118 protein-coding genes (2 of these 118 cut by a window edge) are annotated in these 115343 nt (G+C 43.8%); 68 read left to right on the top strand and 50 right to left on the bottom strand.

All coding sequences use genetic code 11. The features are described 5' to 3' along the window. The 5 genes from uhpB to R7093_RS00815 all read right to left on the bottom strand — a co-directional run. Positions 1 to 1242, bottom strand: partial view of a signal transduction histidine-protein kinase/phosphatase UhpB gene (uhpB, locus tag R7093_RS00835; protein ID WP_047101067.1) — the 5' portion only. 261 nt of this gene lie to the left of the window's left edge; only the first 1242 of its 1503 coding nucleotides appear in the window; the start codon lies at positions 1240 to 1242; its stop codon lies beyond the left edge, outside the window. Beyond that, complete coding sequence (gene uhpA / locus R7093_RS00830) at positions 1242 to 1850, bottom strand: transcriptional regulator UhpA (protein ID WP_047101069.1); 609 nt, start codon at positions 1848 to 1850, stop codon at positions 1242 to 1244. The genes uhpB and uhpA overlap by 1 nt, the downstream gene beginning before the upstream one ends. Before the next feature lie 138 nt (positions 1851 to 1988). Further along, positions 1989 to 3383, bottom strand: a complete 1395-nt coding sequence (gene uhpT, locus R7093_RS00825; protein ID WP_047101071.1) for a hexose-6-phosphate:phosphate antiporter — start codon at positions 3381 to 3383, stop codon at positions 1989 to 1991. Positions 3384 to 3789: 406 nt separating this feature from the next. Then, complete coding sequence (gene fdhD, locus R7093_RS00820) at positions 3790 to 4620, bottom strand: formate dehydrogenase accessory sulfurtransferase FdhD (RefSeq protein WP_005460891.1); 831 nt, start codon at positions 4618 to 4620, stop codon at positions 3790 to 3792. 53 nt (positions 4621 to 4673) lie between these two features. Then, on the bottom strand, positions 4674 to 5558 hold the full coding sequence (locus tag R7093_RS00815) for a LysR family transcriptional regulator (RefSeq protein WP_005388011.1): 885 nt from the start codon (positions 5556 to 5558) through the stop codon (positions 4674 to 4676). A gap of 667 nt (positions 5559 to 6225) precedes the next feature. Here R7093_RS00815 and R7093_RS00810 point away from each other — a divergent pair. Together R7093_RS00810 and R7093_RS00805 are read left to right on the top strand one after the other, a co-directional pair. After that, the gene (locus R7093_RS00810; protein WP_262640166.1) at positions 6226 to 8550 is read left to right on the top strand and encodes an FdhF/YdeP family oxidoreductase; all 2325 of its coding nucleotides are present in this window, start codon (positions 6226 to 6228) and stop codon (positions 8548 to 8550) included. Positions 8551 to 8745: 195 nt separating this feature from the next. Further along, positions 8746 to 9222, top strand: coding sequence for a DM13 domain-containing protein (locus R7093_RS00805; RefSeq protein WP_005376099.1), 477 nt, complete (start codon positions 8746 to 8748; stop codon positions 9220 to 9222). Between the two features lie 198 nt (positions 9223 to 9420). Here R7093_RS00805 and R7093_RS00800 read toward each other — a convergent pair whose 3' ends face one another. After that, positions 9421 to 9870 (bottom strand): YkgB family protein, encoded by a 450-nt coding sequence (locus R7093_RS00800; RefSeq protein ID WP_005376100.1) that lies wholly within the window; start codon positions 9868 to 9870, stop codon positions 9421 to 9423. A gap of 147 nt (positions 9871 to 10017) precedes the next feature. Between R7093_RS00800 and R7093_RS00795 the strand changes: the two genes are divergently transcribed. Together R7093_RS00795 and R7093_RS00790 are read left to right on the top strand one after the other, a co-directional pair. Then, positions 10018 to 10818, top strand: a complete 801-nt coding sequence (locus R7093_RS00795; protein WP_213893406.1) for a PhzF family phenazine biosynthesis protein — start codon at positions 10018 to 10020, stop codon at positions 10816 to 10818. A 138-nt stretch (positions 10819 to 10956) separates the two neighbouring features. Beyond that, positions 10957 to 11655: an aspartate/glutamate racemase family protein gene (locus tag R7093_RS00790; RefSeq protein ID WP_017634634.1), complete on the top strand. Its 699-nt coding sequence runs from the start codon at positions 10957 to 10959 to the stop codon at positions 11653 to 11655. Positions 11656 to 11722: 67 nt separating this feature from the next. Here R7093_RS00790 and R7093_RS00785 read toward each other — a convergent pair whose 3' ends face one another. Next, entirely contained in the window at positions 11723 to 13426 is a 1704-nt protein-coding gene (locus R7093_RS00785) for an FAD-dependent oxidoreductase (RefSeq protein WP_238970891.1), read from the bottom strand. A 151-nt stretch (positions 13427 to 13577) separates the two neighbouring features. Here R7093_RS00785 and R7093_RS00780 point away from each other — a divergent pair, with 151 nt between their 5' ends. Genes R7093_RS00780 through R7093_RS00770 form a run of 3 tightly spaced genes read left to right on the top strand, consistent with a single transcriptional unit; the run spans position 13578 to position 14742 of the window. After that, positions 13578 to 13868 carry an ArsR/SmtB family transcription factor gene (locus R7093_RS00780; protein ID WP_005376206.1) on the top strand — a complete coding sequence of 97 codons (291 nt, stop codon included), beginning with the start codon at positions 13578 to 13580 and terminating at the stop codon, positions 13866 to 13868. A gap of 5 nt (positions 13869 to 13873) precedes the next feature. After that, positions 13874 to 14287: a YeeE/YedE family protein gene (locus tag R7093_RS00775; protein WP_372058356.1), complete on the top strand. Its 414-nt coding sequence runs from the start codon at positions 13874 to 13876 to the stop codon at positions 14285 to 14287. 14 nt (positions 14288 to 14301) lie between these two features. Beyond that, the gene (locus R7093_RS00770; RefSeq protein ID WP_054700899.1) at positions 14302 to 14742 is read left to right on the top strand and encodes a YeeE/YedE family protein; all 441 of its coding nucleotides are present in this window, start codon (positions 14302 to 14304) and stop codon (positions 14740 to 14742) included. A 53-nt stretch (positions 14743 to 14795) separates the two neighbouring features. Here R7093_RS00770 and R7093_RS00765 read toward each other — a convergent pair whose 3' ends face one another. Beyond that, positions 14796 to 15659, bottom strand: a complete 864-nt coding sequence (locus tag R7093_RS00765) for an endonuclease/exonuclease/phosphatase family protein (RefSeq protein WP_238970892.1) — start codon at positions 15657 to 15659, stop codon at positions 14796 to 14798. A gap of 309 nt (positions 15660 to 15968) precedes the next feature. On the opposite strand from R7093_RS00765, the gene nrdD reads away from it, so the two are divergent. Continuing rightward, positions 15969 to 18089, top strand: a complete 2121-nt coding sequence (nrdD, locus tag R7093_RS00760; protein ID WP_005388026.1) for an anaerobic ribonucleoside-triphosphate reductase — start codon at positions 15969 to 15971, stop codon at positions 18087 to 18089. 84 nt (positions 18090 to 18173) lie between these two features. Then, the gene (gene nrdG, locus R7093_RS00755) at positions 18174 to 18644 is read left to right on the top strand and encodes an anaerobic ribonucleoside-triphosphate reductase-activating protein (protein WP_017634628.1); all 471 of its coding nucleotides are present in this window, start codon (positions 18174 to 18176) and stop codon (positions 18642 to 18644) included. Between the two features lie 84 nt (positions 18645 to 18728). Here nrdG and R7093_RS00750 read toward each other — a convergent pair whose 3' ends face one another. Next, the gene (locus R7093_RS00750) at positions 18729 to 20114 is read right to left on the bottom strand and encodes an MATE family efflux transporter (RefSeq protein WP_318146461.1); all 1386 of its coding nucleotides are present in this window, start codon (positions 20112 to 20114) and stop codon (positions 18729 to 18731) included. 120 nt (positions 20115 to 20234) lie between these two features. Here R7093_RS00750 and R7093_RS00745 point away from each other — a divergent pair, with 120 nt between their 5' ends. From R7093_RS00745 to R7093_RS00735, 3 genes are all read left to right on the top strand, one after another. Further along, positions 20235 to 21092 (top strand): AraC family transcriptional regulator, encoded by an 858-nt coding sequence (locus tag R7093_RS00745; RefSeq protein WP_005388028.1) that lies wholly within the window; start codon positions 20235 to 20237, stop codon positions 21090 to 21092. Between the two features lie 155 nt (positions 21093 to 21247). Then, positions 21248 to 22435, top strand: coding sequence for an aromatic amino acid transaminase (locus tag R7093_RS00740; RefSeq protein WP_017634625.1), 1188 nt, complete (start codon positions 21248 to 21250; stop codon positions 22433 to 22435). Positions 22436 to 22446: 11 nt separating this feature from the next. Beyond that, complete coding sequence (locus R7093_RS00735) at positions 22447 to 23130, top strand: ATP-dependent zinc protease (RefSeq protein ID WP_005388032.1); 684 nt, start codon at positions 22447 to 22449, stop codon at positions 23128 to 23130. A gap of 122 nt (positions 23131 to 23252) precedes the next feature. Here the strand turns inward: R7093_RS00735 and R7093_RS00730 are convergent, their stop codons facing one another. Together R7093_RS00730 and R7093_RS00725 are read right to left on the bottom strand one after the other, a co-directional pair. After that, positions 23253 to 23789 (bottom strand): hypothetical protein, encoded by a 537-nt coding sequence (locus tag R7093_RS00730; protein WP_017634623.1) that lies wholly within the window; start codon positions 23787 to 23789, stop codon positions 23253 to 23255. Positions 23790 to 23943: 154 nt separating this feature from the next. Then, a complete protein-coding gene (locus R7093_RS00725; protein ID WP_005376220.1) occupies positions 23944 to 24318 on the bottom strand; it encodes a YgiW/YdeI family stress tolerance OB fold protein in 375 nt (124 codons plus the stop codon). Between the two features lie 155 nt (positions 24319 to 24473). On the opposite strand from R7093_RS00725, the gene R7093_RS00720 reads away from it, so the two are divergent. From R7093_RS00720 to modC, 4 genes are all read left to right on the top strand, one after another. After that, positions 24474 to 25925 carry a cobyric acid synthase gene (locus tag R7093_RS00720; RefSeq protein ID WP_238952654.1) on the top strand — a complete coding sequence of 484 codons (1452 nt, stop codon included), beginning with the start codon at positions 24474 to 24476 and terminating at the stop codon, positions 25923 to 25925. A 69-nt stretch (positions 25926 to 25994) separates the two neighbouring features. After that, positions 25995 to 26750: a molybdate ABC transporter substrate-binding protein gene (modA, locus tag R7093_RS00715; protein ID WP_213877347.1), complete on the top strand. Its 756-nt coding sequence runs from the start codon at positions 25995 to 25997 to the stop codon at positions 26748 to 26750. Positions 26751 to 26777: 27 nt separating this feature from the next. Next, positions 26778 to 27467 (top strand): molybdate ABC transporter permease subunit, encoded by a 690-nt coding sequence (gene modB, locus R7093_RS00710; protein WP_017634621.1) that lies wholly within the window; start codon positions 26778 to 26780, stop codon positions 27465 to 27467. Further along, a complete protein-coding gene (gene modC, locus R7093_RS00705; protein WP_017634620.1) occupies positions 27464 to 28570 on the top strand; it encodes a molybdenum ABC transporter ATP-binding protein ModC in 1107 nt (368 codons plus the stop codon). The genes modB and modC overlap by 4 nt, the downstream gene beginning before the upstream one ends. 76 nt (positions 28571 to 28646) lie before the next feature. On the opposite strand, the gene R7093_RS00700 is transcribed toward modC, so the two are convergent. Next, a complete protein-coding gene (locus R7093_RS00700) occupies positions 28647 to 29084 on the bottom strand; it encodes a DUF3069 domain-containing protein (RefSeq protein WP_005376232.1) in 438 nt (145 codons plus the stop codon). Positions 29085 to 29357: 273 nt separating this feature from the next. On the opposite strand from R7093_RS00700, the gene R7093_RS00695 reads away from it, so the two are divergent. Continuing rightward, positions 29358 to 30317, top strand: a complete 960-nt coding sequence (locus tag R7093_RS00695) for a diguanylate cyclase (protein WP_005376234.1) — start codon at positions 29358 to 29360, stop codon at positions 30315 to 30317. A gap of 251 nt (positions 30318 to 30568) precedes the next feature. Here R7093_RS00695 and R7093_RS00690 read toward each other — a convergent pair whose 3' ends face one another. After that, positions 30569 to 31807, bottom strand: a complete 1239-nt coding sequence (locus R7093_RS00690) for a sensor domain-containing diguanylate cyclase (RefSeq protein ID WP_025998618.1) — start codon at positions 31805 to 31807, stop codon at positions 30569 to 30571. 253 nt (positions 31808 to 32060) lie between these two features. Here R7093_RS00690 and R7093_RS00685 point away from each other — a divergent pair, with 253 nt between their 5' ends. The 10 genes from R7093_RS00685 (at position 32061) to R7093_RS00640 (ending at position 41911) form a co-directional block, all read left to right on the top strand. Next, the gene (locus R7093_RS00685; protein ID WP_005376241.1) at positions 32061 to 32429 is read left to right on the top strand and encodes a late competence development ComFB family protein; all 369 of its coding nucleotides are present in this window, start codon (positions 32061 to 32063) and stop codon (positions 32427 to 32429) included. Between the two features lie 41 nt (positions 32430 to 32470). Then, positions 32471 to 32752 (top strand): HlyU family transcriptional regulator, encoded by a 282-nt coding sequence (locus tag R7093_RS00680; protein ID WP_017634616.1) that lies wholly within the window; start codon positions 32471 to 32473, stop codon positions 32750 to 32752. Positions 32753 to 33186: 434 nt separating this feature from the next. Then, positions 33187 to 34743, top strand: a complete 1557-nt coding sequence (locus tag R7093_RS00675; RefSeq protein ID WP_258618942.1) for a Re/Si-specific NAD(P)(+) transhydrogenase subunit alpha — start codon at positions 33187 to 33189, stop codon at positions 34741 to 34743. Positions 34744 to 34751: 8 nt separating this feature from the next. Next, on the top strand, positions 34752 to 36128 hold the full coding sequence (gene pntB, locus R7093_RS00670) for a Re/Si-specific NAD(P)(+) transhydrogenase subunit beta (RefSeq protein ID WP_005376248.1): 1377 nt from the start codon (positions 34752 to 34754) through the stop codon (positions 36126 to 36128). Positions 36129 to 36283: 155 nt separating this feature from the next. After that, the gene (gene vxrA / locus R7093_RS00665) at positions 36284 to 37738 is read left to right on the top strand and encodes a sensor histidine kinase VxrA (protein ID WP_053308075.1); all 1455 of its coding nucleotides are present in this window, start codon (positions 36284 to 36286) and stop codon (positions 37736 to 37738) included. Beyond that, positions 37713 to 38375 carry a response regulator transcription factor VxrB gene (vxrB, locus tag R7093_RS00660; RefSeq protein WP_005376251.1) on the top strand — a complete coding sequence of 221 codons (663 nt, stop codon included), beginning with the start codon at positions 37713 to 37715 and terminating at the stop codon, positions 38373 to 38375. Before vxrA ends, vxrB begins: the two co-directional genes overlap by 26 nt. Positions 38376 to 38381: 6 nt before the next feature. Continuing rightward, complete coding sequence (locus R7093_RS00655; protein WP_005388048.1) at positions 38382 to 39263, top strand: DUF2861 family protein; 882 nt, start codon at positions 38382 to 38384, stop codon at positions 39261 to 39263. 60 nt (positions 39264 to 39323) lie between these two features. Then, positions 39324 to 40445, top strand: coding sequence for a conjugal transfer protein TraF (locus R7093_RS00650; protein ID WP_005388052.1), 1122 nt, complete (start codon positions 39324 to 39326; stop codon positions 40443 to 40445). A gap of 41 nt (positions 40446 to 40486) precedes the next feature. Then, positions 40487 to 40648, top strand: coding sequence for a YoaH family protein (locus R7093_RS00645; RefSeq protein WP_005376257.1), 162 nt, complete (start codon positions 40487 to 40489; stop codon positions 40646 to 40648). Positions 40649 to 41521: 873 nt separating this feature from the next. Then, on the top strand, positions 41522 to 41911 hold the full coding sequence (locus tag R7093_RS00640; RefSeq protein WP_017634770.1) for a universal stress protein: 390 nt from the start codon (positions 41522 to 41524) through the stop codon (positions 41909 to 41911). A 90-nt stretch (positions 41912 to 42001) separates the two neighbouring features. Here R7093_RS00640 and R7093_RS00635 read toward each other — a convergent pair whose 3' ends face one another. From R7093_RS00635 to R7093_RS00625, 3 genes are all read right to left on the bottom strand, one after another. Continuing rightward, positions 42002 to 42214, bottom strand: coding sequence for a hypothetical protein (locus R7093_RS00635; RefSeq protein ID WP_005376260.1), 213 nt, complete (start codon positions 42212 to 42214; stop codon positions 42002 to 42004). A gap of 296 nt (positions 42215 to 42510) precedes the next feature. Next, positions 42511 to 43350: a LysR family transcriptional regulator gene (locus tag R7093_RS00630; protein WP_318146460.1), complete on the bottom strand. Its 840-nt coding sequence runs from the start codon at positions 43348 to 43350 to the stop codon at positions 42511 to 42513. A gap of 940 nt (positions 43351 to 44290) precedes the next feature. Then, entirely contained in the window at positions 44291 to 44557 is a 267-nt protein-coding gene (locus R7093_RS00625) for a helix-turn-helix domain-containing protein (RefSeq protein WP_005388732.1), read from the bottom strand. A 142-nt stretch (positions 44558 to 44699) separates the two neighbouring features. Between R7093_RS00625 and R7093_RS00620 the strand changes: the two genes are divergently transcribed. The 21 genes from R7093_RS00620 (at position 44700) to R7093_RS00520 (ending at position 56835) form a co-directional block, all read left to right on the top strand. Beyond that, entirely contained in the window at positions 44700 to 44891 is a 192-nt protein-coding gene (locus tag R7093_RS00620) for a hypothetical protein (protein WP_005457445.1), read from the top strand. Then, complete coding sequence (locus tag R7093_RS00615; protein ID WP_256953008.1) at positions 44888 to 45193, top strand: hypothetical protein; 306 nt, start codon at positions 44888 to 44890, stop codon at positions 45191 to 45193. Before R7093_RS00620 ends, R7093_RS00615 begins: the two co-directional genes overlap by 4 nt. Before the next feature lie 2 nt (positions 45194 to 45195). Continuing rightward, on the top strand, positions 45196 to 47052 hold the full coding sequence (locus R7093_RS00610; protein WP_318146459.1) for a hypothetical protein: 1857 nt from the start codon (positions 45196 to 45198) through the stop codon (positions 47050 to 47052). Then, a complete protein-coding gene (locus tag R7093_RS00605) occupies positions 47027 to 47263 on the top strand; it encodes a hypothetical protein (RefSeq protein ID WP_162564178.1) in 237 nt (78 codons plus the stop codon). Before R7093_RS00610 ends, R7093_RS00605 begins: the two co-directional genes overlap by 26 nt. 3 nt (positions 47264 to 47266) lie before the next feature. Next, the gene (locus R7093_RS00600) at positions 47267 to 47578 is read left to right on the top strand and encodes a hypothetical protein (RefSeq protein WP_005457413.1); all 312 of its coding nucleotides are present in this window, start codon (positions 47267 to 47269) and stop codon (positions 47576 to 47578) included. Continuing rightward, a complete protein-coding gene (locus tag R7093_RS00595; RefSeq protein ID WP_318146458.1) occupies positions 47571 to 48116 on the top strand; it encodes a hypothetical protein in 546 nt (181 codons plus the stop codon). The genes R7093_RS00600 and R7093_RS00595 overlap by 8 nt, the downstream gene beginning before the upstream one ends. Then, positions 48106 to 48561: a hypothetical protein gene (locus R7093_RS00590; RefSeq protein ID WP_140094434.1), complete on the top strand. Its 456-nt coding sequence runs from the start codon at positions 48106 to 48108 to the stop codon at positions 48559 to 48561. The genes R7093_RS00595 and R7093_RS00590 overlap by 11 nt, the downstream gene beginning before the upstream one ends. Then, positions 48533 to 49291: a hypothetical protein gene (locus R7093_RS00585; protein ID WP_104971702.1), complete on the top strand. Its 759-nt coding sequence runs from the start codon at positions 48533 to 48535 to the stop codon at positions 49289 to 49291. The genes R7093_RS00590 and R7093_RS00585 overlap by 29 nt, the downstream gene beginning before the upstream one ends. A gap of 123 nt (positions 49292 to 49414) precedes the next feature. Continuing rightward, the gene (locus tag R7093_RS00580) at positions 49415 to 49543 is read left to right on the top strand and encodes a hypothetical protein (RefSeq protein WP_005457441.1); all 129 of its coding nucleotides are present in this window, start codon (positions 49415 to 49417) and stop codon (positions 49541 to 49543) included. Beyond that, entirely contained in the window at positions 49543 to 50370 is an 828-nt protein-coding gene (locus R7093_RS00575; protein WP_205461039.1) for a major capsid protein P2, read from the top strand. The genes R7093_RS00580 and R7093_RS00575 overlap by 1 nt, the downstream gene beginning before the upstream one ends. A 9-nt stretch (positions 50371 to 50379) precedes the next feature. Beyond that, positions 50380 to 50688, top strand: a complete 309-nt coding sequence (locus tag R7093_RS00570) for a hypothetical protein (RefSeq protein ID WP_025627790.1) — start codon at positions 50380 to 50382, stop codon at positions 50686 to 50688. Further along, positions 50688 to 50831, top strand: a complete 144-nt coding sequence (locus tag R7093_RS00565; RefSeq protein WP_017636141.1) for a hypothetical protein — start codon at positions 50688 to 50690, stop codon at positions 50829 to 50831. The genes R7093_RS00570 and R7093_RS00565 overlap by 1 nt, the downstream gene beginning before the upstream one ends. After that, on the top strand, positions 50828 to 51025 hold the full coding sequence (locus R7093_RS00560) for a hypothetical protein (RefSeq protein ID WP_005457419.1): 198 nt from the start codon (positions 50828 to 50830) through the stop codon (positions 51023 to 51025). Before R7093_RS00565 ends, R7093_RS00560 begins: the two co-directional genes overlap by 4 nt. Continuing rightward, positions 51010 to 51396 carry a hypothetical protein gene (locus R7093_RS00555; protein ID WP_031380915.1) on the top strand — a complete coding sequence of 129 codons (387 nt, stop codon included), beginning with the start codon at positions 51010 to 51012 and terminating at the stop codon, positions 51394 to 51396. Before R7093_RS00560 ends, R7093_RS00555 begins: the two co-directional genes overlap by 16 nt. Then, positions 51397 to 51924, top strand: a complete 528-nt coding sequence (locus tag R7093_RS00550; protein WP_017636139.1) for a hypothetical protein — start codon at positions 51397 to 51399, stop codon at positions 51922 to 51924. It abuts the gene before it with no gap. After that, complete coding sequence (locus R7093_RS00545; protein WP_318146457.1) at positions 51921 to 52685, top strand: hypothetical protein; 765 nt, start codon at positions 51921 to 51923, stop codon at positions 52683 to 52685. Before R7093_RS00550 ends, R7093_RS00545 begins: the two co-directional genes overlap by 4 nt. 2 nt (positions 52686 to 52687) lie before the next feature. Next, the gene (locus R7093_RS00540) at positions 52688 to 53158 is read left to right on the top strand and encodes a structural protein (RefSeq protein ID WP_318146456.1); all 471 of its coding nucleotides are present in this window, start codon (positions 52688 to 52690) and stop codon (positions 53156 to 53158) included. Positions 53159 to 53171: 13 nt separating this feature from the next. Then, a complete protein-coding gene (locus R7093_RS00535) occupies positions 53172 to 53399 on the top strand; it encodes a hypothetical protein (RefSeq protein ID WP_318146455.1) in 228 nt (75 codons plus the stop codon). Next, the gene (locus R7093_RS00530) at positions 53380 to 53559 is read left to right on the top strand and encodes a hypothetical protein (RefSeq protein WP_017636135.1); all 180 of its coding nucleotides are present in this window, start codon (positions 53380 to 53382) and stop codon (positions 53557 to 53559) included. Before R7093_RS00535 ends, R7093_RS00530 begins: the two co-directional genes overlap by 20 nt. Before the next feature lie 12 nt (positions 53560 to 53571). Beyond that, complete coding sequence (locus R7093_RS00525) at positions 53572 to 54636, top strand: hypothetical protein (RefSeq protein ID WP_213906441.1); 1065 nt, start codon at positions 53572 to 53574, stop codon at positions 54634 to 54636. Between the two features lie 246 nt (positions 54637 to 54882). Beyond that, positions 54883 to 56835: an NACHT domain-containing protein gene (locus R7093_RS00520; RefSeq protein WP_318146454.1), complete on the top strand. Its 1953-nt coding sequence runs from the start codon at positions 54883 to 54885 to the stop codon at positions 56833 to 56835. 6 nt (positions 56836 to 56841) lie between these two features. Here R7093_RS00520 and R7093_RS00515 read toward each other — a convergent pair whose 3' ends face one another. Beyond that, the gene (locus tag R7093_RS00515; protein ID WP_318146453.1) at positions 56842 to 57273 is read right to left on the bottom strand and encodes a phage protein; all 432 of its coding nucleotides are present in this window, start codon (positions 57271 to 57273) and stop codon (positions 56842 to 56844) included. 328 nt (positions 57274 to 57601) lie between these two features. Between R7093_RS00515 and R7093_RS00510 the strand changes: the two genes are divergently transcribed. Beyond that, positions 57602 to 57967, top strand: a complete 366-nt coding sequence (locus tag R7093_RS00510) for a regulator (protein WP_318146452.1) — start codon at positions 57602 to 57604, stop codon at positions 57965 to 57967. A gap of 32 nt (positions 57968 to 57999) precedes the next feature. On the opposite strand, the gene R7093_RS00505 is transcribed toward R7093_RS00510, so the two are convergent. Both R7093_RS00505 and R7093_RS00500 read right to left on the bottom strand, forming a co-directional pair. Further along, complete coding sequence (locus R7093_RS00505) at positions 58000 to 58215, bottom strand: hypothetical protein (protein WP_318146451.1); 216 nt, start codon at positions 58213 to 58215, stop codon at positions 58000 to 58002. Between the two features lie 20 nt (positions 58216 to 58235). Further along, the gene (locus R7093_RS00500; protein WP_318146450.1) at positions 58236 to 59051 is read right to left on the bottom strand and encodes a DUF2971 domain-containing protein; all 816 of its coding nucleotides are present in this window, start codon (positions 59049 to 59051) and stop codon (positions 58236 to 58238) included. 297 nt (positions 59052 to 59348) lie between these two features. On the opposite strand from R7093_RS00500, the gene R7093_RS00495 reads away from it, so the two are divergent. After that, positions 59349 to 60008: a DUF2726 domain-containing protein gene (locus R7093_RS00495; RefSeq protein WP_176311560.1), complete on the top strand. Its 660-nt coding sequence runs from the start codon at positions 59349 to 59351 to the stop codon at positions 60006 to 60008. Positions 60009 to 60047: 39 nt separating this feature from the next. On the opposite strand, the gene R7093_RS00490 is transcribed toward R7093_RS00495, so the two are convergent. The 8 genes from R7093_RS00490 to R7093_RS00455 form a co-directional block, all read right to left on the bottom strand. Then, on the bottom strand, positions 60048 to 61400 hold the full coding sequence (locus R7093_RS00490) for a secretin N-terminal domain-containing protein (RefSeq protein ID WP_005389156.1): 1353 nt from the start codon (positions 61398 to 61400) through the stop codon (positions 60048 to 60050). A gap of 17 nt (positions 61401 to 61417) precedes the next feature. After that, complete coding sequence (locus R7093_RS00485) at positions 61418 to 62491, bottom strand: zonular occludens toxin domain-containing protein (RefSeq protein WP_318146497.1); 1074 nt, start codon at positions 62489 to 62491, stop codon at positions 61418 to 61420. After that, positions 62491 to 62850 (bottom strand): DUF5455 family protein, encoded by a 360-nt coding sequence (locus R7093_RS00480; protein ID WP_012841818.1) that lies wholly within the window; start codon positions 62848 to 62850, stop codon positions 62491 to 62493. Before R7093_RS00480 ends, R7093_RS00485 begins: the two co-directional genes overlap by 1 nt. Then, complete coding sequence (locus R7093_RS00475; RefSeq protein WP_258515271.1) at positions 62850 to 64433, bottom strand: chemotaxis protein; 1584 nt, start codon at positions 64431 to 64433, stop codon at positions 62850 to 62852. Before R7093_RS00475 ends, R7093_RS00480 begins: the two co-directional genes overlap by 1 nt. 70 nt (positions 64434 to 64503) lie before the next feature. After that, on the bottom strand, positions 64504 to 64767 hold the full coding sequence (locus R7093_RS00470) for a major coat protein (RefSeq protein ID WP_021448020.1): 264 nt from the start codon (positions 64765 to 64767) through the stop codon (positions 64504 to 64506). 270 nt (positions 64768 to 65037) lie between these two features. Then, complete coding sequence (locus R7093_RS00465) at positions 65038 to 65343, bottom strand: hypothetical protein (protein ID WP_005389159.1); 306 nt, start codon at positions 65341 to 65343, stop codon at positions 65038 to 65040. 83 nt (positions 65344 to 65426) lie between these two features. Continuing rightward, positions 65427 to 67457 carry a replication endonuclease gene (locus R7093_RS00460; protein ID WP_176311556.1) on the bottom strand — a complete coding sequence of 677 codons (2031 nt, stop codon included), beginning with the start codon at positions 67455 to 67457 and terminating at the stop codon, positions 65427 to 65429. Further along, a complete protein-coding gene (locus R7093_RS00455) occupies positions 67450 to 67731 on the bottom strand; it encodes a hypothetical protein (protein ID WP_025787611.1) in 282 nt (93 codons plus the stop codon). The genes R7093_RS00460 and R7093_RS00455 overlap by 8 nt, the downstream gene beginning before the upstream one ends. Positions 67732 to 67931: 200 nt before the next feature. Between R7093_RS00455 and R7093_RS00450 the strand changes: the two genes are divergently transcribed. Continuing rightward, entirely contained in the window at positions 67932 to 68300 is a 369-nt protein-coding gene (locus R7093_RS00450; RefSeq protein WP_318146449.1) for a DUF3693 domain-containing protein, read from the top strand. 222 nt (positions 68301 to 68522) lie between these two features. Here the strand turns inward: R7093_RS00450 and yciH are convergent, their stop codons facing one another. The 4 genes from yciH to R7093_RS00430 form a co-directional block, all read right to left on the bottom strand. Beyond that, the gene (yciH, locus tag R7093_RS00445) at positions 68523 to 68834 is read right to left on the bottom strand and encodes a stress response translation initiation inhibitor YciH (protein ID WP_005376292.1); all 312 of its coding nucleotides are present in this window, start codon (positions 68832 to 68834) and stop codon (positions 68523 to 68525) included. Position 68835: 1 nt separating this feature from the next. Then, positions 68836 to 69222 (bottom strand): DUF3319 domain-containing protein, encoded by a 387-nt coding sequence (locus R7093_RS00440; RefSeq protein ID WP_005376294.1) that lies wholly within the window; start codon positions 69220 to 69222, stop codon positions 68836 to 68838. A 128-nt stretch (positions 69223 to 69350) separates the two neighbouring features. Next, entirely contained in the window at positions 69351 to 70340 is a 990-nt protein-coding gene (locus R7093_RS00435; protein WP_033907069.1) for a D-alanine--D-alanine ligase, read from the bottom strand. A 149-nt stretch (positions 70341 to 70489) separates the two neighbouring features. Beyond that, positions 70490 to 71059, bottom strand: a complete 570-nt coding sequence (locus R7093_RS00430; RefSeq protein ID WP_005390018.1) for an SPOR domain-containing protein — start codon at positions 71057 to 71059, stop codon at positions 70490 to 70492. 236 nt (positions 71060 to 71295) lie between these two features. On the opposite strand from R7093_RS00430, the gene R7093_RS00425 reads away from it, so the two are divergent. Continuing rightward, positions 71296 to 73929, top strand: a complete 2634-nt coding sequence (locus R7093_RS00425) for a bifunctional acetate--CoA ligase family protein/GNAT family N-acetyltransferase (protein WP_262627836.1) — start codon at positions 71296 to 71298, stop codon at positions 73927 to 73929. A 77-nt stretch (positions 73930 to 74006) separates the two neighbouring features. On the opposite strand, the gene R7093_RS00420 is transcribed toward R7093_RS00425, so the two are convergent. Beyond that, complete coding sequence (locus R7093_RS00420; protein ID WP_017634152.1) at positions 74007 to 74894, bottom strand: LysR family transcriptional regulator; 888 nt, start codon at positions 74892 to 74894, stop codon at positions 74007 to 74009. Between the two features lie 231 nt (positions 74895 to 75125). Here R7093_RS00420 and R7093_RS00415 point away from each other — a divergent pair, with 231 nt between their 5' ends. Next, positions 75126 to 77264, top strand: a complete 2139-nt coding sequence (locus tag R7093_RS00415) for a TonB-dependent hemoglobin/transferrin/lactoferrin family receptor (protein WP_318146448.1) — start codon at positions 75126 to 75128, stop codon at positions 77262 to 77264. A gap of 335 nt (positions 77265 to 77599) precedes the next feature. Here the strand turns inward: R7093_RS00415 and galE are convergent, their stop codons facing one another. Then, a complete protein-coding gene (gene galE, locus R7093_RS00410; RefSeq protein WP_005376309.1) occupies positions 77600 to 78616 on the bottom strand; it encodes a UDP-glucose 4-epimerase GalE in 1017 nt (338 codons plus the stop codon). A gap of 54 nt (positions 78617 to 78670) precedes the next feature. Next, positions 78671 to 80629 carry a diguanylate cyclase domain-containing protein gene (locus R7093_RS00405; RefSeq protein WP_053307690.1) on the bottom strand — a complete coding sequence of 653 codons (1959 nt, stop codon included), beginning with the start codon at positions 80627 to 80629 and terminating at the stop codon, positions 78671 to 78673. A gap of 319 nt (positions 80630 to 80948) precedes the next feature. On the opposite strand from R7093_RS00405, the gene R7093_RS00400 reads away from it, so the two are divergent. The 3 genes from R7093_RS00400 to R7093_RS00390 are packed head-to-tail and all read left to right on the top strand — an operon-like array spanning position 80949 to position 83319. Continuing rightward, a complete protein-coding gene (locus tag R7093_RS00400; protein ID WP_005386314.1) occupies positions 80949 to 81704 on the top strand; it encodes a 5-oxoprolinase subunit PxpA in 756 nt (251 codons plus the stop codon). Continuing rightward, positions 81704 to 82387 (top strand): 5-oxoprolinase subunit B family protein, encoded by a 684-nt coding sequence (locus R7093_RS00395; RefSeq protein WP_047101133.1) that lies wholly within the window; start codon positions 81704 to 81706, stop codon positions 82385 to 82387. Before R7093_RS00400 ends, R7093_RS00395 begins: the two co-directional genes overlap by 1 nt. Further along, entirely contained in the window at positions 82384 to 83319 is a 936-nt protein-coding gene (locus R7093_RS00390; protein ID WP_005376316.1) for a biotin-dependent carboxyltransferase family protein, read from the top strand. The genes R7093_RS00395 and R7093_RS00390 overlap by 4 nt, the downstream gene beginning before the upstream one ends. A 28-nt stretch (positions 83320 to 83347) precedes the next feature. Here R7093_RS00390 and R7093_RS00385 read toward each other — a convergent pair whose 3' ends face one another. The 3 genes from R7093_RS00385 to R7093_RS00375 form a co-directional block, all read right to left on the bottom strand. Next, positions 83348 to 84787, bottom strand: a complete 1440-nt coding sequence (locus R7093_RS00385) for an FAD-dependent oxidoreductase (RefSeq protein WP_005376318.1) — start codon at positions 84785 to 84787, stop codon at positions 83348 to 83350. A gap of 352 nt (positions 84788 to 85139) precedes the next feature. After that, the gene (locus tag R7093_RS00380; protein WP_047101134.1) at positions 85140 to 87596 is read right to left on the bottom strand and encodes an ABC transporter permease; all 2457 of its coding nucleotides are present in this window, start codon (positions 87594 to 87596) and stop codon (positions 85140 to 85142) included. Then, entirely contained in the window at positions 87596 to 88288 is a 693-nt protein-coding gene (locus tag R7093_RS00375) for an ABC transporter ATP-binding protein (RefSeq protein ID WP_047101137.1), read from the bottom strand. Before R7093_RS00375 ends, R7093_RS00380 begins: the two co-directional genes overlap by 1 nt. Here R7093_RS00375 and tesA point away from each other — a divergent pair. The 4 genes from tesA to R7093_RS00355 all read left to right on the top strand — a co-directional run bounded on the left by tesA (position 88287) and on the right by R7093_RS00355 (position 93992). Next, a complete protein-coding gene (tesA, locus tag R7093_RS00370) occupies positions 88287 to 88889 on the top strand; it encodes a multifunctional acyl-CoA thioesterase I/protease I/lysophospholipase L1 (RefSeq protein ID WP_005376324.1) in 603 nt (200 codons plus the stop codon). The genes R7093_RS00375 and tesA overlap by 2 nt on opposite strands. An 82-nt stretch (positions 88890 to 88971) precedes the next feature. Next, positions 88972 to 90171, top strand: a complete 1200-nt coding sequence (fabV, locus tag R7093_RS00365; protein WP_005376325.1) for an enoyl-ACP reductase FabV — start codon at positions 88972 to 88974, stop codon at positions 90169 to 90171. Positions 90172 to 90351: 180 nt separating this feature from the next. After that, positions 90352 to 92265 (top strand): sensor domain-containing phosphodiesterase, encoded by a 1914-nt coding sequence (locus R7093_RS00360; RefSeq protein ID WP_318146447.1) that lies wholly within the window; start codon positions 90352 to 90354, stop codon positions 92263 to 92265. Between the two features lie 71 nt (positions 92266 to 92336). Then, positions 92337 to 93992, top strand: a complete 1656-nt coding sequence (locus R7093_RS00355) for an ABC-ATPase domain-containing protein (RefSeq protein WP_033907080.1) — start codon at positions 92337 to 92339, stop codon at positions 93990 to 93992. A 79-nt stretch (positions 93993 to 94071) separates the two neighbouring features. On the opposite strand, the gene R7093_RS00350 is transcribed toward R7093_RS00355, so the two are convergent. Then, positions 94072 to 94692, bottom strand: coding sequence for a DNA-J related domain-containing protein (locus tag R7093_RS00350; protein ID WP_033907081.1), 621 nt, complete (start codon positions 94690 to 94692; stop codon positions 94072 to 94074). Between the two features lie 128 nt (positions 94693 to 94820). Next, on the bottom strand, positions 94821 to 95660 hold the full coding sequence (locus R7093_RS00345; RefSeq protein ID WP_005376329.1) for an isopenicillin N synthase family dioxygenase: 840 nt from the start codon (positions 95658 to 95660) through the stop codon (positions 94821 to 94823). Between the two features lie 242 nt (positions 95661 to 95902). On the opposite strand from R7093_RS00345, the gene R7093_RS00340 reads away from it, so the two are divergent. After that, positions 95903 to 96499, top strand: a complete 597-nt coding sequence (locus tag R7093_RS00340; RefSeq protein ID WP_005376330.1) for a DUF2238 domain-containing protein — start codon at positions 95903 to 95905, stop codon at positions 96497 to 96499. Here R7093_RS00340 and cutA read toward each other — a convergent pair. The 5 genes from cutA to R7093_RS00315 form a co-directional block, all read right to left on the bottom strand. Further along, the gene (gene cutA, locus R7093_RS00335; protein WP_017634166.1) at positions 96461 to 96793 is read right to left on the bottom strand and encodes a divalent-cation tolerance protein CutA; all 333 of its coding nucleotides are present in this window, start codon (positions 96791 to 96793) and stop codon (positions 96461 to 96463) included. The genes R7093_RS00340 and cutA overlap by 39 nt on opposite strands. 14 nt (positions 96794 to 96807) lie before the next feature. Further along, entirely contained in the window at positions 96808 to 97059 is a 252-nt protein-coding gene (locus R7093_RS00330; RefSeq protein ID WP_017634167.1) for a hypothetical protein, read from the bottom strand. Then, on the bottom strand, positions 97043 to 98752 hold the full coding sequence (locus R7093_RS00325) for an SgrR family transcriptional regulator (RefSeq protein WP_258481987.1): 1710 nt from the start codon (positions 98750 to 98752) through the stop codon (positions 97043 to 97045). The genes R7093_RS00330 and R7093_RS00325 overlap by 17 nt, the downstream gene beginning before the upstream one ends. Positions 98753 to 98831: 79 nt before the next feature. After that, positions 98832 to 99065 (bottom strand): DUF3389 domain-containing protein, encoded by a 234-nt coding sequence (locus tag R7093_RS00320; RefSeq protein ID WP_005386281.1) that lies wholly within the window; start codon positions 99063 to 99065, stop codon positions 98832 to 98834. A 6-nt stretch (positions 99066 to 99071) separates the two neighbouring features. After that, positions 99072 to 99506, bottom strand: coding sequence for a hotdog fold thioesterase (locus R7093_RS00315; RefSeq protein ID WP_005376340.1), 435 nt, complete (start codon positions 99504 to 99506; stop codon positions 99072 to 99074). Positions 99507 to 99707: 201 nt separating this feature from the next. Between R7093_RS00315 and R7093_RS00310 the strand changes: the two genes are divergently transcribed. Then, a complete protein-coding gene (locus R7093_RS00310) occupies positions 99708 to 100496 on the top strand; it encodes a M48 family metallopeptidase (protein ID WP_017634168.1) in 789 nt (262 codons plus the stop codon). Between the two features lie 74 nt (positions 100497 to 100570). Here R7093_RS00310 and R7093_RS00305 read toward each other — a convergent pair whose 3' ends face one another. Beyond that, positions 100571 to 101599, bottom strand: coding sequence for a site-2 protease family protein (locus R7093_RS00305; protein WP_047103591.1), 1029 nt, complete (start codon positions 101597 to 101599; stop codon positions 100571 to 100573). Positions 101600 to 102021: 422 nt separating this feature from the next. Here R7093_RS00305 and R7093_RS00300 point away from each other — a divergent pair, with 422 nt between their 5' ends. The 4 genes from R7093_RS00300 to R7093_RS00285 all read left to right on the top strand — a co-directional run bounded on the left by R7093_RS00300 (position 102022) and on the right by R7093_RS00285 (position 106879). Next, positions 102022 to 103257 (top strand): outer membrane protein transport protein, encoded by a 1236-nt coding sequence (locus tag R7093_RS00300; protein WP_005376347.1) that lies wholly within the window; start codon positions 102022 to 102024, stop codon positions 103255 to 103257. A 20-nt stretch (positions 103258 to 103277) separates the two neighbouring features. Then, positions 103278 to 105686, top strand: a complete 2409-nt coding sequence (locus tag R7093_RS00295) for a VolA/Pla-1 family phospholipase (protein ID WP_318146446.1) — start codon at positions 103278 to 103280, stop codon at positions 105684 to 105686. 136 nt (positions 105687 to 105822) lie between these two features. Further along, positions 105823 to 106032: a YgdI/YgdR family lipoprotein gene (locus R7093_RS00290; protein WP_005376349.1), complete on the top strand. Its 210-nt coding sequence runs from the start codon at positions 105823 to 105825 to the stop codon at positions 106030 to 106032. A gap of 289 nt (positions 106033 to 106321) precedes the next feature. Then, entirely contained in the window at positions 106322 to 106879 is a 558-nt protein-coding gene (locus R7093_RS00285) for a PhnA domain-containing protein (protein WP_005376350.1), read from the top strand. A gap of 185 nt (positions 106880 to 107064) precedes the next feature. Here the strand turns inward: R7093_RS00285 and R7093_RS00280 are convergent, their stop codons facing one another. The 3 genes from R7093_RS00280 to R7093_RS00270 form a co-directional block, all read right to left on the bottom strand. Beyond that, positions 107065 to 107256, bottom strand: a complete 192-nt coding sequence (locus R7093_RS00280) for a hypothetical protein (protein WP_005376351.1) — start codon at positions 107254 to 107256, stop codon at positions 107065 to 107067. A 279-nt stretch (positions 107257 to 107535) separates the two neighbouring features. Beyond that, positions 107536 to 108555, bottom strand: a complete 1020-nt coding sequence (locus R7093_RS00275; RefSeq protein WP_225466258.1) for a TerC/Alx family metal homeostasis membrane protein — start codon at positions 108553 to 108555, stop codon at positions 107536 to 107538. 622 nt (positions 108556 to 109177) lie between these two features. Beyond that, entirely contained in the window at positions 109178 to 110920 is a 1743-nt protein-coding gene (locus R7093_RS00270) for a bifunctional metallophosphatase/5'-nucleotidase (protein ID WP_152665730.1), read from the bottom strand. A gap of 268 nt (positions 110921 to 111188) precedes the next feature. On the opposite strand from R7093_RS00270, the gene R7093_RS00265 reads away from it, so the two are divergent. Next, positions 111189 to 112823, top strand: a complete 1635-nt coding sequence (locus R7093_RS00265; RefSeq protein WP_047103581.1) for an ATP-dependent endonuclease — start codon at positions 111189 to 111191, stop codon at positions 112821 to 112823. Between the two features lie 153 nt (positions 112824 to 112976). On the opposite strand, the gene R7093_RS00260 is transcribed toward R7093_RS00265, so the two are convergent. Together R7093_RS00260 and R7093_RS00255 are read right to left on the bottom strand one after the other, a co-directional pair. Next, entirely contained in the window at positions 112977 to 113459 is a 483-nt protein-coding gene (locus tag R7093_RS00260; protein WP_047103579.1) for a DUF1097 domain-containing protein, read from the bottom strand. A 228-nt stretch (positions 113460 to 113687) separates the two neighbouring features. Next, entirely contained in the window at positions 113688 to 114593 is a 906-nt protein-coding gene (locus R7093_RS00255) for a LysR substrate-binding domain-containing protein (RefSeq protein WP_005376369.1), read from the bottom strand. A 301-nt stretch (positions 114594 to 114894) separates the two neighbouring features. Here R7093_RS00255 and focA point away from each other — a divergent pair, with 301 nt between their 5' ends. Further along, positions 114895 to 115343 carry the 5' portion of a formate transporter FocA gene (gene focA, locus R7093_RS00250; RefSeq protein WP_047103578.1) on the top strand. The gene runs 1003 nt beyond the window's last position, so the window shows 449 of its 1452 coding nt (coding positions 1-449); it begins with the start codon at positions 114895 to 114897; the stop codon falls past the right edge of the window.

The following is a 115343-nucleotide window of genomic DNA, read 5'->3' as shown; positions in this document are numbered from 1 at the left end:
ACGGAATAGGGTTACTTTGAGTGTGTCACTCAGGCTGGTGTAATCGCCTTGCCAGTTCAGTTGAACAGTTGTTCCGTGATTGGCGAATTCCATCTCTCGCGTCAGTTGCTCGACGGATTCTTTTAAGTCCAAATCATCCAGCATTTTTGGTCTTAGCTTGCTTAACAGTCGCTTAGTGGTGTCGTACACGTTGAGGGAAAGTCCTTCAATCATGTCTGCGCAACCTACGCGTGTTTCTGTGTTATTTACCCGCTTAATGATGTTGGCTTGTGTGCGGATCGCCGTGATGTTCTGTCCAATTTCGTCATGTAGCTCGCGCGCAATATCGCGTCTTACCGATTCTTCCGCTTTGATAAGCTGGCGAGACAAATTCTGATTGCGTGCAAGTTCGCCGCGCAGTTTGTGATTGAGGTCTTTTTGTTTCTGAACCCCTAAGCCGAGCATAATGCCGGTGATGGTTTGCGCCGAGAGAGATAATAACAAATCGGTGATTTCTAGATTTGATACGCCGCTGCGAGCCGCAATCAGCGCAATGCTGTTGAGCATGGTGGCGAGTAGGGCTCCTTGCCAGCCGTAACGAAGTGCCAGCACGATGATTGGGATAGCCATACAAAATGGCGCAAATCGTTTTAACTCTTCAGGCAAACTCGTTTGCACTAGAATGCTGCCGATAAGAAGTACGGCGTAAAACACAATGTGGCGAATGCTGAACACCACAGTGTTGTTCAAAAGATGCGACGTCAGAGGCGACCATCGGCTTTGAAATAGGTAGTTCCACAGTAGGTAGCACATAGGAACCAGCATCAGCCCACCAGAAATACTGGCTAACCACACCATGTAAACAGAAGGCACGTGAAAGCCGACCGCCATTACGTTGATGAAGGCGGTAATGATGATCACAACGCCCATGACGGCTAAGTGGCGGTTTTGGTCACCGTAGTAGTATTTTTTCGCAATCAGTGTGACAGGGATGCTGGCAACACTGGCGATCAGCACTGTGAGCCATTGAGGTTGCTCTAATAGGGTCGCAAGTGCAATCGTCAGCGCCCATTCTGATACGTAGATTGTTGGCCAGTACGCGGTGCGAGTGTGCAGCGCAATCCCCAATCGTAAGGCGAATGGGAAAAGCAGAATGGCGAGCTCTGGATCGTTGACAAAGTAGTAGGCGATCACCCACAAACAGAACCAAGCACAGGCCATAACAAACAGACCACAAATCGTTGTGACAGAATAGGCTCGCATTAAAAGGACTCTTGAGAAAATAGTTTGGCGAGCTCAACGTTGTTTTTCACGCCGAGTTTGTCGATGGCATTCGCACGATGCACATGCACGGTCTTGTGGCTCAAGCCAAGCTCTGCCGCGACAGACTTCACATCCAACCCATTGGCAAGTAGCTGACATACCTCGTTTTCACGTTTTGTCAGTTGGCATAGAGAGGTGGTGTTGTCGCTAGGCGTTGCAAGTTTAAGTGCAATATCTGATGTGAGGTAACAGCCGCCAGAAGCACTGGTTCTCACGGCTTGAATAAGTTCGTCTGGGCTACAGCGTTTACTAAGATAGCCTTTTGCACCTAGCTTTAGTGATTTTTCCACCATCGCAGGGGAGTCATGCACGCTAAGCATCACGCAGGCAATGCCAGTTGGTATTTCGCTGAGAAAGTTTAAGCCGCTTTCATCTGGCATGGAGATATCTAGGATGACGACGTGTGGGTGTACCGCAGGCAACCCTTTTCGCGCTTCGGCGACAGAGCCGAATTCACCAACAACGGTAATATCACTTTCTAAATTTAATAATTGTACGAAACCCGAACGCACGATGACGTGATCATCAACTAGAGCAACATGAATCATTATTACAACCAAATAGAGCAGACGACTAACAACAATAAGCTCCAACGCGAGCCAATAGAAAAACCTTTAATGATACTGAATTGATCAACTCATTTTAATGATCTTGCGCGCTTTACCGAAGTAAAGCGCGCAGAGAAGTTAGGCTTGGTTTTGTGCAAGTTGAAGCTTCTTCGCGTGTCGAATCTTCCTCTCTTCCGCGATAGCGACGAAAGCAAGCAAAACAATACAAATCATGGCGGAGGTATCTAGAGCTGCGAAGGTACCTTTCCAACCTGTTAGACCGAAGATTGGTGTACCGTCTGCAATCATACCGAGACCAAGTTTCGCGAAGCTGTCACCGATTAGGTAAGCGAATGTACCTTTTACGCCGTCAGCCACACTGATTGCTTTTTTAGGGACAAAACCAACCGCGGCAACACCGATAAGAAGTTGCGGACCAAACACCAAGAAGCCCAATACAAATAGAGAGGCTAAGTACATGAACTCGCTAGTGGCGTGTTGGTAGAACTCAAGCGATACGATGATCAAACCAAGAGACACACAAGCAACCAATGCGCGGCGACCGTTTGCTAAGTCAGATAAGTAACCCCACATCAAAGTACCCACAAGCGCACCGACTTCGAATAGAGTAAAGCCAGAGATTGCCGTTTCTTTTGACAGACCAAGTTCTTGGTACGCGTATACCGTTGACCATTGGTCGATACCAATACGCACGATGTAAAGGAAGATGTTGGCAAAGCAAAGTAGCCAGATAACTTTGTTTTTAAGAACGTATTCAACAAAGATTTCTTTTTTGGTCATCTGGTTTTCTTCAGCGGCGGTGTCTTCTTCACTCACTGCTTCATCGAAAAGTTCTTCTACTTTACCTAGACCGTAAGCTTCTGGTGAGTCGCTACCAAAGCGCATACCGATAAAGCCAACGATGATCGCGATGATAGAAGGGAACACGAACATGCCGATTACGTGGCCGTCGAATAGGTAGTTGGCACCGAAAAGAGCAACACCCGCTGCGCCCGCACCACCAACGTTGTGTGACATGTTCCACAAGCCTAGGTAAGAGCCGCGTTTGTTACGAGGTGTCCATTTTGTAATGGTTGAGTAACTAGAAGGGCCACCAGTACTTTGGAAGAAACCACTCAGAGCGTAGAAAGCCACCATCAAGAACAGGCTTGCACTACCGCCGCCCATGCTGAAGCTGAAACCAAGCATTGCAAGACCAGAAAGGATCAGCATAAAAGGGAGGAATTGCTTGGTGTTCTTACCGTCAGCGTAGTAAGAGACAACGGTTTTACCGATGCCGTATGTGATGGAGAAGCCAAGGCCAATAAGACCTAGGTCTGTCATGCTCAAACCGTAAGTTGAGATCATGTCGTTTTGCGCGACATTGAAGTTCTTACGAATCAAGTACATGGTTAGGTAGCCGATAAATACGACCAAGTAAGATTGGATGAACGGTTTAAACCACATCTTTCTTCTAACTTCGACAGGAAGATCGAGGGTCGGCTTCCGCACCTGTTCGAGGAATTTTAACATGATGAACTCTCTTGTAATTGTTTTAGAAACACAACGGCGACCGTTATGCGCTCTTGTTACCTTTGACTGAGCGGAATTCTAGAGAGTGGTTTTGTGAGGCACATGAGATGGTTGCCTAGATCGGCTAGGAAAAATTCCTAGAAATGCCTAGGAAGGCGGAAAAGCGTGAAAAGAGTCACACAAAATCCTTACTAATTTATGGGTTTTTGACAGGGTTCTTATCGGATTGGAAAGCGTTCAAATGCAAGCAGGTTAATATATGCAAGCTTAGTGCTGACAAGGGGGGAGCACGTTTGGTTGGAGAGAATAGTGTCTTGTCGCTAAGTATCAATTGGGAACGAGAAGCAAACAACAGAGACCCAGAGGTCTCTGTTAGAAATATTAGGAATTCGGCTAGGTTGACGTGTTAAGGCGCAGGGCTGTATAGACGCGGCGAGCCGTGTTTTGGTAAGTGAATTAGGTTCAAATGGTTTCTTCTTGCCCATTCGACAGTTAACGCTGTAGGTGCAGATAAGCAAACCAGAGTGGGGATACGCGCGCGAACGGCTTTGTGGATCAACTCTAAGCTGCAACGGCTTGTCATGATTGCGAAGCCACTTTGAGGTTCGATGTGATTGTTGGCCAATGCGCCAATCAACTTATCTAGCGCGTTGTGACGGCCGATGTCCTCTCGGCACAACTTGATGTTGCCTTGTAAATCTGAAAATAAAGCGGCGTGTAGCGCGCCAGATTCACGTGCGGCTTCTTGATGCAGTGCGACTTTGTCTCGCAGCCCTTCGAATACATCGGAGCGCGGAGGAAGAGACGGTGTTAGCGGTGCTAAATCAGGCAAAGCTTGTTCCAGAGCCTCGACGCCACAAATGCCGCATCCGGTTGTGCCTGCAAGATTCCGACGTTGTGTTTTTAGCGCCCAGAAAGCGCGGTTGCTGATTTCTACTTCCGCATAATGAGATTCGTGATCGCCACCAATTTCAATGTCTTTGATCTCTTTGAAGTCGTGGACGATGCCTGTGCTTAGGCTAAATCCTTTCACGAAGTCTTCCAGATGGCCTGGCGTCACCATCATGACCGCTTGGCTAATGCCGTTGTAGCTGATAGCTAAGGCGGATTCACTCGCCAGCGACATTTGTTGCACTGGGCGGCCATCAATCAATTCTCGGTAATTGAACGCACTTGGTTGAGGTGGTGCTTGATTGAAATCGGACAGTTCAAAATAAGATTGAGTAGTACATCTCATGAAATCACCTCATAAGCCGTTATGTATGCCAAAAATTGACGTGTGGATTCTTGTTATCGATTAAATATGTTTTTTGCTTCTGCGAAGCACTGATCGGTTAGCGCGGAGAAGGGTTCTTGTTTTCGCTTTAACAAACCTAGCGGGGCGTGAACGGCGGCTTCTTCGATAGGGATAATGCGAAGCGTATCGTTCAACTCTTCCAATCCACAGTTCAGCGGCATAATGGCGCAACAAAGGCCACTGGTTACTGCTTGGATCAAGTGAAAGGTGGAGTTACTTTCAATGACGGTTTGCGGAACCAGCCCTTTACTCACAAAGCTAAGATCAATTGAGTGGCGATAGTGCATGCCCTTCGAAAGCAGCCCTAGCGGAATGTTATTGAGTGACTCCCACAACACTTCAGATTCGGCAAAATCAAAATGACGCTCATCGAATAAAACGCCAAGTTTGGTTGAATCTAGTTCGATAACATCGAAGTAAGCGGTGTTGACTTGATCGACATAACACATCCCCAAATCAAGTTGATTGCGATTGAGTTGGTCTATGATCTGTTCGGTCGTCATGGAGAGTATTTGAAAGCGTAACTCAGGGAACTGGTGAGCTAATGGTTTGAGCAATTCCATCGGGTTTTGGCTGGCGAGTGGCACCATTCCAAGCCGAAGAGAGCCGACCAACTGACCACGGCAGTTAGCAGCCTCGGCTTGCAATCCATCATGAGCGGCTAAGACGGTTTTTGCCCAAGCTAAAATGCGTTCTCCGGCTTCAGTAAACCCTTCAAATCGTTGACTTCTTTGGATTAATTCGAGGTCGAGTTCTTCCTCTAAGCTTCGGATTCTCATGGACAAGGTAGGCTGCGTAATGTGGCACAATGCGGCGGCTTGACCAAAGTGTTTGGTCTGTTCAAGTGCGATGAGATATTTAAGTTGTTTGATATCCATAATGGCTTGTTAACCTTGCGTTGTGAGTCACATGTACGGGGGGAACTCCCTAAAAAGGGCACGGCACTACCGTACTTTTTAAGCGCTGGAGCGTTTTAACTGGGAAATGGAAAACCAAAACCAAGTCAAGAATAAAACCACACTCAAAATTGATCTGAATCAAGGCTATTCCTGATATTAATTAGGGTCAAATTTAAAGTATCTATAGTGTGATAGATATTATCTATTATCAAGAGTACCGATTTTATTGAGCTCGTTAAGCGAACTAGGTGGAATCGGATGGGAAAACGATTAACCTCATAAATTGTATTGATTAAAAATGTTATGACCGTCAGTGGAAAAATTCGTCATAGATTTTGTTTATCACTCGGTCAGGATTATCAATTGGACGCATATTGAATAACGACTTAATCTTTGATTTAGATCAAGACGCAACAATGCGAATTGAATCTACCAGTCTTAGAAACAGTAGGCGGGTATCCGATATCAAGAATCTAGATAAGTAAACGCTCGGACAAGCGAGAGCATGTTGAGTGGTTACTTATTTGGATTAAAAAATACATGGATTAGAAACTAAGCCCTTCAATACTTCCGCATTATCTCAATAAATAACGCGCTTGTTTTCACGGGCACCCTGCTTGCTGGTATATCTGCGAGGAGTAAAGTCGTGAGCCAAAAAGAACAAATAAAAACATACAAAGGTCCAGCTGGTGGTTGGGGTGCACTGAAAGCCGTAACCAGAAGTTGGTGGGGCAGTGAAAATGCAGTTAAAAACATTCGCACTATGCTCAAAACCAACCAAAATGGCGGTTTCGACTGCCCGGGATGTGCATGGGGTGAGTCGCCAGATAGTGGTAAAGTCAATTTCTGTGAGAATGGCGCGAAAGCGGTAAACTGGGAGGCGACTAATCGTCTGGTTGATCCTGAGTTTTTTTCCAATCACAGCGTTTCTTCTCTCTCAACTCAAACCGATTACTGGTTGGAATACCAAGGCCGTATCACGCACCCAATGCGATACGATGCTGAATCCGATCACTATGTGCCAGTCTCTTGGGATGAGGCTTTTGCACTTGTCGCGAAACATCTCAATCAATTGGATTCACCACACCAAGCTGAGTTTTATACCTCTGGTCGTGCAAGCAACGAAGCGGCGTTTTTGTATCAGCTATTTGTGCGCGCATTCGGTACCAATAACTTTCCAGATTGTTCCAACATGTGCCACGAAGCCAGTGCTATCGGGATGAAAGACACCATTGGCGTTGGTAAAGGCACAGTGATCTTTGATGATTTTGAAGAAGCTGATGCGATTTTCGTGATTGGTCAAAACCCGGGTACGAACCACCCACGAATGCTTGAACCTCTGCGCGAAGCGGTGAAACGTGGTGCACAGGTTATCTGTCTAAACCCGCTGAAAGAGCGCGGATTAGAGCGTTTCCAAAACCCACAAATGCCGATTGAGATGTTGAGTAATGGCTCAGAGCCTACAAACACGGCGTACCTGCGTCCTGCTTTGGGCGGAGACATGGCAGTATTTCGTGGCATCGCGAAATTCTTGTTGCAATGGGAACGCGAGGCATTGCAAAACGGTGGAAAAGCGGTATTTGATCGTGAATTCATCAAGCAACACACAACAGGTATTGATGAGTATTTGGCTGAAGTGGACGCAACCTCTTGGGAACACATCGCGGAACAATCGGGTCTTGATTTAAGTGAAATCGAGATGGTGGCGAGCATGTATCGACGTGCAGAACGTGTGATCATGTGTTGGGCGATGGGGTTGACTCAGCATCGTCACTCTGTGCCAACCATTAAAGAAGTCGCAAACGTGCAAATGTTACGAGGTAACGTTGGTAAGCCGGGCGCGGGTCTTTCACCAGTGCGTGGTCACAGTAACGTTCAGGGCGACCGTACGATGGGCATTGATGAAAAACCTTCAGATCTGTTGTTGGATCGCATTGAAAGTCGATTTAACTTTGACGTCCCGCGTGGTGAAGGCCACAACACTGTGCAAGCCATTAAAGCGATGGAAGAAGGGCAAGCGAAAGTATTTATCGGTTTGGGCGGTAACTTTGCACAAGCAACGCCAGACACAGAACGTACGCACAACGCGATGCGAAACTGTAATTTAACCGTACACATTTCGACGAAGTTAAATCGTTCTCACCTTGTCACAGGTAAAGATGCGCTTATTCTTCCATGCTTAGGCCGTACTGAGATTGATCAGCAAGCGACTGGCCCACAAGGCGTGACGGTTGAAGATACCTTCAGCATGGTACATATCTCATTTGGTCAGCTAAAACCGCGTTCGGAGCATTTGCGTTCAGAACCAGTGATTATTGCCGGTATTGCCAATGCTACACTCGGGGCAAAACCAATTGATTGGTTGTGGGCGATTGAAGATTACGACCGTATTCGCGATTTGATTGCCGACACGATTCCGGGCTTTACCGACTTTAACCATAAGCTTAAACACCCGGGTGGATTCCACTTGGTAAACCCAGCTGCCGAGCGTCGATGGAATACACCAAGCGGCAAAGCACAGTTCAGCTCTAGCGAGTTGCCGAAGCAGTTGATCAGCGAAGCGATACTCGAAAAAGGCCAAAAGCCAGATTTGATTTTGCAAACCATGCGCTCACACGACCAATACAATACGACACTTTACGGCTTAAATGATCGTTATCGTGGTGTATTTGGCATGCGCGAAGTGCTGTTCATCAATGAAGCGGATATTCGTAAACTCGGTTTTGAACCGGGCGACAAAGTGGACATGGTATCATTATGGGAAGATGGCGTAGAGCGTCGTGTAAGCGGATTTACGCTTGTTGCCTATGATGTGCCAGCAGGTCAGGCGGCGGCTTACTATCCAGAAACAAACCCATTAGTTCCTTTGGACAGTTATGGGGATAGAACGTTTACGCCAACCTCTAAGTTTATTGCGATAAAATTGGAAAAATCGACATCCGATAAGATCGCTTTGGTGGAAGCGGAATAGTGACCAAACCGGCACAACGACATTTCCGATAAGCAAACGGCTGATATTAATTATCAGCCGTTTTTAATTGCGCTCAGTCTGCATTTAGTGCGCATAGCTTGTGTATAATGTTAATGACATTATGCTGCTCGATAATAGACGGATAAGGCCGATTTGAATCTAATTTCAAGTAGTGAAACTAATAAGAAGATGCTTATGACCTTGAAAAATATAATTAAATTAACAATCAGTCACTTAGTGGCAGTTTCTATTGGCATTGCGATAGGTATCTATACTTTACCGATCCTTATTGCACCACCTGCGCCGACCGATGAACAAGTTGCTAAGAGCAAGCAAGGTGCAGAATACAGCGCAGTGTTTAAGAGGGAACTCAAAGGTAGCGATGCTTTTCATTGGGGAGAGGGAGAGATTCATTTGAGTTCTGAAGTCATTACGTTGGTAGGAAAACTCGCTCCCGGACCAGACTATAAACTCTATCTATCTCCTAAGTTTGTCGAAACGGAACAAGAGTTTAATGACCTTAAATCTGAAATGAGCTTAATTGGTGATGTAAAAACGTTCGATAACTTCGTTGTTGAGGTTCCTCAAAGCACTTCAATTTCTGAATACAATACGGTTGTTGTATGGTGCGAGACATTCGGTGAGTTCATTACTTCGGCAAAGTATCAATAAACCTTAGCAGTAGAGTGAAAGGCTTTTCTTTTCACTTTACGCTAGGATGTTGTTTCGCATAATTAAGAGGCAAAGACTCTTAAACATTCTAAATTTAAGAGCCTTTGTTTAGAGTTATTGACAGAACCATTCGACTTGTAAGTCGTTTTCACCTTTCAGGCTACGTTCTGGAAAAACAAGATTTCGAACTATTTAGAGTTATTCTCTGTTTGGCTTGTTTCGTTCGATGACGCTAATCGCAATGGCTAAAAATAGAATATCTTTTACTAAAAAGAAGTTTGTCACCAAAACCCCATCAGACACTTTCCATGTATTCGGTGTCGTAATTAGAAAGCTGAGTGTCGCAAGAAAAATAATTGCGGCGGCTATGCCAGAAAAATAAGCGACTCGTGTGTTTTTAAGGCCAACGATTAATCCAATAGCGACAATGATTTCTGTTGCGCCAATGATGTTTGATACGGCTTGAACTGACATCACATCATACAACCAACTCATCAGAAAATGATTTTCAACGAGCGGTTGTATAAGCTTGGCCTCTGTAGGTGTGAATTTATAAATACCAATCCATATTAGAACTAAAGAAACGCCGAAAACTCCGATAAGATATCCAATTGAGTCACATTGATGATGGCTTTTTACGTTTTGCATAATTAACTACATTCTCCTGTTTGTTAGCGCTTCCAACAAGACCTATAAGGTTGGTAGAAAATTTCATAGGTTTTTTTTGCTCAAACAACAGATATTAAAAATCACGTGATACAGAATTACGTGTTTGATAGAACTTAAGGATATTTCGTGGAAGTTAAAATTTTTCAGGTTGACTCGTTTACATCAGAGGTTTTCAAAGGCAATCCCGCGGGCGTTTGTATCACAGAGTCAAGCCTTGATGAGGAAACGATGTTGGCCATCGCGGCCGAGATGTCGTTATCTGAAACGGCATTTCTGTCACTCAGTACAATGCAACTTCGTTGGTTTACACCGAGGACGGAAGTTGCTTTGTGTGGACACGGCACACTTGCAACGGCGCACGTTCTGAAAGAGCAGGGGTTATATAATACTGGAGATACGATTGAGTTCGTTACGCTATCTGGGGTTTTAACTGCACAACTCGATCATGAAGAAATTCATTTGGTGTTTCCTGCGCCAACTTTAGATATGAGAGCGAGTATTAACAAAGACTTACTTCATGGCTTGGGGCTAGATGCCGCCAATGTAGTCGCCTACGGTCAGTTTGATAATAAGCAGTTGATCGTCATTAATGATGAATTTGTGCTTGAACAGCTCGACCCTGATTTTGGTGCGCTGCTTAAACAAAAGGGCCGTGGCGTCGTCATCACTGCTCAATCAAGTACTGACGCCGATTTTGTCTCTCGATACTTCGCGCCTTGGGTAGGTGTTAATGAGGACCCAGTTACAGGCTCTGCACATTGCGCTTTATGTGTTTACTGGGCTAAAGAGCTCAACAAAAAGCAACTGAAAGGCTTCCAAGCCTCCGAGAGAAGTGGGGTCGTCCATACAGAGTTGTTAAGCACTGAGCACGTTAAGCTTTCTGGAAATGCAGTAACGATATTGCGAGGATATATGAGAATCGCGTAGCGGTCCTTGTGGGAATGATTTTATTTTCGTGTTACCCAATGCTCAATAGTGAGGACGCTTGAATGCTACTTATTTAAGTGGCTGATTTTTTTGTAAAAACACCCCTGGCACGGTGGTGTATAACGATTGGAGAGTTATATGAAAACTATCGGTCTTCTAGGTGGTATGAGCTGGGAGTCGACGCTTAGTTATTACAAATTGATCAACGAAGGAGTCAAAGAGACGTTAGGCGGCTTAAATTCCGCAAAAATTTGTATGTATAGCGTGAATTTTTCGGAGATAGAGAAACTTCAACATCAAGGTAAATGGGAAGAAACGGCAAGCATTCTATCTGATGCTGCATCTTCAATAGAAAAAGGGGGCGCTGACTTCATTCTTATTTGTACTAACACAATGCACAAAGTTGCGCCTCAAATTGAAGCCAGTATTAATATCCCCATACTACATATCGCAGACGCGACTGCTGAGTTACTTCGTGAGAAAGGGGTTCAAAAGGTCGGACTCCTTGGTACTCAATTCACAATGGAGCAAGACTTTTATAAAGGAAGGCTTTCCGACCGTTATGGGCTTGATGTCGTCATTCCCGATCAAGACGACCGCTCTAAAGTACATAACATTATTTATAAAGAGTTATGCCAAGGTGAAATCAAAGAGGAGTCAAGGACGATATACTTGCAAATTATTGAAAAACTAAAAGAGCACGGAGCTGAAGCTGTGATTCTCGGGTGCACTGAAATTGCCTTACTTGTAAACCAAAGTCACACCGAGGTTACACTACTTGATACCACTTCTATCCATGCTCAAGCAGCAGTCCGTTTGGCAATTGAAGGTGAATGATCTACGCTTTCTTTCCTGCAAAAAAAGAGAAAACCAAGCACGTGGTTTTCTCTTTTTTATTATCAAGTTATAAGCGAGCAAATTTGAGAGTTCTGTATCCACCAATCAAGTTGCGGGCTTTGTAACCATTGTTGACCAGCTGACGGTATGCTACGTTACCGCGTAACCCAACTTGACAGTAAATCACGATCTCTTTGTCTTTAGGAAGTTCGTGCATGCGACGACGTAGTTGATCGACAGGAATATTAATTGCACCTTCAAGATAACCAACGGACTCCAATTCACCAGGATTACGAACATCAAGTAACAGTTGGTCTTCTGTCAGTGAATCCATTTCATCATAATGAATCGCGGTCGCATCGCCTTTGATGATGTTATTTGCCACAAACGCCGCTTGGTTAATTACATCTTTAGCAGAGCCATAAGGTGGCGCGTAAGTTAGCTCGAGGTGTTGCAGTTGCTCTACCGTCATACCAGCACGCTGAGCAACTGCCATTACGTCGATACGTTTATCAACACCGTCTTTACCTACTGCTTGCGCACCTAATATTTTACCTGTTACTGGATCAAACAGCATTTTGAATGACACGGTTTCTGCACCTGGGTAGTAACTCGCGTGACTTGCTGTATGCACATACACTTTTTCATAAGCGATGTTTTCACGTTTCAGCTGTTTCTCGTTTTTACCAGTAGAAGCGACGGCTAAATCAAAAATCTTACAGATCGCCGTGCCTTGCGTACTTTGGTAAGTTTCTTGGCGGCCAAGCATGTTGTCTGCTGCCATTCGGCCTTGGCGGTTTGCCGGGCCCGCAAGTGGCACTAGAGTTTGCTCGCCAGTCACAAAGTCTTTCTCTTCTACCGCGTCGCCGACAGCGTAGATCGAAGGATCGCTGGTTTGCATGTATTCATTGATATAAATACCACCAAGAGCGCCGATTTCTAAGCCAGCTTCTTTTGCTAATTTGGTCTCGGGGCGAACACCAATTGCCATAATCAAAATATCGGTGGTGAGTCTTTCACCGCTGTTTAGTGTTAATTCCAATTCACCTTCTAGATGTTGGTGTTTTTCGCTCTCACCAGAGTCGATACTTGCCACGTGCTCGTTAGGTACGAATTTCACCGACTCAAGTGCGACGCCAAGTTTAAGGTCGATGCCTTTCTCACGAATTTCAGCATGTGCGAAGCCAGCCATTTCACGGTCAACGGGCGTCATCACTTGATCCGCCATTTCAACTAATGTGGTTTTTATGCCTAGCTGGTGGAAGGCTTCCATCATTTCCAAACCGATAAAACCACCACCAACGACCGTAGCGTGTTCAACTTTGTTGGTTTCGATCGTTTTAATGATGCGATCCATATCTGGAATATTGCGCAGCGAGTGTGTTAACGGGTTATCAATACCCGGAATAGGCGGCACAACTGGACCTGCGCCAGGGCTAAGTAGAAGAAAGTCGTAGCTCTCTTGGTATTCCGAGCCATCAAGCAAATTGTTAACCGTAACCGTTTTGTCTTGACGGTTAATAGAAACCACTTCGTTCATCACACGGACATCAACATTGAAACGCGCTAGAAAGCTTTCAGGCGTTTGAAGAAGCAGTTTGCTGCGCTCTTGGATATCGCCACCAATGTGATAGGGTAAGCCACAGTTTGCAAATGACACAAATGGACCGCGTTCAAACATAATGATTTCTGCGTCTTCACTAAGACGACGAGCGCGAGCTGCTGCAGATGCACCGCCAGCAACCCCACCAATAATCACGATTTTGCTCATGGATTTCTCCTGCTGAATGATCGAAAACGCCTACACCTTACTTAAATAAATTAGCTAAGTCTAATGTTATTTAATCTACATTAGCATTGACTTAATAATATTAATTAGTAATATCTAATAAAATGTAATGTAGTAATGAAGAGGCATAAGAATGGGCGACAGTATGCTACAAAGTGCGACCGAAGCGAGTGAGCTGCTTAAAATTATGGCTCATCCAGAGCGCCTAATCGTGATGTGTAAGCTGATTGAAGGCGAGAAAGGGGTCGGTGAACTTTTTGAAGGTTCATCATTAAGCCAATCTGCTTTTTCACAACATCTCACCGTATTGAGAAAGCACGACATCATTAAAGCTAGGAAGGTTTCTCAGCAGGTATTTTATTCAATTTCTGATGAAAGAGTTGGTCCGCTGGTTGAAGCGTTTAAGCAAGTTTTCTGTAAGTAATTAGTTTGGCGGTTGCTATGTTTGAAGTTCCTTGGATGTCGCTGTTGGGCGGCATAATAGTTGGCGTATCAGCGATAACACTGATGCTATTTACTGGCAAGACTGCTGGGATCAGTGGGATCTTAAACGGTGCCGTTGAGAACGCAGATCGCGTTTGGCGCATTGTTTTTTTAATTGCGATGGTATTAGGTGGCGTGTTTGCTGTTTATGTTCTTGGCGGGCATGTACCAGAACAGTACAGCGGTTCTGTTGTTTTAGTTATCGTTGCTGGCTTGTTAGTCGGTGTCGGTACGCGTATCGGCAATGGTTGTACTAGTGGTCATGGCATTTGTGGAATAGGGCGTTTCTCAATCCGTTCTGTGGTCGCGACGTGTACTTTTATGGCCACAGCCATGTTAACCGTCTTGCTAGTATCGTGAGGAATAGTGTCGTTATGAAAACTCACGTAATGAAAAGTATTAAGCAAATGTCCGTTGTTGCATTTTCTGGTGTGCTCTTTGGTATTGGTATGGTGGTCTCTGGTATGGCTGAACCGGCAAAAGTGATTGGCTTTCTCGATATTACTGGGGCATGGGATCCAAGCTTAGCCTTCGTAATGGGCGGAGCACTTGCGGTGTTCGTTCCAGCTTATCTTTTATTAATAAAGCCAAGAAGCGAATCTGTGTTTGGTGATGAGATTGTATGCCCAACTTCTAAAGCGATAGACAAAAAGTTAGTCGGTGGTGCTGTACTGTTTGGTATTGGTTGGGGCTTACTGGGTGTGTGTCCTGGTCCTGCGGTTGCCAGCCTTATTACTGGCAACACACAAGTTCTGCTCTTTATAGCGGCAATGTTGGTTGGGTCATTCACCGCTAAAAGAATGGTTCGTGGCTAAAGAGTTCTTCAACGCAAAAAAGAGTATCTCAACGTTAACAGAGAACTTAAACGCTAAAAAGTGAGTGTCGTAGAAACCGGGCAATGGTCACTCAGTTTATAGTCGAGTACATCTTGTGTTTTGAAAACGGTTTGAACACCAGACGACGCCTTTAAATCACCACTCGCAATGATGTGGTCTATCACCGAGCGGAATTGGTGGGTTTTATTCGGATTACGATTAGAGCGCACTTTACATTCTGCTTTAGTGTCTTTAGTCACTAGCTTTGCACTAGTATTGTCCGATATCACGTCCCACAACCAATCTCCTTGGTAACCCAAGTTGTGGTTAAAGTCGCCAAGCACGACATAATGTTGTTTGTTGTCCTCGCGCGCCTTTATCCACTTAGCTAGTGCCTGTCCTTGTTGTTTCACTATCTTACAATCGCGGTTATTACGATACGCGCCACTGCAACCCGCTTTCAGATGTACAGAGAGTAGGTGAGTCTCGTTTTCTTGGTTTGGATTTAAAACAAGGTAGCTCGCGAAGCGCAGCTTGCTGTTGCCTCGTGTGATAGAGAAGTCTGGCTTGTCTAATACGCTTACGCCATTGCGCACGGCAAAGCCTGTGTATTGGTTGGTGTCGTTAAACTGAAGGTGTCGGTTGGAGGCGTTTGAACGATCGGAAAGATAGATAGTGAAGTCATTGCCAACAGCTTTTTGCATTGCAGCGACGCTTTCGACTTCTTGAAAAGCAAGAATGTCGGCTTGTGTTTTATCCACATAGTGGGTCAGTTTTTCAAAATCTTGTGGTGTTCTCGACACTTTTCCACCATCTATAGATAACCATTCTATGTTCCAACTGGTTAGATTGATGGAGTTTTGAGCAAATGAAAGAGAACTAAAAAGTAATATTAACGTAACAAAAAGTGATCGCATTTTGGCCTGTTGCACTCCTATCTTTTAGCGTATTCCTTTCCATCCTTTATCCTACAAGACCTCCAAAAATAGCAAGTAGATTTAGTACCAATTTTGCAATTTTCATGGTTTTCTTCGCAACTGAGATCAACGCCAATAAGATCGATTTCTTCTTGTTCGCTAGCCAATCTTTATTGATCAAAATCAATGTTTTCGAGTGGTGCTTCTCGTTAAATACGCCACAATATATTGTGTTGCTAGAATAAAAAATAACCCCATATAGTGTGTTTGTGGATAACTCTGTGAGTATGCTCGGGTAAGGAGAACAAGGTGAAACCAATCGTAATCAAACGCGACGGATCAAGAGCTCCGTTCAACAGGGATCGTATCCAAGCAGCAGTTGAAGCAGCAGCGGAAAACAAAGATAAAGATGTCGCTATTTATGCTCTTAATGTGGCTCTTGCTGTCGAGTTACAGTTAAGAGAACACGATGAAGTTCACATCCATGAGATTCAAGACTTAGTCGAAAATGAACTCATGCAAGGTCCTTACAAAGCCCTAGCGCGTTCTTACATTGAATATCGCCACGATCGCGACATCGCTCGTGAGAAGCAAAGTGCACTAACTCGCGAAATCGAAGGTTTGATTGAAGAAAGTAATCTGGATCTAATCAACGAGAACGCGAACAAAGACGGCAAAGTAATTCCGACTCAACGTGACTTGTTGGCTGGTATCGTAGCGAAACACTATGCGAAGACGCACATTCTTCCTCGCGATGTGGTTCAAGCGCACGAAGTGGGTGACATTCACTACCACGATTTAGACTACGCACCGTTCTTCCCAATGTTTAACTGTATGCTTATCGATCTTAAAGGCATGCTGACGCATGGTTTTAAAATGGGTAACGCTGAGATTGATACGCCAAAATCAATTTCGACTGCAACAGCGGTAACAGCGCAAATCATTGCTCAAGTCGCGAGCCACATTTACGGCGGTACAACCATCAACCGTATTGATGAGGTTCTAGAACCGTACGTAATCACAAGCTACGAGAAACACCTAGAGATCGCAAAAGAGTGGAACATTGCTGAGCCAGAAGAGTTCGCAAAAGCACGCACTGAGAAAGAGTGTTACGACGCGTTCCAATCTCTAGAGTACGAGGTAAACACGCTACACACGGCGAACGGTCAAACACCATTCGTTACGTTTGGTTTTGGTCTTGGTACAAGCTGGGCATCACGCCTTATCCAGAAATCGATTCTGAAGAATCGTATTGCAGGTCTAGGCAAGAACCGTAAAACAGCGGTATTCCCTAAACTTGTATTCGGCATCAAAGATGGTTTGAACCACAAATCAGAAGATCCAAACTACGACATCAAGCAACTTGCGCTTGAGTGTGCGTCTAAGCGTATGTACCCAGACATTCTTAACTACGACAAAGTAGTGGAAGTAACCGGTTCATTCAAAACGCCAATGGGTTGCCGTAGCTTCCTTGGTACTTACGAAGAAAACGGTGAGCTGATTCACGAAGGTCGTAACAACCTTGGCGTCGTGAGCTTGAACCTTCCTCGTATCGCTATCCGTGCAAACGGAAGCGAAGAGAAATTCTACGAGCTTCTAAATGACCGCCTACGTCTTGCTCGTAAAGCACTAGAGACACGTATCTCTCGCCTTGAAAACGTGAAAGCACGTGTGGCCCCAATCCTATACATGGAAGGCGCATGTGGTGTTCGCTTGAAAGCAGACGACTCAATCGCAGATATCTTCAAGAACGGTCGTGCGTCTATTTCTCTTGGTTACATCGGTGTACACGAGACAATTAACGCGCTATTCGGTACAGAAGCGCACGTTTATGATGACGCTGTTTTGCGTGAAAAAGCGGTCGCGATCATCAAGCATCTAAAAGATGCTGTGAATCAATGGGCTGACGAAACAGGTTATGGCTTCAGCTTATATGCAACGCCAAGTGAAAACCTATGTAGCCGTTTCTGCCGCATCGATGCGAAAGAGTTCGGCGTAATTGAAGGCGTAACAGACAAAGGTTACTACACCAACAGCTTCCACCTAGATGTTGAGAAGAAGGTGAACCCATACGACAAGATCGACTTTGAGATGCCTTACCCAGAAATCTCAAGCGGCGGCTTTATCTGTTACGGCGAGTTCCCGAACATGCAACGTAACGTTGAAGCACTAGAAAACGTATGGGACTACAGTTACACCCGAGTGCCTTACTACGGTACAAACACGCCAATTGATGAGTGCTACGAGTGTGGCTACAACGGCGAGTTTGACTGTACAAGTAAAGGCTTCACTTGCCCAAGCTGTGGTAACCATGACTCAACTAAAGTATCAGTAACACGTCGAGTTTGTGGCTACCTAGGCAGCCCAGATGCACGCCCGTTTAACTTCGGTAAGCAAGAAGAAGTGAAGCGCCGAGTTAAACACCTGTAAGGTTTACTACCACTCGTTTTAACACTTTGAAAATCAACTTTAAACAGGTTGATTTTCTCTTTCGCGATAACACAGAGACGCATTATGAATTACCACCAATACTATCCAATTGACGTTGTTAACGGACCGGGTACGCGCTGCACGCTGTTTGTGTCGGGTTGTGTGCATCAGTGCCGAGGGTGTTATAACCAGTCGACGCAACGTTTGGATTCTGGTGTACTTTTCACGCAAGAAGCGGAAGACAAAATCATCGCTGACTTAAACGACACGCGTATCAAACGCCGTGGCTTGTCGTTGTCGGGTGGAGATCCGCTTCACCCTGCTAATGTGCCTCATATTTTGAAGATAGTGAAAAGGGTGAGAGAGGAGTGCCCAGGTAAAGACATTTGGGTTTGGACTGGCTACACGCTGACGGAACTGAATAACGCGCAAAGGGAAGTGGTGCAATACATCGATGTTTTGATTGATGGTAAGTTTGAACAAGACAAGAAAGACCTCAATCTCGAATGGCGTGGCAGTTCAAACCAAATCATTCATCGCTTTACGGACATCTAATCAAGCATTCTCCGCACATAAAAAGGGCTCACGCGTGCATAACGGGTGAGCCCTTTTGGTGTGAGTTCGTTAATGTCTTTTTGGTTACGCTGTCACCGATTGGTCATCTTCAACCATATTATTTATCCAACGTTTAGATTGAATACGGTAAGTCGTCAGTACGCCTTTCACTAACTCTTCCGCGAGCAGAGACATCAAGACAAAATGCAAAGGCAGCCCTAACACCATGCCTGTGTAATAAGTAAGGGGGATGCCAATAGCCCACTGACCGAACGTGTCGATGAAAATGCTATAGCGAATATCAGCGCCACTCTTTAGTACGCCGCCAATCCCAACCATGTTAAACACCCTCAAAATCATACCTAGCGCCATGACTAAACATACGTTAAGTGCCATGTCTGCATCGGTTAACGGGCTCAGTACCAATAGGTGATGAATCATGGGCGAGCTCAACCACACTAGGAAAAACAGCAAGGTGGCTAAGATTGCGCTGGTTAACACATACCACCACGCCGTTTTCTCGACTCGGTCATAATGTTTTGCACCAATATCATTCCCAAGAAGAACGGATGCAGCGACCGCAAATCCCATAAAGGTTGAAATCAGTACCCCTTCAATCGGTGATAAGAATGAGATGATCGCCAGTTCTGAAACGCCCAATTGACCATAGATGATGCTGTAAACGATCAATCCACCAGTCCAAAGCGCATCGTGGACCAACATGGGTAAAGAAACCTTAAAGTACTTTTTTCGATACTGTTTTAAGCGGCCTTGTACCCAATCGAACTTAGTCGGAATTAGGTAAGCATATCGTTTGTAGAAAAAATAAATCAAGACGGCGGTTTGGAAAAATCGAGAAACAAAACTACCTACGGCTGCACCAAATACGCCCCATTGAGGGAAACCAAATAAACCAAAAATCAAAACATAATTAAGCGCGACGTTAACGACAATGGCGGAGATACTAACGTTGGTTGCCAGTTTGGTTTGGCCCACGGAGCGCAATACCGCTTCAATCGGTACTACTATCGCCGTAGCAATGAGGCTAAAGCCCGTAACCACAAGATAATCACGTGCATAAGTGACGTATTCAGGATCGTCTGACATAAAAGAGACGATCTCTTCATCAAAAATCGCATAAAGAACGATAAACGGCAGCGTCACCAAAATGGAAATAAACCAAGATTGCGCCAACGTTCTGCGAATTCCGGCTAGGTTTCCTGAGCCGTAGTATTGAGAAGCAAGTACGGTAACTGCACCGCACAGGCCAAAGACAACCGCTAGGTTGAAGAAAAACATACGATTTCCAACTCCAACTGCTGCCGTTGCAGATTCTCCGAGTAGGCTTACCATGAAAATATCCACGACGCCGAGCAAAGCAAAAAGCATGGACTGAAGTGAAACAGGTAGGCCAATCGTAATCAGCTTTTGCCAAAATGCTTTATCGATGTATTCGCGTGTTAAGAGCATCGCATTTCTCCTTAAAGATTAATGCGAGTAGTTTATCCTCATGATTTGGCGGTGTATTTTTCAAAGGAATCCAAAACCTTTGTAAAACTCTCTACTAACGCACATGTGAGCCAATAAATCATGGAAGATAAACAAGAACGCTACGCGATTTCAGAAAAAACTTATCAAGAGTTTATTGATCACAGTCGAGTATTAGCACTTGAGGAGAGAGGCATTGTGCAGTGCGGCATTGCCACTTGTCGTGACTTCTTCTCTGTTTATCGTAAAAACCAAAAGAAACACATGCTGCTCTATACGGTGCGTGGTAAAGGGTGGCTAGAGAGTGGGACTTATCGATACGATTTGGAACCGGGCTCGTTGATTACAGTACCCGCAGGTGTTGAAAACGGTTTTGGTATAGAAGAAGAACCTTGGCAGATCGCGTGGCTTTTTCTTGCTCCTGATAGAGAGTGGCCGATATTAGAATGTGATGTTCGCTATCAGCTTTCATCTACACCTGAAGTGATGTATGCATGTATCCAAACACTACTACGCAGCATTCACCTTCCAATCGATTATGGTGGTGCGGTAGGTGAGCATAGTGTGGCTCAGTTAGAGCTGATGTTAAACATGCCGCCCTCAGAGTCGATATCACGCAGCCAATTGAGGCTTCGGCGTGTATTTGACCTTGTCCAACGTCAGCTCCATAAGGATTGGAGCGTTGAGCAGGTGGCGGCTCTATATCCATGTTCGGAGCCTCATTTGCATCGACTGACTCAAAAGCAGTTTGGTCGAAGCCCAATGGCACATTTAACGCGTATGCGCATGGAATATGCTGCTAGGTTACTTCGTTCAACAGAATGGCCAATTCAGCATATTGGAGAAATAGTCGGATATCCGACAAGCGCTAACTTTAGTACACGTTTTAAAGCGTGGTCGACCATGACACCAAGAGAGTTTAGAAAAAACGGTAGAGTGGATTGGTACGACGAGGAGTGAATCGTTCTTTTTCTGAACGATAGAGCGCACAAAACTCACCGCAATCCAGAATTTTGTTCTCTAATTGATTAAATAAGTGAAAAATCATTTCGTCATTTTTTGCGATGGTGTTAACGTGAGGTTCGGTACTTGAATTTCAAAGGGTTATGACTTTCATGTTTTCTAATCTCCCAACTCCCGTATTAGATCCTATTTTATCTCTATCCGTTGCATACCGTAACGATGAACGTCCAAACAAGGTTGACCTTGGCATTGGCGTATACAAAAACAGCGCAGGCGAAACGCCGATTATGAAAGCCATTCAAATGGCGCAGGATGTCGTTGTTGAAACTCAAAAAACCAAGTCTTATGTTGGTCTTGCGGGTTGCGAAGAATTTAATAAAAGCATGATCGATTTGCTGCTGACGGGAACGTCTGCAATGGATCGTGTTGCAGCTATTCAAACGCCAGGTGCAAGTGGTGCGCTGCGTATGCTCGGTGATCTAATGAAGATCGCACAGCCAGATACGACGGTTTGGATTTCCAACCCAAGCTACGTAAACCACAAGCCAGTGATGGAAGCAGCAGGCCTTAAAGTTAAGTTCTACCACTATTTCTCTTCTGAAACGAAACAAGTAGACACCGCAAAAATGATGGATGATCTTGCGAAAGCTGGGCCTTCAGATGTGGTACTTCTTCATGGTTGTTGCCACAATCCAACTGGTGCGGATATTGACTTCTCTGCTTGGCAAGCCATTACAGAATTGTCGCAGAAGAACGGTTTCATCCCATTTGTGGACATTGCTTACCAAGGCTTCGGTGATGGCCTAGAAGAAGACGCAAAAGGTCTTCGTTTTATGGCAGATAACGTTGAAGAGATGTTGATTACTACTTCATGTTCGAAGAACTTTGGTCTGTACCGTGAACGAACTGGTGCAGCGATTGTGGTTGGTAAGAACATGCATGATGTAACCAATGCAAAAGGTAAACTCCTCACTCTAGCTCGCTCTACTTACACGATGCCACCCGACCATGGTGCAGCTTTAGTTAAGACCATTCTGCAAGATGACAATCTCACTTCCGTTTGGAAGCAAGAATTGAGTGAAATGCAACATCGTTTGGTTAGCCTTCGTCAAAGTTTGTGTAACGAGTTGAGAAACAACCATAATACAGATCAATTTGATTTCATTGAGGGTCACAAAGGCATGTTTACTGTGCTAGGCTTTAGTGGAAACCAAATGGCGCAACTGCGTGAAGATTATGGCATTTATGGTGTTGGCGATGGTCGAATTAACATTGCCGGACTTACCGAAACTCATATTCCATACGTAGCGGACGCAATTAAGAAAGTATCTCAAGCTTAATTGGAGTGTGGATGAAAAACTGGAAACTGATTCTGCCGCTTATGATGAGCGGCAGTTTAATTGCTTGTACGTCAACTCAAACGACGCAGGAACCTGTTGAGCCAGAGTCGCCAAAGGTCGAAGAGCCCGTTAAAGTCGAGCCAGAAGTGAAACCTGATGTAGATCCAAAGCCAGAGGTGGAGCCCAAACCAGAAGCGAAACCTGAGAAAAAGCCGGAACCAAAGCCTAAGAAGCCAGTCAAGGTCACAAAAACACCCGATGGCATGTTAATTCTTGGTTCTGAAGAATGGGTTTATGTTCCTGAAATTGACCAGACTTTCAAGGCTAGAGTCGATACAGGTGCGACAACATCATCAATTAGTGCGACTGACATTGTTCCGTTTGAGCGTGATGGTAAAGACTGGGTTAAATTTAAGATAGATTTAGGTGACAAAGACACCAAAGAATTTAAAGTACCCGTTGAGCGCTGGGCTAAAGTTAAGCAGTCTTCGTCAGAAGAGGTGGATAAACGAGCGGTGGTAAAAGCCTACATTACCGTTGGGGATCACAAAGAAAAGACAGAGTTTACGTTAGCGGATCGCGGACATATGACGTTTCCAATTTTGCTTGGTCGAAGCTTTTTTAGAGATATTGCCGTTGTGGATGTATCGAAAAAATATGTGCAAGATAAACCTAAAAAAACCGCTAAAAACTGATGTATTAAAGCTAGTTTCTGCTACAAGCTAATAATTCTTGATTAGCAAAAAATGGCCTCCAAAATCGGAGGCTATTTTTATTGAATCATATGCTTGCTTGTGATGCCTGGTAGTCATATCCACTAAAATGCAAAACGAGCAGACATTACAATTTGCTGGCCATAGACACCATTATTTTTGAAATCTGCACCAAGCGATAGTTGTTGAGTTGAGTGGAATCGTGCGCCCAGATTGTAAATGGTGTTCGAATCGTCATTATCTATGATTTGGCCGATACGGCCATGTAGCTCAACATTTTGCATAAACCAAATACGAGTGCCAATATTCACTTCCGTGCGCCACTCGTCACCCACTTTATCACTGCCGTTCTCTTTAATGTTGTGTACCAACATTTGGCCATAAATATCTGCAAATTGGCCTGCTGGCCCATTAAAGCCTATACCACCAGCAATGTCCCAGTCTCCGCTAAACTCACTGTCTGCGCGAGCAATGAAATGGGTATTCTCTGTAAAGTAGGTATTGAACTCGCCACCAAATGTACCAGGGCTAGTGCCCATGCGAAATTCCATCGTGTTGTAGTTGAAATTATTTGCATGTGCGGAAAGTGGCAAAATAGCACACAAACCAAAGGCTGCAACCTTTAGAGCTTTACCTAGCATGGTGTCTCCGGGCAAGATGATTAAAATGAACAAAAAAATGGTCTGCAAAAAGCAGACCAAGATTGATAAAGCTATCATTTTAAGTGCTTGCCGTCACTATTTAGCTGTAATCGTCACTACATCATGTTGATATGCACAGCAATCGGGGTTTGTTTTACATGACTACGAGTTGTTCGACTTCAATCTCTGGTTTGTTCCCGCCTTCAAATTCGCCAAACAGACGGACTTTAGTCGTGTGATCAATCGGAGTATTTAGCTGAATATCGTCATCGAGTTCGACCATCACTTCACCGGAACCATCGCTAAAGACAAACTTATCCGCGCGAACTTGACGCAATAAGTTACCTTCAACGACCACATCTTTTTCAGTAAACATATTGGAGTCGTTTAGCAAGGCATCCAATTTTTCCACAGTGACAGGACCGTTAAACTGCAAGTTTGATTGGTTTTGAGCGTTATCTTTCGCGAACGCGATAGAAGGAGCAATAGCTAAGGCGGCGATTGTTGCGATAATTGTATTCTTTTTCATGTTACATCCTCATCGGTTTGTTTTGATGGGGTCATTAAAACAGGGCTTGTTTGAACCAATGATGATTTCAACATTCATATTCTATTCATTTGCTTGAGTAAGTGGGGACGATGACGTTATGATTGTTCATCTTCCTCTATTCCTTACGAATGTTCATGAAATCAGCGATCCCATCTTTAATGGTTCAAGGCACCACTTCGGATGCCGGAAAAAGTGTCCTTGTGGCAGGTTTATGCCGTGTATTAGCAAGAAAAGGGATAAATGTTGCCCCATTTAAGCCACAAAACATGGCACTAAATAGTGCGGTAACCAAAGATGGCGGTGAAATAGGTCGAGCACAGGCCGTTCAGGCACAGGCGTGTAATATTGAGCCAACCGTACATATGAATCCGGTTTTAATTAAACCTAACAGTGATACAGGTGCTCAGATCATTTTGCAGGGTAAGGCGATTTCCAATATGGATGCGGCTGGCTTTCATGATTACAAGAAAGTGGCGATGGACACGGTGTTAGATTCCTTCTCTCGTCTGACTCAAGAATTTGATTCGATTATTATCGAGGGCGCGGGGAGTCCTGCTGAAATCAATTTACGAGAAGGCGATATTGCAAACATGGGTTTTGCTGAGGCCGCTGATGTACCAGTGATCATTGTTGCTGATATTGATCGTGGTGGAGTGTTTGCACATTTGTACGGAACACTTGCGTTACTTTCTGAATCTGAACAAGCGCGAGTAAAAGGATTTGTTATCAACCGTTTTCGAGGTGATATTCGTTTATTGCAATCGGGCCTCGATTGGCTAGAAGAAAAAACAGGTAAACCTGTACTTGGTGTACTTCCTTTTCTTCATGGTTTGAATTTAGAAGCAGAAGACGCGATCACTGCGCAGCAAGAGTTGCACTCTGAGGTAAAACTGAATGTTGTTGTGCCTGTTTTAACCCGGATTAGTAATCATACTGATTTTGATGTGCTGCGATTGAATCCAGACATCAATCTACGTTATGTAGGTAAAGGCGAAAAAATAGATAAAGCCGACCTGGTTATTTTGCCTGGGACCAAATCAGTGAGAGACGATCTGGATTATCTAAGAAGCCAGGGGTGGGATAAAGATATCTTGCGTCATATTCGTCTTGGTGGAAAAGTGATTGGTATCTGTGGTGGCTACCAGATGCTTGGAAACTTGATTGATGATCCAAACGGCGTCGAAGGCCAACCAGGTCAAAGCGAAGGACTTGGCTTGCTTGATATCACTACGACGCTAACTAACAGCAAACAGCTTACAAACACACAAGCACAGCTTTCTCTTAACGGCAAAACAGCCAATGTAAAGGGTTATGAAATCCACGTAGGGCGAAGTGAAGTACGGGGCCTGCAACCTTTTACATTCAGTTCCGGTGAAGCGGAGGGGGCGATCAGCGAGTGTGGCCAAATCATGGGAACCTACCTTCACGGGTTCTTTGACGAGGCAGATGTCTTGAGCCTGGTATCAGAATGGGTAAACGGCACCCAAATCAAACAACAAGACTTTGAAGAGTTAAAGGAGCAAGGCATTAATCGCATCGCAGATGCGATAGAACAACATATACGCCTTGATTTTTTGTTTAAATAGCCCATTAACTGATTGAACTTTATATTTAAATAACCTGTTCTTTCGCTTGCCTTGTATTGGAGTATCTCTATGAAAGCATGGAAACAGTATGCTTGCCTTGCGGCAGTATTAAGCATTTCATTTTCAGCAAACGCAGCAACGAACCTAAAAGTGTATGCAGCCTCTTCTATGACGAATGCGATTAACGAAATCGCGCAAAACTTTGAAGAAAAGTATGACGTTTCTATCACTCCCGTTTATGGTGGTTCTTCTTCTATCGCTCGACAAATTATCAATGGCGCACCAGCGGATGTATTCATTTCTGCGAACACGAAATGGATGGATTATTTGGTCGATAAAGACGTCATTTATCGTGACAATGTCACAAATCTAGTGCGCAATAGCTTAGTGTTGATTGCTCCTCAGTCTTCAGAATTAACCTCATTTAACTTTTCTGATGCAAAGGCATGGGAGAAGGCATTGCATGGAAATCGTCTTGCTTTAGGCAATCCGACGTCAGTACCTGCTGGTATGTACGCGAAAGAGTCATTGACTACACTGGGTGTATGGAAAGCGGTTCAAACTCACGTCGCACCAGCAAAGAATGTGCGCTTAGCTTTGGCGTTGGTTGAACGTGGAGAAGCGCCTTTAGGTGTGGTCTACAAAACCGATGCTCAGTTAACTGATAAAGTCAAAATTCTCGGCGAATTTGCGAGTGATACGCATGCGGCTATTGTTTACCCGGCTGCAATTGTGAATGATTCTACTGAGTCGGAGCAGTTCTTCCAGTACCTAAAATCGGACGAAGCCGCACGCGTTTTTGCTCAATATGGCTTTCAGCAATAAACCGGCCTTCAATTATAGGAACGAAGCGTGACAGAACTGGAATACCAAGCCTTAATGTTAAGCCTCAAAGTAGGCGCGTACGCAGTACTTTGGCTGATTCCTCTCGGCGTTTTTCTTGCTTGGCTACTTTCTCGAAAAACGTTCTTTGGTAAATCGATTCTCGATAGCTTAATTCATTTACCACTGGTATTGCCGCCAGTGGTAATCGGCTATTTGTTGTTGATTTCTTTAGGACGACAAGGGTTCCTTGGAAAGTGGCTCTATGAAAACTTAGGGGTAGTCTTTAGCTTTAATTGGAAAGGGGCAGTAGTCGCTTGTCTTGTCGTGGCTTTGCCTTTGATGGTTCGTTCAGTACGCCTAAGCTTAGATAGCGTCGACCCTAAATTGGAGCACGCAGCCTCTACGTTAGGCGCTTCTCCTTTAAAAGTGTTTCTCACCGTCACGTTACCACTGACCATTCCCGGAATTATTACGGGCACGATGCTGTCATTTGCTCGTAGTCTTGGCGAATTCGGGGCGACGATCAGTTTCGTCTCTAACATTCCGGGTGAGACCCAAACGATTCCGCTGGCAATGTACAACTTTATTGAAACGCCAGGTGCAGAAATGCAGGCGGCTCGTCTGTGTATCATTTCTATCGCGTTAGCCTTGTCTACATTAATGATCTCTGAATGGCTAAATCGTAAAGCGGCAAGCAGATTGGGTGCGAAGCAATGACGATTAAAGTCCAATTTAAACAAATGCTTGGTGAGACTGACTTCGACATCAAACTTAAGTTACCTTGTAACGGAATTAGTGCCTTGTTTGGACGATCTGGTGCAGGTAAAACGACGTTGATTAACATCATCAGCGGATTGGTCACTCCAAGGCAAGGGTATGTTGCGGTTGGTGAGCATGTTTTGTTTGACAGTGAACAGGGAATCAACCTACCAACGCACAAGCGTGGTATTGGTTATGTGTTTCAGGATTCACGTTTGTTTCCTCACTATTCGGTTCAAGGCAATTTGTTATATGGCGTTAAAGAAAAAGATGACGAGTATTTTGATGCAGTCACCGAACTCTTGTCTATCAAACCGTTACTAAAGCGCTTTCCGGTATCACTTTCTGGTGGTGAAAAGCAACGTGTTGCGATTGCGCGCGCATTGCTATCTAAACCCAATTTGCTTTTGATGGATGAGCCACTTGCCTCACTCGATATGCCAAGAAAGCGTGAGGTAATGCCTTTTCTTGAGGAGTTGTCGGAGAAGGTAAATATTCCTATTATCTATGTCACACACAGTCTCCAGGAAATTTTAAGGCTTGCTCAGCACCTTGCAATTATTGACCAAGGTAAAATTTCGAGTTCAGGTAAGCTTGAGGAAGTGTGGGCTTCTCATGCTATGCGCCCATGGCAATCTTTCTCAGAGCAAAGCAGCTTATTTGAAGGCCGGATTGCTGAACATCATGAACGTTATGCACTGACTTGTATCAGCCTTGCACCTAATGTATTCCTGTGGGTGCAAAAGATTGACGGAACACCAGACACGCCAATACGCTTGCAAGTGCGTGCCAACGACGTTTCTATCACGCTCGAGCAGTCCAAGGCGACGTCGATTCGAAATATTTTGCCTGCTATTGTCGATTCCATCGAGGTGTTTAATGCAGCCGATGACAAGCAGAGTATTAATGTATCACTCAAGCTAGACGAGAAATGTTATTTGTGGGCAACGATCACACCGTGGGCCCTTGATGATCTCAACCTAAAAGTTGGTAGCCGTGTTTTTGCACAAATTAAAGGTGTCAGTGTGACACAAAAAGATATGGCACTAGCGCCTCATTAACCGTTTAGACTGATTTACGCTTCATGATCAAAAAAGGCCGCAAAGTGCGGCCTTTGTTACTAGAAGAATGTCGGAATTACTTCGCGAATACTTCTTTGAATTCACGCTTAAGAAGTGGGTCACGACGTGCTTTCTTAAGTTGCTTAACCATGTCTTTCACACAGTTGTGAAGCACATTATCAAGTAGTTGAGCACGGTATTCTTCTTTATCTTCATCTGTCATGTTTTCTGGCAGATTAAGAGTAGGAAACTCTTCCATCACATTAATACCAGCGAATGCTTGGCCTACAGAAACTAGAGCATGAAACTGTTCAAAGTTGTCTAGAATGTTCTGTGCGCTTGCTGGCATTTCGTCCCATGATTCACGTACCGCTTCTTCAGACACTTCATGGATAGAGGTAACCATTTCGAACATTTGCTCTGGAACTTCGTCAAATTCGATAACTTTACGTAGCTCTGGAGAAATGCTGGCTAGATCGATTTTTTTGCTTTCGCTGTTAGTTGCTTCTGACATGGTGTGTCTCTCATTACAAAAAGGCGGGAATATTAATACCAAATGCATCAAATAGCTATACCCATTAGTCCGCAAGATGACCAAAGTGAATGAGTTTGTTGAACTTCTGCTCACAGGCCATGATTAGATAGGGTAACGTCCAGTCTAACTGCTTTATGCAATGGATTCCGTGATATTCAAACAAAAATATAGCACTTAATTATGAGTCGAATGCAACAACTCTATGAGTATGGTATATGTTTAATAAAGACATAATTAAAAATGGAACGCGTTATGCAACCGACAGGGACATCGATGCGAATCCTTCTGGTTGACGATGTTCAGCTAGACAGGATGCAGTTGGCTATTCGTCTAAAGCAACTTGGACATATTGTAAAAGCCGTAGGTAGTGGACTAGAGGCGTTAAATACCTACGAGAGTTTTGACCCGGAACTGGTGTTACTCGATATATCAATGCCAGATATGAACGGTTTTGAAGTCTCTCTTCATATAAGAGAAACGTTTCCGGATTGGATCCCAATTATTTTCTTGAGTAGTCACGAAGAGCCAGAAATGATTGCTAAAGCCATAGATGCGGGCGGTGATGACTATTTAATTAAGCCGGTAGATAAACTGGTACTGAACTCTAAACTTATCGCAATGCAGCGTATTGCTCATATGAGACGAGAGCTTAAGCAAGCGACAGCTCAATTGGAGCAGGTTAATCAACTTTTGACTCAGCAAGCGAATGAAGATGGCCTAACCAAACTCTATAACCGCCGTTATATCGACCATAAGTTGGAATCGATGGTTGCATGGCATGGCCGTCACAACATGCCAATGGCTTTGATTCTATTGGACGTCGATTTTTTTAAACCGTTTAATGATAATTACGGTCATATTGAAGGCGATCGTTGCTTGCAAGCGATTGCGAATCAACTCAAGGCTACTTTTTGTCGCTCTGGGGAATATGTAGGTCGATATGGTGGAGAAGAGTTTGTCGTGTTGCTAGGGTGTACCGACACTCAAACAGCAGAAAGAGAAGCCGAGCGTATACAAGAGGCTATGTATTTTCTCGATTACCCACATGAGTATTCTAGTGTGTCAAATAGAGTGACAGTGTCACAGGGTGTTTTTGTTTTTCAACCGACAGGGAAAGAAGTGCAATCAGACTTGTATGCAACCGTTGATAAAGCGCTATATACCTCGAAGTCTTTGGGAAGAAACACACATACTTTGGTTAATTCTCTTTAAAAACAAAATCTTATGAACGCCACTCTTTTTGTTGCGTTGTCACTTTTTGGTGGTTATTTTAAAGCTCACTCAAAGTAAGATAGGCAAACAGTGCGAACGGAATGTCGCAATCGGGCGTATACCTTATACCTTTGATTAGATAGATAACATCGGGATAGTGGCAACGATGAGTGCAGTTATTATGCTGATGGGGAAGTTCGGTTTTGTTGTAAACCCAGACAAGCTTGTTAACTTTCACGATTGGTGAGGGTCTAACGAAGCTTTATGCAGTTGCGTCCGGCCTTTTTCGCTTTGTAAAGTGCTTCGTCCGCTGATTTAATAACGTCCAGAGGAGCTTGCCCATTCCGGCTATCAGCAACTCCGAAACTTGCGGTAACAAAAACCGACTTTCTTTTCGAACTGTTGCTACCACGACGTTTTTGCCCTTGTTTATGGTTCTCAGGGCGAGATTCTTCATCGCGTAATATCATCTCGTATTCTGCAATCGATTTGCGAGCTTCTTCCAAAAAGTTCTTACATTCGTCAGCGTATTTGCCTTTAAAAACGATGGTAAATTCTTCTCCGCCAAATCGATAAACTTTTGCGCCGCCTGGGGTTTTAGTGAGGCGCGAAGCGACCATTTTTAGAACGTCATCACCAGTATCGTGACCGTAGGTGTCGTTAAACTTTTTAAAATGGTCAACATCAAGCATTGCGATCGTGAACTTCTTACCCATGTGTTTTAGATCGAGATCAAGTGCACGTCTGCTTGGAATCAGCGTTAGGCTATCGGTGAAAGCCAGTTGATGGCTAGCGGAAGCGGCATAAATAATGATAAGCAGCCCTGTTAGCGTAAACATGGTGCTTGATATGTACTGCACATCAAAGAAAATGAACGTCGCAGACGCCAATACCATGGCAGAGTAGGTCATCGCATGAATAATTTCATTCTTCTTTAAAACAAGGATTCCAAGAAAACAGACAATACCCACGCAATATAAAACAAGAATTAAAGGCAGTTTAGAGACCGTAGGTACAATAAATAAAATACCGCTTGTCCATTGTTCAAACCCTCCTTCAACGTAATATGCTAGCGTTAGATAAGACCAAAGAACGAACATTGCTAACATCAAGATGTAAGTCAACATGGCTCTAGAGTCAAAACCTTCTTTACTAAACAAAAATACCGTAAGAAACGAGACAGGAAGTAACGTGGCTAAAATGGTTAGCTCAAGTAAAGCGGTACCACTTTGAAGCGGGACTTGTAGGCGGTGCTGTATCACGAAATAGGCTAGCAACATTGCCAAGCACACCATGGACTCTCTGCCTTGCTTAAATGAATAACAAAGGAGTAGCGCACAACCTAATAGTATGTACGGCAAGTTTGCGGCAATGCCCCAGTTTGCCTGAGTCATCTGAATAATGCTGTCCATGCCCGAACTCACTATGCCCAGTAGCAAAAAAGGGAATAAGAATCTGAAGCCTGATGAAGTCATTGACGATGAGGACATCTATTACAAACTGCCTGAAAATAGTTGACTATATAATTGGTTAGGTAAATCGTTTTATCAATATGGATATTTATCCGTTATTGAATTTCGAACTTTGAGAACTAGCAAGAATACGTCTATTTGTTCCTTTTCCCAAGTATTTTGGAAGACATTACGGCAAAAAGAGAGAGATTGATTAAATTAAGAGCAATCAATAAGTTGTTATAAACAAGTCGTTGCTATACTCATTTCATAGGAAAAAGGAGATTTACAGATGCAGATAAGCTCAGATGTGCACAATTACATGGAAACATTAGTAGGCCAGGTTCTCAGTTTGCCCGAATTTTTAGAACAGTATGACAACGAACAGTTAGCCGATATTGCTTGCCTTGCGCTTATCCAGCTCAAGCCTGTCTATATCCGTCATGATATTGACTTTTTGTCTTCACTTCCTGAACAAAAATTAAGCCAGTTTAAGCAAAGCGCGGATATAGCGGTGAAAAACGCCGCAGAAATGGTGAAAGAAGACAGGCGTAAGAACCGAGAGTATGATGTGCCTGTAATTTTTTCCCATACTAGTTATGATGATGACAAAGAGTTGGATTGGTATGAAAAACCGATCCTTAACGTTAATATCAAGTAAGAGTCGCTCAGTTGACTAGTGAGTTGACCCAAGGAGGAATCGTGGGATTTTTTTCGCGTTTGTTTGGTGGTAGTGAGAAAACCGCTGAAGCTAAAACTATCGAGCCAGTTGAGTATAAAGGTTTCTTTATTTACCCAGAGAGCCTTTCAGAGGGCGGACAATATCGCATCGCTGGTCGAATAGAAAAGCATGACAATGATGAAGTGAAAACACATCGGTTTATTCGCTCCGATTTACTTGGCTCAGAGCAAGATGCCAATGACCTTATGTTGAAGAAATCTCAAATGTTTATTGATCAAATGGGCGATAAAATCTTCGACTAGCAATTTACTGCAATTTGATTCCAGTCATCTTAAAAAGAGCCATTAGTGTATATGCTAGTGGTTCTTTCTTTTTAACGCTTAAATCTCTGTTAAGTCAGTATTTAATCGTTACCTGGTTAGACCTCAGTCTAGTACGGTGTTGCGTTGTTATTTTTCGAGCACAGAGCGACAATCATTCATTACTTAGCGTTATATGTAATGAAATTTAGTATTTAAATTACAAAACACTTGAAGTAATGAGACGCGTTCGATACAAACAGAATAATAACAGGGCTGTTAGTCAAGGTGTTATTGTGCAAATGGGTGTCCCCAAACATCATCTTTCGTTTGCAATTGTCTTGCGTGGTAAACAGATAGAAATAAAAAAGAATTAGAGTAGAGCGACGCTCTGTTTTGGGACTAATTTATTGATATGTATACAAGGAGTATGCGTTTTGCAAATCGGTGTACCTAAAGAGATACTCGCGGGTGAATCGCGAGTGGCTGCATCGCCGAAGTCGGTTGAGCAGTTAATAAAATTGGGATTCGATGTCGCGATTGAATCCCAAGCGGGGGTGCTAGCGAGTTTCAATGATGCCGCTTATGAAGCAGCTGGTGCGAAAATCGTTTCTAGTGAAGAAGTTTGGGCATCTGGCCTTATTTTAAAAGTTAATGCGCCAATTGTGGATGATGAGCAAGGCATTGACGAAATTGCGTTACTGCAAGATGGATCAACACTGGTTAGCTTTATTTGGCCGGCTCAAAATGCTGAGTTGATGGAACAACTTTCAAGTAAGAACATTAACGTTCTTGCCATGGATTCCGTTCCTCGTATCTCACGTGCACAAGCCTTAGACGCGCTATCTTCGATGGCTAATATCGCTGGTTATCGTGCAGTGGTTGAGGCAGCTCATGAGTTTGGTCGTTTCTTTACAGGTCAAATTACGGCTGCCGGTAAAGTACCTCCAGCGAAAGTATTGGTTGCGGGTGCTGGCGTCGCTGGCTTGGCGGCTATCGGTGCTGCAGGTAGCTTAGGTGCCATTGTCCGTGCGTTTGACGTCCGCCCAGAAGTAAAAGAGCAAGTTGAATCGATGGGCGCTGAGTTCCTGACCGTTGACTTTCAAGAAGAGTCAGGCTCTGGGGATGGCTACGCAAAAGAAATGTCTGATGACTTCAACAAAAAAGCGGCAGAGTTATACGCAGAGCAAGCTAAAGATGTTGATATCATTATTACGACCGCGCTCATCCCTGGTAAACCTGCGCCGAAGTTGATCACCAAAGAAATGGTCGACACCATGAAAGCGGGCAGTGTAATTGTCGACTTGGCAGCTGCTAATGGCGGTAACTGTGAATATACAGTGAAAGACCAAGTTATCATGACGGATAACGGAGTAAAAATTGTTGGTTACACTGACATGGTTGGTCGTTTGCCAACACAATCTTCTCAGCTTTACGCGACAAACCTTGTTAACCTTCTAAAACTGCTGTGTAAAGAGAAAGATGGCAACATCAATATTGATTTTGAAGATGTTGTTATCCGAGGCGTTACCGTGGTGAAAGAAGGTGAAGTTACTTGGCCAGCGCCACCAATTCAGGTTTCAGCTCAGCCGCAAGTGAAACAAGAACAGCCTGTGAAGCCAGAGCCTAAAGTAGAAGAACCTACGTCTCCAACGAAGAAAATTATTGGTGTGGCAGCGGCTGTTGGAGCCTTTGCATGGGTTGCATCGGTTGCTCCGGCAGCGTTTCTTTCTCACTTTACTGTATTTGTTCTAGCGTGTGTTGTCGGATACTACGTAGTATGGAATGTTACCCATGCACTTCATACTCCACTAATGTCAGTAACGAATGCTATCTCTGGCATTATTGTCGTTGGTGCATTACTGCAAATTGGACAAGGTAATGGCGTCGTTTCATTCCTATCTTTTATTGCCGTATTGATCGCGAGTATCAATATCTTCGGTGGTTTCACCGTCACCAAGCGTATGCTTGAAATGTTCCGCAAAGATAAATAGGAGTCACAATGTCTGCAGGATTAGTACAAGCAGCTTACATTGTTGCTGCATTATTTTTCATCATGAGTTTGGCGGGGCTTTCAAAGCAAGAGTCTGCTCGTAATGGTAACTACTACGGTATCGCTGGTATGACGATCGCGCTAATAGCGACGATCTTTAGCCCAGATGCGCAAGGTTTTGGTTGGATCATTATCGCGATGGCGATAGGTGGTGCGATCGGTATTTTCTATGCGAAGAAAGTAGAAATGACCGAGATGCCAGAACTGGTTGCGATTCTACACAGCTTTGTAGGTTTAGCTGCGGTTTTAGTTGGCTACAACAGTTACCTAGATGCGCCAGAAGCAGCAACACATGCTGAGCATGTTATCCACCTTGTAGAAGTATTCTTGGGTGTGTTCATCGGTGCCGTAACTTTCACCGGTTCAATTGTCGCATTTGGTAAGCTGCGTGGTGTGATTTCTTCGTCGCCACTTAACCTGCCTCATAAGCACAAAATGAACCTCGCAGCGGTTGTTATTTCTACGCTTCTTATGATCTACTTCGTAAAAGCAGATGGCAGCATGTTCGCTCTTATTGTGATGACTTTGATCGCGTTCGCATTCGGCTACCATTTAGTCGCTTCAATCGGTGGTGCTGATATGCCAGTTGTTGTCTCTATGTTGAACTCATATTCAGGTTGGGCAGCAGCGGCAGCAGGTTTCATGCTAGCAAATGATCTATTGATTGTAACAGGTGCTTTGGTAGGTTCATCAGGTGCGATTCTTTCTTACATCATGTGTAAAGCAATGAACCGTTCGTTTATCAGTGTTATTGCCGGTGGTTTTGGTCAAGAGATAGTGATTTCAGGTGACGAAGAGCAGGGCGAATATCGTGAAACAACGGCTGAAGAAGTTGCAGAGATGTTGAAGAACTCAAAATCAGTAATCATCACTCCAGGATATGGCATGGCAGTAGCTCAGGCACAATACCCTGTTCATGAAATTACTGATGTACTTCGTTCACAAGGTATTGAAGTTCGCTTTGGGATTCACCCAGTAGCGGGTCGTCTACCGGGGCATATGAATGTGTTACTCGCTGAAGCAAAAGTACCGTATGATATCGTTCTTGAAATGGATGAAATCAATGATGACTTTGCAGAAACCGATACCGTATTGGTTATCGGTGCTAACGATACGGTCAACCCAGCCGCACTGGAAGATCCGAACAGCCCAATCGCTGGTATGCCCGTATTGGAGGTATGGAACGCGAAAAACGTAGTGGTATTCAAGCGCTCAATGAATACTGGTTACGCAGGAGTACAGAACCCACTGTTCTTCAAAGAAAATACATCAATGCTATTTGGTGATGCGAAAGAAAGTGTTGAGTCTATTTTTAAAGCACTTTAACCATTCTTGATTTAAAACTATACAGGGTCAGCAATCGCTGGCCCTTTTTTGTTCCGTTTCAATGTTATAGTAATGCAAATCCTTCTGTTAGCAGATGTCAATTGCTTGTAGATTGATGTATAGTTTTGGCTAATGTAACAAGTGACGGTAACAGTTTGATTAAAAAGTTTTTGCTCGGTTTTGCAACTGTATTGCCGCTTTTTTCGGCACCTGCATTTTCCGATTCACTACCAGAAAGAATAGATACGTTTACAGAGCTATTTAACTATGAAGTAGCTCTTAAGTCGTACGATATTCGTATTCTGCAATCAAATTATCCTACCAAGTTACTTGCGCCAGATTCGCTTCTGCCGCAAACGTCTGACTATCCGTTAAAAGATATCCAACAGCTTTACAGCTTGGCGAATACTTGTCGTGGCAAATTACCATTAAGTCCTTTAATTACTGAGCCTTTAGTATTTACAAGAGCGATTTGTAAAGGGACGCAGCTGACACCTCGTTGGTTCTCGCGTAGTGGTCTCATTCACCCTGGTGGTGGGACGTACGCGGCACGTTATGTGGATAAGTATCCAGAACTCAAACCCAAACTATCTCAGTACATGCATATAAAAGAGCGTGATGACGAGGAAGGGGATGAGTTGCTAGAAAGCTTGAAAAACATGGATGACGACGCCATTAATGCTTTGATTGCAGGCGCGAGCATGTTTATTGAAGGTAACGAACTTTGGCTAAGACGTGGTGACCGTTACTTTGTTTTCGAGAAAGATATCTGGCAAGAGAACGTAGCGAATGCGGGTCTGTCATACGCTCTAGCCTCTCAAAGCAAAAGTTGCTTTGTTAAACGAGGCAATATTTGTTGGGATGTAGAAGATCACTCGCAAGTTTTGCGGATCAGTATGATCATACTGGTAATCGCCAATATTCTTTTGGTGATTGGTTGGGCGGTATACCGTTGGAATAGCAAGCGAGAAGAACTACGTAGTAGAATGCTCGTGTTGCAAATTTTAACGCATGAGCTCAGAACACCGATTGCATCTCTATCATTAACGGTTGAGGGCTTTCGTCGAGAGTTCGAGCATTTGCCTGAAAGTGTGTATGACGAATTCCGCAGATTGTGTGAAGATACGCGCCGCCTGCGTCAATTGGCAGAAGCGAGTAAAGATTATTTGCAATCTGATAACCAAATGCTTGCAACAGACTGGGTACCATCCGTTGCAGATTGGTTAGAATTTAAGATCGAAGAAGAATTTGATAGTGCCGTGCTTTTTAACATCAATGAAGATGTGGCTGCTAAAGTTAATGTGTACTGGTTAGGAACTTGTATCGATAACTTGCTTCGTAATGCGCTTAAGTACGGTGTCGCACCGGTTGAATTGGATGTCTCAACTAGTGAAGAAAAAATAGTATTCCAAGTCCGAGATGCAGGAGGCCTAACGGCTAAAGATTGGGCAAATTTGAAGAAACCGTTCGTAAGTAAGAGCGGGTTAGGACTTGGATTAACAATCGTTGAATCTATGGTAGGCCGCATGGGCGGAAAAATGTCCTTAATGGGACCACCTACAACTTTTATATTGGAGATACCTTGTGAAACAGACACTGCTTCTCGTTGAGGACGATAAAAACTTGGCTGACGGCCTGTTAGTAAGCCTGGAACAAGCAGGATATGAGTGTTTACATGTGGAGCGTATTGCAGACGTAGAGCCACAATGGAAAAAAGCTGACTTGGTAATTCTCGATCGCCAACTCCCAGATGGTGACTCTGTACAATGTCTCCCAGAATGGAAACAGATTAAAGACGTACCAGTTATCTTGTTAACGGCACTTGTTACCGTAAAAGATAAAGTTGCAGGCCTTGATTCCGGCGCGAACGACTACTTAACAAAGCCTTTTGCTGAGGCGGAGCTTTTTGCGAGAATCCGTGCACAGCTACGAGCACCGGATTCAGCAGAACAAAGCAACGCTGATAAAGTGATTACAAAAGACTTAGAGATTGACCGCTCGACTCGTGAAGTGACTTATAAAGACGAGCTAATTACGCTTACTCGAACAGAGTTTGATTTGCTGCTATTTTTGGCGTCAAACTTAGGTCGCGTGTTTACTCGTGATGAGCTACTTGACCACGTTTGGGGTTACAATCACTTCCCGACAACACGTACGGTTGATACACATGTACTACAGCTTCGTCAAAAACTGCCAGGACTGGAAATTGAAACACTTCGTGGTGTTGGCTACAAGATGAAAGCATAAGTCGTAATGAAAATACTACTCCCTGTAGTTGTCTCATTAGCGTTAGTGAAACCAGTCCATGCGATGGACTGGTTTCAAACTAACACGCCTTTAACACAGGCACATCAACACTTACTTGAAGATGATCTTGCGGGTATGTTCAACTCTCTTGTTGAACTCTGGCAAACGGAACCAAGTAAAGATTTGACTCCTCACCTTAATGATCTTCTTGGTCAGTCACTATCTAAAAACTGTGGCAAGGCTCTCACTGGTGTAACGCTGCCTGATTGGATAAGTGGTGTGAACGTTATTCGTCAGACTATTCAAAGCCCTGGGCGAGATACATTTAGATTGGTAATCAAGCTAAGAGCTACAACTGACATCGAAAATATTTCATTTAATCGATGGGTGGATGATTCTATATCCGCGGACAGTTCATTCAGCTATGAACAACAGCCGAACGGGACAGAACTTGCCAACGAGCGTAGTTACTCGAAACGCTATAACTTAACCGGTAAGCTTGAAGCTGGTTTATATCACTTAACCGTTGTTTCTACTGATAAACAAGAGTATCGAACTTGGGTAATACTTGGAGATTCAAACTCTTCTCAATATGTTCGTTGGACATCTAAAGAGAATTGGAAAGTAGAAAAGAGCGCACTTCGTAATCCCCATTGTCCATTACCGCAACTTGAAGTCGGTTTGTATGACTACATTGATGGCCAGTACGAGCAAATGTGGAAAAAGACTTACGAGTCTAACTATCCAAATTCATTGGAGCTAGCGGGTGTCCCAAACGATAGATACGTATTGGCGGTAAGTATCAATAGTCGCCGTTGGCAGGGCGATATAATTGTTGAGCAGGCTCAAACTATTAGCCGAACCTATGATCTTTCCCAGGAAGAATAGTTAAAGAAATACTACTTGTGCCGATAAAGGTTCAGGACGAACTAAAATCACAAGTGTAGTATGAAAAACAAATATAAAATTCTTGCCACTTCTGTTGCTACTATTCTTTTCGCTAATGCTGCTTCTGCTGCTACTTATGCGATAGAGGCTCGTAGTGATGCAATGGGTGGCGTTGGTACCGTATCAGCAACTTATCTAACTGCGCCTTTTTTCAACCCCGCTCTTACTGCGATTTATCGCCGAAATGACGATGCAGGCATGATCGTGCCAAGTTTTGGTGGCAGCTACGATGATCAATATGATCTAGTTGATGAGATCGAACGCATCAGCAAATTGACAGACGTCGATGAAATCAAAAAATCGATGGATGCTATCGATGGGAAAAAGACAGACTTTGATCTTGGTGGTGTCGTTGCCATTGGTATCCCCAACAAATTCTTATCTGCAACTGCATACGGTAAGCTATACACTGAATCATTCGTACAACCAAATGTTGATACCTCAGGTACTAATCCATTAGATGATAGCTATGTACAAGGTGTTTCTATTGGCGTGGCTGAAGCTGGTATTTCACTTGCTAAATACACTAATTTCATGAACCAACACCTTTCTTTTGGTGTTACTCCTAAACTTCAGCGTATATACACATACTCATACGCCACGAGTTTTCAGAATTTTGATACTAAAGACTTACGTGAAAATGAGACCGCGGAAACGATGTTTAACTTAGACGCAGGCGCACTTTGGTTCTTTGGCCCATATCGTCTCGGTATTTCAGCGAAAAATTTGATCGGAAGAGACGTTAAAACAAAATCATTCCAATATGGCAGCGATACGATAAAATCATACGAATATAGCATGCGTCCTGTATACACCGTTGGGGCAGGGATTGTTGCCGATTACTTTACGATGAGTGTTGACTACGATCTTAACGAAGAAAAACGTTTTTCATCCTTTGATGATAATACGCAAATGATTCGAGCTGGTATTGAATTTGATATTTTGCGTCAAATGGCATTACGAGCAGGGTATATGAAGAACTTAGCTCGAAGTAATGACGAAGGAACCATTACTGCTGGTATCGGGTTGTCTCCACTTAAGTTGTTCGAATTGGATATCGCAGCTCAGTACACAAACGAGAACGCTATGGGTGCATCCATTAATTTCCTTGCTACCTATTAATTGAATCGTTATAGTCAGCTCCTCAAAATGAGGAGCTTTTTATGTTTGACGATTTACCCCCTCTATCTCACCAAGAACAACAACAAGCTGTAGAGAGAATTCAAGAATTGATGGCGAAGGGCACAAGTACTGCAGAAGCTATCAAAATTGTTGCCGAACGGATTCGTTCTGAGTACGCAGAAAAACAACAGCAACAAAACTAATCAATTCATGGACAGGGCATACGCCCTGTTTTTTTGCCTTTCTATTTTCTATTCCTTTACACTCCCCAACACCACCCTGGTTACGCTGTAACTAAAATTTACTATACCTCTATGATTGTAATCTTGTTCAATTACCTTTAAGACTAAATTGTGAGTTGGTAAAATTTTACCTCATCATATTAACCTTGGCTTACACAGTGCAGGTAGTTAGGCATTTTTTAAAGAACTTATAAATTAAACTCTATTATATCAATTGCTTACCTCGGTCTTTTAATCTGCCAACCATATTGGTCGCGATTGATCTTGTAATTTAATTACAAAGCCCAAGAGAGCTTCGCTCTCAGACAGAAGATTATGCTAAAAAAAGAAAAAAGAGACACCGTAACTTATAACGATAATTAAACTAGAGTTATTAAATAAGCGATATAAGAACAGTAAGCACTCGCAGACATATGTAATAGATGAATCGAAATTCATCATATTGAGCTGCTTTTTTAGCCGAAATACGTCTCCTGGATTTGAGCGGAGCGTTACATATTGAATATGCTTAATCTAAAGTAGTTTTACTAAACTAGGCGACGTTGAAGTGGTTAATATGAATCCTCAAGAGTAGTAGAAATCAAGAGCAGTAACGCGCATTACAACGTAACGTTTCCTGGCATCCTTCCTGTTAAATAGTCCGATAATTAGAGAAGAAATTGGAAAAACATCGTTGATCTTTGGATGAGAGGAAGCAAGAAGGTTGTAATGAAAACTATTTGCCTGTTTTACACTAAACTCCTTTAACTATCATGTAGCAGTAGTTTTGATGTTGTGTTCGCTCTATGTGGACTAGACTTAATATGAGAACAAAAACTAACCTAGGGAGGAATGATGGGTTATAAGCACGTTTTGGTTGCTGTCGACTTATCTCAATCTAGCCAAGCCGTTATCGAAAAAGCAATAATGCAAGCAGATAACTCAAGCAGCAAACTCTCATTTGTTTACGTAGATGTTGATCGCATAGTCATGGAAGCGAAGGAAGAGCAAGAATTGGAAAGAAGGCTGCAAGAGCTCGCTGATAAATGCTTATATCCAGTAAACGAGACCATGGTAGTAATCGGCGATCTTCATATAAAACTATCGGGAATCGTCAAAAAAGAGGGGATAGACTTAGTTGTCTGTGGTCATCATCACAACTTATTGAGTCGCTTTTTTTCATCGATACCAAAGGTTGTGAACGAGGTTGAAGCTGATTTATTAATCGTCTATTTAGACGAGTGATCGACAACTCTTGTTCGCACTCATCATTTTTTGTCACTAACAAGCCGAACGTTTATGTTCGGCTTGGTGTATCGGTGATAATAAAAGTTTTTAGCCAGGAATGATTGATGCCTCATGAGATAAAACAGATGCAGACTCCGCGTTTGACTGCAGATCAAAATGTACGTTAACTTGCACGCCTTCTCGCTCAAAAGTGACATCATCAAAATCGGTCATAGCGATTTTGAATCCATTTCTAGCAAAAAAGCCAGTCACCATAGTTCGCTGCTTAATTTCTAATGCAGACGCGAGTAGCTTATCCATGGCATTCTCCTTGGTTATTGTGGGGATATGGGTAGAAGATACACATAGATTGGTATGAAATCAATTTTATATAAAGTTGCTTTTGATGAAAATTTTAATGTAAGTCAATCTATCGTTTACCCCACGTGATTTATTCCACGCAAAACCTTGATAACAAGACGGCAGAGCATCTCACATTGTGATAGCAAGCATAAAGATGGGGGTGTTAATAAATACCGCTGAAACAATATGTTACAAAGATTAGCGTTAGGCCTAGTTGAGTAGACAACGCAAAATTCTAAATCTGAACAACCGCCCTAAAATGACTCACTCTTCAATACTTGTGATAACTCAGACCTAATAAAAGTAGATATCTCAGCTAGCTTTCTTGGCAAAGGGTTTTGATAAGGGTAGGCAATATACATGGAACGTTCTATATCAAAAGTTTGCGATATTCGGATGTTTTTGTCTATATAGTTACTTTTAATAAGATAGTTTGGAATGACACCAACCCCAACTCCCTCAGAAACAAAGTTTATTAAAATAGAGGTGTTATCAACTTCGATAACATCAGTATATTGATTTTTAATTGATTCCTTATTCGAATGATGTTTGTAGATTAATAGTGTTTTGTTGTTGGCATTACTTACCCTAGATATCAAAACATCACTATAATCACCAATTTTATGTGCAATAAGAGTGTCATCAATAACATTATTAAGCCTAATCGCTAAATCTACATTGCTTTCTAATAAATTTTCTACATTGTTACTTGACGATATTTCAAAATCAACTTTTGGATATCGTTCTTGTAAGTCTTTAAGAACAGAACCAAAAATAGAAGAGGCTATAGAGTTGGGCATTGTGATTTTAAACTTTCCATCAATGCATTCACTCAACGAGCTAGCTCTGTAATTTAACTCGTGCAAACTCTCTAACGTCTTGATAGCAAGCTCTCTAATGCTTTCGCCATGATCAGTTAAAACGAGTTTCCTTGTTGTCCTGTGGACGAGTGTTACACCAAGTTGTTTTTCTAATGCTGCTAGCTGCCTGCTGACTTGAGCTTTAGACTTTTCAAGTTCTTTTGATGCCTCTGTAAGAGAGAGGTGTTTACAAATGGCTGCAAAGCAGATCAGCTCATTGTTCATCAATTCCATGATTGTTACCTTTTTGCAACTCTGAGTCACGTTGTCTTTTAACTGGTGGGAAAGTATAACTTGCATCATCGGAGGGGGACAATGATATTTAAAAGCCGCCATGAAATAATGGCAGACTACTATCTTAATAAAACTATATTGGATATTAAGTTAAACCGATATCCTGAAGAAATTAACTCAATCGGATTAAATATAGAAAATAAAGAATTTGTCTCGTGAAATTACTAAGTTGGATTCGGGTGATTTAATTGTTGATTGTGCATCATTGATAATGACTCATTACATATCGGAAAAAGTAATAATAAAAGTTGAAATTGATTTTTTAAATTATAAAGTTAAAAGTGTGAGGATATTTAAATATGAAGACTGCAATACAAAATTCGAAAAGATCTGTTTATCAGAAAGATACATTGTATAGAATAATAAATAATATTAGTACTTTGTATACCAAATCACTAGTAAAATTATTTGGTGAAGAGCTGAGAATCCATCATTGCAAACATAAGATTAATGTAAGAACCACTAACGAGTTGAGTGAACATATGAAGAAAGATCTAGGTATAGATTGAAAAGTAGAGAGTTTACATCTAATAGATTCCTTGTTCCTATAAAGATAATCTAGTACTTACACGTTTGGGTTAAGCAAATGCGTGTCCATGTTGACTCATGTTGATTGAGCAAGATGCAGAACCAACGTGTACAGTGTTGAACGTAACCCAAGATACAATGAAGGAACTTAATCAGCCACACGGTTTTAAAGTTGATGACTGGTTATTATAAAGTTGTCGCTGTGATGAAATCGAAGTTCACGGTCCATACAAGACAGCTGATGAGGCTTGCAAAGCAGCAACAGCCAAATACGGTGTAACTAAACTGACTTCACCAATGCTAATCTTCTAACTCTTAAGTTCGTATTATGTATAAGCTGGTAAATGAGAGGTTAGGCTGGCGCCCCTGCTTGTAAGGCATTGATTAGGCGGGGGTTTATAGACTTATCTTCGAGTAAACCGTATACCACATCTTGATCATCCAACCCCAATAAATCGGCGATTTTAAAGGCAATTTCCCAATCAAGAACACTGCGACCATTGCGGTAATTGCTAATTCTACTTGTGCCAACGTCCAAAACTTTAGCTAACTGATAGTCAGAGGTAAGCTCTAACTGGGTTTTCAGTCTATCTAAAAGCACATTTGTGTAATTAGTCATGTTCCCGCATCCTTTCGCAATATTGTTAAATTTTAGTGGATAGTCTGGTTTCTTTCACTACCGCAAGCCACTTGCGTGCTTAAAAAGATTTCCTTAACGTTATTTTTGAGACAGGAAATCAATAGCTTGCGGAGGCTACAACATGGAACGTATCGTTACCGACCCAATTCACTTACCTTGCCCAGATATGGCAGGGTGTACCAATCCTGACCCAGCAAAAACAGCAAACTCACTTCTTAAGATTGCACAATTACGCGAAAAGTTCGCTGAACAATTCCCAAAGAAGAAACAAACCTACATTCCTACACGTTTTCGTCAGGGGGTTGTAGCATGAATTTGAGTATCTGGAAAACGCGCCGCAATCAGCGCCAACTTGTTGCATCTCAATGCAACGGAACTCATATTTACTTCGACAGTTTTGAGCTTGAAGCCGTTGAAGCCTCTCTTTGGCTTTATCAAGGCATGACGCTTGTTGCTTGCATTAAAGCGAAAGACGCCACGCTCGCTGATATTACTAACGCCGCTCATCGTATGGCGACACTTGGTGCGCAAAACAACGGCGAACCACTACACGAAATCCGCAAGCAAGATGAAGCGCCCCAAGTGGGCGCGGATTCTTCACCTGTGGGAGCGTGACCATGAAGCATCTTTATGACGTCCAACCGCCGCGTGAGTTTACCCAACTTTTAAGCCCGCATGATGTGGGCTTTATTACGGCGTTAGCGCAAGACGTTACCGTTACCGAGAAAAACATTGCCGCTGTCGAAAGCGGTTTTTTTAGTGCTCCAAACCGTGATTGGATGGAAAGTGAACTGCAAAAGTTCAAATCGTTTGACCAAATCCACCATTTACGCACCTTAAAAAGTGCTGAACTTGGGCGCGAAGCGCTGGACGAAGTCCAGAAAAGACTAGGCTCGTCAAAGGGCGCAAAAGTCGGACACGGAAAACGCAAGCAGATAGACCGCTTGATGACACGCTCTCGACGTCTGCCGCCGCGCCATAAAACGAAATCGTTTTGTGGCGACAACGTGACCGATGAATATCGGGCACGCTCACAAGCGCAAACAGGTTGGATTCGTAACGAAAACAACCGCCTCGAATGGCAACCGATTGGCACTAGCCGAGCGTATTTGATGTCCCGTGGTTGGGCGCAACAGATGAAAATGCAGGTGAAATACCACCCAAGCCCGTCCGAAGCACCCGCGCCGCAAAGTGGTGAGCGTTTCACTGACAAGCTAAACCCACGCGCTGTAAAGAAAATCTTTGAATCGGGCGCTTATGTCGCCGCGTGTCACGGTGGATTCAGCACGTTTCTCACCCTGACTTTTACTCAAAAGCAACGCGACCGCATTTTTGGTGGCGAAGCGGTCACGGATGAGGGGCTGCCATATTGCCCAATCCAAACCACGATTGGTGCCGAGGTATCCCGTTTTCTAAATGGCCTCAAGAAAATGTACCAACGCGGGTTTGAATATTCCGCAAGCGAGGCGGGGTCACTTGGGTTAGACGGTGACAAAGTCAAAGTGAATGGCCGAATTGGCCGCCCGCTTAAAGCTGCTTGGAAAGATGACGACGGCATCAAGCACGTTAAAGAAATTCATGGACCAACCGCCAACCCGTTTGATTTTCATTACATTTGGGTCGCGGAATCTCCGGCTAATGAAGATGGCGAGCCTAACCCTCATGTGCATGTGCTGCTGAACTGGCGAGTGGAACGGCACCACTTTGCAGGATGGGCGAACCGCATCGAGCAGCTTTGGGGCAATGGCATGGCACATCTGGAGAAAATCAAATTCAGCGAAGCGGCAGCGGGCTATCTCATCAAAGCCGTGGGTTATGCGGCCAAGGGCGATAACGCCGACCAAGGGCTGATAAAAGGCAACCGCTACAACATCGCACGCTGTAGCCGTGCCCCTGATTGGGATGTGTTGGCATCGTTCGAAGTGGACAACATGACGGGCATCATCAAAGAGTGCGGTTACATGTTGGAACAATGGCGCAAGCCAATGCAGCGAGAAATCCGACGCAAAGAAACCAAAAAGCAAGACGCGATTCGCGCTATCGACATCAACCGCAAACAAGGCAATCACGGTGCCGTGCAAAAGCTTAACCATCTGATTAAGAAGTTAGACCACGAAGCACGCCAGATTCGCAACCAAATCAAGAGCCGCGGCACATTCGCCAGTAGCTTAAACCAATTTTCTATCGTGTTTGAGGGCGAAAAATCGAAACACAGGGCGGGGGCGTTTTTGTATTGGGCGCGCGGAGCGCGTGGTTGGTCGATGAAGTGTACCGCCGAGCGTGATGGTAATGATTTGACGTTAACTCGTGACGACGCCACCGACCTTTACAAAGAACAGTTTGAACGATTTCAACTACGACAAGCCGACTGGAAAAATCAGTTAGCACAAGAGCGGCCGCCAGAGCCGGACATCAACATAATCAAGAGCAATGACATGGCGATTTACCATGATTATTGCCACTACGTTCATTAGCCCGTTTGGGCATTGCTTGCGACAACGATTTCAGCAACTAGGTAAGGACAACCCAATGAGCAACATCGACAAAATCACCCAAGAAATGGAAGCCGAAGTAAAGCGCAGCAAAGGCGGCGTGTTTTGGCGTCTCATGTTGGTCTGGATGAAGGAAGTCAATAAACAGATTCAGAACAAACCGAACACCGATGAAGAACTAGCCGAGGCTTAAACAATGGAAATGCTATCTCTCAAAGAATGTCAGCAAGCAATGGCCGCGCTCGATGCGGCCGACAAACTCAACGCCAGTGTGGAAAAGGAGTTGAGCCAGTTCAAAAACATGGACACCAACGCGATTATCAAACGTGCAAGCAAGATGCTCATGACGGGTAATTTCTCGCTTGAAGCGTTCGGGTTAAATCCGACGCTGTTCGACCAAATCGAGCAGCTTACCAAGCTCAATAACAAGGTGCGTGAAAAATATCGTGGTTGTGTAAAAGGCAACATGCAGCAATTGGAAACAGTCGAGGCGGCCGCCGATGAGTAAACATCCCAACCCAATTCGCGGGCACGTATCGTGCCCCGTTTGCCAAAGTCCCTCAACCGTGCATCGCGTCGGTGAGGGCAAGCTCATTGCTGAGGGCGAGCCAACCAAAAACGGGCGCAACTTAGGATTGCTTTATTATAAGTGTCCGAGCTGTGGCAACAGCCCAATGAGCAAGAGCATTAACGCTTTTGTAGAAACCAACATGGTTGACTCGGTTGAACAGCTAGAAGTGAGTGACACCGTCACAATTGAGGCCGAATCGCCAACGGTTGAACCAGTACCCGAAACCGTTGCAAGCACTGATATGCCTAGCATTACGGCTGATGAACCAGTGGAAGCGCCAAGCGTTGAAAGCGAGCAAGTAACCGAACCGGAGCCCGCACCAACGCCCGTTAAAAAGCCGCCATTTCCGGTTAAAAAAGTCTTAGCGGGGATAGCCTTTGTCGCCTTGCTGATTTGGGCAATTCGTCAACTGATGCCAACCAAGAAACCAACCGAACCAGACACCGAACAGGGAGAGCCAATCAATGCAGGATGAAATTGAAAACCAACCAGAACTGGACGATTGGGGCGACTTTTCGGCGGTTATCAGTGGACTGGAGCAAACCGAAGTCAGCGAACTAACCGACTTACCAACCGAAGCCGCCAACGACGACAACCACCAACCCGCGGGTGAAATGTTCGAGGGCGCGTTGTCGGTACTGTTCACCATTGCCGAACAAGCCACGTCGATTATTTCCGGTGTCGATTTTGAGTTTGACGAAAAAGGCAAAGCGGCGGTGATTGATGCGGCGTTGCCTGTGTTGGAAAAGCACAGTGACAGCGTGTCGTCGATGTTTGGGGATTACATGCAAGAAGCCGTTTTAGGCTTGGCCGTGCTGTCTCTGGTCTACAGTGCCAAGAAAACCATGGCGTATCAAAAAGAGCTATTAGCGATAGAGGAGGAAAAACAGCGTGAGCAAAAAGAAAAAGACGCCGCTTAAATTCCCCAATCCGGTCAACTCCAACCCGTCACACGATGCCGAGCATGTCATCTATGTGGCGGGCACGGGCGGGGGTAAAACCTCCGCCGTTAAGCACTTGGGGTTAGTGCCCAAAGCCGCGCAAGCGGTTTTTTTTGACCCTTACCGCAACTACGCGGGGGCGAAATTTCGCGGCCAACAATGCCTTGAAACCAACTCGCGAGTGGCGTTTGTCAAAGCGTTGGTGATGGCACGTAAACGCGGCAAGTCGTTCAAGTTAGCGTACATCCCCAAAGATGGGGCTTGCTCGGAAGAATTGGAGTTCTTCAGTGCGGCGGTGTGGGCGGTGGGTAATGGCGACGCCAAACAACTGCATGTGATCATCGAAGAGCTTGCAAGCTGCGTGGAAACGTCCGGCAAACTCAAAGGCAAAGCGGGCGAATTATGGCGCGGTGGGCGTCAATATGGGCTTGTGCTGCATTCGATTTTCCAACGTGGGCAGGAAGTGCCCAAGACCGTCACCGAGCAATCGCCTGTTTGGTGGATTGGTGCGGTGAATTCGATGGCCGATGCGCGATGGCTCGCCGATAAAAAAGGCTTGTGCGTCGATACCTTGGCGGGCTTGAAGTCAGCCAAAAACAACAAAGCCGCGATTGGCAAGCCGATTGCCGAATATTTATTGGTTCGGGATGGTATCGGCAATGTGGAAAAGTCCTCATTTAACTGCCTGACGGGCACCATTCACCGTTAATTTCAACGCTCATTCAACCTATAGGTTAATCACTTAACCTATAGGTTGCGCCCGCTTTCGCTTCCTCTCAAATCCCTGTTTCATGAAATCACTTTTTAACCGTGTACAACCGAAAGGGACAACATGAAACAGCAACACAAAAACCTATTGATGGCACTGATTATCACGTTAATCGTGATTGCCGCTATCAACAACATCAGCGTGCTGAACCCAGTGCGTGAAACTCTTAACGGCGAAAATGGGTGGTTCTAATGGAAGCACTAAAACAACCTTTTAACCCGCGTCCACGTGAGCTTGACCCTGTTGAGGGTGTGAACTGGGGCAACCAAGCCACACTGCGCTTGGTATCGGGTCCAACTTACCAAAACATTGAACTGGTGACGGACATTCTCGATGCGGCAGACATTGAGCGCATCACAGTGAAAGTGAACGGCCGTGAAATCGTCAACGTGACGGGTCAAGACCTGTTCGATTTGCAAGAGCACAAGAAAGAATACGTGCAAGCGGGTCGCTACGTGTTGAACTTCTCGGATTTGTCGATGCGTACCAAACTGGGTATCCGTACAGGTGAGCTTGTGACGCTGCAAGGCGAAATCTGGTTCATGTACATCCAGCTAAAAGCCAAAGCGGGTGCCGCGGCACCAATGATTCGCGCTCGTGCTCATACCACGGCGGCGCAAAGCCAACGTATCTACATGCCGCGCATCTATTCCCAAACATGGTACGCCGCATCAAGTGGTCGCACACCGTTTGACTTTGCCGAGCGTAGCGCGGCGCTGTCTATCAAGCGTTTGCACCTCAAAGACAACACGATTGAACGCGTTCGCGTCCTGCGTGATGAACGTGAAGAGCTCAACGTCAACAAGGCCGATAACGCCTACGACTTAGCCGCGGCAGGTCGTGAGCAGAATGCGGGCTTCTTCTCGATGGACTTCACGCGTTGCGGTTTTGGTAGCGAAGCACGTTTACCAACGGCGGCCATGAAACAACTAGCGTTTGAAGTGGAAAAAACGGCGGCGGGTAGTATTCCGGTGCTGATTGAAGCCATCGAACAAGTGGCGGTGCCTACCGCGCAGTAAGGGGGCGTTATGGCGCAAGAGCAAAGCATGTGGGGTTCCATTTGGGATGGCGTCTTAGAAACGGGCGGCGAGCTGATGACCGACGTCACCGACTTGGGAAAAGACTGGCTCGGCGTGAAGATTGAGAACGAAGCTCAACGCGTCGAGTCCAGCAATCCAGATGAACAGCGAAAGCACAATAACGACTACCAACAACCCACGGGTGAGCCTGTGTACACCTCCGCGTTTGCGGGGGTGACCACCACGCACCTGATGATGGGAATGCTGTTCGTACTGTTGTTATTGGCGATGTTCTACGTCGCTAAGGGGAAGAAGTAATGCCGTTTATTCCATACCTGATTGCAGGTGCGGTGGGCGTATGGGCGGGCATCAAAGTCTCGGGCGGGTTTGACCGCATCGGATGGGTGCTCGGTCTGCTTCTGGTGTGTTATGTCCTGTACAAGAAAGGATTCAAATTATGATTGGTGGGCTTTTAGGCAATTCCGGCTCGATGCCAATTAGCGCCAACGGTGGTCCCGCGGTCAGCGGTGCCGATGGTGAATCAAGTGGCAGCCTCTCGGTAGGCAATATCAACATGGGCGGCGGCAATTCCACCACGTTGATGATTCTTGTAGTGATTGTGATTGCGGCGGTGTTGCTATGGAAAAAGAAGTAATTGAAGTCGTGACGCAATCGAAACGTGCGCTTGGTGAACTCAAGCCCGCGTTTCGCGCTTGCCCTGATGCGTACGTTGAATTGTGCAAAGCGGTCAAGGATGGCCGCGTGAGTCTGTATCGCCTAATCAGCAATGAAAATGATCTCATCATTGCGGGTGAGCGTGATGGGGATAACTACTTTTTGTGGGGCGTCGCGGGTCGCGGTCTGCGTTCGGGCATCAAACAACTGGTTAATGTCGTCAAAGCCGCGGGGATGCAATCGTTATCTGCGGATACGGCGTTTCAAGGCGTCGCCCGCTTGGTGCGCTCAATTGGCGTCACCGCCAAGCAAGACGGTGACTTTATTCGTTTGGATTTGGGAGTGCAGTAGATGGGTAGTTCTAAATCAAAATCGAGTAATACCAGTAACACCACTAACGTCAGCGGTCAGAATGCCATTAGTGGCGATAACCTCGGTGTGGCGATTTCGGGGGTGAACAACTCGACCATCAACACCACCATGACCGACCACGGCGCAGTGAATGCCGCCATGGAGCTTGGCGAAAAGGCGTTTGATGAAGCCTTTGCGTTTGGCGGCGAAATGCTCAACAGCAATGAGCGCATTTCACTTGAAGCGATGGACACCACGCACGACATTGCCGAAACCGCCATTGATGAAGTGGCCGATTTTGCGGGCGATTCCTTGGCAACGTACGCCTCAACCAACAGTGAAAACCTCGATATGTTGGCGGGACTGGCGGGCAATCAAGCGGCGCAGAACTCGAAGAACCTGCAAGCCATGATGGACTTGGCGAAATTCAAACAGGACGGCGGGCAAGTCGAAACAAGCAAGATGATGGTCGTTCTCGCGATTGTGCTTGTGTTGGTGCTTGGCTACGTAATGGTGAAAAAACGATGAACACGCAACTACTAGCGGGTCAAGCCATCCCGCTGACGCCTGATGGCAATTGGCTGTATCTGAAATCGGCGCAAGCTGAGATTGAAGTCTATCGCGAATCGTCTGGTGAACGCGTCACGCTTGGCAAGTCGTCGGTGTTTAACGTGGGCGAGGGTAAACACCTTGGGCGTTTGCTTATCTCAAGCCGCACCGATAACCAGATTGAAATCCAGTTTGGTTTTGGGATGTTCACGCCGCCCGTTGAGGGTCAAAGCGTGGTCGTGCAAGCACTGCCGAATGTGGTGATTGAGCGCATGCCAGGGGTGACGGTGGAACACTTACCCGCGGTAGAAATCGCGCCCAATCAACAACTGGCGGTGAATCAACTGCCTGCTGTGAAAATCGCAGCGAATCAACAGCTCGGCGTCACGACGTTACCGCCTGTTGAGTTCAAAGCGCCGCAACCCGTGACGGTTCAATCGTTGCCATCGGTGGAAGTGTCTGCACTGCCCGCGGTCACGCTCGAAGCAACGCAAGTGGTCAACGTCGATGCGCAAGTCAGTCGCAACCTCATCACCGAAGCGGTGAGCGTGTTCCCGCACAACATTGCGCAAAACGCCACGCGTAACGCCATCACGATTAAGGCAGCGAAAGCCAACACCGCCTCGGTGTTCATTGATGCGTTTGAACTGGAAGCGGGCGAGCGCATCACCATTGAAAGCACGGCCGACATGACCTTAACGGGCGCGGAGGGTGACAGCGTCACACTGTTGGAGGTGTAACCATGCCGTTGTTTATCTTAATTATTTTTGTTTTTGGAATTGGAGCGTTCACCATGACGACATCAACCACATCAAGCGTTCGCGGGATTCGCATTAATAACCCGCTTAACATTCGCATTGCACCAAATGCATGGCAAGGCAAGGTGACGCCGTCACGTGACAAAGCCTTTGAAACCTTTCAAGCGCCCGAATGGGGCTTTCGTGCGGGCGCCATTTTGCTGCGTAACTATCAGCGCCGTCATGAGCTGCACACTTTAACGGAAATCATTCACCGCTTTGCACCACCAAACGAAAACCACACGGCCAACTATGCACGCTTTGTCGCGGGGCGCGTTGGTGTGGGTATGGATGAGCGTATTGATTTGGTGAACAACAAGCCGTTATTGGTCGAAGTGCTTCACGCGATGAGCATCATGGAAGTGGGTCGCCACTACAGCAAAGACACGGTGTTGAAAGGCGTCAATCTGGTTTAGGGAGAAACACAACATGTTTGAACGTTCAACATTAAAAGGCTTAACACTGCTTGGTTCGGTTATCGCGGCGGCGACGGGCTACGGCCATTTATTCAGCGTGGAGCTGACTGACACGGGCGTGAATTTTGGCGGCGCGGTTGGCTTAGCCATTCCCGCTGTGATTGGTGCGTATGAGTCGCTGCCGGACAAGTGGAAACCAAGCAAAAAAGTAGGGGACTTGGATGGAAAACGCCCTTATTAACGCCTTATCGGGTCTGGGGTTTTCGTCCGAGTCGCTGGTCATGTTTGTGCTTATCGGCATGAATCTGAAGTACCAAATCGCCATCAATAAACAGCTTACCCAAGGGCTGCAAGATGTACGCGAAAGCGTGTTGGTGCTCACGGCCAAACAGACAGATTAAAGAGTATTTATCATGACAGATTCAGTTAAACCGCTTCCAACGGGAAGCACGGATAAAAAAGTCGAGCACATTGCCGACTACCTAGAGCGCGCAATGGCAGAAGTGGCGCTTGCTGGCAATGCGCCTGACAACCTATTGCGAAACCCAAGCTTTGCGGAGTATTACAGCGCAACGCTTTCGAATGATATTTTGTATGGGCATGCGGTAGACAAAGCCAAGTCTTTTAACTTCATGAAAGGCATTGCAAAACCCATTTGTCCATCGTGGAGCATTGAGGTTCAACACGGCGGCAGTATCAGCTATTGCAAAGTGAAATCCGGCCGATATAGCAAAGCCGACCTGCACCAAAACAAGGATGGTAATGCCGTTATGTTTGGTGGTCTTGGCATGACGGGTAACGGTGCCAATGCGGTGTTGTTCCAAGAGTTTGATACACCAACGTTGATTGAAGATGGCGAGCAAAACTATTACGCCTACGTGCGTTGTTGTCAGGCAGGTGGCCCGCAAAAGATTCGCTTTGGTATTTGCGATTTGGACGGAGACGGCAACGCAACCAGTATCCGAGCGTCACGCACCATTGAACTTCCGGCGGGTTTGTACGACGTAAAAGAGTTCTGGCTTGAAATCCCAAGTCTGGCCGAAGGTGGCGCGACCATTAACTATCGTAAACGTGCGTTTTTCATCGAAAGCGCCGCGCGGGGTGTGTTGTCCGTGGAGGGTGCAGGGGTGTACTACGGTAAAGCCGGACAAGTGCCAAAACTCAATTACACCAATCAAGGCATCGGGAAAGAGTTCATTATCACCAAGAAGTTCTCAAAAGCAGACCCAACCTTTTTCCTACCTTGCGTTGAGGGCTGTTACCCAATTGATAAACACCTGTCGTTTATCATCATGGGCAACCAAGGCTTTGAGTTTGAATTCCAAGCGCGGGACACCGATTTCAGCTTGGGCGATGATGGCACCGTCACGATGTCGAACATTGGCATGGTGAGCTCAACGGCAAACGCGCAGGTTCGCGGCTTCTTTAGCCAAAACCTATACATGAACTTTTTCGATGTCGCGCCGCCGCTAGTGTAAGCGATGAAAGCTAAGGCTTAAACCTTGCGAACTGGTTCGAAGCGTTACTAATGACGATTTACACAGCGAGTAGGGAGCCGATACTTTTGGCGGGTCGATTGACCTCGACAGGCTTCAAACGAATGCCACCAAAGCAGAAGCCTAAAAAAGCCGAACCCTTAGCGATGGGGTTCGGCTTTTTTGTTGTTACTATATGATTATTGGGCATATACTCACTGCTTACGTCTTAAATCATGGAGAACTCAGATGGAAGCAGAGCTCGTTAGTCTTGGAGCAAACGTTGCCTTAAAAGAAATGATTACTCATTTTACCAAGAAGCTTCTAGCAGGCAATTGGACAAAAGATCTTGAAGAAGGTAGGACAATACTCCAACAACTTTCACAAGATGGAGCCGCAGGAAGGTATGTGGAAAAGTATGTATCCAAGCACCTTAAAATGAGGACACTACATAGCGCTGAATCTGATGTTTATATTGATGAAGTTTATACGCCGCTGACATTAGAGGTAACTTCGAATAAAGATAGATTAAAGGTTAAAGACGGATTTACACTAGAGTTCAGTAGAATTATCAACATAATAGGTATTGCTGGTCAAGGTAAAAGCACCATCCTTAGGAAGTTATTCTTAGAAGAAATAAAAAAGCAAAACAAGTTTCCTTTTTTTATTGAACTAAGGAGAGTTGATGAAAGTGGAATAATTGAATACCTGAAAGAGAGCCTTAAAGATATTGGACTTAAGGTGGATGAGGGTTCTGTTGAAATTTTGCTTCAATCAAATAATATTATTCTTCTTTTGGATGGGTTTGATGAAATAGCCAATAATAACAGAAGGCGAATGTTGAATGAAATAAATTCAATAAAGAGTAGATATAATTGTAGTGTTATAGTAACCAGCCGTCCTGACACTGAAGTGTGCCATGAAACAAATATCACAAACTTGAAGGTTGAAAGGTTAGGTTTGTATGAAATTACAGAAATATTAAGAAAACTAGACAAGAATAATGAATGTCCAGAACTGGTAGAGTTGATAAATAACAACATCAACTTGCAATTAACTTTGGTTAGTCCAATTCTTGTTAATTTATTATATGTTTGTTATCCATATTTGGATGTAGTGCCTGAAAATGTAGTGGATTTCTACAATAAGTTATTTCTTACATTATATAGTAGGCACGATAAGATTAAGAACTTTAATCGAGAAAAGTATTCTAACATTTCAGCACCAGTAGCTAATAACATCTTTGACGCACTGTGTTTTAATAGCCTAAGCAAGAATAAATTAGAGTTTGACGACAGCAGTTTGGTGGAAAATCTAGAATTCTCCTTAAAGTATAACGACATAGACAACTCAGAATTGGAAAATATTAAGCAAGATATTATAAATATCACCTGTTTAATTCAAAAAGATGGTTATGACCGTTACGTTTTTTTACATAAATCCGTCCAGGAATTTCATGCTGCTAAATTTATTAGCAAATTAAGGCATGAGCATAAAAAGTTGTTCTACAAGAAAATCTCAGACTTAATTGAGAAAGAAGACAAATTTGATAATGTGATTTACTTTTTGAGAGAAATTGATAAAAATGATTTCGAGTTATTACTTTTAATTGAACACTTTAAAAAATATGAAATTGACAAGCTAGAAGGGATTGATAATAACAGGGTGCTTGCTAAATTTGTTGATTCGGTTTTTGAAAATAAACAAATAGGTGTAAAGGTAAATAAAGGAGAGGATATAGGTTATCAAATTAGTTTTTCAAGTCTTACTCACAATAATGTTATTGTATCTATGGCAGTGCTATCAAATAAGCCCAGAAATGAAGACAGCCAATTAGAAGCTAAACTTTTTAACGCTTGTCGAATGATAAACCATACTTGTAAAATGGATGAATCATTTACTGGACTACCGTTATCTTTCGTCAAAGAAATTGCAATATCCTCTAAAGAGATAAATAGTAAGAATACTGAAAAAAGTAGTAGAGGCGAGTTATTATCTGAAAAGGATAGAGATTTATTAACCTTAGATGGAACACTTTATAGACTTCCGATGAAGGAAACGTTTATATATCTTGGTGTGTATGATGACTTAGTTGAAGAGATAGAGCGTCATGTAATGGACTTCTATAAAGATGTTTACAAGCCCATTGCAATGCGTTCAGATGAGGTTTCTGAAATTCTTAATTTAGACTTTGACCTATAGTTTGTATTAAGTCTTTGACCTTGTTTTGGATGGTATCCATTTGGCGGCTTTCATTCGACGGCCGCCACGAAACGGTAAGACGTTTTCTTTAGCAGGATAAACCTTGGGACACTCAAAGTGTCCGTACATTTCCACAAACTGACGGTGTTCGTCACGCCAGAATACAAAGCTTTCCAATTCTTTAGGACTGAACTCACGACCAGATGGTGTGATTAACACAGCACGCTGCTCGCAAACTCGAAAACCAGACCAACGAACATCATTAGGCAAATAGCCAAGTGATTTGATAAGTAGAAGTTTTTCCGCCATCGGATTAACCGGAACAGTGCCATCGAGCCAACGGGTAATCGTCGGTTTAGATACATGAAAATATTCAGCGCCTTGCTTGATAGAGGTAAACTCACGCCAAAAGAGTGTGCGGAATGATTCGTGAAACATGACAACGCTCGCATATTGAATAACTGACTAAAAATATTTTTCTTGTTGTTTTGGGCGTTACCGAACGCGACATTATGTGGCGGTCAGGGTTTTAGTGGCTTTTCGTTGATTGCACAAAACGAACGTCACGAATAGTACAAGTAACTTGCGTTATAGAAATCGACAAAATAAAAAATTACGGCTTGGTTATCAGACACTTATGAAACGCTTAATCAAAGAGTTAGCCTTTGTTAACAAATTACCCCTTAGTGCGCATTATGGGCGCTTATGTTGAATACGTTTGCATATGCGTATCCTATAAAATGTCTCTCTTTTGAGGGACAATTCAATGAAGTATCACGAAATGACTAAAAACTATATTTTTCGTGAATTTGAATGTGGTTTAACCGTCGAAGAAGCTGCCAAACTTTGTTTAAAAACTGTGAGAACTGTCAAAGAATGGGATAAGGGGAAATCTATTCCGCCAGAGTGTAAACGCTTGATGAGGATGAATAAGGGTAGGGAATTGAGCTCTTGTGAAGATTGGGAAAACTTCGTAATGAGGCATGATCGATTAGAGCTTCCAACAGGACAGTTGGTTACTGCGCAGCAAGTATTGATTGGGGTAGCTTTACTAGAATTAGGGGCTTCAAATGATATTAAGATTGCTCACCAAATCTTGAAGTATGCACGTGCCCTAAAAACAATGGTGTAATAAAAAGGCTCCGAGTGGAGCCTTTATGATATTTACAGTTTAGTTAATGGACCTTTTGATAACGTCATAAAATTTTCACCAACCTTATTTATATCTACACCACATGTGGTTTTGTAATCTTTCTTACCGTCGCGGTATGTATATTGGCCCGACTTGAGATCACGAAAAGGAATTTGCTCAATGTATTCAACAACTTCGTAAACTTTTCCGTCTGATGTTTCGTATAGTCCTAAGATATTTGTTTTCATAGCATTCTCCAAAGGCTCTATTATTGTTGAAAAGGTAAAGAATGGGCTGTCAAATTCCATGAGTGAATATCAGGTACGCATTTAAAGAGTTTAAGGTCTTTACGTCTCCATGATTCAATGATGCTGTCGTACTCAACTTGTGAAAAATCTTCTTTTTTAGAGACATTCTTACGGACGTGAGAGCCAAGGTATACTTCTTTTATGGAGCTTCGAGGGACGTCAAAGCAGTATAGTGGTCGTTTAGAAAGCATTATTTTCTTCCAGTTGCCATGGCGACCTTCGCCAAAATGATAACTAAATGGTAAACCGCTTATATCCTTAACAACACGAACTTCCTCTTCATAAGCCCATTCTACTGATTTATATAAAAAGGCTCTTTTAACCAAATTGAAAGCGTCTGAGTTAAACTTAATATCATTTCCTATACTCATTAGCTCTTCCGAAGTTGGAGCTGGCAAATTGTTATGTGGTTTGGTTGCTGAATATACTATTTCTCCATATTGACTGGGAATAATGCAAGCGGTTTTATCAGATAGGCCAGCTGCCTCAACGTCAATACCAATGACTACCCCTTGATGTTGATCTCCGTAATGCGACCACATAAGTGAGTTTAAAGGTTGTCTCGTTAATGACAGCACACCATATTGTCTAGAGAACCTATTTTGACACGCTCTTGTTGCTGTATTTGCATTTATTAGAGTGTCGCTATGTTGCTCAAACCCAAAAGAAGTACACTCAAATGGGTCATTAAGATCTTCTAAACATGAAAAGCCTATTGAAGAGTTTTCAATTACCGAACATGCAGCTTTAAACGACATATATTTATATAGAATCAAATTGTTCCCCTCTGATAGCAACGATTAACAAGACGGATTACGTCCGTTTAAAGATGATGCATTTTTAACCCTCGGTATACAACCTGTTACTGTGTGTGATTATTTATAAATAAAGGCTCTCATTAGCTGATTGTATAATAATGCGACATCACCTTAACTCTCAGAGAAAGCAATCAAAGTCTCTTAGAAGAGTACCCCTGATAGTTCAGTGTAAAAGGGAATTTACCCCCGTAATACACTACAGGGGCACATAAAAGCTGATTTCAATAACACACCGAACAAAAACGATATGCTACCATGCACTCATTTTTTATGAGTGAGGAACGGAAAGTGCCTGAATTACTGATACTTATATCCTTAGCGTGTATTGTGTATCTATTCACAAAGAAAGGTAAGAAACCTAAACGTAGGCTTAACGAATGGGAACAAGGCGCAGCAGTTAGAAGGCCGAACAGCGTGCATTCTTTTGAACCCAAAGTTGTAGAAAAGACCCCAAAGATAGTCGAAGTACCTTTACCGAAGATTGGCAATAAAACTAATTCTGTACCTCACAAGAAAAGTACATTCTTAGCCACCAAGACAGAGCGCCGATTCTATAAAGTGTTGCAGGAGCTTATACCTGATGAATACGTGATTCATAGTCAAGTTTCATTGATGGCATTGGTTCAACCGACCAATTTTAAAGATAACTCTCGAACTTGGGCTAAAAGAATGGACTATGTAATAACGGATAGAGACACAAAAGTCTTGGCGGTCATCGAGCTAGATGACTCATCTCATAGACAGAAGAAGAGACAAGAACGAGATATATACGTAAACAATGCACTTAACGGACACCATCCGTTGCTTCGGTTTGAAGCTAGAAGCTCTTATGACAAAACACATATCGCAACCGTATTAGAACGTGACACGATAATAAAGTGTAGAGAATTGGAAAGCGTATTACAGTACAGCTAAAGCAGAGCCGAACAGCAATTGTTCGGCTTTTCTTTTAACTCAAAGTATCGTGGTTCTTATCGTTACTTTAAGTTCTTTATCTACCGTATTGGTCTTTTCTGACCGGAATAGAGCACCAAGCAAAGGCACATCCATCAAGACAGGCACACCGCTTACCGAGTCTCGCTGCTCTTGAGAAATCAAGCCACCTAAAGAGATCGTTTGGCGGTCTTTGACCTTGACCACTGTTTGCAGTGTTCGGGTATTGGTGATGATATCGGATGCGATAGAGGAATCCGTTACCGAATCGGATTTTTGCATTATCTGCAACACAACATGATCACCAATCACATGCGGTACTACCTCAAGTGATACACCCACATCCTTACGTTCAATTTGCTGGACTCGATTACCGCCGTCAGTTACCTCAGATGAAGTGAGGAACGGCACGTTCTGACCAACCGTGATATAACCGCGCTCCCTGTCCATAATGAACATGTTTGGTCGTGATAAGAGCTTAGTATTCTGATTCTTAGACACGGCTTTAATCAGCGCGTTAAAATCGCCGCCCTCATAGAACAGCAGGTTATCAACGGCTTTCTTAATTGCGGTAGGCTGCGAAACAAAGCCAGCCTCGCTCAGTGCCAAGTCCATATTTACACCAACTTCCTGAGAGTCACCTAACTCAGTTTCGGTAATTACCGCTTCGATAAAGACTTGCTTTTGTGGTCTATCAATTCCTTTGATGAGCACATCAATGTGCTTCAATTGGTTCTCAGAGCCAGTCACGATAATGCTGTTTGTGGTCGGTAGTACCTCAACCTTGTAATTCTTAATCGCTTTGTTGTTCAGTGTTTGATTCTGCGTTGCAGCAAGCATCGAGGAAATCAAATCAACGACCTTGGTATTTCGAACATTCTCAAAGAAGTACAGCTTCACTTGAGAGGGTTCGAACGTCTCCACTTTGTTGGCGTCAGCAATGATGGTAAAAACGCCGTGGTCATGCGTAAGCTCGTAACCATGCGCACGAAGCACCGAAAGGAAAAAGGCTGGATAGTCCTCATCTTTCAAATCCGGTGCGGTAAAGCTGACCTCACCAGTAACACCTTGACCGAGCACCACCGTATTCCCAGTATGAACCGAGAACCACGATGCAAAGTCTCCAATCGGTGTGTTCTTTGCCTCAAAAGGCGCAGAGCTTGCAGCAAAAGAAGGGGAGCTGAGCAGGGTGCACGCGAGCAGAAAGGTGGTAATGCTGGATGTGGAAAAGTTGGAACAAGCCGTAGTTTGTTTCTCAACTTTACCACAGCGCATAGTGAGCAACGAGAGCGCTGATAATAAGCCTCCGGCACAATAAGATTTTTTTTGTTTTTTTGAAAGACAAGCTGTGAGTTTTGCGATTATCCATGACATAAAGCGCACCTTATTCCCTAGCACATAACTTTGAATGATTGACCGTTGCCGCTAACCGTAATGGAGCAAGAGCCGTTAGATTGAGCCGTAAAGCCCTTTGCGTATAGTTGCGACGACGACAGACGCACATCGTCCTTAACGAGCACAAAAGACGGGGCTACGTTTGGGGGATTCATTGACGATTCGATTCGATAGCCGTCGAGCAAGTCACTCAATGACTCGCGATGCTCCGAGGCTTGAGCCGTTTCGGGTTCCGTCGATATGTTCGGTGTGCCAACTAAGGTGAACACCGCAAACGAGACGGCAACACCTGCCGCAAACACACTGAATCGAGAGTATTTACGGAGATAGATTTTCGTAATGCGCATGATATTTCTCAACGTATACGGGACAGTGTAACGTCCATGGGTATAATAGGGCGGCAATACTGAAAAAACGCCGTCCTCATAGTTGTTTCTAAACATCTGCTTAGTGTCGTAAGAGCTGTATAAGTCCGTGCCCCAAAGCATCCATTTATCGACAGTGAGCGAGTTCGCGTTGTCACCATACTTCACAATGCCAACGTGCAACTTGGGCATTTTTAACTTGAGTTGACCGAGCGTCAGAACGGATACCGCCGTCGAGATAATAGGGACTTGAAGACGGTCTAAACGACGACAAAACACGGTGTGTTCAGCCAGTGCAAGACGCGCTTGTTTATCAACAATCGAAATGTCTTGAACGATGAAAATCACATCCCATCCAAGCTTTCGAATATGCAAAAGGTGATCAATTAACTTTTGTCGATTCTTGTCGTTCCATGTGCGCGAGTTAAACCACGTTCCGCACTCATCGAGCACAATCAAACCGTCTTTTTTGGTGTCATAGCTCTTGTTTGCTGAGCCAATCACCATCAAATCTTCTACCTGAGGCTTGTCCGGCAGACGATAAAGGCGAGTATTGCGCTTATGGCGTCCAAGCATTTCTTTCAAGTTGATATCGAGGTTTGTCGCTACAGGCACACCGCGCATAAACGCCTCGCGAATCTTACCGACTGCTGTTAGCGTTTTGCCTGAGCCGAGCTTACCCGTGACAAAGTAGACCGATGCCATTACGCCGCCCTCACAATCGCGTAGAACTTCCACTCCCACACCCAACGCAGCAGACGCGCCGAGTAAATCGCACTCACGCAAGGAATTGCATTATTTGGGATAAACATGCCCGCCGCTTGTGACCAAAACGGGGGCGTGACGTAAGAAAGCCCAGTGGCAAGCGTATAAATGGCAAGAGTGAGCGCGAGTGTAAGCCCAATCAATAAGGTAATAATCACCAAGTTAATCGTGACGTTGCGCGCCTTGGCGATAAAGAACCAACCAAACAGAGTCGTCGCTATTTGTGCTATAAACGCGACCAAAGCAGGTAAACGCAACGCCGCACTAATGCCTGAAACAATAGGTAATAGCTGAATCATTAGTAATATCTCCCTGAACCTGGCTTGTTACTTGGTACAGGCGTGACCTCAGTCAGCAGGATTTCAACAAGCGTCTTAATCGTGTAGATGTAAATCAGAATAGAGAGGATCATTTTCAACTTATGAGAGAACTCACAAGAGATTGAAACGTTCCCACCATTGAGTGTTGGCAAAGAAAGCCGCATACATTCGCTAGGTTGTGGAAGCAAGTTAAGGAATGAATCAGAGACCGCAGTAATATGCGCCTCAGATTCAGCCGTAATATTCTTTTCAAGCAAATCATTTGCCGCACCAACAACCGTCGATTCATAAGAGCCTAAAGCACCGGAAACAATCGAATCCGCTTGAGTTAGTGCATCACCAACAAAGTTACTATCCAATCCATGAGGGCTTTCACAGAATCTATTCTCAGGAGTAGGTACACATGGTTTTAAATCGTCGAGCTTATCCGAAAGCTCATCAAACCCTTGTTGGTTGGTTTGCTGCAAATCTCCAAGGTCACTAGACAGTTGACCAAAACCATTACTTAACTGGTTGTTCGCCGAAGTCAGCAACCGGTTTGTATTGTTGCCAATATCAGACAACATATCGGACTGACCTTGAATCGCATTCGCTACATGGTTTGCATTATCGACAACGGTATCGGTATTCAAATCAACCGACGCCTTGAGCGCATCAAGAGCGGACTTAGTTTCCGCCTGATTCTTGTTCATGTCGTTATTGATGCCAGTTAGCTGTGCATTCAAATCACTATTCATGGATTTAATAGCGGCGAGGGTATCACTCGTATTATCGACATCAGGCTCAGGTTTATCTGGGTCAGGATTACCAGTACCGCCACCACTTGGTTTATCAGGGTCGCCCAAATCACCGCCTGTTGGAGGGTCGATATCGGTATCAGTCGCACACGCTGGCCAATTAGGACCACCAATAACACAAGATTCGGGTTCAGGTGTGTCACACCAGTTGTTTTCTGGTCTACAGCACGTACCGTACCTAGGGTCCCAGTCCGGCGAATCAGGTGTACATTCTTCAGGCTCTGGGTCTTTACATGCAGGCCAATCAGATGAATCAGGGGTACATTGCTCAGTAGGAGGTGGACAACTCATATCAAGATACTCATCCTCATCCCGACAGATGATATTGGCTTGATAACCAGGTCCTTTTGCCGAACATGATTGAGAGTAGTCACTCATTTGCTGAATTGTATCGGGACGACTACAGAAAGGTGGAGGAGGCGGTTCTTCACACTTGCCAGTGTCAGGGTTTAGCTGTTCACCATCAGGACAAGATGAAACCAAGGAGCCGTACATATAACCATTATGGGTTTTACTACCATATTTCCAAGAAACACTGACTCCAGATGTACCAACCGACAATTGAGTACAAGTGCCACCATTGTAACTATTACCCAAAGAGCGAGAGCCAAAAGCAACTACAGACCCAACAGAAATACCAGTACAACCAGTAACTAAATGTGAGTTGTTGCCAGTTTGGGTAATTTTCAAATAATCAGAAGCAAAAGCATTAAACGAAACACTCAGCAAAATAACCAGTGACGCAATGCTTTGTTTAATACTCATTTATTTTCCTCATAAAAAACGCCCCCATTCGGAGGCGTTGACCAATGGGTGTATAAAGCAGTCGTTAGAATTACGTTGCTTTGTTTGCACCTTTCTTGAATAGCTTGATGCCGATGAAGCCGACCGTCATTGGCACGGCGATGCCCCATGTCGAGGTGAGCATTTCAGTGACGTAACTTGCCAGCGTGCTAAAGGCTTGTGTTGCCACTTCTGGAAGTGCTGCATTGGCAGAAGATGCTGCCATGAGAAGTGCACCACCAAATGCCGCACGTTTTGCTGTTACTACTGCGCCAGCCTTAGCCATTGCTGCGCGTACTTTGCTTTGCTTTTCCATAGTCTTATTTCCTATGTTATGGTTTATGAAGAAGTTGAAACCTCAGCCGCTTTCTTGAATCCAAGAATGTGGAAGCCAATCGAGAAGCCAAGGATAAAGGCTGTCGCGAAACAGCCGAGCATGAACTCTGATGACAGCATTTATCTTTGTCCTCCGACCATCCAACCGAGCGCAACTAGCAAGAAACAAATGCCTAAGAACACCATTAACTGAAAGTTATCGAGTCGAGCCATTAGCTCTGCAAATTGCGTCTCGGTCATGATTTAACCCTTACTTTTCGTTTAATTGAGGTAGGGCGTAGAGGTGGAAACCGTCGATAGAGACGTGTTTACCCTCATCGTTACCAAAGCTGAATTTCTTGTGTTCCACATCAAACATCATGCGATTACCCACACAACGCTTGAGCAGTTCGCCAGCCTTGCCGTTTTCCCAAAGCTCAGGAGACACACGCACTTCAATAGTGTCTGTTGGGTTGGTCGTGATAAGACGCAGCTTGCCGTTTTGCTTTTGTTCGCCGTTACGGTCTGTTTTGGTTTCTTGAACGATGTCCGAAACATCTAGAATTAAACCTTCCATTCTCATAGTGTTTTGCCCTTATTTTTACGTTGTTGGTTAGTTGAAAATTGAAATGACAGTTATTGACACAAGTCCAAGGGAAATTAATGCATCATGTCGGGCGGGGCTGCGCCCACCCAACACGACGCATTAATTTCCTGAGGGTCGGTGAGCAACAGCGCTTCCATTTCGTCATAGAGCGCTAGGTGTTTTTCGTATTGCTCGTAAAGGTCGTCATACATACGCTCGTATTCTTTTTCACGTTCTAGCGCGTCGAAGTAATCGACCACGTTAGACATGATGCCTTGTTGAGCACGGATGAATTGCTCTTTGTTCTCGGTCTTCCAAGTACGGAAGCGAGTCGCGATAAAAATCTTATGGAACATCAAGCCATTCAAACGTGCTTGAGCCATATCGCCGTAGCGAGTCGATGAGTATTCACCGCCCGAAGCAATCAGTTTTTCGATAGAGGTTGAAACGGAATATTCCGCTTTTACTGGTTGGTCTTTGCGCTTAACGAACACACCGCCCATTGCGTAACAAAACGCTTTCCAGTCGCCCTCATCAGCAGAGCGGCGAACCTTTTCTAATAGAAAGTGTTCGTCTTGAGATAAATCTGTAAACAAAGCATCGTCCTCTTTGAATTCATCACGAAGACGACGAAGCTCACGCCATACCGTGACAGATGGACCACCAATAAATTGAAATTGACGAATTTGATTCACACGCGCCCAAGTTACGACACGTTCCGCCGCATCTGAGCCTGACAAAGACGAGCCTTTGTCAGAATCAATGTGCTGACCGTCGATGTTTTTGCTCAGGTACTTAGCGACATAACCAACAGCTGAACCTTGCGACCAGTCGATAACTTCGGCTTTGAAACGGGCTTTCTTTGCGCCTTTTTCGTCAGGCGAGTCAGCCATAGCGAGACGACGAAACTCAGACGTTACAAACTTGCGTGCGGATTTTTCCATGAAAAGCAACAAGTGGTGATGTGGCGTACCGTCTTGGTGAGGCTCAACAATACGCATCCCGTAAACCTTGATTTTGCTCTTATCAATCGACTTACGAAGATTCGCCCAAACGCCCATTAGGTAAGCGTGAGCTGCTTTCGCGTCAGGCTTGCCAGCCTCAAGCCATTTCGGGTTGATGTCGCCTTTAGAAACAGAGTGAAAACGAGACGGAGCCGTCACAGTGAAGAACACCGCATCGTGATTCGATTCTTGAGCGATTTCCTCAAAACCACGTAAACGAACGAACATTTCAGCGCGGCGAATCTCAGCGTTAGAAACCGACTTAGCGGATAGCTCACTGAGTGTGAAGTAGTTAGACGGGTCAGCCTCATCGTAAGCAATCGTGTTTTCTAGCGCGATACGGTTAGACGTATTGCGATCACGTTGACGGCTTAGAGAGAAATCCGAGCAATAAACTTGCTTACGGCGTTGAACAAGCGCTAAATCACGCGCAACACATTCAACCTCGTAAGCACATTTACGGCGCAGTTGACGAACAAGCCAATGCTCATCAAGTGCACGGTTCACTAAAGCGAAAAGCTCACAGTTGTTTTCTGCGTATTGAATTTGCTCAGGTGAGAATGCCAAGCCTAATGAATCAAGAAGCTGAACCGCTTTATCAAAACGCGCTTGTGATTCTTCAAGAGGAATCGCACTTAACACGCGAGAAAAGTCGCGTGATTTGCGCTTGGCTAGATTGGTAATTTGCTCATCTGACATCGCGTAGCTGTAGCCGTGCTCAGTCAAACGGTCGTGAGCGTCATTAACTGCGCGTACAGCTTCTAAAGCGTTGCGTGTTTTCAGGATGTCGGTGTAAGCGCGTGTCATGTGTCGAGCGAAGTCGCCGTTACGGTGTAATGATTTCGGCAAGTCCAAACAAGGGTTAGAAGTAGGGCGCTCAATAAAATCTGACAGGTCGTGTGAGTAGATTGGCGCACTCATTGCCGATTTCACAGCCGACGGAATGAAATCCTCAGGCGTTGTGAATCTGTGGTCGACGTACTCAAAACGATGGTCGAATAAGTTATCAGGAATGTGTTCACATGAAGCCCAAGAATGGACAGGAACAAAATCAATCCATTCTTGTTTACCTGATGCCAAATCAATAACAAGTTCACGCATTATTTTGAGCCTCAACCGTTTTTGAAATAAGAGCGCGTTTTGGTGCGTCTTTCACGTAAACACGAAGCTCACTAACTTCGTTTTGTGTAAGCTTGCCGTCAGCCATGAACTCGTTAAGCATTGGAATAGCGGATGGCTCTTTTTCAACCCAGCGTTGAACTTGAGCGTAAGTGCTCGCAGGAACTTCGAAATTCGAGCGGCCATAGAAAACAAACGCGATAGCTAGTAGTCCAGCTAACATACATAACAGTTCAAATGTTTTGTCGCGTTCCATAACAACCACCTTGACTAGTTGAGAGAGCGACCGCCAAAGCCAAGCGCGAAAGCGTCAAGGGCAAACGCCCAGAGCTAAGGCGGTCTGATACAGTGAATTCTGTAGCGATTAAATACAGATATTTCTGTATCGTCAACACAGCAAAATCTGTACTAAAAGACTAAAATCAATCCAATAGCGTGATTAGAGGAAAAGCAGAAATGTACACAAACAAGCTCATTGATGCTTATAAAGAGCAAATGAACTACATTCAATACAAGCAGATTGCTCATGACCTAGGTGTAAGCCCTCAAATGCTCACAGAAGTAAGAAAAGGTCGAAGTTATCTCAATGAAAATCAAATACTTATGATTGCTGAAGCTATTGGTGAAGACAAAGAAAAGGCTCTGATTGGCTTAGCGATGGATAAAGCAAAAACGCACGAAGCGCAGACACTATGGCAGAACATAGGAAAAAAGTTTAACGGACTTGGATTATCAAGTATTTCAATGGCTTGTGCTGGATTGGCCTTAGTGATTGCAAGTCCACAGGAACCCCTATACCAGTGCGCATTATGTATATTATGTTAAATCACATATAGCCGTACGCTAAATGTTGTCTGAGTATGCTCCTATTCCCCTGCAGATTTTAAATTTAAGGGCCTTACGGTGAGCATTAAACATAATGGTTATTTACCATAAAATAGCTAATATCGATCTATCAATCTACGATTGCTTGCTCTTCAATTAGCAACTTATAAAAAATGGCGTCTATTTCTTTAGACGCCATTTTTGTTTACTGGAAATATTAAATTAGCCACCGGCTAATTTGACTGTCATGCCTTTCTTTTCAAGATGTGCCTTGATCTTGTCTCTAGCATCACCTTGAATCTCGATATTGCCATCTTTTACAGAGCCACCACAGCCACAGACTTTTTTGAGTTCTGCCGCTAATAACTTTAAAGGTGCATCATCCAAGTCTAAACCTGTAACAATGCATACGCCTTTACCTTTACGGCCTTTCGTTTGGCGCTGAATCCGAACAACACCATCGCCTTTAGGGCGAGATACTTTTTCTTCTTCCGGTTTAATTCGACCGGTTTCTGTTGAATATACCAGAGTCATTCTATTGTTTCTTTTGTTGTTGAGCTTGCATCGCTTTTTGCTTTGCAACCAAATAAGCTTCGATATGGCGTTGAATAGCGGCTTTACTGCCCTTAATCAGTTTACCATTAAACATACAGTACCAAGAGTTAGGTTGGCCTGTATCATTTTGAATAGTATAGCCGTTAAAGACCTCTGATTTTGCAACACCTGTTTGCTGCACTCTCTGTCCGAGTGAAGCAAACTCTTTGGGATCAATAATCGATGCGGTGTCACACCACCAATCAATGCTTTTCTTTACCGCCGTCAAACTTCCCTGTAAGACGTGGTTCTTGATTTTAACCTTCCAAACACTGCCATCTGATCCGACTGACTGCAGGTTAAAACCTCTATAATTTGAAATCGCCATACCACTGAGTCATCTGTTTAATGCGTTGATATAATCATAATTGCTACTGAGCAATATTCAAATACGGCTTGAATAAACCTTGCTCTAGAAAACAACTTGTATCATAAAACGCGTCTCGATAACGTTAATCACTTTGCACTGTTTATACAATCTTCCAAGAACTCATGAAATTTGTGCCCGTTGTTTTGAAGCATTTTAGGGAACATTGAGATCGGAGTCATTCCTGGAAATGTGTTTACTTCGTTTAAGTAAATCTCATCATCTTCCGTTAGGAAAAAGTCGATACGAGATAAATGACGAAGATTCATTTGTTTAAATACCGTCTCAGACGCGTGTTGGATGGAATCTAATTGTATTTGAGTTAGATTCTTCGCCTCAACTTCTGTGAGCGAGTGACTTGAACTGCTGTACTTTTCATCGTACGAGTAAAAAGCACCATCAGGCGCGATGACCTCGCCTGGCTTAGTGATATGTAGTTGGCCATTCATCTCATATGCAGCAACTTCAAGCTCTCGAGGTTTTACTGCTTTCTCAACCAACACTTGGTCAGAAAACCCAAAAGCATCATTTACTGCATTAGAAAGCTTGTCTTTTTCTGTGACACTGTAACAGCCAACGGAAGAGCCTTGGCGAGCGGCTTTAACAAAAACTTTTCCCCACTTTTCAAAGGCTTTATGAGCTTGAACGTGAGCTTCTTCATCGTTTCGCGTTAAGAATAAGTATGGCGTATTGGGTATGCCGATAGCGTCGTACCAAAGCTTAGATGTGATTTTATTGAAACTATTGCTACTCGCTTCTGGCCCGCAGCCAAGATAAGGAATACCTGCGATTTCAAACAGAGATTGAATGTCGCCTGTTTCGCCAGGAAAACCATGTATACAAGGCACGATGAAATCAATGGTTTGATTAGATTCACTTGAGCACAACTGCTTGGTATTGAGATCCAAGTAAACCAACTCACCTTGGTTGGTCATCCAACCTTCGTTTTTTATTTCTACGCGTGTAACGTGAACGTCTTCAATAAGATTTAGTTGTTGTTCGACAAAATTTGCAGACAATAATGAAATCTCGTGCTCAGAAGAGCCACCGCCGCATAGTAAAAGAATATTTTTAATCATGAATCCATCTTTCCGTGACCTACAAAAGATACTATTTATTATGATAAACCTTTGAAGTGTGACGTACAGTAATTTTAATGTGAGGAATGTTGTTCGAATAGGATTTGAGCAAATAAATAAGGGAGCTATTCGCTCCCTTATTTGATGTGTTAATTTAATTTGTTAAGCGTTGGGTAAGCTGAGTTTTTGATTGCATCAATGCTTTTAACAAATGGCCTTAACTGCTGAAATTGAGCTGGCAAAGTCGAAATCGCTTGCTTGGCTTCTGCGCTTGTTGCGTAGTCTCCGTACAAAACTGAGAACCACTTAGTACCGTTTACAACTTTGTAGTTTTCCCAAATTGGCTGACCGTTCTGTGGCAGCTTATTTGCAAACTGATCGACTTTCGCTTGGCTACCCACAGCTGCGACTTGAATGGTATAGCCGAATCGTTGAATGCCAGCTTGCTTTTTACTTGGTGGTACGATCTTAACTGGCTTCGCCTGCTCTTTTGGCGTTAGCTTGACTACTTTCTTCTCTTCAGGCTTTGCCGTCATTTTCACAACAGTTGGTTGTACGTCTTTTTCTACTACAGCGTTTTCAGACGCCATAATTGGTTTAGAGATACGATCTGATTTGTAGTCCTCTCGGTAACTTTCTGAGGTCACATCCGTGATGTAAGTTTCAGATGCACAAGCAGAAAGCAGAACTGACAAGCCGATGATTGCGATTTTTTTCATGAAGTAACAAATGCTCTGGATAAATATTACGATAAATCATGCCGATAGCAGGGCCGTTTATCAAGCATCAAATACAATAATCTGTGATTTTGATGTGATGAATAACACAAACTCCATAAGCATCGTACACATTTTCTGCAATGTCTGGTCTGAAGATGTTTTATCAGTAAATTATTCGTTTATGATTGATATGAAACCGAGAAGCCAACGTGACTTACAAACGGCCAGGAGTCAGCATGAATAAATTACATAAACTCTTTAAACCCAACTCTGTGGCCGTTATTGGGGCATCTCAAAAAGCATTGCGAGCAGGACATGTTGTGATACGCAACCTTCTACAAAGTGGATTTGGTGGCGCGATTATGCCAGTAACGCCGCGATATAAAGCCGTATCTGGCGTGATCGCTTACCCTGATGTAGCTTCCCTGCCCTATACGCCAGATATTGCAATTTTGTGTACGAACGTTTCACGTAACGAGCAATTGCTTAAAGAGCTAGATGAGAGAGGCACACCGTTTGCGATTGTTATCTCTGATGACCCTAATCCTTTAGATATCTCATCATTGAACATTCGAGTCTTAGGCCCAAACAGCTTAGGTATCATCCTTCCTTGGCACAATTTTAACTGCACGTTTTCCCCTGTTGCAGCTAAACCCGGAAAAATTGCTTTCATCTCACAATCCGCGGCGGTTTGTACCACGGTTTTAGACTGGGCAAATGATAAGAACATTGGTTTTTCTTCGTTCATTTCGATTGGGCGCGGACAAGATATCGACTTTGCAGATTTGCTCGACTATTTGAGTATGGATGGAAACACTGAAGCTATTCTGCTTTATGTTGATAATATCCAAGACGCTCGCCGATTTATGTCTGCTGCGCGCGCCGCTTCACGTAACCGACGTATATTGGTGCTAAAAGCGGGCCGCTCTAAAGAGATGAATACTTTTGAGCAGCAAGACGGAGATACACTTGACGTAATTTACGATTCTGCTATTCGCAGAACTGGTATGTTACGAGTCAGCAATACGCATGAGCTTTTTGCCGCGGTAGAAACACTCACGCATTCTGTGCCACTTCGTGGAGAGCGTTTAGCGATCATCACCAATGGCGGCGGCCCTGCTGTTATGTCCGTTGATACTTTGATTGAACGTGGTGGCCAACTCGCAACGCTTGATGACGCTTCCATTGAGCAATTACAAGCAGTACTTCCATCCAACTGGCGTGCTCGAAATCCAATTGATCTGTCTGGTGACGCAACCCAAAAACGCTATATTGATACCATTAACGCGCTGATGAATAACGACTGTGCAGATGCGATATTGATTATGCATAGTCCTTCTGCTGTTTCTGATCCTCTTGAAACTGCTCAAGTCGTTATTAATGCCATCAAATCTCACCCTCGGCATAAGCATTTTAATATCTTGACCAACTGGTCAGGAGAACAAACGTCGAGAGAAGCGCGACTGGCCTTTACTCAAGCAGGCATTCCAACCTATAGAACACCTGAAAGTTCGGTTGTAGCATACATGCACTTGGTCGAATACAGACGAAACCAGAAACAACTAATGGAAACGCCAACGACGGCAGAGCCATTACATTCTGGAAGTGTGAGTTCAGCAAAAGAATGGGTAAACGAACGACTACTGGATAAAAACACAGTCACCTTGGATACGCATCAAACCAGCCCATTATTTAAGCTGTTCGGGTTTAACGTTTTGCCTACGTGGATTGCATCTGACGACATTGAAGCTGTTCATATGGCAGAAAATATTGGATACCCTGTTGCGGTTAAATTACGTTCTCCAGACATTCCTCATAAATCGGATGTTCACGGTGTCGCTCTAAATTTAAGAAACAGTCGAGAAGTTTCCAACGCAGCGCTATCCATTTTAGATACCGTAAAGCTCAGTTACCCTTCCGCCAATGTACATGGGCTGTTGGTACAAGGGATGGCAAAGCTCGGCAGCGCTGAAGAGCTACGGGTTAGTATTGCAGTAGATAAAGTCTTTGGACCAGTGATCTTGCTTGGTCAAGGCGGCTCTGAGTGGAATATCGCCCAAGATGCCGTCGCTGCACTTCCTCCTTTGAACATGACGCTTGCGCGCTACCTTGTCGTTGTTGCCCTAAAGTCTGGAAAGATTCGCCTGCAGAAACACAAAGATGCGCTCGATATTACTGAGTTGTCGAAGTTCTTGGTTCGTATCTCCCAAATGGCAGTTGAGTTACCAGAAATACAAAAACTGGATATCCATCCAGTGCTAGTATCCGGAAGCGATTTAACCATCCTTGATGCAGATGTCACACTGTGTAAATACGAAGGAGACGCCCAAAAACGGCTAGCGATTCGCCCTTTCCCGGCAGAGTTTGTCGAAACTGTAACGCTTCGAGATGGCCAACCTATCCTGCTTCGCCCTATCTTGCCTGAGGATGAGCCGCTGCATGCTCAATTCATTAATAGCGTATCGAAAGAAGATCTCTATAAACGTTTCTTTTCTGAAGTTGGAGAGTTCAACCATGAGGCTTTGGCAAACTTTACTCAAATCGACTACGACCGCGAAATGGCGTTTGTTGCGGTAGCGTTTAATACTGACGGACCGTCTATCATAGGGGTAGCCCGCGCATTGATTACACCAGACAATAGTGACGCTGAGTTTGCTATTTTGGTTCGTTCAGATTTGAAAGGAAAAGGTTTAGGCAAAGTGCTGATGCAGAAAATAATCAGCTATTGCAAAGTTAAAGGCACAAAGCAAATGTCTGGAATGACCATGCCAACAAACAGAGGGATGTTGATGTTGGCTCAGAACTTGGGGTTTGAGATCGATATCCAGTTTGCAGACGGTACGGCAGATATGGTGCTCCCTTTAAATTGAAAAGCGCAGCATTAGCGATGACTTTTACTTCTTACATTCGGTAATCAATGGTAATCTAAGAAGTAAAAGTTACGTTGTTACTTTAGTTTCCAATTCTTTTTTAAGTACTGAATACACCAGGATTTTGCCTCACCCATAGTGTTCCGGCGCCATGCCAAAATAATATCCATCGGCTGTTCTTCAGTGCCTTCGATTCGTTTCAATACACCACTATCAATAAGAGGTTGTGCAATTTGGCTTGGTAATGTACCAATGCCTAAACCTGCAGTTAGCGCTTCTACTTTTGCCGTAAAGTTGGTGACGGTCAAGCGAGGCTGTTTTTGAATGATATTAATTGAGAGCGCTGGTTGCTCACGTGCGGTATCTGCAATAGCAATAATCCGATACTTTTCTCGCGCTGCTTCATCAAACTTACCACTACGCTTGTGAACATAGTGATCAGCGGAAGCTACCCAATACATACTCATTTTACCAATTTTTTCTGACTTAACTTCTTGAGGAAGCGTATCCAGTGATGGGCAAATCAGTAAATCAGCTCTCCCCGTATTCAACGACTCCCAGCTACCAGCCAGAATCTCCTCTTGCAGCCTGACTCGAGTTGAGCTGACCTCGGCCAGCGCATCAACCATCGGGAAAAAGTTGGATATAGGAATAATGCCATCGAAGGCAATGGTAATATCCAGTTCCCAGCCATTCGCCAATAACGTTGCATCGTTCACTAACTTTTCACTGGCTTGTAAAATGGCTCTTCCTCTTTCAAGAATAAGCTTACCTGCTTCAGTAAAATGGGCTTTGTGACCAGAGCGATCGAAGATAATAATGTCTAAGTCTTGCTCGAGTTTCTGGATTTGATAGCTCAGCGATGACGGGGCTCTGTCTAACTCATTCGCAGCAGCAGCAAAACTCCCTCTTCGATCAATAGCATCTAGAATATGGAGTGCTTCTAACGTAATTGGACTCTGCACATGGCCTCTCTTAATGTGATATTCATCACATTCGTTGTATTTGGATGAACTTATCAAGAACTAACGACAAATAATATAACATATTGATAACTAAAGACTAGGAATGCTCATAGCCTAAGAAGAAGATTCAATACAAATCAATAAATGACAATGGTAATGATAGTAATTACCATTTAGATCCATTAATATCCGCGTGTTGTTACCTATTATGGATCTAAGGTATTGAAGCCAATGTATAAAAAATCAATTTTGTCAGCCTCCATTTTAGTTGCCCTTTCCCATACTGCTTATGCGGAAGAAGCTTCTAAGTTTGAAGAAGTCGTTGTGTCGGCCACCCGTACCAACCAAACCATAAACACTGTTGCTGCTTCTGTTGCTGTTGTATCAGAGAAAGACATCGAAGAAAACATGGTAAAGGACTTGAATGATCTATTCGAGTATACGCCAGGTGTTACTGTTAATGGCACTCAACGCCAAGGCGTCCAAAGTATTAACATTCGCGGGATGGAAGGTAAACGAGTTAAAATCTTAGTAGACGGTGCATCTCAACCAGGTGTATTCAGCGGTGGACCATATTCGTTTATCAATTCTAGTGCCGTTACTGTCGACCCCGATATGCTAAAGAGTGTCGAAATTGTTAAAGGAGCAGCTTCTAGCCTACATGGTAGTGATGCAATTGGCGGTGTTGTCGCATTCGAAACAAAAGATCCGAAGGATTTCCTCAAAGATGGTAAAGACTTTGGTGGTCAAGCTAAACTCTCTTATTCATCGGAAGATAACTCTTTTAGTGAGCATGTAGCTTTAGCAAAGCGTTTCGGTAATACAGAAGCACTTATAGCCTTTACACGCCGTGATGGTGCAGAGCTACAAAATTTCTCTAAGGCGCCTTACGATAACTATTCTGTGGACAACCAAGATTATTACAAAAACGATCTATTGGTAAAACTTCAATCTCAATTGAATGACGCTCATCGCTTGGAGTTCTTGGGAGAAGTTATTTACAACGAGACTGACTCAGAGATCGCACATAAAAGTTACAAAAACTTCAACGCTGAAGACACAACCAAGCAAAATCGCATTGGGCTCAAGCACATTTGGTTTGCAGATGCAGCTATCTCGGATACGATCACGTCCAAGCTTACATGGATTGGTAAAGAAGAAAACGGCGTCTCTAATCGCTTTATCGAAGCCAGCCCTGGTTACCCACCTTACGTACCGCCTAGTGGTGACAACCAACAGAAAAAAGATTACGAATATACTGAAGACAAATTTGAATTCGAAACTCAGTTAGATAAAGAGATTCAAAATCACTATATTGTTTACGGAATATCGTACAAACATAGTGACATCAGTAATACCAATCGCGAGTTTAATTCCGATCCTGGCACGCCAGATACTGTTTACGTTTACACACCGGATGCAAAAGAAGAAAGCTTTGGTTTATTCTTGCAAGATGAAATTTCGCTTCTTAACGACAAGCTAATTCTGACTCCAGGTGTGCGTTACGATTACTTCTCTACTAATCCTTCAAATACTTCTGAAGAGTCATTCGAGAAGTTTAGCGACTCTGCATTAACTGGTCGTTTAGGAGCAACTTACTCTATATCGCAACCAGGCACGATCTTCGCTCAAGTGAGCCAAGGGTTCCGAGCGCCATCGTTCGACGAGCTTTATTACACCTACGATAATCCGGCTCATGGCTATACCAACCGCCCTAACCCAAATTTGGGATCTGAAAAGAGTTTGTCTTATGAGCTTGGTTACCGTCATAACACTGCAGCGTCTGCAACTGAAGTAGCGTTCTACTACAGTGATTACAGTGACTTTATTGAGCAAACGTCATCAAACAATGGTGGTTTAACTGAATTCACAAATATCAATATTAGTGAAGCAAACATTAAAGGGGTTGAGCTCTCTAACCGTCTTGATTGGCATGCCATTGCTGGTCTTCCATCAGGCGTGACAACTCGCTTTGTTGCAGCATACACAGAAGGTGAAGATGGTGATAGTAATCCTTTGAACAGTGTAAACCCATGGAATGCCGTAGCTGCTGTAAATTACGATTCACCAAATGCACTTTGGGGGACAAGCCTAAAAGTAAACTACACGGCTAAGAAATCGAACAGTGATATCAACTCTGATGGTGATAAAGGCGGAATCAAAGACCAAGTTGCTTTGCCGTCTGCGACAGTCGTTGACTTAACGGCGTACTACAAACCAATGAAAGATATAACCATTCGTGCTGGTGTTATGAATCTAACGAATGAAGAATACCATCTTTGGAACGATGTTCGCGGTAAGACTGAGTTAAGTCGAGACAAAACGCAAGCTGAGCGTAATTATAACATTAGTGTTAAATACGAGTTCTAAACCTTAAAAACACAAAAGCCAGCGTAATGCTGGCTTTTTTTATGGCTTTCATTTCAAAAATGTAAAGAAAAGTATGAAAAATGAAAGTTTACTGTTTTGCCATCTCTTTTTTCACCATTACTGCTGCTGCAATGATGAAAGTGATGATCAGACCGAGTTCCATGAACTACCCCAATAGCTATGAGAAAATTTATAACCCAAATTAAGAGTCGGGCATAGTTTAACAGCTCTATATATACTTGCTACCTTTTAACCAGTAATTTACGATTTTTTCCGATTTGGATCAAAAAAGACGCAATCACGCGCCTTTTTGTTACTATTATGTAAATTAAAGATTAGGCATCTGGATAACCTTGAGGGTTAGTAGACTGCCAGCGCCATGTATCGCCAGTCATTTCTTCTAGAGTGCGAGTTGCTTTCCAACCTAACTCATTCATCGCTTTTGATGGATCCGCCCAACACTCTGCAATATCACCTGGACGACGCTCAACAAGTTGGTATGGGACATCTTTACCACTTGCGGCTTCAAATGCTTTCACCATGTCCAGTACACTGTAGCCGTTACCAGTACCGAGGTTATAGATATGAAGGCCAGCTTTGCTACCTACTTTTTCTAATGCAGCAACGTGACCATCAGATAAGTCCATTACATGAATATAATCACGTACGCCTGTGCCATCTTTGGTCGGATAATCACTACCAAACACAGAAAGGAACTCTCTGCGCCCTACCGCAACTTGAGAAACAAACGGCATTAAGTTGTTTGGAATACCTTGAGGATCTTCACCTAGCTCGCCTGTTGGATGTGAACCTACCGGGTTAAAGTAACGAAGAAGTGTAATGCTCCAGTCAGGGTTCGCATTTTGGAAGTCGGTTAAACACTCTTCCACCATTAACTTGCTGCGACCATATGGGTTAGTTGCGCTAGTTGGAAAGTCCTCAGTGATGGGTACAGATGCAGGATCACCGTATACAGTCGCTGATGAACTAAATACCAACGATTTAACTCCGGCTTCGCGCATTGCATCAACCAATACTAAAGTGCCATTAACGTTGTTGTCGTAATACTCTAGAGGTTTTGCTACAGACTCACCGACGGCCTTTAAACCTGCAAAATGGATAACAGCTTCAATATTGTGCGACTTTAGTGCTTCTACCATCGCCAATTTATCTCTGATATCGGCTTTAATGAAGGTTGGCTTTACACCACATACCTTTTCAATTCGATCTAATACCGTAGATTTACTGTTGTACAGGTTGTCGAGAATCACTGGCGTCATGCCAGCTTCGATCATTTGAATACACGTATGACTACCGATATAGCCCATACCACCCGTAACGAGTACTTTCATTTTATTATTCCTTCTGACGCGAATCGTGTTAGTTTAAAGCTTTGACGTTACGATTTAAACTGTCTCTTGTAATTCGCATCCCATTAATATTGCTTGGCCTTTCCCGGCTTTCTTTGCTTGATACATTGCCGTATCCGCACTTTTTAAAACTCGAGTAGCATCGCGCTCATTTACGCCGACTAATTTTACGCCGATACTAACGCCAACTTTGAGTAAGTGACCTTTGTACTCAATTGGAGCACATATGCTCTCGAGCAACTGTTCTGCTATTCGGGTGACCACTTTTTGATTGGCGGGATTAACCAACATGACAAATTCATCACCAGAAAGTCTTGCGATTAAATCACTATGTCTCGTCGCAGATGTTAGACGCTCGGAAACTTTTTTCAAAACTTCATCACCTGCATCATGACCGTAGGTATCGTTAACTTCTTTAAATCCATCCAGATCGAGGTACAAAACTGCAAATTCGTCACGCAAGTATCCAGAGCGTTGTACTAGTTGTTCCAACTCTAAATGGAACTTAGATCGATTGGCTAACCCCGTTAAAGCATCGTGATGAGCTAAATGCTCCAATCGTTCCATCTCTTTTGCGCCGGAAAGGTCGGTAAGAACAATAACCAGATCATAGAAACCATAGTCTTCACACTTAACGATACGATTGACTCGAGCAAACATCGGTACAAACTGACCAATATGGTTCTTCTCGATAACTTCACCTTGCCAAACGCCATAATTTTCTATCGACTCGATGATACTAGGCATCATTTCCTGTAACTTGCGCCACTTTAGCGTTTGGATGAATGACTTCCCAATAAGCTGATCCACCTCTAAGCCGACTAACTTAGTGACGGCAGGGTTTGCCATCGTAATGACACCGCGATGATTAAGAACAATGAGACCATCTTGGCTGCTTTCAAAAACGCGTCCCGCAACACGTTGCCGGTTTATGGCTTCTTCAATTTCGGTGATATCTTGAATCGAAAACAGTAAGTATTCATGTGTCGAGAGGCGACGACTGGTTAGGCTCAACTGCTGTTCGTTATCTGCATTTTTGAGGTGAATATCATCGCACTCTAGGCCTCGACTCAGGATCTGACTCAGCTCATTCGGTGTTTTGGTTTTAATTAGATCACGAATATTGGCATATTTAAGTTCATCTAATTTTTTTTGAAATATTTGCTGGGTCGCCGTATTACAATGAATAACACGTCCGGAATTGTCTGTAATAACTAATGCATGCTGAACAGATTCGATAACCTCTTCTGAAAATGCGCGCTTTTGTTCTAGTGTGTCTAGCGAATGTTGCCGCTGCTTCTCACGTACTGTTAACCTATTCATCATTTGATTGAAAGAGCTCGCGAGGTCTCCAATTTCATCCTTGGCGTAATAGCGAGCTTGATTTTCCGTGTTTCGTCCGTGTGTCACATTCTCTATTACGCGGTTGAGTTCCATCACGGGCCTGAGAACAAGCCTCTCGATACTTATGTAAAAAACAGTGCCACCAGCGATCAGAAACAGAAGAAGTAAAGCGCCATCTCGAAGTAAAGATTGTATGGCTTCTACAATTGGGCGATGAGAAAGCGTAACTCTCATGCTACCAATGACATAGCCATCATGGATAATCGGCTCTAGAACATAAAGAAATTTGGTTGATAAGGCATAGCCTAGAGCGTGCAACCTACTTCTTTCGGTTTGACTTGGAACGGGTGCCAGTGCCCCACTTATCTCCATAACAGCGAATGGTTGGTCATCTTGGTCATAAAGTTTGACCCGCGTTACATTTGGCTGGTTTAAAAAGTTGGCGAGAATAGTTTGAGCTTTTTGCTTGTCCTTTGTCGTCAGCGCATCTTTAATTGAGAAAGAAACGTTGTTAATCAACTTTCTTGTCTGCTCGACCAGTTCATGCTTAGACGATTGGTATACAGTATACGAGGTGTAACCTTTTGAGATAACAAAGATAGCCGTTAAAAAGACCAGAAGAGGCCAAATAAGCTTCGCTCGTAATGACATATATATTCCTGTCGCAGACAACCACAAAAATGACAGAAGAACCATTATGCAATCTATCACCCATGAAGGGCGACAAGATTAACACGATGCTAATGCAAAATAACCTTAAATTCTCAAAAATTGGATGGAAAAGAAACGAAATACCTTAAAATTCGGATCAACTCAAATAACGGCAACATCTTTATGGACTAACGTGATCTTTTTCGTCACCTATCTGCTCAAAAAGCTTCGTTTTCATGATAGAAGAATGAAGTGAGTCACTGAACCTAGATGCATTTTCCTGCATCGTAAACCCATTGCTTGTGTAGAAATAAAACGTATGACATTGAATAAACAGCAACTTACATTGAACTGTGATATGGGCGAGAGCTTTGGCTCTTGGAGTATGGGCGCAGATGAAGACGTGATGCCCCATGTTGATATGGCGAACATCGCGTGTGGTTTTCATGCCTCCGACCCTAATGTCATGCACGACACCATCACCCTAGCGAATGACAACGATGTTGATATTGGCGCACACCCAGGTTACGCCGACCTACAAGGCTTTGGCAGACGAAGCATAAGCATGACGGGTGATGAAATTACGAACATGGTTATATATCAGGTTGGTGCTTTACAAGCATTATGCCGGGCGCAATACACAGACATCAGTTACATAAAGCCTCATGGTGCTCTATACAACGACATGATGAAAAGTGATGCGATATTTAGAGCGGTAGTAAAGGCGGCAGCACTGTTCAAAGTACCGTTAATGATCCTAGCTTCACAGGAAAACGAAAAATACTTAGAAATCGCAGACGATTATGATGTTCCCTTGCTATTTGAAGCATTTGCAGATCGTTTATACCAAGATGACGGCTTACTGACTCCTAGAACACAGCCCAATGCCGTGTTAAAAAGCGAGCACGCGATACTTGAGCAAGTCCGGACCTTAGCTGACTCTGGGCGTGTCAAAACCGCTTCAGGCGGTTACATATTATTGGAAGCCGACACAATTTGTGTTCATGGTGACAATGAAGAGTCGATCGCGCTGATCCAAAAGATCCGCCAAAGCCTATACGCTGGAGGAAATTAATGCATAAAGAGAAATTTAATATCTCTTTGATCTCCGAGTGCAGTATTTTCATTAAGCTTGATGAGAGTATTTCTGAAAATGCAGTCGGAGAGCTTGCTCGCAGCATAAGAGAAACTTTCGCTTCAATTGTTATGAACGTTGTCCCCTCCTATCAAACTATTCTCGTTGATTACTTACCTTTTCGAATCAACGAAAAGAACTTAGTCAATGAGCTGCAACAAATCGTGAGCCAGTTTGATACTCAATCACTTAAGCTTTCCCAGCCGAATCACATTACTATCCCTGTATATTACTCTGAAGAAACCGCGTTAGATCTATCTCGTTTTCAAAAGCGAGGTCTGTCATTAGACGATCTTATTACCCTGCATACGAAAACCGAGTACGCGGTTTCTGCAATTGGATTTGCTCCAGGCTTTGCATTTCTCTCTGACGTTGATACTCAATTGCACATGGCAAGGCTTGCCACACCAAGAACTCAAGTGCCGGCCGGAAGTGTAGGAATCGCAGACTCTAAAACGGCCGTCTATCCATCAGATAGTCCTGGCGGATGGAACATTATTGGTAAAAGCCCGCTTGCGCTCTTCTCCGACTCTCCTCCTTTTATACCGTTTGAAGTGGGTGACAAGGTCACCTTTAATGCTATTTCAAAACAAGAGTTTATCGATTTAGGAGGCGTACTATGAGTTACGGTGGATTACTGGTGGAAAAGCCAGGGCCGCTCTCTTTAGTTCAAGACTTTGGTCGTTTTGGATTAGCGCATGTCGGTGTGACTCAAGGTGGGCCGGTCGACGACTATGCTTACAGCTGGGCCAACCATTTGCTTGGTAACGTAGTCAATTGCGTTGCGATTGAAATTACTTTGGGTAACGCTTGTTTTATTGCCTTGCATAACTGCCACCTTGCTATATGTGGCGGTGATTTAAATGCAAAAATAGATGGTGAACCTATTTCAAATTGGTCCGACTTTACGTTGAAAAAAGGACAGAAGCTTCAGTTCGGAGTCGCAAGAAATGGACTCCGCTCCTACCTGGCGGTTAAAGGTGGATTTAATGTTGCTCAGCACTTAGGAAGCGCATCGACCGTCTTGCGAGAATCTCTAGGTGGTTATGATTCAAATGGTGGCGCTTTGAAAGCTGGCGATATTCTTCCCTTTGTCCCTCATAACTTACCGAAACGTAAACCAAGGCAAATGACGTTTCGCTTTAAACCAGATTACAACTTACCCATTAAGCTGAGAGTGATTGAAGGCTATCAGAACGAGGACTTTGATGAAGACGCTCGCCAAGCATTTTACAACAAAGCATTCATCATCTCCCCCAATTCGAATCGCATGGGCTACCGTCTTGAGGGCAATAACATTCGTCCACCTTACGAAGGCGTCCTATCAGAGGGAATTGCATTAGGTTCAATTCAAGTACCTAGCGATGGTAACCCTATTGTGCTGCTCAACGATCACCAGACTATTGGCGGGTATCCTAAATTTGGCTGCGTAGCTCGTATTGACTTACCTAGACTGGCACAGGCGAAACCCGGACAAAAAGTCAATTTTGTGAAAGGAGATAGACTAGGCTTGCAAGAAGTATGGTGCCAATGGGCTCAGTTTTTTGGGTATTAATACAACCACTGAGCCCAAACACAGCCGATTATGCAGGCATACCATAACGCACTGCTAAAGCTTGTGGATAGCCTCGCTCTTGAGTGAGTTTAATCGCGTACTGCTCGACCTCTTGTTCAGACCACTTCACAGCGACCGGATGCTGTGTTTCCACATTTTGGTTAGGATCGATGTCAAACCAGAATTGAAGCATTTTTTGCGCTGCGAGTAGTGTCGATGACGCTTTTACCACCTCTATTCTCGCGTAGTGGTTATCTTCAAAAGTCACATCTGCCGCTCTGAGTACTGGATCTGTTCCGGGAATTTGCTGAGCGCCAAATAATGCTTTTCCTCCTTTTACAGCAGAGTGATAGTCGGGAATGAACTGTGCCATGTGTTTGATGGCGTTGTTCGTTCGCTCTTCTAACACTTCTTCTCTCCAGCCGTTACGGATCTTCGAGAGTAAAGGCATAGGCAGTTCAGGTTGAGCAGATGAGTTCGTGCTCTCCACTAAACCATCTTCAAACAGCGTGATTCCTTTTGTCATACCATGAAGTTGAAAGTAACCATCGCCATAAGGCGTCAATTGAGCCATTCCTTTATCGGTTCCACGCGGGCCATGAAAAATAACTTCTGGCCATTGTTGTTGACAGTCTGCCCACCTCGTAACGTAAGCGGCTTTAAACTCCACCAACCTGTCTCGCTTGGCACCAACTGTGTTGTCAATTGAGCCTGTTTCAAAGCCACACGCGTTAACCAAGTAGTCGCATGTCATAAGGTAATCGATACCTTCACGTTCATAGCCAAGTTGCCAGTGTTCCCCCATCCAATCGGCTTGCTTGAACGTTGCTTGTGTGAAGACTGAAGCATTAGGAAGCGTATCTAGTGTTAAGTTGGCAATTGCGGCGAGGCGAAAAACACTCCAACCATATTCTTGAACTGCGACAACAGGATACTTTAGCGCTTCAAGATCAGCATGTTGAGCAAAAGGAATACACCACTCATCGAAGTTTGTAGGATGACTTGGTTGAGTACGTTGCGCGAGAGCTTCTAGCTCCGCTTTTGAATACAGTTTGTAGTATTCGCTTGGTTCGCCGAGCACTTTATTACTCTCATCTTTATCAACGAGCGTCTGATAAGCACTTTTCACAACCTCTAATCGCGGAATTAGTGTGGATGGGTCTCCACCATCGGAATGAGGAACCGCGATGATTGTCGGACGAATATTCAGTGAAAGCGGATACAGGCGAACAGTATCAATAGATTGTGCTAACAAGTCTAAGCATTGTTGCTCGGAAATCTCTCGATATAAATTACCACCAGCATGCAAATGACAAATGGGTGGACCATTTACTAGTGATACGCCCTTCTCTATTACGGAAACTTTAAAACCCAGCTCCGCAAAATGAATTGCTGCTGTTGCACCTGCTACACCGCCACCAACAACAGCGATATGCTTATCTTTATAACTTGGAAACTCAGACTTCATTGCTTCACTAAAAATTTTATAAGGAAAATTCTTTACTAAAGGTGGATTCTACTCGTGTTTGAACTTGATTAAAATCACAAAAAGTTCATGGGTTTGCGAAATATCCAACAGCGCCTGTAAAGTGCATTAAAGTAGAAAAAATTTGCGAAAAAGTACTTGACGACATGGTTAAGAAGACACTTTTTTGTGTCTATGTGAATAAGAATTTCACTGTAAGACCCATGGCGCAAAGCCTGCAGAAACACCCCACTTTTTACCCCATTTAGTTATCCCAAAAGTTATCCACTGTTTTTGTGGATAACTAAAATAAAAGTGTCATGGAGTGTTCCAAACTTGATAACACTCTCTGCGATTAAGTGTTTACTGGCGTTAACAATCTTTTCAACAAACTCATCACTACAAGTGCCAACGTAACAAATGTTGCAAGCGGTAAAGCTATCCACAATTCGGGGTGAATTTGTGCATTGAGATCGAATCCATATGTCATGACTGCGGCCACACAAACTTCCGCAGCGAATACCGCAACACCACTAGCAATCAACGCAATAATTCCGTACTCGGCCCACAGGGTTGTGTTGATCCGTTTCTTACTTGAACCTAATGTGCGATACAAACGAATCTCTTGTTGGCGTTGGGACAAGCTTAACCTCAGTAGCGTAAAGATGAGCAGCAGACCAGCAACAACGCCTAAAAGAGCAAGGATGGTGATTGCTGATACGATTTGCTGAATCAAAGCCTGAATTTTCTCGCCCATAGTTCGGATATCTAAAACAGAGACCGTTGGGTGAGCACGTGACATTGACGTCAATAACGCTTCATTTCCTTCTTCAATCCTATAACTGATGAGGTAAGAACCAGGTAAATTAGCCATCACGTCAGATGAGAAAATAAAATAAAAGTTAGGCTTCATGTCACGCCATTCGACATAACGGATGGTATCTACTACTGCATCGTAATTCTGACTGTTTATTACAAAGCGCAGCGTATCACCGAGTTTGATGCCTAAGTCATTTGCTACATCCGCTTCTACAGATACACTCCCTTTGTTTGTCCATTCACCCGAAAGCACATCATTATATTCTGGTAGGGTATCTCCCCATGTCAGGTTTAGCTCTCGACGTATCGCGTCAGAACCTTCTCCTTCGTACTCAACCTCTTTGACGTTTTGACCGTTGATCTCTGTTAGTCGTCCACGAATTATTGGATAAGCTTGTGACCGCGTAACTCCGTTTTTATCTAGGGTTTCTAGGTAGTTATCGAGCTCATAATCACCAATGTTCAAAGCGAACACATTTGGCGCGTCTGCAGGTAAGGTTCTCTCCCAATCAGCGAGAATATCGCTGCGCACAAGCCAAATGATAGACAGCAACATCAAAGATAATGCCAAAGCACCAAACTGTAGACCGCTGGTTACTGGCGTCCGGTTGATACGACTCAACGCAAGCTTCATTGCAGGATGGGTTGAAACACGTGCAAACAGTTTTGTGAGTATGACGCTAACTGCTGCGAGTACCACAAACAGTACCGCTATACCAGTGAGCACGATCCAAACTAAGGTGTTGTCTGCATACAGTAAAAGCAATGGAACAACGGGAACTAGAACAAGTAACATTCGCTTCCAAGAACGTTGCGCTTTACCCTGCTGTAGCACTTCTAACGCGGGAGTTTTAATCAAGCCTAAAAGTGGTATACCGAGAGCAGGCACCGTAATCAAGACTGCTGAGATAAATGCCACCAAAAATGGTGTGACGCCGTAACTAGGGAGTGGATCGGGTAATAAGTCTTTGAGTGGAATGCGTAATAAATACTCCAGCCCGCTCCCTAGCAGTAGGCCGACGACACTGGCACTAATGAGAAGGATTGTGACTTGAATAAATAACCACTTTTCAATCCATCGGCGACTCGCACCAAGACTTTTCAACATCGCGATAGTTTGTGTCCGGCTGTTCACGTAATTTTGACAAGTAAGAACCAATGTTGTCGCCGCCATAATGATGACAATCGCTACGGTCAAAGACAGATACTGCGTCGTACGTTCAAAAACCTCATTACTACGACTGGCAGTATCTTGCGTGCGCCAGCGATCGCTCGGAGAAAGCCGCGTATCATCTTGTAAGCTCTTTAGTGTTTTATCATCGGCTTGTAAAAACAGACGGTATTGAACTCGGCTCCCAACTTGAATTGCTCCTGTTTTATCTACATCACTTTGATGAATGTATGCAGAAGGCATTTGCTGAAATGGATTAAAGCTCAAGCCAGGTTCCATCAATACTGCGCCTGATACAGTAAACTCGGCATCGCCTATCGTGACACTGTCACCTGGCTTTACGTTTAGTTGAGTCATAATCCGCTCATCAAGCCAGAGTTGGTTCTCTTTAACGCGACCGGCCGGATTATTTTCGAGAACGAGCTCTCCCATTAAAGGGTAATTATCATCCACCGCCCTTACCGAAATAAGCTGCATACCATTATCGCTAAATGCCATAGTGGCAAATCGCGTCATCATCGAACGTTCAAGGTTTTCAGTCGAGGTTAACAACGTGTCCGGAATGGGATTAGCTGACACAAACACCGCATCTGCCGTTAATGCGTCCTTCCCTTGCTTGACGATCACCTGCTCCATTCGTTCTGCTAATGCAGAAAGCGCAAAGATACTCGCAATCACGAGAATAAGAGCAACGCTAATAGGCCAAAGGTTCCCCTGCCTTATTTCGCCGAAACTCCAACGTATCAAACTTTTATTCGGCGAGTGCTGTGTTGTAGTGTTTTGCTCTGTGGATGTTGCTTCACTTGATGATACTGCAGACATTACATCTCCTCCTTAAGCTCACCCGCCTCCATACGATAGATACGGTCACATCGGCTTGCTAGATGACCATCGTGTGTTACTAAAATCAGAGTTGTCCCGTGCTGTTCATTAAGATCGAATAGCAGCTCAATCACTTTGTCTGCGGTTTGATGGTCAAGATTGCCGGTAGGCTCGTCTGCGAACAACAGCTCAGGCTGTGTCATAAATGCACGCGCTAGCGCAACTCGCTGTTGTTCACCACCAGATAACTGGCTTGGTAGATGATCGACACGTTTTTCCAATCCAACAGCAGCTAATAATTCCGCTGCTCTTGCTTCATCTTCGGCTTCACCACGTAAAAGACAAGGAAGCGTGACATTACGTAATGCACTCAAACTCGGGATTAACAAGAAACTTTGGAAAACGAAACCTAAAGAGTCAGCCCGAATTTTCGCACGTGCTTCATCGTCCAGTTTTGATAATTCATGACCTAATAAAGTAATTTCGCCTGATGTCGGCGTATCAAGACCAGCTAGCAACGTCATCAATGTTGACTTACCTGCACCGGAAGTTCCGACGATGGCGATTTTTTCTCCTTTTCGGATGTCAACATTTACGTCTTTGAGGATTGTTAATTGTTCTTGATTAGTAGAGACTTGTTTAGAAACCAAATTGGCTTGAACAATAGGTGCATTAAGTACAGGTGTTTGCATGATTCGTATACTTTCCTTAGTTCTATTTTTTTGCTTTTCCGCTACTGCACATGCGAGCGAAAAGCTACTTGTCTTGGGTGATAGCTTGAGTGCAGGCTATCAGATGCCGATCGAAGAGAGTTGGCCTAGCTTACTCCCTGATGCGTTGTCAGAACATGGTCAAGATGTAACAGTTATTAATGCCAGCATTTCTGGCGATACCACTGGCAATGGCTTAGCACGGTTACCTCAGTTGCTAACTCAGCATAGCCCTGACATGGTACTTATTGAGTTAGGTGCCAACGATGGCCTAAGAGGTTTCCCTCCTAAACTTATTACGTCAAATCTTTCAAAAATGATTACCATGATAAAAGATTCTGGTGCGGACGTTGTCATGATGCAAATTCGGGTTCCGCCTAATTATGGTAAGCGCTATAGCGATATGTTTTACGATATCTACCCTAAGCTTGCACAGCATCAACAAGTTGCCTTGATGCCATTCTTCTTAGAGCATGTTGTCACCAAACCAGAATGGATGATGGATGATGGCCTTCACCCAAAACCAGATGCACAACCTTGGATCGCTGATTTCGTTGCTCAAGAATTAATTAAACATCTCTAATTTTAATGGTCTAGCTCAATAAGTTTTACGTAACTTTACGTTAATCTATTTTCAATTCCACTCATCGAGGATAGATAACAACATGCGAATAGAACCGTTAATTCAAGGTGTTGTTGCTCGCTCTGCGCACCCCAAAGGGTGTCATGCATCTATTAAAGAGCAAATTGAATACGTAAAGCACGCCCCACAGATCAAAAAAGGCCCAAAACGGGTTTTGATTATTGGTGCCTCCTCTGGTTTCGGCCTAGCGGCACGAATAGCCCTAACGTTCGGTGGCGCTAACGCCGATACCATTGGCGTCTCATTTGAGCGTGGCCCTTCAGAGAAAGGGGTTGGGAGTGCGGGTTGGTATAACAACGTCTTTTTTAAGCAAGAAGCAAATCAAGCCGGGCGTACCGCAATAAATATTGTTGGCGATGCATTCTCTGGTTCGGTGCGCAATCAAGTGATTGAAGCCATTGAAACGTACTTTGAGGGTGAAGTTGACTTAGTTATCTATAGCTTGGCAACCGGTGTTCGACCTAAACCTGAATCTGATGAGTTTTGGCGCAGTGTCATTAAACCTATTGGTGAACCTGTCACTGGCGCTTCTATCATGCTGGAGAACGATAAGTGGATAGAAACCACCTTAACGCCTGCAACAGAAGAGGAAGCCAATGCCACCATTAAAGTAATGGGCGGCGAAGACTGGGAAAGCTGGATTGACACACTCATCAATAACGACTCTATCGCAAACGGCTGCAAAACCATCGCCTTTTCTTACATGGGCCCTGACATTACGCACCCAATTTATCTCGATGGTACGTTAGGTCGAGCGAAAATCGATTTACACCAAACCAGTCATTCATTAAACCTCAAACTCGCCAACTTTGACGGCGGTGCTTACGCAACCGTGTGTAAGGCGTTGGTGACGAAAGCCAGTGTATTCATCCCTGCGCTAAGTCCCTACCTGTTAGCGCTTTATCGAGTGATGAAGGAAAAAGGTACTCACGAACGCTGTATTGAACAAATGCAGCGACTGTTTACTACGAAGTTATACGATCAAGAGAAAGTGCCAGTTGACGGCGAACGCTTGATTCGAATAGATGACTTGGAACTTGAACCGCAAGTTCAACAAGAAGTCCACGCTCTTTTAGAACAGATGAATGCTGAAAACTTTAAAGAGATTGGTGATTACCAAGGTTTTAAAGATGAGTTTATGAAGCTCAATGGCTTTAACTTTGAATATGTCGACTATTCGCAAGACATTTCTATTGAATCGTTAATGTCGCTTAAGCCTTGATGCTTGTTACCTGTTTCAAGGATGAGATATGTGACAACTATTCCTAGTCCTGAACACTTTTCAGGACTTTTTTTTGTTTCGAGCCCTAGCCACCCTATACTTAATTAAAAAGCGAGAACAAAATAGAGCAGTCTGCATTTTTAATTCACAGGAAGTGAAACCACGTAAAGGATGACCTATATGGGGAGATTGCAAACATTAGACTACGAAATCCCTGAGTCTATGCGAAGAAGTTGGCAGGAAATCGTCAACTTACTGGCTCAAATAACACACGTACCCACCACATTAATTATGCGTATCCATCCGGATCGCATAGAAGTAAATACATCTAGCGAAACTCTAGGTAATCCTTATCGTACTGGCGATGCAGAGCTGCTTGGTAACGGTTTGTATTGCGAGCAAGTTATAGAACAGAAAGGCGAGCTTGTAATCCCCAATGCGCTTGAAGATGAAGAATGGCAAAATAACCCAGACATCAAACTAGGCATGATTTCTTATTGCGGCTTACCGCTATTCTGGCCAAATGGGGAAACATTTGGAACAATCTGTATGCTTGACTCTGAGAGAAACGAGTACAACGATAGTTACCGTCAGTTGCTTGAAACTTTCAAAGATTCAATCGAAGCACAGCTTTCAGTTGTGTACCAACAACATAAACTTCAGCGACTTAACACCGAGCTAAAGAGTCGAATTGAAAATCGTACCACGGATTTAGCCCAGTTAAGTTACTCCTTAACACAAGAAATTGATCGCCGTAAAGCCGCGGAAAAACAAGTGAGCTACCAAAAAACACATGATCAGGGAACTGGGTTTCTAAATCGCTCTGCACTTGAGAACATTGTCCAATACACCTTACAGTCCCTTGATAGTGATCAGCAATCGCTTGTGGTCATCAACATTGGTTTTAGTAACGCTCGCAGTATTCAGACCAGGCACGGGTTCGAGGTCTTTGACAACATTTTAAAAGAATTTCACTCCAGATTAACCAGACACGGTGCTAGCGGATTTATCACTGGTAGACCAAGTTCGAATGACATGGTTTTATTGATTTTGGGAGAGGATATTGAAGCTCGGTTAAATCAACTATTAGATGATATCACTAAAATTAGCGTAGATGGATTTGTCTTCAACAAAACAGAAATACATTTGCACACGTATATCGGTATAGTTCAAGCTTACAAAGATTGCAGCAATGCTAAGCGTATCCTTCAACATGCATGTTACGCGATGCTTCTATGTAAAGAATCCGGCGAACCTTTTAGTTATTTTAGAGAAAATCATTCGGCGGATCTCAATAGTCACAATGAACTGGAAAGTTACCTTTTACAAGCAGTGCGTAACGACGATTTAGTGTTGTACTTTCAACCTCAAGTAGACTCCAAAACACGTAAATGGATTGGCGCAGAAGCCTTGCTTCGCTGGAGACATCCAATACTTGGCGACGTTTCCAACGAAGCATTGATACATATGGCCGAACAAAACGGGCTTATCTTTGAAGTTGGCTCTTTTGTTCTGCGTACCGCGATAGACAAAGCGAAACAATGGTCTGAGTTAATCGATAACTTCAAAATGGCCGTCAACGTTTCTCCCATTCAATTACAAAACGTAAATTTTGCAGAACAAGTGCAACACCTACTCGAGTCTTTTCATTTGCCAGCACACTTTCTCGAGCTCGAGGTGACCGAAAGCGCCTTAATTGCCGATGAGGTCGTAGCACGCACTACATTAAATAAACTGCACAAACTAGGCGTGACATTGTCACTTGACGATTTTGGTACAGGATATGCCTCGTTCAGCTATTTAAAGAAATATCCATTTGATGCCATCAAAATTGATAAAAGCTTCGTCCAGCAAATGGAAAAGTCGGACGATGACCGCGCGATAATTTGCTCTATCATACACATTGCGAAAAAACTGGAACTCCAAGTCGTGATCGAAGGCATTGAATCTCCCCAACAAGAACAGTTTCTCATTGGTGAGGGCTGTGATATCGGACAAGGTTTTCTTTATGGTAAACCTATGCCTTGTAATGAATTTGAGCAAAGTTTGTTTAATCAGCGCCTTTCTGGCGGGCAATACGCCTACTCTTCCTAAGCATTCTCTTTACTATGAGGGCGGTGGTTTCTATAATCGCCGCCCGCTTCTATTAAAAGGCCAATATCTTCATGGATCAGTTGACTGCCACGCTTAAGAAAATTGAAAAGCAGAACTACCGAGCTTATCAGCAAATCAAAGGTCAATACGACTTCACTGATTTCACTTTGTTTATCGATCATGTACAGGGTGACCCTTATGCATCGGCGTCACGTTTTCGTGCGACTCGCGCATGGTCTTTGACTGGTCTTGAGTGGCTAAGAGACGAGTCTCCTGCATTTCAAAGAGGTGCACGTGATTTTATTGCGCGTAGTTTTGAACAGTTTGCTAAACAAGAAAACTCAGTATCAATTTCACTGACAGGCCAAACTGTACTGGATAGCACCGCGGTGTTGTTTACTGAAGAAGGTATTGAACTGCGTTTTCGAGTTAACTTACCAGCCGAAGGTCGTTCAGTATTGGGGAAAAAAGCCAACAACATACTGACTTTCCACCTACCTAAGTTTATCCGTCGAGCAACTTTAGAGCGTGAACTCGACAAAGCCGCTTTAATTAAGCACTGCCAAGTTGTTGAAGACCAAGATGCCCTACGAGAACAGTTGGAGGCCAATAACTTAGTCGCGTTTGTCGCAAACGGCAGTATTCTTCCTCGAATTGCAGGTAATTGCGACCTTCCTATGAAAGAAGCCGTTGAGTTTAAAGCCCCTGAATCTCTACAAGTCACTTTACATGCGCCAAACAAGGGTCATGTCACAGGATTAGGAATTCCAAAAGGTATCACACTGATCGTAGGTGGCGGCTTCCACGGTAAATCTACCTTATTAAATGCAATAGAGCGTTCAATTTACGATCATATTCCAGGAGATGGTCGCGAATACATTGTTGCCGATAACAAGGCTATGAAGATTCGTGCCGAAGATGGCCGATGCGTACACCACTTGAACCTGTCGAACTACATCAACCATTTACCGATGGGTAAAGATACGGCGGACTTTTCTACTCAAGACGCATCAGGCTCAACGTCGCAAGCCGCTTGGCTTCAAGAGTCTATTGAAGCGGGTGCAAGCACATTATTGATTGATGAAGATACTTCTGCTACCAACTTCATGATTAGAGATGAGCGTATGCAGGCATTGGTGGCAAAAGGTGATGAGCCAATTACTCCTCTCGTCGACCGCATTGGTCAATTACGAGATGATCTTGATATCTCTACCATTATCGTTATGGGTGGGTCGGGCGACTACTTAGACGTTGCCGATACCGTCATTCAAATGCACGACTACCAAGCCGTTGATGTAACTGAAAAAGCGAAAGAAGTTATCGCTCAGCACCCTACTCAACGCCATAACGAGTCAGAAGAACGTTTACAGACCTTCCCACCTCGAGCACTGAACCGCGTTGCGTTGATGAATATTCTGACTGACGGCAAGTTCCGTGTGAATGCGAAAGGCAAAGAGTCACTTCGATTTGGTAAAGAGTTTACTGATCTTAGCGCTTTGGAACAGATAGAGTCAGCCGATGAAGTCAACACAATTGGCTGGTTATGGTTCCAAATTGCTCAACTTCCAGGTTGGTGTAATCATCCAGCGAAGGAAATTGAAGAAATGCTGTCTGGTGAGTGGCATGCCGCTCTTCCTAAGCAAGGCGACTTAGCCAAACCACGCACACTAGACGTTATGGCTGCCCTCAACCGCATGCGAAAATCTCAGTTTAAGTCATCATGCTAGTTTTGATACGCTGACAGAGACAGTTCAATCAAAAGGCAGTTATAGTTAGCTGCCTTCCTTTATCTTTATTCTTAGCGAATCATTCGTTTCTCAGTACATTCCACGCTTCACAAAGAACTCTAAATCTTTCTGCATTGCCATTTTCTCGATCAGGATGCCAACGAAGCGCGAGTTTTCGCCATTGTTTTCTAATTTCCGCAGGCGTAGCGTCAGTGTTAAGTTCAAATAGTGACAGTGCCTTTGTCTTATCTACGCTGGCTACTGACGAACCACCGATGAACTTTTGATAAGTTGTCCAAAATTCATTCAACAGTCGACGCACTTCATCTTCGTCCGCTTCGTAATTGCGCCAATCTAAGTAATACTCACGCAAAGGATCATGAATATCGATCTTATGCCTCAAAGCTTCCATCGAAGACATGAGCTGAATATCCATGGCTTCGACTTGAAGCCAACTATCCGGATACAGAGTGTCTTGCAGTTGATATAATGCATTCATGATCAGGAAATTTCTTTTGAATAAATCCTTATCGGGAGAGTCGTCCAGCTTTGAAATATAACCTTGTTCACCCAACGAGCTTGCCAAGGTGTGCACTTTCCAATTAGAGGGCTGTTTTCTCAGAATTTCTAGCATTGGCCAAAGCAGCGGATTTTCTATTGCATGAGGCTCAATACTACTGACAGTACGTTGTCCTTCCATTCATCCTCTCTGACACGAGTTTAGGGCCCCATTCACGGCACAAAAAACATAGTTTCCACTTTGTAGCATAAATGCAAAAAGGCCGATAGTCATTCACCATCGGCCTTTGTAAGGAGATCACGTAAAGGTTAAATAACCCCTAGCTCACGTAAACGTTCCATAAGGTAGCTATGTGCAGTGTAGCGCTCAGATAACACCACTTCCGGCTTTGGATGCAGGAACAACGGTAATGAGATACGTGACTTTTCTTGACGGCCACCCGTAGGGTTGATTACACGGTGAGTCGTTGAAGGGAAATAACCACCTGACGCTTCTTGAAGCATATCACCAATGTTGATGATTAAGTTCCCGAAGTCACATGGTACATCGATCCAATCACCCTCTTTACTCTTTACTTGCAGTCCAGGCTCATTGGCAGCAGGCAAAACCGTTAGCAGGTTAATGTCTTCATGCGCAGCAGCACGAATAGCGCCTGGCTCTTCTTCGCCTGTCATCGGTGGGTAGTGAAGCACGCGTAGTAATGTTTTGTCACTGTTATTGATCATTTCTGACAACGCGATAGAGAACTTCTCTTGAACGTCCTTAGGTGCGTACGCTTCAACCCAGCCTAATAGCTCTTGAGCAAATGCATTGGCACGCTCGTAGTACTCTAAGATTTCAGCTTTAAGCTGCTCTGGGATCTGCCCCCAAGGGTAAACATGAAAGTACTCTTTGATGTCTTTCACTTTGTGCCCTTTCGCCACTTCAGACACTGAAGGTGGGAAATAGCCATCTTGGGTGTCTACGTTAAAGTGAAAATCATTCTTTTGATCTGAACAGAAAAACTCATGCCAGTTTTTGTAAATTGACTCTACAAGCTCTTGAGGAATCGGGTGGTTTTTCAACACACCGAACCCCGTTTCGCGTAGAGAGGTAACGAACTGTTGAGCAGCATCGTCAGCAAGATAATCGACAGTTTCCAGTTTCATGGCTTTACTTCTTTTTTATTAGACTGAATCATGGATTCTATGGATGGGCATGTTGTAAATCAAACTTTAATGAAAAGTGCACGCGCAAACGTTTTAATGTTGAGCAGTTTGCCAATAAATCAACATTTTCAGTGATCAAAAAACCCATTAAAATATCAATTGCACACCGTTCAATTAAGTGTAATCATTAACACAATCTATGGAGTCCCACTGTAAGATAAATTGAAGGATCAAATAACTCTATGAAAAGCACCTCGACACTCTTAGGATTAACGATTTTTTATGCCATCGTGTTTTTATTTTCTGCGTTGGAACCTAACTCACGTGCAGTTTGGTTTGCGGAGATTATCCCGGCGATTGGTATTCTTGTTGCTATTTGGGCGATTTCGATTCGCTATCAGTTCAGTAATACGGCTTACTTTTTAATGTTCATCTGGCTCTGTTTGCACACTATCGGTGCGAAATATACGTTCTCCGAAGTGCCGTTTGACTGGTTTAACGACATGATTGGTTCAGAGCGAAATAATTTTGATCGCGTTGCGCACTTTTCAATTGGCCTTTACGCATATCCGATCGCTGAATACTTGATAAACAAAAAACGGTTCAACAAAGCGTTCTCTTGCTGGTTTGCTTTGTTTGCTATCATGTCACTTGCTGCTGGCTATGAGATTATCGAATGGTGGTATGCGGAGTTGGCTGGTGGCGATGAGGGAATTGCCTTTCTGGGCTCGCAAGGTGACATATGGGACGCCCAGAAAGATATGTTGTGCGATACCGTTGGTGCAGTGTTGTCGTTATTCTTAATGTCGGCTCAACGTCGATTCTCTCAACCATTCTAAATAAGGGTTAAACCCATCAACAATTGGAACCTGTACGATTTGAGCGACCTCGTATTCGTGCAGGTTTTCTATTTTCTCTTCCACCAATTCATAAAGTTCTCGACGAGTTTTGATGACTAGCAACCATTCGTTGTCAGTACAAACCTCCCCTTTCCAAACGTAGTGGCTTTCAATAGGCATTGTTTGAATACACGCGGCTAATTGGGCATCTAGCAAACCTTTAATGATCTGATCTCGATTTTTTTCATTACTGGTTGTACTTAAAACCATGCAATAGTCATGTTTCATACTCATTTTCTAGCCCTTCATTATTTCATTGTCACTTTGCCGCCAATCATTTTGTAAGCGGGGGTTCCTCTTACTAAAGTATCTCTTGCAAACTCTTGTCCGCAAGCGGGGCAAATACATGGGGTTTGTGTGAAATCGTCAACAATGCGCTCTTTGAAGCATTTAACCAGTGCGCCTTTCCCGCCTTTACGGTACTTAAATAGTTGAGTTTTACACTTTGAGCAATAGATATCGACGGTTTTCGTCGGCTGCTTCTTATTCGGTTTCGCCATGGTTACTTTCTATATCCGGTTTGACCCATACATTATTAAAATCAAACCAACCTAAGGCATTACACTTTGCATTTTGTAACGCACCGCTGTGGTCTTTATTCACGCCTAGCCAACAGTGAAACATAGGAATCACCTGACAGCTTTTTACTAACTGTCGTCCTAGCTCACGCGCAGGAAAGTCTGTGTGCATCCCAGCACGCCATTGATCGACAAGTTTAGCCCATTCACTAAAATCGTAACCTGAACTGAACTTCTCAATATCACTGTAATCCAGGAGCCAGCCCGCCAACGCGTCATTTCGGTTCGTTGCAATGCCCATAGCTTTCACCCAGATATCCACTTCCTCCGGTGCGGGCGGTTGAGAATCATAACGAATAAACTCAACCTCTATACCGTGCGGTTTTAAGAGTGTCTTGATGGCCTTGGCAACTACTGGAAACATCGGATGCTTTTTCTGATACGCTACGGAAATTACCTTATTAGCCTGTGGTACGCTGCCCAATTCTGCTGGCCTAAGATCAATCCAACCGGGCTTAAGGCCAAAGGCTTGCAATACTCCCAGTTCCATCACTTTATCTTGTGGGACATGCGCGTAAATCTGGTGACTGTTGAGGGTTTGCGAGAGGAACTCTGCCCAACGTGGATCTTTTGCAATCCCAGTGTTTTTGTTTAGTAATAGGAATGTACAGCCAGGGTCCAGCTCGACTTCATCGGATGAACCTTGTTTATCCATCTTCGGCTTTGACAGGCTTGGATAAACCATTGAAGAATAGGCTTCATCGATTACCCACACCTCCACTTGGTCAAGTAAAGGGCGAAAACCAAAGTAGCCATCAAAAGCAGTCAAAATAAGACGCTTATCATCATTCATTTTAACTTGGAACGGCCCTGTTCCTATCGGTTGTCTATCAAAGCTTTCAGAACGCAAAGCACTCGGTAGCAAAATTTTTGCTTGCGACTCACTCAGAGCCAGAGGCAGGTAGCGATCAGGACGGACGAGCTCAATATCAACGGTCCACTCTTGTGGTGAAGACACCCGCTTTATGTGAGAAAACAAGTTCAAGCCATTTAACGCAAGCACACTTTCAAGAACACAACTGGTTGTTAACGGTTCACCATTATGAAAGCGTACTCCACGACGAAGATAAAAACGCCAATGAGTATCAGAAATTGCTTCCCACGTGTGGGCTAAATCTGGTTGAAGTTGTTCATTTTCATCAAGGCGAGTGAGTCCGCTAAAAATTTGTCTGGCGATGTGCTGTTCAGAACGCCGCATCGGTTTCTGCGGGTTTAACATCGACAATGGTCGATAATAAGGCAAACGCACGACCTGCTCGCCCTGTCGATGCTGAAGCCCTAAATAACCTTGGATAACCTGCGTCAATCGTGCCGCATCGTTATCAAGCGCATCTAGAGCCTGACCGATTTTCCCTTCATCGAGATAACGCCTGGCGAGGTTTTCGCTGACGTCGCTTCGATTACGTTTAAAAACGAGTTTCGAAAGTTTTCCTCGACCCGCTGCCGGATGCCACTCAATCCAGCCCTCTTCTTCAAGTTTATTTAGAACAATACGAGCATTACGACGTGTACAAAACAACGCTTCCGTGATGTCTTCGAGCTGAACGTCCGTATCGTGACCGGAAAATTTTTCAAACAGTGTTTCGAACTGAACACGTAAACGAGGGCTACTCATAAAGAGGAAATTCTTATCTTGTTGTCGATAAGCTAAGTTTCCTCATTTTTTCCAAAAAGTGCAAACATCACACTATAAATTATTGAATATCGATACCAATTTCTCGCGAAAGTTCAGCCAGTTGTACCTCGTTGTCCAGCTTGATAGACCATTTGCACTCTGCTCCATGAGATAAAACAACGTTCGCTCCTCTACCCAGCAGCTGAATTGCATCGGTTTGCGCTTGCAAGGTTACCATTGCACTGCCGGAGAGCTTAATCACTATTTCACGCTGGGTTGCAATGATTTTTCCTAATGAAAACTCAATCACCATCTTAGTTTATACCGACTTTGTTTTGTGTTGTTTCACAGCGATGGTCAAGCGACTGGTACACACTAAACGGCCTCGCTCATCAGTGATATCGATTTGCCACACTTGCGTTGAAATACCCAGATGAAGCGGTTTTGCCGTACCAATCACATGACCACTTCGCATGGCTCGCACATGGTTCGCGTTAATATCTAAACCGACGCAGTAGCTGCCCTCATCGACAGAGAAGTTTGCAGCCAATGAGCCTAATGTTTCTGCGAGCACGACTGATGCACCACCGTGAAGCATTCCTAAAGGTTGATGAGTAAAGCTGCATACGGGCATGGTTGCTGTAAGGGAGTCGTCAGTGAAATCTGTATATTTAATTTGTAGGTGCTCGATCAGGGTATTTTTTGACGTGGCATTCAGAATCTCTATGCTTACGGGCTTTTTCCATATACTCATTGTTTTACTCTTAGTTTCACAAACTGGTTTGTTAGGTTGTAACGATGTGCTAAGAAGCTAGCATAGACGCTACCTGGGCATAACTTCAAGACGTAACATCTCACCTTATTTATTAATCAGATGAATAACTTGATCCATGCATCATGTTACTATTTGGGTATATACTATTGCTTCAAAACAAAAAATTAAATGGAGCCTGTTATGAAGGTATGGATGAAAGCCTCTGCTCTTTTAACTATCGCGGGTTTAACAGCGTGTAGCGCATCACCGACGGGTCGCAACCAGATCCTGATGTTTTCAGATCAGGAAATGTCATCGCTTGGCGCTAAATCTTTCGAACAAATGAAGAAAGATATCCCAATCAGCAAAGATCGCAAAACGAATGCCTACGTTCAATGCGTTGCCAAACACATCACTGACACCATTCCCGCTCAATCTGGATTTAAAGACTGGGAAGTCGTTGTTTTTGATAGTGAACAAGTCAATGCGTTTGCTCTACCAGGTGGGAAGATCGGCGTGTATACCGGGCTTTTAGATGTCGCGAAAAACCAAGATCAGTTGGCAACAGTCATTGGTCACGAAGTCGCTCACGTCCTCGCTGACCACAGTAATGAACGTCTCTCACAAAGTCAGTTAGCAAATGCAGGGTTGTCTCTAGCAAACGTTGCCATTGGCGCTTCCGAGTACAAACAGTATCAACAAATGACGATGGCGGCACTTGGTGTCGGTGTCCAATACGGTGTTATTTTGCCATACGGTCGTACTCAGGAATCTGAGGCTGATATTGTCGGGCTGGAATTCATGGCAAAAGCAGGTTTCGACCCACGTCAAAGTGTCGATTTATGGAAAAATATGAGTGCTGCATCAGGTGGTTCTCAACCACCTGAATTCTTCTCAACCCACCCATCGCACAGTACGCGCATTAAAGATTTACAAGCAACCATAAATAAGCTGCCTGCGTATAACGCGAAAGCACCAAGATGTGGCTAATTAATTGCTACTATCGTCTACGACTTAAGCTTGCCAAATAAAAAAGCTCCCTAGGGAGCTTTTAATGATTCTAATCAAGTGCCCAATATCTGTAGCGGCAAACTTAACAAACTATCTCCGAGAGTGGCAAAATACCAGATGATAGAAACAAAACCTCCGACAGAGACCAAGTACCAAGCCAGTGAGAATAGCTGCCCATAACGGGTTAATGGCAATAAATGGCTTTGATGTCGAGCTCTCCATTCCATCACCACTTCCAACATTCCCATTAACAATAAAAACCCTAGCAACGTCAGACCGAAATAGTAACTGATAAAAATGCCTAATAAAGCGGTCGCAATACTGCCAACTAACCCGACCCAAGTATTCATTGAGAAGGTAATACTTTTGAGCACATGGCCACCATCTAATGGTAAAATAGGCAGCAGATTAAATAGGTTTAGCAAGGCGTTAAACACAGCAAGCCCAGCGAAGATCACCTCACCAGTCATCCAATAAAGCAAAGTAAAAACAATACTAAGTACTAAACCGAAAAATGGTCCCATGATTGAGATAACCACATCCTGCCAGCGCGTGTTTATCTTTTCGTCACTTAGCGCCAAACCACCTAGGAATGGAATCAAATAGATTCCTTTGGTCTTCATTCCAAAATACTTCATCGCTCTAATGTGACCATATTCATGAAAAACCAAACAAGCGATCAATGCTAGCGCGAACTCGATGGAAAAAAGCCAAGAATATGCAGCGAGACTTGCAGACGCTAACGCCACTTTAATAACTTTCGCACTTTTAAGTGCTTTCATCCCAAGAGATACGAGACCTATTATACTTAAACGCTTTTCGGATGGTGGCGTAACTTCTGGCACTTGGCGCTCGATGTCTTTTTCATTTCGACAACCTTCGTTGACGAGCTCACCGTTAATTGTGACCTTGTAACTCAATTCAAACGGTTGCCATGTTAAAGAACACTCTAAATGACAGTTCAGGATTTCCTCACCCGCAGAGAGCCTAAACTGGTGTAGACAAGTCTCTGCGGTATTGTCACTGGCATCGATTTGAGACACCAACGTATTATCCCAATATAACTGCTGCCACCCAGCCATCGATCCTTCGAGCCTTAGCGAACGACCTAAAAAGTCAACATTCAGTAATTCCAATGCGGTTCCTATTGCGTCTATTGAATAACTACATAGCGAGCGCGAATTATGCCTGTGAAGTGAAGAAACAGCAAAGCGAGCTATCTCTTGATTTGATCGTTATTTAACTATAAAGCTCGCAAAACAATTCTGGTCGTACCATTCTCTTCAAAAATATAACGATAATACATGCCCTTACAAGCCATCGTTTGACCTATGCATCATATTTAAAACGCAAAATACGCTCAAACTTTGACAAGTTATTAAACATACAATTAACATTACATTTACATCACCGTTGTATTTCGCGTATTAACAATTGGTGTAAGTACCACACAACAATTACAAGGACTTCGGTCCAGCATTATGACACCCTAGGAGGGTCAAGGATGAACAAGAAGCACTGCTCTCTGCTTACAATTTCAATATTGTTTGCGTGTAATGCCCACTCAGCGGGCTTCCAGGTAGCTGAACATTCGGCATCTGGTCTTGGTCGAGCATTTTCAGGTGAAGGGGCTGTCGCAGATAATGCCAGCGTCCTTGCTCGTAACCCTGCAGCAATGACACTTTTCAAAGAAGCTCAATTTTCGGGCGCGTTATCTATCATCGACCCTGAAGTCGATGTGTACGACACTGTAAACAATGAACACGCGAAAGATGTCGCCCCTTTACAGATAGTGCCAGCAGGTTATTACATCAGCCCTATCAATGATAACTGGGCTTGGGGCATCGGTATGTTCACAACATACGGTGTTGCCACTGACTATCCAAATGATATTTCCGCAGGTGATATGGCGGGTGACACTTCCCTACTTTCAGTAAACATCAACCCTAATGTCGCTTACCGTATCAACGAGTCTTTCAGTGTCGGTGGTGGTATCAACCTAGTATACGCTGAAGCAGAGCTGACTCGCCACAAAGGCGCACTCGCCGGTATTTTAGGTGGTAATAAGTCCGATAACCTTGTCGGCATGGAAGGTGAAACTTTCGCTTGGGGTTGGAATGTCGGCGCTTTATTTGAGCTAAATGAAAACAACCGTTTTGGCTTTGGCTACCGCTCTAAGGTTGATCTAGATTTTGATGACGGTGAGTTTAGTAGTTACGACTCTGGTCGAGCTTCATCACCAAAAGTTGATGGCCGTTTAAAAATCTCTCTCCCTTCAATTATCGAATTATCGGCTTTCCATCAACTGAATGAACAATGGGCTGTACATTACGGCTGGCAACAAACCGACTGGAGCACATTTAAAGAACTAAAAGCGACCAGTAACGAATGTAATGACGGAGTATGTTTCTTTAAACCTGAGAAATATGAAGACAACAATCGCTACTCCATTGGTGCAACTTACATACTTAATACAGACTGGACATTCCGTGCAGGCTTTGCGTACGACGAACAAGCAGGTGAAGCGACATTGAGTATTCCTGACAGTGACCGTTTTTGGTACAGCGCGGGCCTAACTTACGCAATGAGTGAGAATTTAACTTTCGATGCAGGCTTTGCACTTGTTAAGAGTAAATCAGGCTCTTTCACTGAGACAAATGCTCTGGGTGAAGAGATTAAGTTTGACTCAGAAGGTACTGCTTACATCAGCGCGGTACAGATGAACTACACCTTCAAATAATGGGATTACGGAGTAAACCAATGAAACACACGTTTAAATTATCAATGCTTTGTTCTGCAATCCTTCTTGCTGGTTGTGGTGATGATACTTCCAGCTCTGGTACTTCCGACAAAGTTCAATTTGAAGATGAAGTCCAAGCATTGCTTGATCGCGAAACATCCATCAGTTTTACGCTTCAAGGAGCGAACGCAGATGTACCGGCACCGTCTTACTTATTAATGGACACAAGCGATGGTACGCTTGGTCTGCCAACTGATGGCGATGATGCTTTAACCAACCCTAGAGCCTCGATGAATACGATGGATGGATGGTCAACGTCTATGCCAATCGTTCTTAACTTCAACGGCGATGGTTTTGCAACGGGCATGCTGTCGTCTGGTGTTAAAGTCATCAAGATTAACCAACGCTTAACCGAGTGGGACGGTAAATCTAACCCAATCGAAGAGGTACTCGTTCAGAATCAGGACTACGTAGTTCAAGCAAAAGGTAACTCTCTATACATCCAGTTCTTGGCTGCGCTTGATGAGTCAAGCGAGTACATTTTTGCGGTTACACAAGATGTTACTGACGTGAATGGTGAGCCAATTGGTACATCAGCAAGTTATGCGACTGGTAAATCGAAAGAAATCGTTTATGAAACTGGCGACCTTGCTTCTGTTCAAGCAGTCACTCAGGCGGTTGAAGGCATTTTTGGTATCGCCAAAGTAAACCCTAACGACATCGTTTATTCCTCATGGTTCAGTACCCAGTCTGTAGGTGATACGTTAGCGGCAGTCAAAGGAGTAACCGCTACTGGTTTTTCTACCGGCGCAAACACACTAAATACCGTTTACAAAAATGACTCAAACGAAGGTTCAGTTGACTTATCAACGGCCTACACAATAACGCTCGGTGAAACCCAAGACTTTAGCACTGCGCTAGACTCTGACGATGACTTTAGTAAATACATTAGCGATCTAGACGCAGCTAAAACGGCAATTAAAGGCCTTTACATGCAATCAGGTGCCGATGTAAGCGTGACACAAGGTGTGGTAAGACTGCCTCATTACCTGGAAAAAGGCGCAAGCTGGAACATGCAACCAATGGTATCTGCGATGCCAAGCCTAGCGAAGCTAAGCGCAGCATTAGCGGATCCGAACGAGCAAGCAAACATGGTTCAGCAGCTATCAACAGGCGTTTTTGCAAATGATCCTGTTGATGTGACAAAGCTTGCTACAGATCCTACAGAGCAGCTAAAACTTGTTGGAGCTAAGCTTACTCTTACCGATGGTACCCAGCTTGATAGTGAGCGTATCATTACTCGCTACTCGCCTGTTCCCGTAGTGAAATCGGTTGAAGATGTCGAAGTACTGGTCTTCACACCTAAATCTGGCGTCGCGACAGACGTTGTGATTTATCAACACGGCATCACCTCAGCGAAAGAGAATGCGTACGCGTTCGCGTTCAATATGGTAAAAGCAGGTGTGGCAGTTATCGCTATTGACTTACCTATTCATGGTACGCGCAGCTTAGATGAACAACGTTCCGCAAATGCGAATGTACTGGCTTATCTAAATCTTTCCAACTTAGCCGTTGCGCGTGACAACCTACGTCAAAGTGTTCTGGATGTGTTAGGTTTGCGCGCTAGCTTGGTAGTATCTGCTCAAGGCGGTCTTTTAGCTGGAGGTCCTCTGCAAGGCTTCAACCCAATGACGGGTTCAAAAGTCAAAATGCTAGGTCATTCACTTGGCGGTATTGTCGCTACATCTGCCGTCGCAGCAGCAAACAATACATTGGGCAGCCCTACTGCGGATGCACTGTACACCTTTAGTTCTGCATCAGTACAGAACTCTGGTGGACAAATTGGTAATTTGTTACTGGGTTCAGACAATTACGGCCCTCAGATCAAACATAACCTCGCTTATGCAGCATCTAAAGACTATGCGAGTTACGCTGATGCATCATGTGCGGATCTAGAAGATAAAACATGTTACGAAGCATTTGAGGCTGCGGCAACGGAAGCTCAAGTAGCAGCGCTAGAAGCAGGTTTTTCACAATTTATCTATGCAGCACAGACTACACTAGACACTGTCGATCCGTTCACAAACGCTTCAGATTTAGTGGCATCTGGTTCGCTAACGACACCATTCTTTATGACAGAAGTGGATGGCGATAGCACAGTACCAAACAGCGTTCCAAATGCACCATTCGCGGGTACTGAACCGCTCGCTAATAAGCTAGGGTTGAAGACTGTGAACAGTACGGACACTACTGTGAATGCAACTGCGAGCTTTGTACAGTTTAATGCTACTGCATCGCACAGTACTTTTGCTTCGCCAAATGGCACTCTGTCTGATATTGATCATCATGTAGAGATGCAGATGGAAAACACTGACTTCTTGATGGATGAAACACTAACAGGTGTCACTAACACTTCTGTTTTGAAGTAATCGTAACGCCCTTCCTACCAAAGCCCAGTTTCTACTGGGCTTTTTCATTTCAATTGTATTCAAACCCACTCATATTTCCTCTGCTATAGTTAAAACGATGTCTTTGCCTAACTCACTTGTTTAAAAGGAAAACTCTATGCGCGTATTGACTGTTATTGCCACTGTATTACTTCTTGCTGCATGCGGAAGTAGCCAATATCTGATGTCGACAAATGAAGGGAAAATTATTACCTCTTACGGTAAACCAGACCTGAACGAGGAAACGGGTATGTACGAGTATGAAGACATGGATGGTAAAGAAATGAGTATTTCAAAAGAGCAAATTGTCCAGATTGTCGAACGTTAACGACAGGCCCTCTGTAAATTAGAGGGCTATGTTCTAGCCACCCTCTCTCTACATTTACCTCTTTTAGGCTTGTAATCGTTGTAGAAATTGACACAACTAATTCATAAGCCAAAACAATTAATAGTGTCTTTTATACTTCCGTATTATTTATTTAGCGAATATTTTACATCTTCACCTTAATCAGGTTGGAGTATTGTAAAATCTAGTCTTTAATTCGCTAACACCCTTTTATTTCTCAGGATAAAGTGGATAATACCGCCACAAAATAACATTACTAAGGTGAGTCCTTATGTCTATTGAAGCTACTCTGCTTGCGCGCTGCGAGTCAAAATGTGAACTGTGTTCTTCTGAATCTCAACTAACTGCATACGCTGTCCCACCTCACGGTAATGTGACGGTTGATACTGCCATTATGGTTTGTGATAAGTGTCTGGGTGAGATCGATGAGCCAAAAGACATTAACCACTGGCGTTGTCTAAACGAAAGCATGTGGAGCCAGGTTCCTGCTGTACAAGTGACTGCATGGCGCCAACTCACTCGCCTAAACACAGAAAGCTGGGCTCAAGATGCTCTTGACATGATGTACATGGAAGAAGAGCAAATGAACTGGGCAATGAAAGGGATGTCTGCTGACGATAAAACGGTTGACTGTAACGGCACTGAACTTAAGAAAGGTGACGATGTAACAGTAATTAAAGACCTACCAGTAAAAGGCACTAACCAAGTAATCAAACAAGGTACAGTGATTCGTGGTATTAGCCTTGGCGATGATCCAAAGCTAGTTTCGGGTAAGGCAAATGGTGGTCAGTCGATGTACGTGATCGCAGAATACTGCCGCAAGAAGTAATATCGCACTTCAGTCATGTCAAAACGGGGCACCAATGGTGCCCCGTTTTTCTATACAACACTTAATCTACTATCATGTCTACCTCCTCTAGAGTGTTTCTTTTCTAGGGCGTAGGTTGAGTAGGCATGTTTTACAAATAAAAAAATACCGGCTCATAGGCCGGTATTTCTTACTCTATTTCAATATTAACGGTACATACCGATGTCTTTTTGAATATGTGCTGACAAGTCTTCTGCGTAGTAACTGCGTGGCGCAGTGTTATCTACAAATAGAATGTCCAGTAAGTGAGCAATCAGTCCTTTGAAGTTAACCGCGTAGGTTTTCTTATCCATAGAGGTTGGTAAAGCTACATTTGTCATTTGCATTGCTTGTGCCATGATTGCCTCTCTTTAAAAGCAGTAGTCTGTTTAGTTGGTTGTATATTAGTCAGTTTCTTATTGTTTAAGAAATGACAAATTTTACCCATTCAAATTAGAATTTCTAATAAAACAAACTCATTACAAAACTCAAAAATACAAATGAATAATAACGGCATAAATAATCACAATTGCTGTAATTACATTGAATAACTGAACATTACCTGCATAATCGCCCCTTAAGAAACAACATATATTTAACAATATTTTTCGTTATTTCTTTTGATTTTAGTGCTTACTTTATATTTTTTGATTAGTAATATTAACGCTAGTTTGACGCTTCGCTTTATTTTTTAGGAGTGATGCCACCACTGCCGATGTCATCACAACAACTAAAAATGTGAGAGACCATGTTGTCGGAATCTCATATTCTGTTCCAACCAATAGCATTTTTACCCCGATAAACATCATGATTACTGATAATGCTGGTTTTAAGTATACAAACTTGTCTAACATTGCTTGAAGAACAAAGTACAGCGATCGTAAACCCAATAATGCAAATACGTTCGCGGCTAAGACTAAAAATGGCTCTCGCGTTACCGCGAATATAGCTGGTATAGAATCCAACGCAAACATAACGTCCATTAGTGCAATGACACCAACAACGATCAGCATCGGTGTTGCCACCCACTTACCAGCTTGCTTTAAGATTAAGTGATTTCCTTGGTAGTCATCTGTAACTGGCAATACCTTTCGAATCAACTGCTCCGGATATGGATTAACTTCTTCTGCTTCGCCTTTGTCGCGAGCTAGCTTAACACCTGTCCAAATAAGGAAAGCAGCAAATAAGTACAATACCCAGTGATACTGTGCAAGTAACTGAGCACCAACCGCAATCATGACAGCGCGTAAAACTAGCGCACCTATCACCCCCCAAAGCAATGCTCTCGGACGCAAATGCTCCGGCACACTGTATTGTGCAAAGATGATGGCAAACACAAACAAGTTATCAACGCTTAACGACTTCTCTAGTAAGTAACCAGTTAAGAATGAAATCGTTGCTTTGTCGTTCGTATAAGCGCTATGTGGCGCGTAAAAGTCCCAGAATAAATAAATAGAACCTGCAAAAACAAAGGCAAGCAAGAACCAAAAAACACTCCAAACGATGGCTTTTTTCATCGTGATAGCGCCACCACGTGTTTGATAGATATCAAGCGTAACAAGAACAAGGGTAAATAAACCAAAAGCACCATACATCGCTAATGATTCTTGAAGAGGCACCGATTGGCTCAATTGGGTGGTATTTTCGATAAGAGACATATTTCCTCCCATGGCGGAAGGACTTCGTTTGGTGACCTTCCGCATACAATAACAACCAACAGCCACATAACGATTATGTGCTGCTAGTCAATGAATGCGTTGGTCTCGTTGAAGTGTTGATGTGAATAAACCACGTAACACCTTTACTTACCGGATAAGCTGATGCTTAACGAGATGACGATAAGTAAACTTGCGCTAACTACTCCCCAAACGTCGACATAATAACGCCGAGCGTCAGGCTTTCCAACAAAAAAGCCTTGTCTTATCGAAATAAAATTCTTATCAAAAATCAGGAAGCACTATAAAAAGAAAGAAATGGATTCAACCACCTGAACTTTAGTAAACAGACAAAAAGCAGCAAATGGATCAAGACAAACTCTTCATTGGTTAGAGCCCTAACGGGGAAGATAGATACAAAAAAGGAGCATTACTGCTCCCTTTTGTAACATCCACATTCTTAGCAATTCAAAAGCCGCTTAGAGGCACAAAGTAGACCAGTGTTGACCAAATTGCGATCCAGGCAACCACGACTGCCGTATCTGCCCAATCTTTATTCCACATACTGCCATCCTCATCAACCCATGTAGTAAGTGGAGAGCAGCAAAATCAATACCAGTATCTATTATCGACGTCGCTTTGTGTAAAGTTTGTGACTTTGATTCAAACAGTTTGGCTCATCGGTCAGGAGTTCAATAAAACAATCAGCCATGGACAAACTGGTCACACGTCCTTCTCCTTTCATCTCCTGCAATGCGTCGTACCCCTCTTTCCCTTTCATCGTATAGGCAGAAGAAGTCCCTCGATACCAAACATCATCTTGAACACCAACCCATTGTTTGCCATCAAAAATCACTAATGATTGAACTCTTTCACCTTTTGGGGCATCTGCGTGGTACTCGAAGTTTAAATTGTAAGTGTACGGATAACTGCCAGATCCAGTGCCTTCTACGCCATTGTTGAGTGCATTATTTATCGCGCCTTCAAGTGCACGGCGAATAGCGCTGCCTTTTACATCGTAAAAGCCGATAGGAACGGCAAAAGGCAACAGCCGTCCGGCAATGTCTGCCACTGTAATGTTGCCAGGGTTCAAAGAGGTTCGCACGCCACCCGCATTATGAATTGCAAATTGAACGTCATATCCACGTTTGTTTAAACAGTGCAGAAATGATCGGGCAACGGAGGAAGCCAACTCACTCTCACCAAATTCATCGGGAATTCTCACATGACGCTTTTTGGTGTCAACACTAGCAATGACTTGTGACTGTAACTGCCTGACCTGAGGAATATATTTATCGCTCAGGATCGCTTGAGTTTCCGGGTGTTTCTTACAAACCACGACATTCGGTTGACCATGGATGAAGTCGCACGCGGTTTCGAATACACCTTGGTCGAGCTGTTGGTTTAGCGTCGAGTCCCAAAAAATACGTCGACCAAGCAACAGTTCATTTTGTCCACTCAACATCGTTGCTTTACCGTGTTCATCAAACTCAATGACGCAGTGCCCCATTGTCAAAGCATGGAAACCCGCTTGCACCACATAGGTATCATTAATTTTGATACCGTAGGGATCGTCTTGTCCTAACCCTATTGATGAAAAATCACCTTGCAACCGGTGGCTGTGTCCACCAACAATTATACCAATACCTGCGACTTGCTCAGCTAACTCTAAATCACCTTCATAACCTAAGTGGCTCAGAAGAATAATATTTTTTATACCTGATGAATGGATTTGTTTTACGGTCGCCTTGGCGGTTTCAATTGCTGAGTGAAAAGGCGTGTCTGCATCAGGGTTTGCGATGTCGCTCATTTTATCTATGGATAATCCGAAAATCGCGACCCGCTCACCATGGAATTCTTTAACAATGTATTGAGCGCTCTGTGTATCCGGTTGGTAACTATATACATCCTTGCAATCACTGATACGGTGAGGTTTTTTAAGTGATTCATTGGATAAATCCCAGTTGCCAGCAAGCAATGGGAACTGAGTACGTTGGCAAAACAATGCAACTGGCTCATTCCCCATATCTAATTCATGGTTACCTAACGCCATTGCATCAATCTTTAATGCGTTCAATAAGTCGGCATTGGCTTTGCCTTTAAATAGTGAGAAATACAGCGTGCCTTGGAAGCAATCTCCGGCGTGGAGGAACAACATCCCACGACCTTGGCGCTGAGCATCATCTCTTAACTGCTCGACTCGGGTTGCGATACGAGAAAAGCCGCCAGCACTGACATAGGGCTCTAGCGTGAGTTCATTGTTTATCTTAAGCTTTAACTGTAATGACGTTGGTTCAAAGTAGGAATGTGTGTCATTGATGTGTGCCAGTTTGATTCTCACTGGCTTATGATTGTTATTCATCTTCATCTTCTCTTTTTTCATTCCTTATAATAATAAGAAGTGAATCATGACAGAATCATGAATTTTATGAAACTGCGATTTAGGATTTCATGTTTAAGTGATCACGATGCTGTCCCCTGGCTTTGAAAGCAAGCCTCGCTTGTAACGGTCTCTATTCAGTAAGAGGCTCTCGTAATTTTGTGAACTGAGCTTAACTCAAAAATTCCGAATTCATATATGCTTAGGAGTAGCAAAATAACTCTCGATAATTCAAATAATTGCAAGGAGGATTGAGATGAGACTAGAACGCATCGAAATCTCCGGGTTTAGAGGCATCAAACGCCTTTCACTCTCTTTTGACGAACTCACCACGCTTATCGGTGAAAACACGTGGGGCAAATCATCATTACTCGATGCCCTTTCCATCGCATTACCTGCCAATGGCTCATTGTATCAATTCAAACTGAAAGATTTTCACGTTGACTACTCAATTTCTCATCCACAAACACAACACTTACAGATCATTGTTTGTTTTAAAGCACAGGATAAAAACGAAGTAAAAGCGGGACGCTACAGACGCATAAAGCCTACATGGTGCACCAACGAAGATGGTGAGCAAGTCATTTACTATCGTATTAGTGCGTCTCGCGATGAGCACGGCATTAATACAGAGTACGCGTTTTTGGATCATAACGGCAAACCCAAAAAACTTCACCACTCAGAGAAACTCGCTATTGAGTTAATGACACTTCATCCTGTAATCCGACTACGTGACTCCCGACGCTTCCCAGATTTAAACCATGTCAACGGCGATGGTAAAAATGCTCGGATTGAAAAACGAATCAACAACACCTGTCGACGCTTATTGGCTATGCCTGGCCATGTGAATAAAGGTGAGATTCGTAGTAGCCTCGACTCAATGCAAACGCTTGTTGAACACTATTTTGCGTTCAGAAGTGTCAGTAAAGGTAACCCACGCAAACCTCGTGATGGTCTTTTCTATACAAGCCCTTCCTCTGATAAAGGTTTGAGTCAGTTCTTGAAAGAAACCAATGACAAACAAAGCCGTTTGCTTTTAATGGGGTTACTCAATGCCTATCTTCAAGCTAAGGGTCCCACCGATTTAAGGCGCTGTGCGAGACCAATACTGATCATTGAAGATCCAGAAGGTCGACTGCATCCAACTCATCTAGCGAGAGCGTGGTCCTTATTGCAATTGTTGCCAATGCAAAAGATATTAACCACCAACAGTGGCACGTTACTCGGTTCTGTTCCACTGTATTCAATTCGACGTTTAATTCGGCTATCAGACAGAACCATCGCTAAGAGTTTAAACTCAACAAAGTTTGGTCGAGATGAGTTGCGCCGAATTGGTTTCCATATTCGTTTTCATCGTTCAGGAGCATTATTTGCGCGGTGCTGGTTACTTGTTGAGGGCGAAACCGAAGTTTGGCTTTTTCATGAACTGGCTCGTCAATGCGGGTATGACTTGGCTGCCGAAGGGGTTCAAATCGTTGAGTTTGCTCAATCAGGTCTAAAATCACTCATCAAAGTAGCAAAAGAGTTTGGTATTGATTGGCATGTCGTTACCGATGGCGACCCAGCAGGGAAAAAGTACGCGCATGCAGTGCGAGCACAGCTCGACCATGATCAGGAAAGGCATCGACTTACGGAGTTACCCGACCGAGACATCGAGCACTTTCTGTACAACAATGGTTTTGAACTTTTCTTTAAGGACATCATCAAAGTTCCTCATGACCACCCTATCCCTGCTAAAAAAGTCGTAAATCGTGTTTTGAAAAAACATGCAAAACCGGACTTAGCTTTGGCCATTGTTTCTCATTGTGAAGAGAAAGGCATGGAGTGTATTCCTGTACTTCTGCGCTGGACACTTAAACGCGTTGTTACCATGGCCAACGGCAATACATGAGTTAGGCGTATTTCACACTCAGCGTATTGTCTTGTAATACAAAAAAAGCACACCAATTTGGTGTGCTTGTATCAAACATCATTAATTTTGATTAAGGGTATTGAGAGGGATAAAACTCAATACACAGTGGATACCAATAAGATCGGGGGTTCACTACTGTGCTTGCTCAGCAAGCGAAGAAGAAGTAGCGGTTGATTTCGTATGCAACCATAGCCCTGTCGCTTTCATTAGATAGCCAAACACACCACCTAGCAACAACGATGGAATGACAAGTTGCCAGTTTCCGTCAGCCGCAAATGTTGCGCATGAACCAATAAAAGTACCAGGGATGTACGCGAGCCAAGCTTGTTTAGCTTGAATACACATGAAGAATGCCACAATAGCGGTAATCACATAGCCAATAATTTCCAACCCCACGTAAGTGGAACCGTGAATAATTACCATTGCCCAGAATACGCCTGTTATATTGGTGATTAAGCTGATACCTAGTCCTTTCAATCCGCTAGTTGGCGCTGCAAAGTAGCTCGTGCAACCTAAAAAACCAGCCCAAGAAAGCAAACCTAAAGAGATGGCGATCCAACCCCATACGCCAGATAAAATTCCAGTAGTGATAGAAATAGCTAAAAGTGTCGTCATGGTAGTCATACCTACTCGGCTATTATCGTACCTATATGGTTCAATAACTGCCTTCATACATTGAAATCAAGGAGACATGTTAGATACATCAGCTCAGCTTATCGGTGATATTGATCACAATAAAATATTATTATTTTCACAATTTACATTAAAAGTTTGACGCAACCGATAAATCAACAGATTTAGGGAATAAACCCAACTCATCTCGTAGGCATGTTTAATCAACCTTTAAAGAACTGAAGGCTTCCCTTTCATCATTCGTAGTCCCTCTCTTTTAATGCAGTCGACTAATGGGTTTTCTGCCATATCTGAACGCCATATAAATGAAAGCGTCCTTTCCATTTTTAACTCAGGTACATTTAATGCCACAAGATGACCTGCTTCTATATATCGCTCTACATCTAAATACGGTAAGCAAGTAAGGTACTGACCATTAGCAACTAAACTACGTAACACCGGAACGTGTTCGTACTCGCGCCACACATCCAAATCTTCAATAAGGTGGTGAATAGAACTATCAAATGTTTTTCGTGTGCCAGAGCCATGCTCTCTTAGTACCCACTTCGCTTGCTCTAACTGCGCAAGGCTAACAGACTGATTACGCGCAAAAGGATGATGAGAAGCTGCGACAACAGTAAGATGATCACGACACCATACTTCTTGGTGTAAACGGTTATCATCACAGCGCCCTTCAATAATCCCTAAGTCATACTTGTAATCTAATACCCCATCAATCACCCCTTTTGTACTTTGTACACCGAGGGAAATACGCATTTCTGGAAAGTCATTATCAATGATACTGATAAGGTCGGGAACTAAGTGCTCTGCTGGAGTTTGACTCGCTCCCATACGAATCTCACCACTCAATAAATGTTGCTCATAGAAGCCCATTTCAATCTGCAATGCATCTTGTAGCAAGCGTTTTGCTTTTGGTCGTAACCACATCCCCCAATGGGTTAACGCCATTTGCTTGCCTTGCCTCTCAAACAACGGCCTGCCAAGCATCTTCTCTAATTGCGCAAGCGACATGCTTGTCGCTGATTGTGTCAAAGCCAATTTTTCTGCGGCTTGGCTTACACTGCCGGTATCTGCAACTGCGTCGAAAACCGCTAATTGCTTAAGTGAGTAGCGCAAAGTGTCCTCCATTATTAGTGGGTATTTCCCAATCCCCACAATTGTTAAAGCATGCCCCAATAAGCAATAGAGTTCATTTTACCTAGCCCCGTAAAGTTATCAATTAATTTGATGAGGTTTCTAAATATTATCAATTTTACCTTACTAACCGTTCTCCCTATTCTGAGTACGCGGTTCGGGAACACCGCAAGCCTCAATAGTTTTGAAACTGAAGTCATTGAGGCTCTTAATAAAAACAACAATTTCATTTTTGAGTTAATAACCAAGGATTTTTTATGCGATTACAAATTAAGGAGTCAATATGGCGGTGACCAGTTCTCAAAATCACCAGTATTTTTCTCCAAAAGAGATGATGGTTGAAGCGGAAAAATTTGCGTTAAGTAAGGCAAACAAAACCAGCAGTATGACATTAAGCCTCGCCATTATGGCCGGCGCGTTCATCGGGTTAGCATTCTTGTTTTACATCACGGTGACCACCGGCAGTACGGGCGCTGGTTGGGGCTTGAGCCGCCTAGCTGGTGGACTCGCATTTAGCATGGGATTGATCCTCATAGTGATCTGCGGTGGTGAATTATTTACCAGCTCCGTCCTATCCAGTATTTCTTGGGCCAATAAGCAAATCTCGTTCGGTAAGATGCTTTCGATCTGGGGCAAAGTTTACGTTGGTAACTTTATTGGTGCGATGTTCCTACTTGCGCTGGTTACTGCTGCTGGTCTTTATCAGATGGATGGCGGTCAATGGGGATTAAA

The organism is Vibrio sp. 1580, from assembly GCF_033340055.1.
The sequence above is the reverse complement of the archived record's forward strand: the minus strand, read 5'-3'. Positions and strand labels throughout refer to the sequence as shown.

Bases quoted from the DNA above. Each gene is read 5' to 3' on its own strand.
- R7093_RS00265 (WP_047103581.1), top strand. From the start codon at position 111,189: ATGAGACTAGAACGCATCGAAATCTCCGGGTTTAGAGGCATCAAACGC.
- R7093_RS00325 (WP_258481987.1), bottom strand. From the start codon at position 98,752: ATGAGTAGCCCTCGTTTACGTGTTCAGTTCGAAACACTGTTTGAAAAA.
- R7093_RS00470 (WP_021448020.1), bottom strand. From the start codon at position 64,767: ATGGAAAAGCAAAGCAAAGTACGCGCAGCAATGGCTAAGGCTGGCGCA.
- R7093_RS00640 (WP_017634770.1), top strand. From the start codon at position 41,522: ATGGGTTATAAGCACGTTTTGGTTGCTGTCGACTTATCTCAATCTAGC.
- R7093_RS00355 (WP_033907080.1), top strand. From the start codon at position 92,337: ATGGATCAGTTGACTGCCACGCTTAAGAAAATTGAAAAGCAGAACTAC.
- R7093_RS00590 (WP_140094434.1), top strand. From the start codon at position 48,106: ATGCAGGATGAAATTGAAAACCAACCAGAACTGGACGATTGGGGCGAC.
- R7093_RS00275 (WP_225466258.1), bottom strand. From the start codon at position 108,555: ATGTCTCTTATCGAAAATACCACCCAATTGAGCCAATCGGTGCCTCTT.
- R7093_RS00600 (WP_005457413.1), top strand. From the start codon at position 47,267: ATGGAAATGCTATCTCTCAAAGAATGTCAGCAAGCAATGGCCGCGCTC.
- R7093_RS00360 (WP_318146447.1), top strand. From the start codon at position 90,352: ATGGGGAGATTGCAAACATTAGACTACGAAATCCCTGAGTCTATGCGA.
- yciH (WP_005376292.1), bottom strand. From the start codon at position 68,834: ATGACTCTGGTATATTCAACAGAAACCGGTCGAATTAAACCGGAAGAA.
- R7093_RS00505 (WP_318146451.1), bottom strand. From the start codon at position 58,215: ATGAAAACAAATATCTTAGGACTATACGAAACATCAGACGGAAAAGTT.
- R7093_RS00380 (WP_047101134.1), bottom strand. From the start codon at position 87,596: ATGTCTGCAGTATCATCAAGTGAAGCAACATCCACAGAGCAAAACACT.
- R7093_RS00450 (WP_318146449.1), top strand. From the start codon at position 67,932: ATGTACACAAACAAGCTCATTGATGCTTATAAAGAGCAAATGAACTAC.
- fabV (WP_005376325.1), top strand. From the start codon at position 88,972: ATGCGAATAGAACCGTTAATTCAAGGTGTTGTTGCTCGCTCTGCGCAC.
- R7093_RS00430 (WP_005390018.1), bottom strand. From the start codon at position 71,059: ATGAAAAAAATCGCAATCATCGGCTTGTCAGTTCTGCTTTCTGCTTGT.
- R7093_RS00280 (WP_005376351.1), bottom strand. From the start codon at position 107,256: ATGGCACAAGCAATGCAAATGACAAATGTAGCTTTACCAACCTCTATG.
- R7093_RS00780 (WP_005376206.1), top strand. From the start codon at position 13,578: ATGGGCGACAGTATGCTACAAAGTGCGACCGAAGCGAGTGAGCTGCTT.
- R7093_RS00735 (WP_005388032.1), top strand. From the start codon at position 22,447: ATGAAAAACTGGAAACTGATTCTGCCGCTTATGATGAGCGGCAGTTTA.
- R7093_RS00425 (WP_262627836.1), top strand. From the start codon at position 71,296: ATGAATAAATTACATAAACTCTTTAAACCCAACTCTGTGGCCGTTATT.
- R7093_RS00565 (WP_017636141.1), top strand. From the start codon at position 50,688: ATGCCGTTTATTCCATACCTGATTGCAGGTGCGGTGGGCGTATGGGCG.
- R7093_RS00770 (WP_054700899.1), top strand. From the start codon at position 14,302: ATGAAAACTCACGTAATGAAAAGTATTAAGCAAATGTCCGTTGTTGCA.
- R7093_RS00765 (WP_238970892.1), bottom strand. From the start codon at position 15,659: ATGCGATCACTTTTTGTTACGTTAATATTACTTTTTAGTTCTCTTTCA.
- R7093_RS00750 (WP_318146461.1), bottom strand. From the start codon at position 20,114: ATGCTCTTAACACGCGAATACATCGATAAAGCATTTTGGCAAAAGCTG.
- R7093_RS00520 (WP_318146454.1), top strand. From the start codon at position 54,883: ATGGAAGCAGAGCTCGTTAGTCTTGGAGCAAACGTTGCCTTAAAAGAA.
- R7093_RS00295 (WP_318146446.1), top strand. From the start codon at position 103,278: ATGAAACACACGTTTAAATTATCAATGCTTTGTTCTGCAATCCTTCTT.
- R7093_RS00375 (WP_047101137.1), bottom strand. From the start codon at position 88,288: ATGCAAACACCTGTACTTAATGCACCTATTGTTCAAGCCAATTTGGTT.
- R7093_RS00330 (WP_017634167.1), bottom strand. From the start codon at position 97,059: ATGGCGAAACCGAATAAGAAGCAGCCGACGAAAACCGTCGATATCTAT.
- R7093_RS00790 (WP_017634634.1), top strand. From the start codon at position 10,957: ATGAAAACTATCGGTCTTCTAGGTGGTATGAGCTGGGAGTCGACGCTT.
- fdhD (WP_005460891.1), bottom strand. From the start codon at position 4,620: ATGAGATGTACTACTCAATCTTATTTTGAACTGTCCGATTTCAATCAA.
- R7093_RS00290 (WP_005376349.1), top strand. From the start codon at position 105,823: ATGCGCGTATTGACTGTTATTGCCACTGTATTACTTCTTGCTGCATGC.
- R7093_RS00740 (WP_017634625.1), top strand. From the start codon at position 21,248: ATGTTTTCTAATCTCCCAACTCCCGTATTAGATCCTATTTTATCTCTA.
- R7093_RS00465 (WP_005389159.1), bottom strand. From the start codon at position 65,343: ATGGAAGGTTTAATTCTAGATGTTTCGGACATCGTTCAAGAAACCAAA.
- R7093_RS00340 (WP_005376330.1), top strand. From the start codon at position 95,903: ATGAAAAGCACCTCGACACTCTTAGGATTAACGATTTTTTATGCCATC.
- R7093_RS00495 (WP_176311560.1), top strand. From the start codon at position 59,349: ATGCACTCATTTTTTATGAGTGAGGAACGGAAAGTGCCTGAATTACTG.
- R7093_RS00785 (WP_238970891.1), bottom strand. From the start codon at position 13,426: ATGAGCAAAATCGTGATTATTGGTGGGGTTGCTGGCGGTGCATCTGCA.
- R7093_RS00260 (WP_047103579.1), bottom strand. From the start codon at position 113,459: ATGACGACACTTTTAGCTATTTCTATCACTACTGGAATTTTATCTGGC.
- R7093_RS00685 (WP_005376241.1), top strand. From the start codon at position 32,061: ATGCAGATAAGCTCAGATGTGCACAATTACATGGAAACATTAGTAGGC.
- pntB (WP_005376248.1), top strand. From the start codon at position 34,752: ATGTCTGCAGGATTAGTACAAGCAGCTTACATTGTTGCTGCATTATTT.
- R7093_RS00415 (WP_318146448.1), top strand. From the start codon at position 75,126: ATGTATAAAAAATCAATTTTGTCAGCCTCCATTTTAGTTGCCCTTTCC.
- cutA (WP_017634166.1), bottom strand. From the start codon at position 96,793: ATGAGTATGAAACATGACTATTGCATGGTTTTAAGTACAACCAGTAAT.
- R7093_RS00720 (WP_238952654.1), top strand. From the start codon at position 24,474: ATGAAATCAGCGATCCCATCTTTAATGGTTCAAGGCACCACTTCGGAT.
- R7093_RS00635 (WP_005376260.1), bottom strand. From the start codon at position 42,214: ATGGATAAGCTACTCGCGTCTGCATTAGAAATTAAGCAGCGAACTATG.
- R7093_RS00800 (WP_005376100.1), bottom strand. From the start codon at position 9,870: ATGCAAAACGTAAAAAGCCATCATCAATGTGACTCAATTGGATATCTT.
- R7093_RS00560 (WP_005457419.1), top strand. From the start codon at position 50,828: ATGATTGGTGGGCTTTTAGGCAATTCCGGCTCGATGCCAATTAGCGCC.
- R7093_RS00745 (WP_005388028.1), top strand. From the start codon at position 20,235: ATGGAAGATAAACAAGAACGCTACGCGATTTCAGAAAAAACTTATCAA.
- R7093_RS00475 (WP_258515271.1), bottom strand. From the start codon at position 64,433: ATGAGTATTAAACAAAGCATTGCGTCACTGGTTATTTTGCTGAGTGTT.
- R7093_RS00480 (WP_012841818.1), bottom strand. From the start codon at position 62,850: ATGATTCAGCTATTACCTATTGTTTCAGGCATTAGTGCGGCGTTGCGT.
- R7093_RS00700 (WP_005376232.1), bottom strand. From the start codon at position 29,084: ATGTCAGAAGCAACTAACAGCGAAAGCAAAAAAATCGATCTAGCCAGC.
- R7093_RS00625 (WP_005388732.1), bottom strand. From the start codon at position 44,557: ATGACTAATTACACAAATGTGCTTTTAGATAGACTGAAAACCCAGTTA.
- R7093_RS00575 (WP_205461039.1), top strand. From the start codon at position 49,543: ATGGAAGCACTAAAACAACCTTTTAACCCGCGTCCACGTGAGCTTGAC.
- modA (WP_213877347.1), top strand. From the start codon at position 25,995: ATGAAAGCATGGAAACAGTATGCTTGCCTTGCGGCAGTATTAAGCATT.
- R7093_RS00285 (WP_005376350.1), top strand. From the start codon at position 106,322: ATGTCTATTGAAGCTACTCTGCTTGCGCGCTGCGAGTCAAAATGTGAA.
- R7093_RS00350 (WP_033907081.1), bottom strand. From the start codon at position 94,692: ATGGAAGGACAACGTACTGTCAGTAGTATTGAGCCTCATGCAATAGAA.
- R7093_RS00725 (WP_005376220.1), bottom strand. From the start codon at position 24,318: ATGAAAAAGAATACAATTATCGCAACAATCGCCGCCTTAGCTATTGCT.
- R7093_RS00730 (WP_017634623.1), bottom strand. From the start codon at position 23,789: ATGCTAGGTAAAGCTCTAAAGGTTGCAGCCTTTGGTTTGTGTGCTATT.
- uhpT (WP_047101071.1), bottom strand. From the start codon at position 3,383: ATGTTAAAATTCCTCGAACAGGTGCGGAAGCCGACCCTCGATCTTCCT.
- R7093_RS00490 (WP_005389156.1), bottom strand. From the start codon at position 61,400: ATGTCATGGATAATCGCAAAACTCACAGCTTGTCTTTCAAAAAAACAA.
- R7093_RS00300 (WP_005376347.1), top strand. From the start codon at position 102,022: ATGAACAAGAAGCACTGCTCTCTGCTTACAATTTCAATATTGTTTGCG.
- R7093_RS00550 (WP_017636139.1), top strand. From the start codon at position 51,397: ATGGGTAGTTCTAAATCAAAATCGAGTAATACCAGTAACACCACTAAC.
- modC (WP_017634620.1), top strand. From the start codon at position 27,464: ATGACGATTAAAGTCCAATTTAAACAAATGCTTGGTGAGACTGACTTC.
- galE (WP_005376309.1), bottom strand. From the start codon at position 78,616: ATGAAAGTACTCGTTACGGGTGGTATGGGCTATATCGGTAGTCATACG.
- R7093_RS00650 (WP_005388052.1), top strand. From the start codon at position 39,324: ATGAAAAACAAATATAAAATTCTTGCCACTTCTGTTGCTACTATTCTT.
- R7093_RS00580 (WP_005457441.1), top strand. From the start codon at position 49,415: ATGAAACAGCAACACAAAAACCTATTGATGGCACTGATTATCACGTTA.
- R7093_RS00645 (WP_005376257.1), top strand. From the start codon at position 40,487: ATGTTTGACGATTTACCCCCTCTATCTCACCAAGAACAACAACAAGCT.
- R7093_RS00405 (WP_053307690.1), bottom strand. From the start codon at position 80,629: ATGTCATTACGAGCGAAGCTTATTTGGCCTCTTCTGGTCTTTTTAACG.
- R7093_RS00400 (WP_005386314.1), top strand. From the start codon at position 80,949: ATGACATTGAATAAACAGCAACTTACATTGAACTGTGATATGGGCGAG.
- R7093_RS00455 (WP_025787611.1), bottom strand. From the start codon at position 67,731: ATGGAACGCGACAAAACATTTGAACTGTTATGTATGTTAGCTGGACTA.
- R7093_RS00610 (WP_318146459.1), top strand. From the start codon at position 45,196: ATGAAGCATCTTTATGACGTCCAACCGCCGCGTGAGTTTACCCAACTT.
- R7093_RS00815 (WP_005388011.1), bottom strand. From the start codon at position 5,558: ATGGATATCAAACAACTTAAATATCTCATCGCACTTGAACAGACCAAA.
- R7093_RS00615 (WP_256953008.1), top strand. From the start codon at position 44,888: ATGAATTTGAGTATCTGGAAAACGCGCCGCAATCAGCGCCAACTTGTT.
- R7093_RS00440 (WP_005376294.1), bottom strand. From the start codon at position 69,222: ATGGCGATTTCAAATTATAGAGGTTTTAACCTGCAGTCAGTCGGATCA.
- R7093_RS00310 (WP_017634168.1), top strand. From the start codon at position 99,708: ATGAAGGTATGGATGAAAGCCTCTGCTCTTTTAACTATCGCGGGTTTA.
- R7093_RS00805 (WP_005376099.1), top strand. From the start codon at position 8,746: ATGACCTTGAAAAATATAATTAAATTAACAATCAGTCACTTAGTGGCA.
- R7093_RS00535 (WP_318146455.1), top strand. From the start codon at position 53,172: ATGTTTGAACGTTCAACATTAAAAGGCTTAACACTGCTTGGTTCGGTT.
- R7093_RS00305 (WP_047103591.1), bottom strand. From the start codon at position 101,599: ATGGCTGGGTGGCAGCAGTTATATTGGGATAATACGTTGGTGTCTCAA.
- R7093_RS00540 (WP_318146456.1), top strand. From the start codon at position 52,688: ATGCCGTTGTTTATCTTAATTATTTTTGTTTTTGGAATTGGAGCGTTC.
- tesA (WP_005376324.1), top strand. From the start codon at position 88,287: ATGATTCGTATACTTTCCTTAGTTCTATTTTTTTGCTTTTCCGCTACT.
- nrdG (WP_017634628.1), top strand. From the start codon at position 18,174: ATGAATTACCACCAATACTATCCAATTGACGTTGTTAACGGACCGGGT.
- R7093_RS00435 (WP_033907069.1), bottom strand. From the start codon at position 70,340: ATGATTAAAAATATTCTTTTACTATGCGGCGGTGGCTCTTCTGAGCAC.
- R7093_RS00515 (WP_318146453.1), bottom strand. From the start codon at position 57,273: ATGTTTCACGAATCATTCCGCACACTCTTTTGGCGTGAGTTTACCTCT.
- R7093_RS00620 (WP_005457445.1), top strand. From the start codon at position 44,700: ATGGAACGTATCGTTACCGACCCAATTCACTTACCTTGCCCAGATATG.
- R7093_RS00320 (WP_005386281.1), bottom strand. From the start codon at position 99,065: ATGGTGATTGAGTTTTCATTAGGAAAAATCATTGCAACCCAGCGTGAA.
- R7093_RS00270 (WP_152665730.1), bottom strand. From the start codon at position 110,920: ATGAAGATGAATAACAATCATAAGCCAGTGAGAATCAAACTGGCACAC.
- R7093_RS00690 (WP_025998618.1), bottom strand. From the start codon at position 31,807: ATGTCCTCATCGTCAATGACTTCATCAGGCTTCAGATTCTTATTCCCT.
- R7093_RS00605 (WP_162564178.1), top strand. From the start codon at position 47,027: ATGATTATTGCCACTACGTTCATTAGCCCGTTTGGGCATTGCTTGCGA.
- R7093_RS00345 (WP_005376329.1), bottom strand. From the start codon at position 95,660: ATGAAACTGGAAACTGTCGATTATCTTGCTGACGATGCTGCTCAACAG.
- R7093_RS00395 (WP_047101133.1), top strand. From the start codon at position 81,704: ATGCATAAAGAGAAATTTAATATCTCTTTGATCTCCGAGTGCAGTATT.
- R7093_RS00315 (WP_005376340.1), bottom strand. From the start codon at position 99,506: ATGAGTATATGGAAAAAGCCCGTAAGCATAGAGATTCTGAATGCCACG.
- R7093_RS00385 (WP_005376318.1), bottom strand. From the start codon at position 84,787: ATGAAGTCTGAGTTTCCAAGTTATAAAGATAAGCATATCGCTGTTGTT.
- R7093_RS00630 (WP_318146460.1), bottom strand. From the start codon at position 43,350: ATGGAATTGATGAACAATGAGCTGATCTGCTTTGCAGCCATTTGTAAA.
- R7093_RS00460 (WP_176311556.1), bottom strand. From the start codon at position 67,457: ATGCGTGAACTTGTTATTGATTTGGCATCAGGTAAACAAGAATGGATT.
- R7093_RS00390 (WP_005376316.1), top strand. From the start codon at position 82,384: ATGAGTTACGGTGGATTACTGGTGGAAAAGCCAGGGCCGCTCTCTTTA.
- R7093_RS00595 (WP_318146458.1), top strand. From the start codon at position 47,571: ATGAGTAAACATCCCAACCCAATTCGCGGGCACGTATCGTGCCCCGTT.
- uhpA (WP_047101069.1), bottom strand. From the start codon at position 1,850: ATGATTCATGTTGCTCTAGTTGATGATCACGTCATCGTGCGTTCGGGT.
- R7093_RS00525 (WP_213906441.1), top strand. From the start codon at position 53,572: ATGACAGATTCAGTTAAACCGCTTCCAACGGGAAGCACGGATAAAAAA.
- R7093_RS00545 (WP_318146457.1), top strand. From the start codon at position 51,921: ATGAACACGCAACTACTAGCGGGTCAAGCCATCCCGCTGACGCCTGAT.
- R7093_RS00555 (WP_031380915.1), top strand. From the start codon at position 51,010: ATGGAAAAAGAAGTAATTGAAGTCGTGACGCAATCGAAACGTGCGCTT.
- R7093_RS00530 (WP_017636135.1), top strand. From the start codon at position 53,380: ATGGAAAACGCCCTTATTAACGCCTTATCGGGTCTGGGGTTTTCGTCC.
- R7093_RS00695 (WP_005376234.1), top strand. From the start codon at position 29,358: ATGCAACCGACAGGGACATCGATGCGAATCCTTCTGGTTGACGATGTT.
- R7093_RS00570 (WP_025627790.1), top strand. From the start codon at position 50,380: ATGGCGCAAGAGCAAAGCATGTGGGGTTCCATTTGGGATGGCGTCTTA.
- R7093_RS00510 (WP_318146452.1), top strand. From the start codon at position 57,602: ATGAAGTATCACGAAATGACTAAAAACTATATTTTTCGTGAATTTGAA.
- R7093_RS00655 (WP_005388048.1), top strand. From the start codon at position 38,382: ATGAAAATACTACTCCCTGTAGTTGTCTCATTAGCGTTAGTGAAACCA.
- R7093_RS00485 (WP_318146497.1), bottom strand. From the start codon at position 62,491: ATGGCATCGGTCTACTTTGTCACGGGTAAGCTCGGCTCAGGCAAAACG.